The sequence below is a fragment of the Ruegeria sp. D1(2025) genome, from assembly GCF_056536425.1.
This window is the reverse complement of record NZ_JBQFPO010000001.1, coordinates 959411-1071101: the sequence shown is the minus strand read 5'-3', so window position 1 is coordinate 1071101 and position 111691 is coordinate 959411. Positions and strand designations below refer to the sequence as shown.

General features: G+C 57.7%; 111 protein-coding genes, 1 tRNA gene and 1 riboswitch (2 of these 113 cut by a window edge). Of the genes, 59 read left to right on the top strand and 53 right to left on the bottom strand.

Going from position 1 to position 111691, the window contains the following annotated elements; all coding sequences use genetic code 11:
* The 3 genes from ACR1XU_RS05390 to ACR1XU_RS05380 all read left to right on the top strand — a co-directional run.
* Positions 1–323, top strand: partial view of a nitrile hydratase accessory protein gene (locus ACR1XU_RS05390; protein WP_170616543.1) — the 3' portion only. Its footprint begins 7 nt before the window's first position; only the last 323 of its 330 coding nucleotides appear in the window; its start codon lies off the left edge, out of view; the stop codon is at positions 321–323.
* Between the two features lie 218 nt (positions 324–541).
* Complete coding sequence (locus tag ACR1XU_RS05385; protein ID WP_170616541.1) at positions 542–1837, top strand: adenylosuccinate synthase; 1296 nt, start codon at positions 542–544, stop codon at positions 1835–1837.
* On the top strand, positions 1837–2070 hold the full coding sequence (locus ACR1XU_RS05380; RefSeq protein WP_480907202.1) for a DUF2842 domain-containing protein: 234 nt from the start codon (positions 1837–1839) through the stop codon (positions 2068–2070). The genes ACR1XU_RS05385 and ACR1XU_RS05380 overlap by 1 nt, the downstream gene beginning before the upstream one ends.
* 137 nt (positions 2071–2207) lie before the next feature.
* On the opposite strand, the gene ACR1XU_RS05375 is transcribed toward ACR1XU_RS05380, so the two are convergent.
* Entirely contained in the window at positions 2208–3833 is a 1626-nt protein-coding gene (locus ACR1XU_RS05375; protein ID WP_480907200.1) for a hypothetical protein, read from the bottom strand.
* A gap of 123 nt (positions 3834–3956) precedes the next feature.
* Here ACR1XU_RS05375 and ACR1XU_RS05370 point away from each other — a divergent pair, with 123 nt between their 5' ends.
* The gene (locus ACR1XU_RS05370) at positions 3957–4664 is read left to right on the top strand and encodes a thiamine diphosphokinase (protein ID WP_480907198.1); all 708 of its coding nucleotides are present in this window, start codon (positions 3957–3959) and stop codon (positions 4662–4664) included.
* Here ACR1XU_RS05370 and ACR1XU_RS05365 read toward each other — a convergent pair.
* From ACR1XU_RS05365 to ACR1XU_RS05350, 4 genes are all read right to left on the bottom strand, one after another.
* Positions 4609–5523 (bottom strand): DMT family transporter, encoded by a 915-nt coding sequence (locus tag ACR1XU_RS05365; RefSeq protein WP_480907196.1) that lies wholly within the window; start codon positions 5521–5523, stop codon positions 4609–4611. The two genes, ACR1XU_RS05370 and ACR1XU_RS05365, sit on opposite strands and share 56 nt — an antisense overlap.
* Before the next feature lie 38 nt (positions 5524–5561).
* Positions 5562–5978, bottom strand: coding sequence for a GFA family protein (locus ACR1XU_RS05360; protein WP_480907194.1), 417 nt, complete (start codon positions 5976–5978; stop codon positions 5562–5564).
* A gap of 99 nt (positions 5979–6077) precedes the next feature.
* Positions 6078–7451, bottom strand: a complete 1374-nt coding sequence (locus ACR1XU_RS05355) for an L-serine ammonia-lyase (RefSeq protein WP_480907192.1) — start codon at positions 7449–7451, stop codon at positions 6078–6080.
* Between the two features lies 1 nt (position 7452).
* The gene (locus ACR1XU_RS05350; RefSeq protein WP_480907191.1) at positions 7453–8154 is read right to left on the bottom strand and encodes a glutathione S-transferase family protein; all 702 of its coding nucleotides are present in this window, start codon (positions 8152–8154) and stop codon (positions 7453–7455) included.
* A 167-nt stretch (positions 8155–8321) separates the two neighbouring features.
* Here ACR1XU_RS05350 and rpiA point away from each other — a divergent pair, with 167 nt between their 5' ends.
* From rpiA to ACR1XU_RS05320, 6 genes are all read left to right on the top strand, one after another.
* A complete protein-coding gene (rpiA, locus tag ACR1XU_RS05345) occupies positions 8322–9110 on the top strand; it encodes a ribose-5-phosphate isomerase RpiA (protein ID WP_480907189.1) in 789 nt (262 codons plus the stop codon).
* A 129-nt stretch (positions 9111–9239) separates the two neighbouring features.
* Positions 9240–10598, top strand: coding sequence for a glutathione-disulfide reductase (gene gor / locus ACR1XU_RS05340; RefSeq protein ID WP_480907187.1), 1359 nt, complete (start codon positions 9240–9242; stop codon positions 10596–10598).
* A 72-nt stretch (positions 10599–10670) separates the two neighbouring features.
* The gene (hflK, locus tag ACR1XU_RS05335; protein ID WP_170616510.1) at positions 10671–11816 is read left to right on the top strand and encodes an FtsH protease activity modulator HflK; all 1146 of its coding nucleotides are present in this window, start codon (positions 10671–10673) and stop codon (positions 11814–11816) included.
* A complete protein-coding gene (gene hflC / locus ACR1XU_RS05330; RefSeq protein ID WP_170806106.1) occupies positions 11816–12694 on the top strand; it encodes a protease modulator HflC in 879 nt (292 codons plus the stop codon). Before hflK ends, hflC begins: the two co-directional genes overlap by 1 nt.
* Positions 12694–12888: a DUF2065 domain-containing protein gene (locus ACR1XU_RS05325; protein ID WP_170616506.1), complete on the top strand. Its 195-nt coding sequence runs from the start codon at positions 12694–12696 to the stop codon at positions 12886–12888. The genes hflC and ACR1XU_RS05325 overlap by 1 nt, the downstream gene beginning before the upstream one ends.
* Positions 12889–13069: 181 nt before the next feature.
* A complete protein-coding gene (locus tag ACR1XU_RS05320; RefSeq protein ID WP_170677677.1) occupies positions 13070–14512 on the top strand; it encodes a Do family serine endopeptidase in 1443 nt (480 codons plus the stop codon).
* Between the two features lie 223 nt (positions 14513–14735).
* Here the strand turns inward: ACR1XU_RS05320 and ACR1XU_RS05315 are convergent, their stop codons facing one another.
* From ACR1XU_RS05315 to ACR1XU_RS05295, 5 genes are all read right to left on the bottom strand, one after another.
* Positions 14736–15404: a Crp/Fnr family transcriptional regulator gene (locus ACR1XU_RS05315; RefSeq protein WP_480907185.1), complete on the bottom strand. Its 669-nt coding sequence runs from the start codon at positions 15402–15404 to the stop codon at positions 14736–14738.
* Between the two features lie 159 nt (positions 15405–15563).
* On the bottom strand, positions 15564–16169 hold the full coding sequence (locus ACR1XU_RS05310) for an inner membrane-spanning protein YciB (RefSeq protein ID WP_170616502.1): 606 nt from the start codon (positions 16167–16169) through the stop codon (positions 15564–15566).
* A gap of 16 nt (positions 16170–16185) precedes the next feature.
* Positions 16186–17088: a DMT family transporter gene (locus tag ACR1XU_RS05305; RefSeq protein ID WP_170616500.1), complete on the bottom strand. Its 903-nt coding sequence runs from the start codon at positions 17086–17088 to the stop codon at positions 16186–16188.
* 88 nt (positions 17089–17176) lie between these two features.
* Positions 17177–18355: a signal recognition particle-docking protein FtsY gene (gene ftsY / locus ACR1XU_RS05300; RefSeq protein ID WP_480907183.1), complete on the bottom strand. Its 1179-nt coding sequence runs from the start codon at positions 18353–18355 to the stop codon at positions 17177–17179.
* 58 nt (positions 18356–18413) lie between these two features.
* A complete protein-coding gene (locus ACR1XU_RS05295) occupies positions 18414–19052 on the bottom strand; it encodes a lysoplasmalogenase (protein WP_480907181.1) in 639 nt (212 codons plus the stop codon).
* 142 nt (positions 19053–19194) lie between these two features.
* Here ACR1XU_RS05295 and ACR1XU_RS05290 point away from each other — a divergent pair, with 142 nt between their 5' ends.
* On the top strand, positions 19195–19590 hold the full coding sequence (locus tag ACR1XU_RS05290; protein ID WP_321253658.1) for a hypothetical protein: 396 nt from the start codon (positions 19195–19197) through the stop codon (positions 19588–19590).
* Between the two features lie 8 nt (positions 19591–19598).
* On the opposite strand, the gene ACR1XU_RS05285 is transcribed toward ACR1XU_RS05290, so the two are convergent.
* Both ACR1XU_RS05285 and xseA read right to left on the bottom strand, forming a co-directional pair.
* Complete coding sequence (locus ACR1XU_RS05285) at positions 19599–20240, bottom strand: glutathione S-transferase family protein (RefSeq protein WP_480907179.1); 642 nt, start codon at positions 20238–20240, stop codon at positions 19599–19601.
* Positions 20241–20243: 3 nt separating this feature from the next.
* The gene (gene xseA, locus ACR1XU_RS05280) at positions 20244–21728 is read right to left on the bottom strand and encodes an exodeoxyribonuclease VII large subunit (RefSeq protein WP_170806113.1); all 1485 of its coding nucleotides are present in this window, start codon (positions 21726–21728) and stop codon (positions 20244–20246) included.
* A 75-nt stretch (positions 21729–21803) separates the two neighbouring features.
* Between xseA and purD the strand changes: the two genes are divergently transcribed.
* On the top strand, positions 21804–23066 hold the full coding sequence (purD, locus tag ACR1XU_RS05275; RefSeq protein ID WP_480907177.1) for a phosphoribosylamine--glycine ligase: 1263 nt from the start codon (positions 21804–21806) through the stop codon (positions 23064–23066).
* Positions 23067–23178: 112 nt separating this feature from the next.
* On the opposite strand, the gene ACR1XU_RS05270 is transcribed toward purD, so the two are convergent.
* Both ACR1XU_RS05270 and ACR1XU_RS05265 read right to left on the bottom strand, forming a co-directional pair.
* Positions 23179–23901, bottom strand: a complete 723-nt coding sequence (locus tag ACR1XU_RS05270; RefSeq protein WP_480907175.1) for an FG-GAP repeat domain-containing protein — start codon at positions 23899–23901, stop codon at positions 23179–23181.
* Positions 23901–24224 carry a 2Fe-2S iron-sulfur cluster-binding protein gene (locus ACR1XU_RS05265; RefSeq protein WP_039534845.1) on the bottom strand — a complete coding sequence of 108 codons (324 nt, stop codon included), beginning with the start codon at positions 24222–24224 and terminating at the stop codon, positions 23901–23903. The genes ACR1XU_RS05270 and ACR1XU_RS05265 overlap by 1 nt, the downstream gene beginning before the upstream one ends.
* Before the next feature lie 127 nt (positions 24225–24351).
* Here ACR1XU_RS05265 and ACR1XU_RS05260 point away from each other — a divergent pair, with 127 nt between their 5' ends.
* Positions 24352–24723, top strand: coding sequence for an OB-fold nucleic acid binding domain-containing protein (locus ACR1XU_RS05260; RefSeq protein WP_170616484.1), 372 nt, complete (start codon positions 24352–24354; stop codon positions 24721–24723).
* A gap of 234 nt (positions 24724–24957) precedes the next feature.
* On the top strand, positions 24958–25449 hold the full coding sequence (locus ACR1XU_RS05255; protein ID WP_480907173.1) for a hypothetical protein: 492 nt from the start codon (positions 24958–24960) through the stop codon (positions 25447–25449).
* Between the two features lie 69 nt (positions 25450–25518).
* Here the strand turns inward: ACR1XU_RS05255 and ACR1XU_RS05250 are convergent, their stop codons facing one another.
* Positions 25519–26217: a glutathione S-transferase N-terminal domain-containing protein gene (locus ACR1XU_RS05250; protein WP_480907171.1), complete on the bottom strand. Its 699-nt coding sequence runs from the start codon at positions 26215–26217 to the stop codon at positions 25519–25521.
* A gap of 118 nt (positions 26218–26335) precedes the next feature.
* Positions 26336–26413, top strand: a riboswitch (SAM riboswitch).
* Between the two features lie 64 nt (positions 26414–26477).
* Between ACR1XU_RS05250 and metZ the strand changes: the two genes are divergently transcribed.
* Positions 26478–27668 carry an O-succinylhomoserine sulfhydrylase gene (gene metZ, locus ACR1XU_RS05245; protein ID WP_480907169.1) on the top strand — a complete coding sequence of 397 codons (1191 nt, stop codon included), beginning with the start codon at positions 26478–26480 and terminating at the stop codon, positions 27666–27668.
* Between the two features lie 45 nt (positions 27669–27713).
* Here metZ and ACR1XU_RS05240 read toward each other — a convergent pair whose 3' ends face one another.
* Positions 27714–28496 (bottom strand): HalD/BesD family halogenase, encoded by a 783-nt coding sequence (locus ACR1XU_RS05240; protein ID WP_480907167.1) that lies wholly within the window; start codon positions 28494–28496, stop codon positions 27714–27716.
* A gap of 286 nt (positions 28497–28782) precedes the next feature.
* Here ACR1XU_RS05240 and folE2 point away from each other — a divergent pair, with 286 nt between their 5' ends.
* From folE2 to ACR1XU_RS05220, 4 genes are all read left to right on the top strand, one after another.
* Positions 28783–29886 carry a GTP cyclohydrolase FolE2 gene (folE2, locus tag ACR1XU_RS05235; RefSeq protein WP_480526420.1) on the top strand — a complete coding sequence of 368 codons (1104 nt, stop codon included), beginning with the start codon at positions 28783–28785 and terminating at the stop codon, positions 29884–29886.
* Positions 29887–30161: 275 nt separating this feature from the next.
* Positions 30162–30848 carry a hypothetical protein gene (locus ACR1XU_RS05230; protein WP_480907165.1) on the top strand — a complete coding sequence of 229 codons (687 nt, stop codon included), beginning with the start codon at positions 30162–30164 and terminating at the stop codon, positions 30846–30848.
* A gap of 50 nt (positions 30849–30898) precedes the next feature.
* Positions 30899–32347 (top strand): TrkH family potassium uptake protein, encoded by a 1449-nt coding sequence (locus tag ACR1XU_RS05225; protein WP_170616471.1) that lies wholly within the window; start codon positions 30899–30901, stop codon positions 32345–32347.
* Positions 32347–33921 carry a thiamine pyrophosphate-binding protein gene (locus ACR1XU_RS05220; protein ID WP_480907163.1) on the top strand — a complete coding sequence of 525 codons (1575 nt, stop codon included), beginning with the start codon at positions 32347–32349 and terminating at the stop codon, positions 33919–33921. The genes ACR1XU_RS05225 and ACR1XU_RS05220 overlap by 1 nt, the downstream gene beginning before the upstream one ends.
* Positions 33922–33986: 65 nt before the next feature.
* On the opposite strand, the gene ACR1XU_RS05215 is transcribed toward ACR1XU_RS05220, so the two are convergent.
* Entirely contained in the window at positions 33987–35726 is a 1740-nt protein-coding gene (locus ACR1XU_RS05215; RefSeq protein WP_480907161.1) for a serine protease, read from the bottom strand.
* A gap of 205 nt (positions 35727–35931) precedes the next feature.
* Between ACR1XU_RS05215 and ACR1XU_RS05210 the strand changes: the two genes are divergently transcribed.
* Positions 35932–36861 carry a glycine--tRNA ligase subunit alpha gene (locus tag ACR1XU_RS05210; RefSeq protein ID WP_480811369.1) on the top strand — a complete coding sequence of 310 codons (930 nt, stop codon included), beginning with the start codon at positions 35932–35934 and terminating at the stop codon, positions 36859–36861.
* Positions 36862–36869: 8 nt separating this feature from the next.
* On the opposite strand, the gene ACR1XU_RS05205 is transcribed toward ACR1XU_RS05210, so the two are convergent.
* The gene (locus tag ACR1XU_RS05205) at positions 36870–37502 is read right to left on the bottom strand and encodes a MarC family protein (protein WP_480811370.1); all 633 of its coding nucleotides are present in this window, start codon (positions 37500–37502) and stop codon (positions 36870–36872) included.
* Between the two features lie 71 nt (positions 37503–37573).
* Here ACR1XU_RS05205 and ACR1XU_RS05200 point away from each other — a divergent pair, with 71 nt between their 5' ends.
* The 8 genes from ACR1XU_RS05200 (at position 37574) to glmM (ending at position 48567) form a co-directional block, all read left to right on the top strand.
* On the top strand, positions 37574–38119 hold the full coding sequence (locus ACR1XU_RS05200; RefSeq protein ID WP_480907159.1) for a DUF6446 family protein: 546 nt from the start codon (positions 37574–37576) through the stop codon (positions 38117–38119).
* 10 nt (positions 38120–38129) lie between these two features.
* A complete protein-coding gene (gltS, locus tag ACR1XU_RS05195) occupies positions 38130–39341 on the top strand; it encodes a sodium/glutamate symporter (protein ID WP_480907157.1) in 1212 nt (403 codons plus the stop codon).
* Positions 39342–39350: 9 nt separating this feature from the next.
* Positions 39351–41642: a glycine--tRNA ligase subunit beta gene (gene glyS, locus ACR1XU_RS05190; protein ID WP_480907155.1), complete on the top strand. Its 2292-nt coding sequence runs from the start codon at positions 39351–39353 to the stop codon at positions 41640–41642.
* Between the two features lie 43 nt (positions 41643–41685).
* Positions 41686–44247 carry a pyruvate, phosphate dikinase gene (locus tag ACR1XU_RS05185; protein ID WP_170806129.1) on the top strand — a complete coding sequence of 854 codons (2562 nt, stop codon included), beginning with the start codon at positions 41686–41688 and terminating at the stop codon, positions 44245–44247.
* Positions 44248–44433: 186 nt separating this feature from the next.
* The gene (locus tag ACR1XU_RS05180; protein WP_170619755.1) at positions 44434–45075 is read left to right on the top strand and encodes a cell wall hydrolase; all 642 of its coding nucleotides are present in this window, start codon (positions 44434–44436) and stop codon (positions 45073–45075) included.
* A gap of 196 nt (positions 45076–45271) precedes the next feature.
* Entirely contained in the window at positions 45272–46192 is a 921-nt protein-coding gene (locus tag ACR1XU_RS05175) for a dihydroneopterin aldolase (RefSeq protein WP_480891302.1), read from the top strand.
* The gene (gene folP / locus ACR1XU_RS05170; protein ID WP_480891305.1) at positions 46189–47187 is read left to right on the top strand and encodes a dihydropteroate synthase; all 999 of its coding nucleotides are present in this window, start codon (positions 46189–46191) and stop codon (positions 47185–47187) included. Before ACR1XU_RS05175 ends, folP begins: the two co-directional genes overlap by 4 nt.
* Before the next feature lie 36 nt (positions 47188–47223).
* Positions 47224–48567: a phosphoglucosamine mutase gene (glmM, locus tag ACR1XU_RS05165; protein WP_321253612.1), complete on the top strand. Its 1344-nt coding sequence runs from the start codon at positions 47224–47226 to the stop codon at positions 48565–48567.
* On the opposite strand, the gene ACR1XU_RS05160 is transcribed toward glmM, so the two are convergent.
* Complete coding sequence (locus ACR1XU_RS05160; RefSeq protein WP_480907150.1) at positions 48564–49466, bottom strand: DMT family transporter; 903 nt, start codon at positions 49464–49466, stop codon at positions 48564–48566. The genes glmM and ACR1XU_RS05160 overlap by 4 nt on opposite strands.
* Before the next feature lie 79 nt (positions 49467–49545).
* Here ACR1XU_RS05160 and ACR1XU_RS05155 point away from each other — a divergent pair, with 79 nt between their 5' ends.
* Complete coding sequence (locus ACR1XU_RS05155) at positions 49546–49860, top strand: ArsR/SmtB family transcription factor (RefSeq protein WP_480907148.1); 315 nt, start codon at positions 49546–49548, stop codon at positions 49858–49860.
* Entirely contained in the window at positions 49853–50308 is a 456-nt protein-coding gene (locus tag ACR1XU_RS05150; protein ID WP_170616441.1) for an SRPBCC domain-containing protein, read from the top strand. Before ACR1XU_RS05155 ends, ACR1XU_RS05150 begins: the two co-directional genes overlap by 8 nt.
* Before the next feature lie 45 nt (positions 50309–50353).
* Here the strand turns inward: ACR1XU_RS05150 and ilvC are convergent, their stop codons facing one another.
* Positions 50354–51376: a ketol-acid reductoisomerase gene (ilvC, locus tag ACR1XU_RS05145; RefSeq protein WP_170616439.1), complete on the bottom strand. Its 1023-nt coding sequence runs from the start codon at positions 51374–51376 to the stop codon at positions 50354–50356.
* A gap of 131 nt (positions 51377–51507) precedes the next feature.
* On the opposite strand from ilvC, the gene ACR1XU_RS05140 reads away from it, so the two are divergent.
* Complete coding sequence (locus tag ACR1XU_RS05140; protein WP_170616437.1) at positions 51508–51963, top strand: Lrp/AsnC family transcriptional regulator; 456 nt, start codon at positions 51508–51510, stop codon at positions 51961–51963.
* Entirely contained in the window at positions 51960–52418 is a 459-nt protein-coding gene (locus ACR1XU_RS05135; RefSeq protein ID WP_170676568.1) for an Lrp/AsnC family transcriptional regulator, read from the top strand. Before ACR1XU_RS05140 ends, ACR1XU_RS05135 begins: the two co-directional genes overlap by 4 nt.
* Position 52419: 1 nt before the next feature.
* On the opposite strand, the gene ACR1XU_RS05130 is transcribed toward ACR1XU_RS05135, so the two are convergent.
* Positions 52420–53121 (bottom strand): GntR family transcriptional regulator, encoded by a 702-nt coding sequence (locus tag ACR1XU_RS05130; protein ID WP_170806135.1) that lies wholly within the window; start codon positions 53119–53121, stop codon positions 52420–52422.
* A gap of 234 nt (positions 53122–53355) precedes the next feature.
* Here ACR1XU_RS05130 and ACR1XU_RS05125 point away from each other — a divergent pair, with 234 nt between their 5' ends.
* Positions 53356–54483, top strand: coding sequence for an aminotransferase class V-fold PLP-dependent enzyme (locus ACR1XU_RS05125; protein ID WP_480907146.1), 1128 nt, complete (start codon positions 53356–53358; stop codon positions 54481–54483).
* 15 nt (positions 54484–54498) lie between these two features.
* Here the strand turns inward: ACR1XU_RS05125 and ACR1XU_RS05120 are convergent, their stop codons facing one another.
* From ACR1XU_RS05120 to ACR1XU_RS05110, 3 genes are all read right to left on the bottom strand, one after another.
* On the bottom strand, positions 54499–55695 hold the full coding sequence (locus ACR1XU_RS05120) for a UbiH/UbiF family hydroxylase (RefSeq protein WP_480907144.1): 1197 nt from the start codon (positions 55693–55695) through the stop codon (positions 54499–54501).
* A 74-nt stretch (positions 55696–55769) separates the two neighbouring features.
* Positions 55770–56018 (bottom strand): hypothetical protein, encoded by a 249-nt coding sequence (locus ACR1XU_RS05115; RefSeq protein WP_170676576.1) that lies wholly within the window; start codon positions 56016–56018, stop codon positions 55770–55772.
* Between the two features lie 87 nt (positions 56019–56105).
* The gene (locus ACR1XU_RS05110) at positions 56106–56750 is read right to left on the bottom strand and encodes a pyrimidine 5'-nucleotidase (RefSeq protein WP_480907142.1); all 645 of its coding nucleotides are present in this window, start codon (positions 56748–56750) and stop codon (positions 56106–56108) included.
* Between the two features lie 100 nt (positions 56751–56850).
* On the opposite strand from ACR1XU_RS05110, the gene ACR1XU_RS05105 reads away from it, so the two are divergent.
* Positions 56851–57498, top strand: a complete 648-nt coding sequence (locus ACR1XU_RS05105) for a GntR family transcriptional regulator (RefSeq protein WP_170616423.1) — start codon at positions 56851–56853, stop codon at positions 57496–57498.
* A 2-nt stretch (positions 57499–57500) separates the two neighbouring features.
* On the opposite strand, the gene ACR1XU_RS05100 is transcribed toward ACR1XU_RS05105, so the two are convergent.
* Together ACR1XU_RS05100 and carA are read right to left on the bottom strand one after the other, a co-directional pair.
* A complete protein-coding gene (locus ACR1XU_RS05100) occupies positions 57501–59381 on the bottom strand; it encodes a glycosyltransferase (RefSeq protein WP_170676580.1) in 1881 nt (626 codons plus the stop codon).
* A gap of 80 nt (positions 59382–59461) precedes the next feature.
* On the bottom strand, positions 59462–60628 hold the full coding sequence (carA, locus tag ACR1XU_RS05095) for a glutamine-hydrolyzing carbamoyl-phosphate synthase small subunit (RefSeq protein WP_480907140.1): 1167 nt from the start codon (positions 60626–60628) through the stop codon (positions 59462–59464).
* Between the two features lie 183 nt (positions 60629–60811).
* Between carA and ACR1XU_RS05090 the strand changes: the two genes are divergently transcribed.
* Positions 60812–61291, top strand: coding sequence for a GatB/YqeY domain-containing protein (locus ACR1XU_RS05090; RefSeq protein ID WP_170616417.1), 480 nt, complete (start codon positions 60812–60814; stop codon positions 61289–61291).
* A 16-nt stretch (positions 61292–61307) separates the two neighbouring features.
* Here ACR1XU_RS05090 and ACR1XU_RS05085 read toward each other — a convergent pair whose 3' ends face one another.
* The 3 genes from ACR1XU_RS05085 to ctaD form a co-directional block, all read right to left on the bottom strand.
* Positions 61308–61811: a DUF2244 domain-containing protein gene (locus ACR1XU_RS05085; protein ID WP_170806382.1), complete on the bottom strand. Its 504-nt coding sequence runs from the start codon at positions 61809–61811 to the stop codon at positions 61308–61310.
* 45 nt (positions 61812–61856) lie between these two features.
* On the bottom strand, positions 61857–62456 hold the full coding sequence (locus ACR1XU_RS05080; protein ID WP_170616415.1) for a 2-hydroxychromene-2-carboxylate isomerase: 600 nt from the start codon (positions 62454–62456) through the stop codon (positions 61857–61859).
* 144 nt (positions 62457–62600) lie between these two features.
* A complete protein-coding gene (ctaD, locus tag ACR1XU_RS05075; RefSeq protein WP_170616413.1) occupies positions 62601–64259 on the bottom strand; it encodes a cytochrome c oxidase subunit I in 1659 nt (552 codons plus the stop codon).
* A gap of 288 nt (positions 64260–64547) precedes the next feature.
* Between ctaD and ACR1XU_RS05070 the strand changes: the two genes are divergently transcribed.
* The gene (locus tag ACR1XU_RS05070; RefSeq protein ID WP_170616411.1) at positions 64548–64967 is read left to right on the top strand and encodes an HIT family protein; all 420 of its coding nucleotides are present in this window, start codon (positions 64548–64550) and stop codon (positions 64965–64967) included.
* A gap of 2 nt (positions 64968–64969) precedes the next feature.
* Here the strand turns inward: ACR1XU_RS05070 and ACR1XU_RS05065 are convergent, their stop codons facing one another.
* Positions 64970–65383, bottom strand: a complete 414-nt coding sequence (locus ACR1XU_RS05065; RefSeq protein ID WP_480907137.1) for a MerR family transcriptional regulator — start codon at positions 65381–65383, stop codon at positions 64970–64972.
* Positions 65384–65463: 80 nt separating this feature from the next.
* Here ACR1XU_RS05065 and ACR1XU_RS05060 point away from each other — a divergent pair, with 80 nt between their 5' ends.
* Positions 65464–66396 (top strand): cation diffusion facilitator family transporter, encoded by a 933-nt coding sequence (locus ACR1XU_RS05060; protein ID WP_480907135.1) that lies wholly within the window; start codon positions 65464–65466, stop codon positions 66394–66396.
* A gap of 308 nt (positions 66397–66704) precedes the next feature.
* On the opposite strand, the gene lipB is transcribed toward ACR1XU_RS05060, so the two are convergent.
* Both lipB and ACR1XU_RS05050 read right to left on the bottom strand, forming a co-directional pair.
* Entirely contained in the window at positions 66705–67361 is a 657-nt protein-coding gene (gene lipB, locus ACR1XU_RS05055; RefSeq protein WP_170806144.1) for a lipoyl(octanoyl) transferase LipB, read from the bottom strand.
* Positions 67362–67400: 39 nt separating this feature from the next.
* Entirely contained in the window at positions 67401–68060 is a 660-nt protein-coding gene (locus ACR1XU_RS05050; RefSeq protein ID WP_480907133.1) for a DsbA family oxidoreductase, read from the bottom strand.
* Positions 68061–68200: 140 nt separating this feature from the next.
* On the opposite strand from ACR1XU_RS05050, the gene ACR1XU_RS05045 reads away from it, so the two are divergent.
* Positions 68201–68287: transfer RNA gene (locus tag ACR1XU_RS05045), tRNA-Leu, on the top strand.
* 256 nt (positions 68288–68543) lie between these two features.
* Here ACR1XU_RS05045 and ACR1XU_RS05040 read toward each other — a convergent pair.
* The 9 genes from ACR1XU_RS05040 to ACR1XU_RS05000 form a co-directional block, all read right to left on the bottom strand.
* Positions 68544–69530 carry a type II secretion system F family protein gene (locus ACR1XU_RS05040; RefSeq protein WP_480907131.1) on the bottom strand — a complete coding sequence of 329 codons (987 nt, stop codon included), beginning with the start codon at positions 69528–69530 and terminating at the stop codon, positions 68544–68546.
* A gap of 16 nt (positions 69531–69546) precedes the next feature.
* A complete protein-coding gene (locus tag ACR1XU_RS05035; RefSeq protein ID WP_170616076.1) occupies positions 69547–70515 on the bottom strand; it encodes a type II secretion system F family protein in 969 nt (322 codons plus the stop codon).
* A complete protein-coding gene (locus ACR1XU_RS05030) occupies positions 70512–71900 on the bottom strand; it encodes a TadA family conjugal transfer-associated ATPase (RefSeq protein WP_480440180.1) in 1389 nt (462 codons plus the stop codon). Before ACR1XU_RS05030 ends, ACR1XU_RS05035 begins: the two co-directional genes overlap by 4 nt.
* A 14-nt stretch (positions 71901–71914) precedes the next feature.
* The gene (locus ACR1XU_RS05025) at positions 71915–73141 is read right to left on the bottom strand and encodes a CpaE/TadZ family protein (RefSeq protein WP_480907129.1); all 1227 of its coding nucleotides are present in this window, start codon (positions 73139–73141) and stop codon (positions 71915–71917) included.
* A complete protein-coding gene (locus ACR1XU_RS05020) occupies positions 73141–73788 on the bottom strand; it encodes a TadE/TadG family type IV pilus assembly protein (RefSeq protein ID WP_170616080.1) in 648 nt (215 codons plus the stop codon). The genes ACR1XU_RS05025 and ACR1XU_RS05020 overlap by 1 nt, the downstream gene beginning before the upstream one ends.
* Positions 73785–74282: a TadE/TadG family type IV pilus assembly protein gene (locus ACR1XU_RS05015; RefSeq protein ID WP_170616082.1), complete on the bottom strand. Its 498-nt coding sequence runs from the start codon at positions 74280–74282 to the stop codon at positions 73785–73787. Before ACR1XU_RS05015 ends, ACR1XU_RS05020 begins: the two co-directional genes overlap by 4 nt.
* Positions 74283–74294: 12 nt before the next feature.
* The gene (locus ACR1XU_RS05010) at positions 74295–75833 is read right to left on the bottom strand and encodes a TadE/TadG family type IV pilus assembly protein (protein WP_480915588.1); all 1539 of its coding nucleotides are present in this window, start codon (positions 75831–75833) and stop codon (positions 74295–74297) included.
* An 8-nt stretch (positions 75834–75841) separates the two neighbouring features.
* The gene (gene cpaB / locus ACR1XU_RS05005; protein WP_170616087.1) at positions 75842–76801 is read right to left on the bottom strand and encodes a Flp pilus assembly protein CpaB; all 960 of its coding nucleotides are present in this window, start codon (positions 76799–76801) and stop codon (positions 75842–75844) included.
* A gap of 135 nt (positions 76802–76936) precedes the next feature.
* On the bottom strand, positions 76937–77113 hold the full coding sequence (locus ACR1XU_RS05000) for a Flp family type IVb pilin (protein ID WP_170616089.1): 177 nt from the start codon (positions 77111–77113) through the stop codon (positions 76937–76939).
* Positions 77114–77635: 522 nt separating this feature from the next.
* On the opposite strand from ACR1XU_RS05000, the gene ACR1XU_RS04995 reads away from it, so the two are divergent.
* From ACR1XU_RS04995 to ACR1XU_RS04965, 7 genes are all read left to right on the top strand, one after another.
* Complete coding sequence (locus ACR1XU_RS04995) at positions 77636–78466, top strand: helix-turn-helix transcriptional regulator (RefSeq protein WP_480907782.1); 831 nt, start codon at positions 77636–77638, stop codon at positions 78464–78466.
* 993 nt (positions 78467–79459) lie between these two features.
* On the top strand, positions 79460–80638 hold the full coding sequence (locus tag ACR1XU_RS04990) for an acyltransferase family protein (protein ID WP_480907780.1): 1179 nt from the start codon (positions 79460–79462) through the stop codon (positions 80636–80638).
* Between the two features lie 254 nt (positions 80639–80892).
* The gene (locus ACR1XU_RS04985; protein ID WP_480907778.1) at positions 80893–81876 is read left to right on the top strand and encodes a glycosyltransferase family 2 protein; all 984 of its coding nucleotides are present in this window, start codon (positions 80893–80895) and stop codon (positions 81874–81876) included.
* Complete coding sequence (locus tag ACR1XU_RS04980) at positions 81873–82823, top strand: hypothetical protein (RefSeq protein ID WP_480915587.1); 951 nt, start codon at positions 81873–81875, stop codon at positions 82821–82823. Before ACR1XU_RS04985 ends, ACR1XU_RS04980 begins: the two co-directional genes overlap by 4 nt.
* Entirely contained in the window at positions 82820–84835 is a 2016-nt protein-coding gene (locus tag ACR1XU_RS04975; RefSeq protein ID WP_480907776.1) for a hypothetical protein, read from the top strand. The genes ACR1XU_RS04980 and ACR1XU_RS04975 overlap by 4 nt, the downstream gene beginning before the upstream one ends.
* Before the next feature lie 128 nt (positions 84836–84963).
* Positions 84964–85959 carry a glycosyltransferase family 2 protein gene (locus ACR1XU_RS04970; protein WP_480907774.1) on the top strand — a complete coding sequence of 332 codons (996 nt, stop codon included), beginning with the start codon at positions 84964–84966 and terminating at the stop codon, positions 85957–85959.
* Positions 85960–85993: 34 nt separating this feature from the next.
* On the top strand, positions 85994–86974 hold the full coding sequence (locus ACR1XU_RS04965; RefSeq protein ID WP_480907772.1) for a hypothetical protein: 981 nt from the start codon (positions 85994–85996) through the stop codon (positions 86972–86974).
* Positions 86975–86980: 6 nt separating this feature from the next.
* On the opposite strand, the gene ACR1XU_RS04960 is transcribed toward ACR1XU_RS04965, so the two are convergent.
* A complete protein-coding gene (locus ACR1XU_RS04960) occupies positions 86981–87283 on the bottom strand; it encodes a DUF6476 family protein (RefSeq protein ID WP_170616105.1) in 303 nt (100 codons plus the stop codon).
* Here ACR1XU_RS04960 and ACR1XU_RS04955 point away from each other — a divergent pair.
* The 5 genes from ACR1XU_RS04955 (at position 87282) to ACR1XU_RS04935 (ending at position 91801) form a co-directional block, all read left to right on the top strand.
* Positions 87282–88319 (top strand): RluA family pseudouridine synthase, encoded by a 1038-nt coding sequence (locus ACR1XU_RS04955; protein ID WP_480907770.1) that lies wholly within the window; start codon positions 87282–87284, stop codon positions 88317–88319. The genes ACR1XU_RS04960 and ACR1XU_RS04955 overlap by 2 nt on opposite strands.
* 143 nt (positions 88320–88462) lie before the next feature.
* Positions 88463–89365 (top strand): RNA polymerase sigma factor RpoH, encoded by a 903-nt coding sequence (gene rpoH / locus ACR1XU_RS04950; RefSeq protein ID WP_170616109.1) that lies wholly within the window; start codon positions 88463–88465, stop codon positions 89363–89365.
* 209 nt (positions 89366–89574) lie between these two features.
* The gene (locus ACR1XU_RS04945) at positions 89575–90549 is read left to right on the top strand and encodes a Gfo/Idh/MocA family protein (RefSeq protein WP_480907768.1); all 975 of its coding nucleotides are present in this window, start codon (positions 89575–89577) and stop codon (positions 90547–90549) included.
* A gap of 66 nt (positions 90550–90615) precedes the next feature.
* Positions 90616–90885 (top strand): DksA/TraR family C4-type zinc finger protein, encoded by a 270-nt coding sequence (locus ACR1XU_RS04940; protein WP_480907767.1) that lies wholly within the window; start codon positions 90616–90618, stop codon positions 90883–90885.
* Positions 90886–90904: 19 nt separating this feature from the next.
* Positions 90905–91801, top strand: a complete 897-nt coding sequence (locus tag ACR1XU_RS04935) for a DMT family transporter (protein ID WP_480907765.1) — start codon at positions 90905–90907, stop codon at positions 91799–91801.
* Between the two features lie 6 nt (positions 91802–91807).
* Here ACR1XU_RS04935 and ACR1XU_RS04930 read toward each other — a convergent pair whose 3' ends face one another.
* From ACR1XU_RS04930 to ACR1XU_RS04915, 4 genes are all read right to left on the bottom strand, one after another.
* Positions 91808–92044 (bottom strand): hypothetical protein, encoded by a 237-nt coding sequence (locus ACR1XU_RS04930; RefSeq protein WP_321253511.1) that lies wholly within the window; start codon positions 92042–92044, stop codon positions 91808–91810.
* Positions 92041–93861: a M3 family oligoendopeptidase gene (locus tag ACR1XU_RS04925; protein ID WP_480907763.1), complete on the bottom strand. Its 1821-nt coding sequence runs from the start codon at positions 93859–93861 to the stop codon at positions 92041–92043. Before ACR1XU_RS04925 ends, ACR1XU_RS04930 begins: the two co-directional genes overlap by 4 nt.
* A gap of 82 nt (positions 93862–93943) precedes the next feature.
* Positions 93944–94921, bottom strand: coding sequence for an alpha/beta hydrolase (locus ACR1XU_RS04920; protein ID WP_480907761.1), 978 nt, complete (start codon positions 94919–94921; stop codon positions 93944–93946).
* On the bottom strand, positions 94921–95211 hold the full coding sequence (locus tag ACR1XU_RS04915) for an SCP2 sterol-binding domain-containing protein (protein WP_170616121.1): 291 nt from the start codon (positions 95209–95211) through the stop codon (positions 94921–94923). Before ACR1XU_RS04915 ends, ACR1XU_RS04920 begins: the two co-directional genes overlap by 1 nt.
* Positions 95212–95280: 69 nt before the next feature.
* Between ACR1XU_RS04915 and ACR1XU_RS04910 the strand changes: the two genes are divergently transcribed.
* The 6 genes from ACR1XU_RS04910 to ACR1XU_RS04885 all read left to right on the top strand — a co-directional run bounded on the left by ACR1XU_RS04910 (position 95281) and on the right by ACR1XU_RS04885 (position 101134).
* Positions 95281–95850, top strand: coding sequence for a tetratricopeptide repeat protein (locus tag ACR1XU_RS04910; RefSeq protein ID WP_480440189.1), 570 nt, complete (start codon positions 95281–95283; stop codon positions 95848–95850).
* Positions 95851–95871: 21 nt separating this feature from the next.
* Positions 95872–98679: a DEAD/DEAH box helicase gene (locus tag ACR1XU_RS04905; protein WP_170806166.1), complete on the top strand. Its 2808-nt coding sequence runs from the start codon at positions 95872–95874 to the stop codon at positions 98677–98679.
* Positions 98680–98685: 6 nt separating this feature from the next.
* Positions 98686–99051 (top strand): RNA-binding S4 domain-containing protein, encoded by a 366-nt coding sequence (locus tag ACR1XU_RS04900; RefSeq protein ID WP_480907759.1) that lies wholly within the window; start codon positions 98686–98688, stop codon positions 99049–99051.
* A gap of 66 nt (positions 99052–99117) precedes the next feature.
* Positions 99118–99456 carry a ferredoxin FdxA gene (fdxA, locus tag ACR1XU_RS04895; RefSeq protein ID WP_170616129.1) on the top strand — a complete coding sequence of 113 codons (339 nt, stop codon included), beginning with the start codon at positions 99118–99120 and terminating at the stop codon, positions 99454–99456.
* A 282-nt stretch (positions 99457–99738) separates the two neighbouring features.
* Positions 99739–100248: a CarD family transcriptional regulator gene (locus ACR1XU_RS04890; protein WP_170616131.1), complete on the top strand. Its 510-nt coding sequence runs from the start codon at positions 99739–99741 to the stop codon at positions 100246–100248.
* Between the two features lie 118 nt (positions 100249–100366).
* Positions 100367–101134, top strand: a complete 768-nt coding sequence (locus ACR1XU_RS04885; protein WP_170619040.1) for an ion channel — start codon at positions 100367–100369, stop codon at positions 101132–101134.
* Here ACR1XU_RS04885 and cobS read toward each other — a convergent pair.
* Positions 101131–101895 (bottom strand): adenosylcobinamide-GDP ribazoletransferase, encoded by a 765-nt coding sequence (cobS, locus tag ACR1XU_RS04880; protein WP_480907757.1) that lies wholly within the window; start codon positions 101893–101895, stop codon positions 101131–101133. The genes ACR1XU_RS04885 and cobS overlap by 4 nt on opposite strands.
* A 79-nt stretch (positions 101896–101974) precedes the next feature.
* Here cobS and cobT point away from each other — a divergent pair, with 79 nt between their 5' ends.
* Complete coding sequence (cobT, locus tag ACR1XU_RS04875; RefSeq protein WP_480907755.1) at positions 101975–102988, top strand: nicotinate-nucleotide--dimethylbenzimidazole phosphoribosyltransferase; 1014 nt, start codon at positions 101975–101977, stop codon at positions 102986–102988.
* A 31-nt stretch (positions 102989–103019) separates the two neighbouring features.
* Here the strand turns inward: cobT and ACR1XU_RS04870 are convergent, their stop codons facing one another.
* Positions 103020–104900: a monovalent cation:proton antiporter-2 (CPA2) family protein gene (locus ACR1XU_RS04870; protein ID WP_321253494.1), complete on the bottom strand. Its 1881-nt coding sequence runs from the start codon at positions 104898–104900 to the stop codon at positions 103020–103022.
* Positions 104901–104919: 19 nt separating this feature from the next.
* A complete protein-coding gene (locus tag ACR1XU_RS04865) occupies positions 104920–105375 on the bottom strand; it encodes an Lrp/AsnC family transcriptional regulator (protein ID WP_170616139.1) in 456 nt (151 codons plus the stop codon).
* Between the two features lie 146 nt (positions 105376–105521).
* Between ACR1XU_RS04865 and hppD the strand changes: the two genes are divergently transcribed.
* The gene (hppD, locus tag ACR1XU_RS04860) at positions 105522–106619 is read left to right on the top strand and encodes a 4-hydroxyphenylpyruvate dioxygenase (protein ID WP_480907753.1); all 1098 of its coding nucleotides are present in this window, start codon (positions 105522–105524) and stop codon (positions 106617–106619) included.
* 65 nt (positions 106620–106684) lie between these two features.
* On the opposite strand, the gene ACR1XU_RS04855 is transcribed toward hppD, so the two are convergent.
* Positions 106685–108658 carry a hypothetical protein gene (locus tag ACR1XU_RS04855; protein ID WP_480907751.1) on the bottom strand — a complete coding sequence of 658 codons (1974 nt, stop codon included), beginning with the start codon at positions 108656–108658 and terminating at the stop codon, positions 106685–106687.
* Positions 108659–108821: 163 nt separating this feature from the next.
* Here ACR1XU_RS04855 and ACR1XU_RS04850 point away from each other — a divergent pair, with 163 nt between their 5' ends.
* On the top strand, positions 108822–109517 hold the full coding sequence (locus tag ACR1XU_RS04850) for an SIMPL domain-containing protein (protein ID WP_480907749.1): 696 nt from the start codon (positions 108822–108824) through the stop codon (positions 109515–109517).
* 2 nt (positions 109518–109519) lie between these two features.
* Here ACR1XU_RS04850 and ACR1XU_RS04845 read toward each other — a convergent pair whose 3' ends face one another.
* The 3 genes from ACR1XU_RS04845 to ACR1XU_RS04835 all read right to left on the bottom strand — a co-directional run.
* Positions 109520–110233, bottom strand: a complete 714-nt coding sequence (locus ACR1XU_RS04845) for a GNAT family N-acetyltransferase (RefSeq protein ID WP_480907747.1) — start codon at positions 110231–110233, stop codon at positions 109520–109522.
* A gap of 3 nt (positions 110234–110236) precedes the next feature.
* Positions 110237–111529, bottom strand: a complete 1293-nt coding sequence (locus tag ACR1XU_RS04840) for an O-acetylhomoserine aminocarboxypropyltransferase/cysteine synthase family protein (RefSeq protein ID WP_480907745.1) — start codon at positions 111527–111529, stop codon at positions 110237–110239.
* A gap of 72 nt (positions 111530–111601) precedes the next feature.
* On the bottom strand, positions 111602–111691 hold the final stretch of the coding sequence (locus tag ACR1XU_RS04835) for a hypothetical protein (RefSeq protein WP_480907785.1). 906 nt of this gene lie beyond the right edge of the window; only the last 90 of its 996 coding nucleotides appear in the window; the start codon falls outside the window, past its right edge; it ends in the stop codon at positions 111602–111604.

Below are 111691 nucleotides of genomic sequence, written 5' to 3'. Positions count from 1 at the left end.
CCTGTCTGACACATTCGGCACCTCAGCCCGTTTTTGACCAGCCATGGCACGCACAGGTCTTTGCGATAACCATGGCCCTGAACGAAACCGGTCGGTTCGGTTGGTCAGATTGGGTCGCCAGGTTTTCGGCGACCTTAAGAAAACATGGGCTGAGCAAAGAGTTGGATGGCGGAGATGATTATTTTCACGCCTGGCTCGAAACGCTGGAGGCGCTGTTGGCAGAGCATGGTGATGCTGCCCCGGATGAACTCCTGTTGCTGCGACACGCTTGGGAAGACGCCTATCTGACGACGCCTCATGGTGAGCCCGTTTGCCTCAGGTAAGAGTGAGGGGGCGCTGCCCCCGCCGCCCGCCGGGCGACTCCCCCGGGATATTTCGGGCCAGATGAACAAGGGATCCGGACTTCATCTGGCCCAAAAATATCCCCGCCGGAGGCATCGCGCGCAGCGCGATTTCCGGATGCGTCGAATTACCTGTTTCCCTGCTGCTGTCACCTCGCTATACGAGCCGGGTTTGATAAATCAGCACAAAAGGACCTGGTATGGCCAATGTGGTTGTTGTCGGAGCCCAGTGGGGCGACGAGGGAAAAGGCAAGATCGTCGACTGGCTCAGCGAACGGGCGGACGTGATCGCGCGTTTTCAGGGCGGGCATAACGCCGGTCATACTTTGGTTATCGATGGCGAAGTCTACAAGCTTCATGCGCTGCCATCCGGTGTTGTGCGCGGCGGCAAGCTGAGTGTCATCGGCAATGGCGTGGTTCTGGATCCGTGGCATCTGGTCAAAGAGATCGAAACGGTCCGGGCACAGGGTGTCGATATCACGCCCGATACACTGATGATCGCAGAAAACACACCGCTGATCCTGCCGATTCACGGCGAACTGGACCGCGCGCGCGAAGAGGCTGCAAGCAAGGGTACCAAGATCGGCACAACCGGGCGCGGCATCGGGCCGGCATATGAAGACAAGGTCGGTCGCCGTTCGGTCCGTGTTGCGGACCTGGCGGACGAGGCAACTCTTGAAGCTCGGGTTGACCGGGCGTTGCAGCATCACGACCCGCTGCGCAAAGGCTTAGGGATCGAGCCGGTTGACCGCGACGGTCTGATCGCGCAGCTCAAGGAGATTGCGTCGCAGATTCTGCCGTTTGCCGCCCCGGTCTGGAAGGTGCTGAATGAAAAGCGCAAAGCGGGCAAACGTATTCTGTTCGAAGGGGCGCAGGGCGCCTTGCTGGACATTGATTTCGGAACCTATCCCTTTGTGACCTCGTCCAACGTGATCGCAGGGCAGGCTGCAACCGGGGTCGGCATCGGCCCGGGGTCCATCGATTTTGTGCTGGGTATCGTCAAAGCCTATACGACGCGCGTGGGCGAGGGGCCGTTCCCCACGGAACTGGAGGATGATGACGGTCAGCGCCTTGGTGAGCGTGGTCACGAATTCGGCACGACCACTGGTCGTAAGCGCCGGTGCGGTTGGTTTGACGCCTGCCTGGTGCGCCAGACCTGCGCGACCAGCGGTGTGAACGGTATTTCGCTGACCAAGCTGGATGTTCTGGATGGTTTCGAGACGCTCAAGATTTGCGTGGGTTACGAACTGGATGGCGAGCGCCTGGATTATCTGCCCACGGCGGCAGATCAGCAGGCGCGCTGCAAGCCGATTTATGAGGAAATGCAGGGTTGGAGTGAATCGACCGAAGGCGCGCGCAGTTGGGCGGACTTGCCAGCCAACGCGATCAAATACGTTCGCCGTGTCGAAGAACTGATCGAATGCCCTGTCGCCCTGTTGTCCACCAGCCCGGAGCGGGAAGACACCATTCTGGTGACAGACCCGTTTGCCGACTGATGAGCGACGAACAAAAAACCGGCCTGAGCTACAAAGCGCGCCGCCGCTGGTCGCTGATTATTCTGCTGGTTGGCTTGCCCGTTTACGTCGTTGCCGTGGTGACGGTCGTGAACTGGCTGGATCGCCCGCCAATCTGGCTGGAACTGCTGGTCTACATCGTGCTTGGCATCTTGTGGGCATTGCCGTTCAAGTTCGTTTTCCGTGGCGTTGGCAAAGAAGATCCGGACCAGTGATCAAGTTAGCCACGCTGGCGAAAGCGAGTGTGTTGGAACGACGCAAGTGTACGCCTCTTCCGGTTCGTTCCCAGATTCGCAATCAGAAAAAGGCCGGAGGTGTCCTCCGGCCTTTTTCTGACTAAACCTTTTGCGGATCAGCCCGCTGCGCGCTCGTCGCTGGGGCGAAAACCGATCTGGTTCGAGGCGGCAAAGCGGCCTCCGCCAGCCTTTTCGATTTTTCCATCCCGCAACAATTGACCGAACGAACGCAGGCTTTCTTCGCGGTTGAATTCGTCCTGCTTGAGGGACCGGACCTTGTTCATCAATTGCGGTCGCGAGAACTGTTCCTGACCCTCGATAAAGGACAGGTATGCAGCGGCGGCTTCCAGCAAATCAGGTAATGACTGAGCGCCCTGTTCCTGGGCGAACGTTGCGAAACCACCTTCGTCAGCAGACTTTTCTTCTTGCGGGGTGGTGACGCGGCGGGGCGTGACAGGGCCAGATTCGTTTTGCTGATTGTCGATGCGCTGTTCCGCCACCAGTTTGAGCGGTGCAGCGGCATCGGATTCCGGACGCATGCTGGTGACCTGAATTTCCGGGCGGCGCGGGCTGACGACCGACGCCAGATCCCCCCGGTATTCCTGATCCGGAGCTTTCTCGGCAGATTCACCCTTTTCTTTACGCTCGGCTTCGGTGGCCGCAACCGCGGTGCGCAGGTGCGAATATGTCTCGCGCTGATCATTTGCAGCCGGGTCATCAAGTTGTTCGTCGGCTTTGTCCATCAGGCGGGACACGTCCAGATCGAGGCTCGAATGATCCTTCGGTTTTTGGTCATCGGCCCGCTGCGCCAGTTCTGCCTCGACGGCCGAGATCTCGTCCAGCAGTGCAACTTCATCTTCGGCAGTCAGGAGAAGCTTGTTGTCTTCCGCTGCTTCCTCTTGCGCCTCGGCTGCTTCGGATTCCTCTTCCTGCTCTGCCACGTCTTCTTCGCTGAGGATGTTTACGATCTCGTCTTCTTCGGCTTCTGCTTCCGGCTGTTCGTCTTCCGTCAGATCATCAAGGTCCGAAAACAGCGCGTCCGCTGCCGGAGCTTCAGCCTCGTCTTCAAACTCTTCGGATACAACAGGCGCTGGTGCGGGAACAGGTTCTGGAGCGGCGGGTGGGGTTGCCGCTTCGGGTGCAGGCATCGAGACGGGGGTCACAGGCTCGATGTCTGCCGGGTTCAGCGCACCCGCCTCAAAGGCTGCGGCCACGGCGTCAACCGGGGCGGCACCACCTTTCAGCAAGGTGCTGTCTTCGTCTTCAGAGTATTCGACAGGATTGTCGGTCGAGTGCGAAACCACCGCGCGGATCCGCTGAAGTTTGGCGGCGATGCTGTCAGCAGGGGGGGCTGGCGCAGCATCGAAGGGTTCGGCAGTGGCAACGGGTTGCGCTGGTTGCGGTGTATTGACGACATTCAGATCGGGGGTACTGATGGTTGGTTCCTGTGCTGGCGGCATTGTGGGCGTGGCCATCGTGGCTGAACTTTCGGTTGCGCGCAGCAGTAGACCCGTATCGCTCTGGCTGGCTTCCACACGTTTCGAGGCGTCCCGCTGTGCGATCCGGGTCAGCATTTCGGCGTCAGGCTGTGGCGGTTCCGAGCCGAAGTATCGATCATCTGCTGCAAGGTCGCGAAAGTACTCAGCAATCGCTTTCATCGTTTCAAACGAATCGTCAAAGCCTTCTAATGTGCAGGAGAAGGTTCCATAAGAAACGGTCAATACCTTGTTATTCTGTACCATCAGACGCACGTCCTTTACAAACTACCTGAACCAATTCGCCCGGAATCAGGCACACGTATTGGTTCGAAACTCTCTATATGAACCTATCATTTTGTGGTCTGAATGTGTCCAAATCCGGGAAAAATGATCAATCTTAGAAAAAATGCGCCGATTGTGCGGTCGTCCGAGCCAATCTTACTGGTTGGCGGAGGGCAAATCGGGCTCGATGATCTGAATCTGGCGCTGAATCGCGCCAATTTGGCCGTTGCAGCAGATGGTGGTGCGACGGTTCTCAGGGAATCGGGGCGTATTCCGGATGCCGTCATCGGTGATTTCGATTCGCTTTCCGCATCAGACCTTGAAGAGATACCGGCGGACCGCCTGTTTCCCATACCTGAACAGAACAGCACGGATTTCGACAAGGCGCTGCGCAATATCGAAGCCCCGGTGGTCTTGGGCGTTGGCTTTCTGGGCGGGCGTCTGGATCACCAATTGGCGGTCCTCAGCGTACTGATCAAGCGTCAGGACCAATCATGCATATTGCTGGGAGAGCACGAGGTCGTGTTTCACACGCCGCCTAAGGTTTCCCTGAACTTGCCGAAGGGGAGCGTGGTATCCCTGTTTCCCCTGCAAAGGGTGACAGGACGCTCGCAAGGGCTGGAGTGGCCGATCGATGATCTGGTTCTGGAGCCGGACGGTCAGATCGGCACGTCCAACCGGGCGGTATCCGAAGTCACGTTGCAGATGAATGGCCCGGGTCTGGTTGCAATGGTTCCCCGCGGCGCGCTGGATCAGGTCATGCAGGCGTTTCTGTCGGAGCAGACCGGGCGCTGGCCCGCTCGCGCAGAATGACGTAAAGACCTGCCGCCATCGTGATGCCGATCCCCAATGCGGCGATGCCGTTGGGCAGGTCGTGAAAGATCAGCCAACCGAACACGGTCGCAACCGGGATTTCCAGATACTGCATTGGCGCCAGTGTTGCTGATGGGGCATAGCGTAACGACCAGGTCATCAACAGGTGGGCGACGGTGCCCAGAACACCGATACCCAAAAGCAGCCAAACCGCGTCTTTGTCAGGCAGGCTGAACGACAGTTCCGGAACGCCAATGACGCTCCCCAGGGTCAGCACAGGCAGCAGGATCAGCGTTGCCATCGCGCCCGAGACAGCCTGAAGCGAAACCGGATCGGTTTCCTTGGCGATCTGCCGCGTGACAAGCATGAACAGCGCAAACACCACGGCCACGATCAGCGGCAGCAGGGCAGGCGCTCCGACCTGAGCGAAGCTGGGCTGAATGACGAGAAGCGTACCCGCAAACCCCACGACGCAGGCCAACAATCGCCTTATGCCAACCTCTTCATCCAGAACGAACCTGCCCAGAAGCAGCATGATGAAGGGCATAACGAAGGCGATAGCGATGGCATCGGCCAGCGGCAGGAATTGCAAGGCGCTGAACATCGCGGTGATGCCAAGGATGTGCAGACCGGTCCGGATCACGGTCAGTTTCAGAATTCGCCCCCGCAGACGCCACGGACGACCCGTGAGGGCGACCAGAGGGATCAGGATCAGTGCCTGCACGGCAAACCGGGTGAAGACCAGTATGCCGATCGGAGTTGTCTCACCCAACAGTTTGGCCATTGCATCACCCAATGGGGCGAGCATGCAAAAGCCAAGCATCAGAATGATGCCGAGTACGGGGCGGTCCTGAGTCATGTCCGCGACGCTAACGATTTGCTGCGGACGGGGAAAGGTCAGCTTTCAGCAAGCGGTTGATATTTAGTGTAGTCGGGTCCGATGCAACAGGGCAGGCCGTCATTCAGCTTGAGCCAGCTAAGTTTCTCTTCATGGGCGACGTGCAGGGTAGGCTGCAAAGCCTCGGGATCCTCAAGTGCGGCGACGTACATATGCATCACGTCGGACATAGACTGCGAGCGAAAGGACATTGGTGTGCCGCAATGCGGGCAAAAGCTGCGTTCAACGCCCGGAGAGGAATGAAACGACTTTGGTGTTTCACCTGTCCAGCGCCATTGGTTGTCCCGGATGCCGAAATAAGCGGTCATCGGGGCCGAGCATTGCCTGCGGCAGCTTTCGCAGTGGCAGGTGACGCAGGACAAAACAGGTGGACTGACTTCAAAGCCGACCTTTCCGCAAAGACATCGTCCACGCATGAAACACCTCCCTTTCAGGAACAGATTTGCACCGCTTTTGGTGCAAATCCATCCAGAAAACGCAGGAATACGGATGCGTTGCGACGTCGCCCGTTTGCCTCAGCAGTTCGGAACATTGACGGCCAGGCCGCCCAGAGACGTTTCCTTGTAGCGTTCGTGCATGTCGTGCCCGGTCTGGCGCATGGTTTCAATGACCGAATCCAGAGGAACGAAATGCTTGCCATCGCCGCGCAGCGCCAGCGAGGCCGCTGAAACCGCCTTGATCGCACCCAGACCGTTCCGTTCGATACAAGGCACCTGAACAAGTCCGGCAACCGGGTCGCATGTCATTCCCAGATGATGCTCCAGCGCGATCTCCGCAGCGTTTTCGACCTGTTCGGGCGTGCCGCCCATCACTGCGCACAAACCGGCGGCCGCCATCGCCGAGGCGCTGCCAACCTCGGCTTGGCATCCGGCTTCTGCGCCCGAGATCGAGGCATTGAACTTGACCAGCCCGCCAATCGCGGCAGCCGTCAAAAGGAAATCTTCCACATGGCTTTCGGACGCGCCGGGTACGTGATCCAGATAGTACCGCAAAACGGCCGGCAGAACGCCTGCGGCCCCATTGGTGGGCGCCGTGACCACCTGGCCCCCGGCAGCGTTCTCTTCGTTGACGGCCATGGCGTAAACGCTCATCCAGTCGTTGATCGTGTGCGGAGCGTTCAGATTCATCCCACGCTCGGCCACCAGTGCGTCATGGATGCCTTTGGCACGGCGGCGAACCTTGAGGCCACCGGGCAGAATGCCATCTGTGACCAGTCCACGTTCGATACAGTCATTCATCACCTGCCACAGGCGCGCGGTGCCCTTGGCGAAACTGTCCGCGCATCCACGCGCGATTTCATTCGCGCGTTTCATGTCCGCGATGCTTTTGCCGCTGGAACTGGCCATCTCGAGCATCTCGACCGCAGTTTTGAACGGAAACGGCACCGGATCACCTTCATCCGTTGCCTTGCCCTCGGCCAGTTCTTCTTCGGTCAGGACAAACCCGCCACCGATCGAGTAGTAGACCTGCCTGAGGATCACATCGCCCTGCGCGTCTGTGGCCATCAGGATCATACCATTGGCGTGGCCCGGCAGGTTGTTTTCATAGTCGAACACCAGATCCGATTTTGGATCGAACTTCAGCGTCGGCAGCCCTTCCGGCGTGACAGTATGCGAGTCGGATATGGCGGCCAGCGCTTTTTCGGCCTTGTTGTTGTCATAGGTGTCCGGAACAAACCCGGCCAGCCCGAGGATCGTGGCGCGGTCGGTCGCGTGGCCTACGCCTGTGAATGCCAGTGAGCCATGCAATGACCCCCGAAGCCCCGAGAATTCGAACGGCGAGGCGCGCATCAGGTCCAGAAAGCGGGCCGCGGCAACCATTGGTCCCATGGTGTGGGACGAGGACGGGCCGATGCCCACTTTGAACATATCGAAGACAGATAGAAACATATCAGGTAGCAGAGCCTTCTGGTGGTGTAGCGTATGATGGTGCAGTAAACGGTGCAACTCCCAGCCCTTCCGCTGCGATTGCTGCGCGCGTTGCGGGGCGGGCTTCCAGTTGCAGCAAAAGCTGCCTCAGATGAGGAGTGTTAGTCAGTTGAAACCAGCTGCGATCGGCCTCGGCCGGATACAACGCCATCCATCGCATCATGCAGGCGATGTAGTATGACAGGGCTGACGGTTGGTCTGATCCAAACCAGCCCGGCGTGTCCTTCGCCTGCTTTTCGAGGATTGAAAGATGTCGTTTCAGGCGGGTCCGGATACCAGCCCGCAGCGCTTCTGTCTGCGCCGCCTCGATGTACTTCTCGGCATAGAACAAAATGCGCAGGTCGGCGTGCAGCGTGTTCGACGCAAAAAAAAGCCATTTCAGATACGCCGCGCGGTCCGGATGTTGCGGAGCTGGCGCGAGTTGCCCGTGTGTATCGGTCAGCCACAGCAAAATGGCTGCAGTTTCAAAGATCGGTCCCTGCGGCGTCTCCAAAACAGGGATAAGGCCGTTGGGGTTCAGTTGCTTATAGGCAGCACTGTTTTGTGCATCACGGGTCCGATCGACCAATGCGGTCTCATAAGGCAAACCCATCTCCTCCAACGCCAGTCGGATCACCAGCGAGGCGTTGTCGGGGGCGTAATGCAGGCGGTAGCGCGGTTCCATAATGCATATCTATTACGCACCTTTCCCGCAGGACGCGCCGATTGCGACGTTTCCAATAGGAAACGCGTATTTTCGCGACAAGGCGCCCTGGTGAATTGGCGTTTTGGGTCTCGAAGTTGAGTGTGGCATTTCGTATAAGGCCCGCAGCAACTTGGGGGAAAGCTGCCATGACAGGGGATCTGTCGCCCATCGACAAGGCGAAATATGTAGCCGCGCACCGTGCCGCGGAAATGGTTCAGGACGGCATGCGTGTCGGATTGGGAACCGGATCAACGGCCGCCTGGCTTGTGCGTCGGCTCGGCGAACGGGTGCAAGAGGAAGGGTTGCGGATCAAGGGCGTGCCCACTTCAACCCGCACGGCACAGCTGGCACGTGAAGTCGGGATCGAAGTCGTCTCTCTGGATCAGGCGGGGTGGCTGGACCTGACCATAGACGGCGCAGATGAATTTGACGGCGAATTGAACCTGATCAAGGGCGGCGGCGGTGCGCATCTTCAGGAAAAGATCGTGGCAACGGCCAGCGATCAGATGGTGGTCATCGCCGATGCAGGCAAAGAGGTTGAAACCCTGGGGGCATTTCCATTGCCGGTCGAGGTGATCCCATTTGGCTGGCAAACCACGCGAACCCTGATCGAGGAAGCGCTGGATACGATGGATGTGCTTGGTACCTCGGCTGCGCTGCGAATGAACGGCCAGGCCCCTTTTGTCACTGATGAGGGCAACCACATTCTGGATCTGCATCTGCAACGCATCGGAAATGCCCGTCAGTTGGCGCTGGTGCTGAACCAGGTTCCCGGAGTGGTCGAGAACGGGTTGTTCATCGATATTTGCGACAAGGTCGTAATTGGCCACGGTGACGGGCGGGTCGAACTGCGCGACATCAACGAAGGAACCCTGGAACTGGACCAGTTGGCCGATGGCGAAAGGGACAATCTGTTTTCGGACCTCTCTGATTGAAAATTGCGGCTGGATTTTCTGCAAATGGCGAGAGAGAAACCCGAATTCCTGATCCTTAGGGGTTGGCAGACGATTTTCCGCGCCCAGATATCCAGAACCCTTCAGGCAAACTGAACAAAGGAACCCGGTATGAGCTTTGACTATGATCTTTTCGTTATCGGTGGCGGCTCGGGCGGGGTCCGTGCAGCACGCGTGGCCGCTGGTGAGACCGGCGCCAAGGTGGCGCTGGCGGAAGAGGATCGGTATGGCGGAACCTGTGTGATCCGGGGCTGTGTTCCAAAAAAGCTGATGGTTTTCGCCAGCGAGTTTTCCGGCATGGTAGACGATGCGCAGGCCTATGGATGGGATGTTCAGTCGGGTGCGCTAGACTGGAATACATTCCATGGCAAACTGGTGGCGGAACTGGACCGGCTGGAAGGTATCTATCGCAACATTCTGAAAAACAACGGTGTCGAAAGCTTTGACCAGCGCGCCACTGTGGTCGATTCCCACACGGTTGAGCTGGCGGATGGGACACGCAAGACGGCCAAGCACATCCTGATCGCCACCGGCGGACGCCCTGTGGTGCCCGAATTTCCAGGCTCTGACCTAGCGATCACATCAAACGAAATCTTCCACCTCGACAAGCTGCCCGAATCCATCCTGATCGTTGGTGGCGGCTATATCGCCAGCGAGTTTGCCGGGATCATGAACGGGATGGGGGTCAAGACCACCCAGTTCTATCGCGGTGCGCAAATCCTGCGTGGCTTCGATGAAGAAGCGCGTGGTTTGATCTGCGAAGAGATGCGCCAGAACGGCATCGATGTGCGCCTTGGCACCAACGTGCTGGAGATGACCAAGGAAGGTGACAAGATCCGGGTAAAGGCCACTGACGGCACTGAAGATCGGTTCGATGTTGTCATGTACGCGACTGGCCGGGCTCCGAATGCGGATAATCTGGGGCTTGAGGCACTGGGCGTCGAACGGGGTCGCAAGGGCGAGATTGTGGTGGATGAGTACAGTCAGACCGGCGTGCCCTCGATCTATGCCATCGGTGATGTAACTGATCGCGTGAACCTTACGCCGGTCGCCATTCGCGAGGGCATGGCCTTTGTGGAAACTGTGTTCAAAGGCAACCCGACCCCGGTTGATCATGAACTGATCCCGACGGCGATCTTCACGCAACCGGAATTCGGAACCGTCGGACTAAGCGAGGAAGAGGCTGCGGCACAGGAGCCGGTCGAAGTTTACGCGACATCCTTCAAGCCGATGCAGAAAGCCTTCGCCGGCGGCACGCAGCGGGTATTGATGAAACTGATCGTCAGCCAGGCGACCCGCAAGGTGCTGGGCTGTCACATCGTAGCACCAGGTGCGGGCGAGATGATTCAACTGGCCGGGATCGCCGTCAAAATGGGCGCGACCAAAGAAGATTTCGACCGTACGGTTGCGGTTCATCCGGTAATGGCGGAAGAACTTGTTACAATGCGGCAACCTGTGCGCACTGCTTGATTTGCAACCGCGCACACACAAGTTACAAGGGACCCCGTGATCACACGGGCCTAAACGAAGGAATAGACACATATGGCGGGCAACAGCGGCGGCCCCTGGGGGGGCGGAGGCTCCTCGGGCGGCGGAGGAAATCGGGGTAACAACGGTGATGGGCGCAAGCCCCCCGAAGGAGATGGCCCGCAGATCCCCGAGATCGACGAGCTGATGAAGAAAGGCCAGGAGCAGCTGCGCGTGCTGATGGGTGGTCGTGGCGGCGGTGGCCGTGGCGGCAACGGTCAGGGCGCAGGTGGCGGTGGCCCGGTCTTCACCAAAGGCACGGTGGTTATTGGCGCTCTGGTCGCAGTAGGCCTTTGGGCGGCTGCCAGCTTCTATACCGTAAAACCGGAAGAACAGTCGGTTGAGTTGTTCCTGGGTGAATTCTCGGCCGTTGGGAATCCGGGTCTGAACTTTGCACCCTGGCCGGTTGTGACCGCCGAGGTTATTCCGGTTACCCGCGAACAGACCGAGGATATGGGCGGCACGCGCGGCAGTGATGATGGTCTGATGCTGACCGGCGACGAAAACGTGGTGGATATCGACTATCAGGTCGTTTGGAACATCAACGATCCCGCCAAATTCCTGTTCAACCTGCGCGATCCACGCCAGACAATTCGCGCGGTGTCGGAATCGGCGATGCGGGAAATCATCGCGCAAAGCGAACTGGCCCCGATCCTGAACCGCGACCGGGGTATCATCGCTGATCGTTTGCAAGAATTGATCCAGGCGACGATGGACAGCTACGACTCGGGCGTGAACATCATTCGTGTGAACTTCGACAAGGCCGACCCGCCGCAGGACGTGATTGCTTCGTTCCGCGACGTTCAGGCCGCCGCGCAAGAGCGTGACCGCCTTCAGAACGTCGCCGACGCCTATGCGAACCGCGTACTCGCCGAGGCGCGCGGTGAAGCCGCACAGGTTCTGGAAGAAGCCGAAGCCTACCGAGCCCAGCAGATCAACAGTGCGATGGGTGAAGCCAGCCGCTTCAGCGCGGTTCTGGAAGAGTATTCCAAAGCCCCGGATGTAACCCGAAAACGTTTGTATCTAGAGCGGATGGAACAGGTTCTGGGTGACGTCGACAAGATCATTCTGGACGAGAACTCGACCGGGCAGGGGCAGGGCGTCGTGCCTTATCTGCCGCTGAACGAGCTGCGCCGTAACCAGGCCGAGGGGAGCAACTGATGCGTAAGTCACCCATTATTCTGATCGTTCTCGTCATCCTGGTCGTTGCCGGACTGTCGTCGATCTTTATCGTTGACGAACGTGAACGCGCCCTTGTTCTGCGTTTTGGACGGGTCGTAAACGTCAAGGAAGAGCCAGGCCTTGCGTTCAAGCTGCCGGTTTTCGACGAAGTGGTGCGTTATGACGACCGCATCCTTTCGATCGACGTGCAGCCGCTTGAGGTGACACCACTGGACGATCGCCGCCTTGTGGTCGATGCCTTCGCCCGTTATCGGATTGCCGATCTGAACCAGTTCCGTCAGGCCGTTGGTGTCGGTGGCGTTCCGGTGGCCGAGGATCGTCTGGACCGTATCCTGCGCGCTGAAACACGCGAAGTTCTGGGTTCGGTTTCGTCGCGCGACATCCTGAGTTCGGACCGTGCTGCCCTGATGCTGCGCATCCGCAACAGCGCGATTGCCGAAGCGCAGGCGCTGGGCGTTAACGTGATCGACGTGCGCCTGAAGGCCACCGATCTGCCGCAGGCGAACCTTGAGGCTACGTTCGACCGGATGAAAGCCGAGCGGGAGCGTGAAGCCACTGACGAACGCGCCCGTGGTAACGAAGCGGCGCAGCGTGTGCGCGCGCAGGCCGACCGGACCGTGGTCGAACTGGTCTCGGACGCCAACCGTGAAGCCGAGATCATTCGTGGTGAAGCTGACGCTGAACGCAACGCGATTTTCGCCGAAGCCTTTGGCAAGGATCCGGAGTTTTTCGAGTTCTATCGCTCGCTTTCCGCATATGAGCGCGCGCTGGGCGGCGGCAACAGTTCAATGGTGCTGAGCCCGGACTCGGATTTCTTTAATTACCTGAAATCGCCTACAGGTCAGGGCGGACGGTAATGGGTATGATCCTTCTGGCCTTCGGGCTGGTACTGATTGTCGAGGGGCTGGCCTATGCGCTGGCCCCTTCGCTTATCGAACGGATGCTGGAAACCCTGCGGACCCTGCCCGAGCAGGCACGGCGAATTACGGGTCTTTTGTGCGTGATCAGCGGGCTGATCCTTCTGTGGGGTGCCTATCAGCTGGGCTTTTGAGCAGGACATCTCACTTGCCGGTGATTTCCACGCGATCCTGAGTTGCGGGACAGGTCAAACTGACTACATTAGTCCGTAAGAAGGGCCGCGCGAGAGTGGCCACCTGAATAATTCGACAAGGAGACCACAGGTGCAGGCAAAAGCACGCAGTATTTCCCTCGGGCGTGAAGACGCGGTTTTTATGGTGCGGTGGATGTGGTTGGCCTTTGCCGCAATGGTGTTGGTTCTGGCCCAGACCGTTGCCGTTCAGGCCCGGGGCGAAAGCCTTGCGCCGCTGGCAGAAAAGATCAGCCCCGCGGTTGTCAACATCACGACCAGCACGCTGATCGAGGGACAGACCGGTCCGCGCGGGATCGTGCCCGAAGGGTCTCCGTTCGAAGACTTCTTTCGCGAGTTTCAGGACCGTAACGGTGACGGCGATGAGAACCTCCCACGCCGCAGCAATGCGCTGGGTTCCGGGTTTGTGATTTCCGAAGACGGGTTCATTGTAACCAACAACCACGTCATCGCCGAAGCGGACGAAATCCTTGTCGAATTCTTTCCCGGTGACGGGCAACCCGTAAAGGAGTTACCCGCGAAAGTGATCGGCACGGACGAAAAGACCGACATCGCACTGCTTAAGGTCGAAGCGACCGGTCCGCTCAAATATGTAAAGTTTGGCGACAGCGACACGGCGCGCGTTGGTGACTGGGTAATTGCCATGGGCAATCCGCTGGGGCAGGGGTTCTCGGTCTCGGCCGGGATCGTATCGGCGCGCAACCGCGCGCTCAGCGGGTCTTACGACGACTACATTCAGACGGATGCTGCGATTAACCGGGGCAACTCGGGTGGGCCGCTGTTCAACATGGATGGTCAGGTCATAGGTGTGAACACCGCGATCCTGTCACCCAATGGCGGGTCCATCGGTATTGGCTTTTCCATGGCCTCGAATGTGGTGGTCAAGGTTGTCGATCAACTGCGCGAATTCGGCGAGACACGTCGCGGCTGGCTGGGTGTGCGCATTCAGGACGTGACCGAAGACATGGCCGAAGCCATGGGGCTGGAGAAGCCCGGTGGCGCCCTGATCAGCGACGTGCCCGAGGGGCCGGCAAAAGAAGCCGGGCTGAAGGCGGGTGACGTGATCCTGAGTTTTGACGGTGTCGAAGTGGAAGACACGCGCGGGTTGGTGCGTCAGGTGGGGGAAACGACGGTCGGCAAATCCGTTCGCGTCGTTGTTCATCGCGATGGCGGTACACAGACCGTGCTGGTCACTCTGGGTCGTCGCGAGGATGCTGAACGGGTGGAAAACGGAGATGAGCCCGCGCAAACGGACGACGAGGACGAAAACTCCGAGATTCTGGGGCTGACCATTTCCCCGCTGACCGACAAGCTGCGGGAAGACCTTGGTCTGGATGCCGAAGCCGACGGGCTGGTCGTCAGCGAAGTTGATGAGGCGTCTGAAGCCTATGCCAAGGGATTGCGGGCCGGTGATCTGATTACCGAGGCCGGTCAGCAAAAAGTGACATCCGTCAGTGACCTCGAAACACGCATGGAAGAAGCACGAGAGGCCGGGCGCAAGTCCCTGCTGCTGTTGGTGCGTCGCGGAGGTGAACCCCGGTTCGTCGCACTCAGCCTCGGTGAGTGACCCAAGGCGCAAAAAGGTTATCGGGCCGGAGTGTAAACTCCGGCCCTTTTTTGTGAGAAATTGCTGATGGAAAAGGTGAGCCATACGCCTGGGAAGGACGTATGGCTCTGGTACAGGGAGAGGTCAGTGGACAGATATCGGGGATGATTCTCTGACCTCCTACGGTAACAGTTATTAATTTAGTGTTAACGTCGCCGCATGTATGTGAAGCAGGTCACAGGCGTCAGATCAGGTCAGATTCCGCCAGTTCCTGCAATGCATCGAAGTCCTGGATCAGCAACCCACCCCGCGACGCCTGAACGATATTGTCACGTTTCCAGGTGGATATGGTCTTGGACACCGCCTCGCGCGTGGCGCCTACGAATTCGGCAAGTTCGCTTTGCGACAGGGTTATCCTGTCTGCCGGATTGTCCTGAAGTTCCGAAAGGTGAAGCAGTTTGCGGGCCAGCCGGATCGGCATCGGCAAAAAGACCTGCTCGTTCAGCTGCGAGCCCATCCAGCGCATGCGCAGACCTGCCAGACGGATCATGTCCTCGGCCAGATCGGGGTGCTGTCGTATTTGACGCAGCACATCGTTGCGCAGCACGCGCAGGACACGCGAGGGTTCGGCAGCGGAAATGGTGGCGGTACGCGGGCCGTTATCAAACAGGGCGATTTCGCCGAAGATCTCACCCGGACGCATCAGCGTCAGCGTGAGCTTTCGGCCGCTCATCGCCAAAAAGGACACTTCGAGTGTGCCTTCCAGAATGGCATAGAGCGCGTTGCCCTCGTCACCCTGTTCGAAAAGTGTATCTCCGTCGTTCAGTGAAATTTCGGTAGCCTGCGCGGTAAGCATGGCTTTCAGGCGGTCAGATGCTTCGGCAAGAAAGCCGCTGTTTGGGAAGGCCGTCATGAGTGTACGGGGCTCCGGATGGGGGTGGTGAGTGGTTACCCCATTCTTCACAGCTTTAGCGCTTAGCCAAGCTGTTTGTGGGTAATTGCCGGATTTCAGACAGAATACTTGGCGCCAATGCGGGCATGTTCACGGTTTTGTGATGTCCGCTGTCGGAACCTATTGATGATCCGGGTCGTCCATATAGCTTTGCAGCAGGTTGAATTGCAGCATCAGAAAAACCATCAGGGCAATCGGAAACCCAAAGGTTTCGATTTTGACCCATAGATCGGTCGACAAGGTCCGCCAGACAACTTCGTTGGCGACTGCCAAAACGGCGAAGCAGCCACAGAGGCGACGTGTCAAAATCATCCAGCCCTGATGGCGCATGGGCAACATCTCGTCCAGCACATAGGCGAGATAGGATTTCCCCTGCAAAAGACCGATGCCCAGGATGACCGAGAAGAAGCCGTAGACCAGCGTGGTTTTCATCTTGAAAAACCGCTCATCATTGAACCAGGCCGTCAGACCGCCGAAAAAGATCACCATGAAGGCCGTGAAGATCTGCATCCGGCTGAGTTTTCCGGTCAGAAACCACAATATGCCCATGGCACCCAGCATCAGCGGTACAAAGATGATCGTCGCTATGATGAAGCCGGAATATTCGATGCCGCCGATCAGGAAACTGTCGTCACGCAGGCGCAGATAGATGAAGAAGAAGGCCAGAGGCGGGCCCAGTTCCAGCACCTGTTTCAGAAACGGGTTGATTTCTTTGTTACCTGTCATGATTCTGTCCTGCTGCTTACCCGCCCATTTCAACTATTACTGCACCCAATGCAATCAAGGCCATCAGGGCAATACGCCGGGGGCCGACGGTCTCTTTCAGCACCAGCCATCCGATCAGGGCCGCGAACACGGTCGAGGTTTCGCGAAGCACCGCGGCCTCGCCCACTTTGTCCAGCCGTGTGGCGAGCATGATGGCCCCGAAGGACAATGGGGCGATGATACCGCCCGCGAGCCCGCGCAGCATCAGTGGGCCAATCGCAGGGCGATGGATCATGGCCCGCCATCTGAGGAAGGCATAAATCGGCATTGCCGCCCCGTCGATCATGAAAAACCAGGCCAGGAATGTGAACGGATCGGCGGTCGCACGAATGCCATAGGCGTCATAGGTTGTATAAAGCGCTACGAACAGCCCGGTTACGACGGCCAGAAACAAGGCGATACCCAGCGTTTCGCGGTTCGTCTCGAGATAGCGCAGGTTGTATCCGGCCAATCCGAAGATACCGGCCAGTAACACCGCGACGCCGAACCACTGCGTGGTCGAAAATGTCTCGCCGAACAGCAGGTAGGCACCAATAACGGTGAACAGGGGGCCGGTGCCGCGCACCACCGGGTAGACCACGGTGTAGGAGCCTTTGGTGTAGGCCAGCGCCTGCAAGGTCTTGTAGGCGATGTGGATCAGCCAGACGACTGCGAAGATGGGCCACATATAAGGTTCGGGCCAGGGCACGACGAAAAAGGCAAAGGGCGCGGCCATCAGGCAGTAGCAGATGTCAATCGCGCCACGTGACAGCCAGGGGTCGTGACGCCCTTTCTGCAATGCTCCGAAGACCGCGTGCAGGAATGCCGCCATAAGCGCCAGTCCCAGCGCAAGTTGGTGGCCCGCTTCGGTGCCTTCGAGGGAAATCAGCCAGTCGCTCAACTATCGGCCTTTTGCTGGTTGGAAAGGGTGGGGGGCTGTCTGCCCCCCACACCCCCCGAGGATATTTTCAGCCAGATGAAGGGGCGGATCAGCCCTTGTCGAGGCCAGTGAGGGCGGCAGCGAATTCTTCCGGGTCGAACGGGGCCAGGTCGTCGATCTGCTCGCCGACACCAATGGCGTGGATGGGCAGACCGAACTTGTCAGCGAGCGCCACAAGAACACCACCCTTGGCCGTGCCGTCCAGCTTGGTCATCACAAGGCCGGAGACATCGGCCAGTTTACGGAAGGTTTCAACCTGGCTTAGCGCGTTCTGGCCGGTGGTGGCGTCGAGGACCAGAAGGGTGTTGTGCGGGGCGGTGTCATCGACCTTGCGGATGACGCGGACGATCTTGGCCAGTTCCTCCATCAGGTCGGCACGGTTTTGCAGGCGGCCTGCTGTATCGATCATCAGAAGGTCCGCCCCTTCATTCTGCGCACGGGTCAGGGCGTCGAAAGCCAGCGAAGCCGGGTCCGAGCCTTCGGGCGCGGTCAGGACGGGCACGCCAGCGCGGTCGCCCCAGACCTGAAGCTGTTCGACCGCGGCGGCGCGGAAGGTGTCGCCTGCGGCGATGACCACTTTCTTACCTGCGGACTTGAACTGGCTTGCCAGCTTGCCGATGGTTGTGGTTTTGCCGGATCCGTTGACGCCAACAACCAGAACCACCTGTGGGCGTTTGGGGTAGATGGGCAACGGCTTTGCAACAGGTTCCATCACTCGGGTGACTTCCTGCGCCAGAAGTTGCTTGATTTCCTGGGTCGATAGTTTGCGGCCGAAACGACCTTCGGCCATGTTGGCGGTGACACGCAGTGCGGTATCCACCCCCATGTCCGAGGCGATCAGCAACTCTTCAAGCTGTTCGAGCATATCATCGTCAAGCGTGCGCCGTACCACGACCTGAGTGTCGCTGCGATTGAAAAGCCGTCCCAGAACACCCTTGCGCTGCGCCGGGGTTGCTTCGGGCGGCGGCGGAGCCGGCGTAGGGTCCGCCGGAGAAGGTGTTTCGACCGGTTGCGGGGCGGGGGCCGGTTCAGGGGCGGGGACCGGTTCGGGGGTCGGGGCCGGTTCGGGAACCTCGGGGACGGGCTGAGGCTCAGGCTCTGGTTCGGGGATGACCGGATCGGGGGCGGTCGTTTCTTCGCCGCCATCTTCGACAATCGCATCGAGCCCCTGTTCCAGCCGGGACGAGGATTTGAACAGCCGATCCTTGAGCTTTGAGAAAAACGCCATCTTTGGTCTCCGCAGGTGTTCTCTTCACCTAATGCGGATTTGCGGCAGTTGCAAAGGGTCAGAGAAACGCAAGCAGCAATGCAGCTTGTGCGCCCCAGTAAAGCGGCCAGACCAGATATGGGGTCAGGGCCATTGCGGGATGCCGGGGCGGAAGCAGGAACTTTTCTGTGGCCAGGATCAGGTCGGATGCGATGAAGGCCAGCGCTCCGGGAAGGGCCCAGCGTAATGCTCCGGTCTCGGGCAGGCTCAGAACCGTGATCCCCATGCCCAGAATGATCGGGATATAGCAAAGCACCGGGATTTTCAGATCACCAGCTCGTGGTGCCAGAAGTGTCGCCGCGACAATGCCCAGCAGAACCAGCGACCAGACCAATCCCGGCCGGTCCAGGATCAGCGCCGGATCGCTGCTGGCGTGGGTCAGAAACAGGGCAATATAAGCCAGATGCCCAGCGGCAAAAGCACCGATCCCGGCCATGAACGTCGCCTCGGTCTCTTGCGAAAGCAAAGCATCCCCGACGGCGCACAATGCCAGGGCCAGGATCAGCAGGGAAGGGGCACCGGCAATCGCTGCGATCAGCGCCAGGATGGCAACCGATCCGGTCTTGAATGCCGTTCGCACTAGGCTGGCCGGTTTTGGAGACATCGGAAGGTAGGCGATTGTAAACAATGCGGCGATCCAGAACAGCGTTGTTGTCATCCCTTACTCTCCTGCCAGTGTCGGCTGTTGGTTCTGATGCAGTGTCAGCCTGATGTGCCGGGCAACTCAACCGGTGACGTGAAGGAAACCGGTCGCAGAATGCTGGTTGGCGTCGGATTGCGGCATCTGACAATATGAAACCATGTTGAGGCATTTAGTGATTCTTCTGATTGCGTCCGCGCAGGCCGCAACCGCGCAGACTGCGCTATCGGCTGCAGAGTTCGACGAATACACACGCGGCAAGACCCTGTTTTATGGGTTCCAGGGGCAGGTATATGGGGTGGAACGCTATCTGCCCGGGCGCAGGGTCATCTGGTCGTTTCTGGATGGCGATTGCAAGGAAGGTGTCTGGTACGAGCAAAATCAACAGATATGTTTCGTCTATGAAGACCGACCGGACCCTCAATGCTGGTTGTTCACCAGATCGGGTGGAAGGCTGATTGCGCGGTTCGAAGGTGACCCGCTGGAGACTGAATTGTACGAGGCAGATGACCGTGGCGAAGAAATGGTGTGCTATGGCCCGGAAATCGGAGTTTGAGCCTTTGATTAATGCGCACGCAGGCTTTCGTAGTTTATCATGACGTGATCGCGATAGGCCGGTCTGGCCGACAGGGTTTCATAGTATCGCCGTAAGCGCCTGAATGGTGCGCGCGGGATGTCGATGTCAAAATACCTGTACAAAACGTGGCCCAACTGGATGTCGGCCAGCGTGAAACTGGTCCCTGCGATATAAGCGCTATGCGACAATTGTTGGTCCGCAATGGCTAGTTTGTCTTCCAGCACATGCAGGGCAGCGGTGATCGCTGTTTCATCCCGGTCGGAGGGCGCCGTTCTAACGACTCGCCAGAAAACCGGCACGGTAAAATTCATGGCGACGTTCAGCTTTGCCCATTCCGCCCATTTATCGACCGGTGCACGTCGGACCGGGTCGTCAGGCCAGAAATGGTCATCAGCATAGCGTGCAGCGAGGTATCGAAGGATCGCGCCCGTTTCCCAAATTGGTGTACCGTCGTTGTCCTGTACCACCGGAATTGTCCGGTTTGGGTTGAGGGCCGCGAAGGCATCGCTGTCCAGCCCGCCAAATTCATGTCCGACGTCATGGCGGCGAAACGGCAGGTCCAGTTCGCCGACACACCACATCAGCGCCTGAACGTTGGATGATGTTTTGCGACCCCAGATTGTCAGCATGAGTCAGAAAAGCGATCCCTGATCCGGGGCGTCGGGTTTGGTTTTTTTGGCCGCTGGTTTGGCCGATCCGCCGGTTGTCAGACGACCATCAGAAAATTCGATCTCAAGAACAGGGTGCCCGGCTGCCTGCGACTTGGTGGTGACAACCGCACCTTCTGCGCGAACCACGGCGTACCCACGTTCCAGCGTCGCTTTGTAACTGAGCGTTTCGCGCAGCCGGTCGGTCGCGTCCAATTGTTGACGCAGCCTGTCCAGCCGGGATTTGTGCGCTGTATTCAGACGCTCTGACAGTCGGTTCAGGTTTTCGGCGCGGTTTTTTAACTCTTGCCTGATCGGGCGCAGAGACAGGCGGGACGTCAGGTTGCGCCATCGGTCGCGGCGGGTTTCGACAATCCCGCGCAGGGTTGACGGGCGCAAATGTGCGGATGTGTCCAGCAACTTGACGCGCCGGTTCTGAACACCGCGGATCAGAGCGTTGGGCAGGCGGTCCGAGACCTGATCCAGACGTTGCCTTGGTGTGTCGAGCAGGCTGTCAGCCCTTGGCAGTGCACGTGACAAATCCCTTAACCGCTGCGAACGGCGTTGCACGGCATCCGTTGCCGCCCGCGACAGACGCGCGCCTTGTTCGCCGGTCCAGGCCAGCAATTCCAGCCGCACAGGTACCGCCAATTCGGCGGCGGCGGTGGGCGTAGGGGCCCGACGATCCGAAACGAAGTCGATCAGGGTCGTGTCCGTTTCATGCCCCACGGCGGAAATCAGTGGAATCGCGGATGCGGCGGCAGCCCGCGCGACGATTTCTTCGTTAAATCCCCAAAGGTCTTCGATCGAGCCGCCACCGCGCGCAACGATGATCAGATCGGGGCGGGGCAAAGCACCGCCGGGCGTCAGCCGGTTGAACCCTTCGATTGCCCGGGCAACCTCGGGCGCGCAGTTGGCGCCCTGAACCGCAACCGGCCAGATCAGCACCTTTCGCGGGAACCGGTCGCGCAGCCGGTGCAGGATGTCGCGGATCACCGCGCCGGAAGGAGAGGTCACAACGCCGATGATCTGGGGCAGGTAAGGCAGGGGAGTCTTGCGTTCGGGCGCAAACAGGCCTTCCGACTCAAGCTGTTTCTTGCGTTTTTCCAGCAACGCCATCAGCGCGCCTTGTCCGGCAACCGCAACTTCGTCGACGTTCAGATTGTATTTTGATTGCGCGCCAAAGGCGGTCAGCCGTCCGGTGACGACAACTTCAAGACCTTCTTCGGGCACAACGGAGAGGCCGGAAACCTGACCTTTCCAGGTTGTGCAAGCCAGGACGTTCCGGTCATCCTTTATGTCATAGTACAAATGCCCCGAACGTGCTTTGAAGACGCGACCGACCTCGCCGCGCACACGGATTCGGCCAAACGCACCTTCGAGGGTCCGTTTCACTTCGCCCGAGATGTCCGAAACGGTGTATTCAGGGGTATTCTGGCCGGGAATTGGGTCGTCTAGCAGGTCGGACATTTCAGCGCCTTGTTTCAAATGCTCACCCAGCTTAGAACGCCGCGCAGGCAAGGCCAAGCAGATCGGAGAGCATTCATGAACATCCTTATTCTCGGCAGCGGCGGGCGTGAGCACAGTCTGGCCTGGGCGGTGCTGCAGAACCCCAAATGCGACCGTCTGATCGTGGCACCCGGAAATGCCGGGATCGAGCAGATCGCCGATTGCGCGGCGCTGGATATCGAAAACGGTGGCGCGGTTGTCAGCTTTGCCGAAGAAAACGCGATAGATTTCGTGATCGTTGGGCCCGAAGCCCCTTTGGCGGCAGGTGTTGCCGACCGGTTGCGGGAAGCGGGCGTTCTGGTATTTGGACCGTCGGCCGGTGCCGCACAACTTGAGGCGTCAAAGAGCTTTACCAAGGAAATTTGCGATGCCGCGGGTGCCCCGACAGCGGCTTATGCCCGGTTCACCGAGGCCGGTCCAGCCAAGGACTACATCCGGACCCAGGGTGCGCCCATTGTCGTCAAGGCGGATGGTCTGGCTGCGGGCAAGGGCGTGATCGTGGCAATGGACGAGGACACCGCGCTGGCGGCCATCGACGACATGTTCGGCGGCGCTTTTGGCGGTGCCGGAGCCGAGGTCGTGATTGAAGAGTTCATGGAGGGCGAAGAGGCCTCGCTTTTCGTGCTGTGTGACGGTGAGGATATCCTGTCCATTGGCACTGCGCAGGACCACAAAAGGGTTGGAGAGGGCGATACTGGGCTGAACACCGGCGGCATGGGCGCATACTCTCCCGCACCGGTTTTGAACGCCGAAGTCGAAGCGCGTGCGATGGAAGAGATTGTGCGCCCGACCATGGCCGAGATGAAACGTCGCGGGATGCCGTTTCAGGGCGTGCTTTATGCCGGGTTGATGATCCGGGATGGGCAGCCGAGGTTGGTCGAATACAATGTTCGTTTCGGCGATCCGGAATGCCAGGTTCTGATGATGCGACTTGGCGCGCAGGCGATGGACCTGATGCACGCAGCCGCCGAGGGGCGTTTGCGCGATACACAAGTGAATTGGGCAGATGATCATGCGATAACGGTTGTCCTGGCTGCGGAGGGATATCCGGGGACCTATGAAAAAGGTTCGGTGATCCGGGGGTTGGATAACCTGCCGGAAGACAGCAAGAACATGGTGTTCCATGCCGGAACCAAGTCTTCTGAAGGGCGGATTACGGCGTCGGGCGGGCGGGTTCTGAATGTCACGACACGTGGCGGGTCGTTGCAGGACGCGCGTGACAGGGCTTATGCGATGATTGATGCGATAGACTGGCCGGAGGGTTTCTGTCGGCGGGATATCGGCTGGAGGGCACTGTAAGCTCTGGCAGAGGTCTCGTGACGGGCTTGTCGTCGTTTTATGATCAGGGGGCTTTGCCCCCTCGGCCTGCGGCCTCACCCCCAGGATATTTTTGGCCAGATGAAGGGGCGGATCAGCAAGTCAGGGCTTGGGTGAGGCTGTCGCGGCCCCGGAACGGTCCCAGATCTGTTGATTGCCAGCCCTTGTCATACGTGACGCTGACAATACGAGACCAGTTGCCGTCGGCCAGTATCAGCGAGGGAGTGTCCCCGCAGGAGCGCAGGCCGCCGGAGATGAAATCCTCGCCGATGCGATGGTTCGTCAGATTGGGAATTGTTGCGATCTCGGTCAGTTGGTTGTTCTCGAAACGCCAGATCCGTAGCGTTTTCGCAAGATGAGGGCGGTCGACATAGGCGATTTCGACATGGCCGTCGTTGTCCAGGTCCGCAGCGCCGACCGGTGCGAGCCAGCGGAAACGGGCGCCGATGTAGGGCGTGGCCGCGATCAGGCCGCCGCCGTTGTAGATTGCAAGCCGGGCACCCTTGTCGCGATGGCTTTCGACGACAAGGGCTTCGCGACGGCCGTCGTTGTCAACGTCGACCAGGCGCGGCCGGATGTCTTCGAAAACACGTTCTTCTGGCAGCCGGATAGTATATTGCGCTGATCCGGGTGCGTATTGCAGGACCAGCGCGCCGTATTCAATCTGATCACCCAGAACACCATGGGGGTATCGCGCCGTGGGTTCGGTGTATTCGGCCGAGCCCAGTGGTTCATACTGCCACGGTTGCTGCGATTGTGCCGTGACCGGACATACACCGAGTGCGATTGTGACGGCGACGACCGGTCTGGCTGGCATCAGATCTGTTTTTCCGGCATCTGCACGACCAGACCGTCCAGAGCATCCGTGACCTTGATCTGGCAGGTCAGTCGCGAGCGGGCCGGATCGGGTTCATAGGCAAAGTCCAGCATGTCTTCTTCCATGTCGTCCTTGGCCGGGATTTTCTCGACCCAGTCGGGGTGAATGTAGACATGGCAGGTCGAGCAGGCGCAGGCGCCGCCGCAATCGGCCTCGATGCCGGGAATGTTGTTGTCACGGGCCCCTTCCATGACGGTCAGTCCGTTGGCGACCTCGACAGTGTGTTCGGTACCGCCATGCTCGACATAGGTGATCTTTGCCATTGCGTGCGTCTTCCTTTTGCGATGTTCGAAACCTTCCTTAGTCAAGGCATTTAGCTCTTTCCAGCCTCATTTGCGACTCGGCGTGCCGCGACTGGACTTTCTTGTCATTTGTTCTATTTTTGTTCTCATGCTTGTTGTCCCTGTTCGCCCCACAGATCAAAACAGCGATTGGCCGCGCCCGCCCGCGTGCCTGCCCGCCTGCCAACTGAACGCCCCGCCCGAAGGTGCACGCGTGACGGTGGCGGGGCTGGTGATCCTGCGGCAGAGACCGGGGACGGCCAAGGGGGTGATATTCGTCACGCTTGAGGATGAGACCGGCATCGTCAACGTGGTTGTCTGGCGCAAGATCTACGAACAATTCCGCCGCGCGGTGATCTCGGGGCGGCTGTTACGGGTAACGGGCCGGATGCAGCGGGCGCATTCGGTGACCCATGTGATCGCGGAAGAGATCGAGGATATCTCGGGGATGCTGGATGTGCTGGTGCAGGGGGAGGGGTAGGTCTGCCTTACGGACAAAGTGGACGCTTGCCGGTTGCAAGACTTGCGGTTTGGCGCCCACGGATAAGTGTTTTTTGATCCATATGTGAGTATAAGGCGCTTTTCCGCCGCTTTGACGCCGGTTGGTCGACTCTCTGGTGCCGGAAGGGTACTTGCAAGCATCTTTGCGCGTCGGCCTTTGTCAAAGCCTGGGCTTGACAGTGCACCACTCAACGTCTTCTCGAAGTCAGTCCGGATGCCCAACGTTACACAAAATGGATCGCTCAAAAAAAATGTCCGACCGGATGAGAGCCAGATCCACGATCGTTTTGTCGAACTTTCAGAGTTCACGCGATCAAAAGGATATGTACACACCGCCAAAATGATCGATGAGGCACTGAATGCTTACGCCTTCGAACGCAGGCACCTTGGGATTGCAACAACGTACCTCTCAGAATTGCAGCAGCAGAAGGGCGTAGAGTTGTCACGGTCGGAGGAAGAAACAGATCGGAAACAGCATTCAGTTCCAAACTTCCGCTCTGCGCGGTCGAAAAAACCGATTGGCGTGGATTTCAAAAAGACAGAGCGTTCAGTCGGCCCAGCTCAAACAACAGAGACAGGGCATGCGGCTTTTGTCCTGACCGCCCGGATGCGTACGGACGGCAGCAATGCTGCGCAAATGCGCAAGAGTTTCCGGAAAAACAAGCTGATGCCTTTGCCGGCGGAGCCTGAATTCCTGTTTCGCTAGCGGTCTTTGGTATGGCCAAGGTAAAATCAGCGATGATCATTGAGAACCCAAAACGACTTCCGAAAACCATCACCGCTTGAATAGCACCCCTTGCGATTGCTTGTCCCGGTGATCGCCGCGCAAATCGGCATGCAGCGCGCGACCGGCCTGCACGCCGGGGCGGGCACTGACGGCTTCCAGCCAGCGCGCAAAATGGGGCTTGTCCTCAAGCACTTGCTGTTGACCTTCCCACAGGCTGGCCCAGCCCCAGATTGACATGTCGGCGATGGAATAAAAATCGCCCGCGACGTACTCGTTTTCCGCCAGCCGTCGATCCAGCACGCCATACAAACGCCCAACCTCTGCCCGGTAGCGGTCCTTCGGATAGGGGTGGTCCTGCGGCGGGTCCATGTTCGGGGCGTATTTCAGGAAGTGGTGCGCCTGACCGGCCATGGGGCCGACGCCGCCCATTTGCCACATCAGCCATTCTTCGACGGCAATGCGATCACGCTCGGTTTCGCCATAGAACCGGCCCGTCTTGCGGGCCAGATACATCAGGATCGCGCCGCTTTCGAAGACCGAAACCGGGGCGCCGCCCGGGCCGTCGGGGTCGACAATTGCGGGCATGCGGTTGTTCGGCGAAATCTTCAGAAATTCGGGCTCGAACTGATCACCCTTGCCGATATTGATCAGATGGGTTGTGTAGGGCAGGCCCATCTCTTCCAGGGCAATGGAAACCTTCCAGCCATTCGGTGTCGGCCAGAAATACAGATCGATTGGGTTGGTCATGGCTCCTCCGTGTATCGGCGATCATGCGGCTTTCTGCCGGTTCGGCAAGAGGCGGTTACGAAAGCGTGACAGAACCAAGCGCAGCCTTGACGAATAGCGGCCCGAGGCGTATGGCAGCACAGAGCTACGTGGCGATTTGTTACCGGATTGCGGGCCACGCTAAACAACACCGCTAAAAGGTCAGGATGAAAGACCCCTTTCGCTTGGCCGCGTCTGGGGTTTTTTGTTTGCCTCCCGCGTCGGGGGCGGAAAGGAAAAAGATGAGCGAGACCTGGAACAAACGCACTCAAGCCGTTCATGGCGGTATTCGCCGCAGCCAGTATAACGAGGTCAGCGAAGCGATCTTTCTGACGCAGGGTTTCGTCTATGACACTGCCGAGCAGGCCGAGGCGCGATTCATCGAATCCGGCCCGGATGAGTTCATCTATGCCCGCTACGGCAACCCAACCGTGGCGATGTTTGAACAGCGCATCGCCGCTTTGGAAGGCGGTGAAGATGCGTTTGCCACCGCATCCGGCATGGCGGCCGTGAACGGCGCGCTGACGTCGATGCTGCAGGCCGGTGACCATGTTGTTTCGGCCAAGGCGTTGTTTGGCTCCTGTCTGTATATTCTTGAAAACATCCTGACGCGGTATGGCGTTGAGGTGACGTTTGTGGACGGAACCGATCTGGCCGCGTGGGAGGCTGCGATCCGGCCGGACACCAAGGCTGTTTTCTTCGAATCCATGTCGAACCCCACGCTTGAGGTCATTGATATTGCCGAAGTGTCCCGACTTGCTCATGCGGTCGGTGCAGTGGTTATCGTCGACAATGTGTTCTCGACCCCGGTCTTCTCGCGCGCGATCGAGCAGGGTGCCGACGTGGTTGTGTATTCAGCCACCAAACACATAGACGGGCAGGGGCGTGCTCTGGGTGGTGTGATCATCGGCACTAAGGAATTCATCCGTGGCACGGTCGAGCCGTATCTCAAGCATACAGGCGGCGCGCTGAGCCCGTTCAACGCCTGGATCATGCTGAAAGGGCTGGAAACGATGTCGTTGCGCGTAAACGCGCAGGCCGAGACGGCGCAGACAGTTGCGGAAGCGCTTGAAGGGCATCCTGCTCTGGTTCGCACGTTGTATCCGGGGTTGAAAACCCATCCGCAAAACGCGCTTGTTCAGGATCAGTTGGGCGGCAAGGGCGGAACGGTTCTGTCGCTGGATATCAAAGGCGGAAAAGAAGCAGCCTTTGCATTCCTGAATGCCATGACCATTCCGGTAATCTCGAACAATCTGGGTGATGCGAAGTCGATCGCGACACACCCCGCCACAACCACGCACCAGCGCCTGAGTGAGAAGCAGCGGGATGAGTTGGGCATCACGCCGGGCCTGATCCGCCTTTCAATCGGGCTGGAAGACCCGACAGATCTTCTGGCGGACATTCAACAGGCGCTTGCGGCATCGCAAAAGTAGACAGATGCACCCTGTGGCTTGCAGTCGCCGCAGGGTGCACGTGCCTCAGGCCCGTCCGTAGAAACCCATCCGCTCGGTATCCGAAAACGTGACACCGGGATTTTCGTAATAGGAAAACACGGCAATTATTCGTGGCTTGCTTCCTGCTACGGGTGTCACCCGATGGGCGGTATTCTTGCCCTTGAACACGTTCAGGGTTCCGGGGCTGAGGGAAATAACCCGACTGTTTTCATCGTTGCCGCTCAGCAGTTTTGCAACGCCGTCATAGTTCGGGTCGTTTTCACTGCGCAGGTCTTTCCGGTACTCAAAAGCGCCACCCTGATCCGGTGCCTGCAACAGCATCGTTGTGGTGAACTCTGAGCGGTCGAAATGCCAGTTCAGGGCCTGACCCTCACGATACGACATGACGTTCACGCATGCCATCGGATCGTCCATCACATACAAAGTGGGTTTGTCCATCGTCGCCGCCAGAAATCGGGCGAATTCGGGCCATTCATAAAGTCTGATCAAGGCAGAGTCAGGGATCTGGTCCGCGCAGAGCGTCCGGTTGGACGTCTGAAACTCCTGCAAAGCCGGGTGGTCGCCCGGCAGGCCGTCGATCCTTTTGAAGTAAATGTTGTGTCGGCGCTCGTGCAGAAATGCTTCGCTGTCAAATCGGGGGGCCATTTCCGCCACCGCCGCTGCCGCGACCTTGCTGTGCATCAACCCATCGAGGTTGAACATTCCGGTCGCTTCAAGGTCTCTGCGGCAAGTTTCGACAAGCGCGTCCCATTCCGGGCTGCCGGGTTTGTCGATTGGAAACCGGTCAAGATCAAGAATGTCTCTCATGCCCTCCCTTTCCTTTGCTGGGGTCCTGCACCCTTTGCACCTACTGAAAGGCTAGGTCGGGAAATTTGAATTAACTGTCCCGTTTGCGACAGACATCCAGTCCTGGGCTATCGCGACTTGCGAACCAATGCAGGAATTTCGCAAGGAACGGCGCATTCTTGTTGAAAATGACGGTTTTGCATTACTTTTTGCAGTGCGATCTGATACTGCGCGCCTATCGGGCAAGACTGGTAAAAGAACGACAGTCGTATATATTCCGACGACCAACCCCGAGGAAATCTGATTGATGAACGTTTACCCCGGCGACCTGAACGACGCACCTGACGACGAAGATGCTGCCGCGGCGCTGAAGCTTCTGCGCAAATGGGCAGAATCTGCGACAGAGGCCGAGATCAATCAGCTTGATCCCGCTGTTGCCCGGCTTGTTCCCGGCTTGATTGCGTCCAATTATCCCCCTTTGTCGCGGCAATACCCTCAGAACTTTCGCGTCGATGAGGCGTATCGCGCGACGTTGCCCGATCTGCAAAACGGTCCGTCCAGCCTGATCCGCGGCGCAAAGCAGCAAATTCAGCATGTCGGTATCTCGAATTTCCGCCTGCCGATCCGCTTTCACCGCAAAAATGATGAGGATCTGACGCTGGAAACCTCGGTCACGGGCACTGTCAGCCTTGAGGCCGGGAAAAAGGGCATCAACATGTCCCGGATCATGCGATCCTTCTACAAACACGCGGAACGCACCTTCAGTTTCGAGGTGATGGAAGCAGCGCTGGATGACTACAAGACCGATCTGGACAGTTTCGATGCGCGTATTCAGATGCGGTTCTCGTTTCCCGATCGCGTTGAAAGCCTCCGCTCTGGCCTGGGTGGGTTCCAGTATTATGATATCGCGCTTGAACTGGTCGAACAGAACGGCGTGCGTCAGAAGATCATGCATCTGGACTACGTCTATTCCTCGACCTGCCCATGTTCGCTGGAATTGAGCGAACATGCACGCGCATCGCGGGGGCAACTGGCGACACCGCATTCGCAGCGTTCGGTCGCGCGAATCTCGGTCGTTGTCGACAGCGCCGCAGATTGCTTGTGGTTCGAGGACCTGATTGCCCTGTGCCGTCGCGCGGTTCCGACCGAAACTCAGGTCATGGTCAAGCGCGAAGATGAGCAGGCGTTTGCCGAACTGAATGCCGCCAACCCGATTTTTGTCGAGGACGCCGCTCGGTTGTTCTGTGCCGAACTGCTGGCGGACCACCACATCGGCGATTTCCGGGTAGTTGCCAGTCATCAGGAAAGCCTGCACAGCCACGACGCGGTGTCCATTCTGACAGAAGGGCCGACCTTTGCAGCGGCCAGTCTGGATCCCCGGCTGTTTACCACATTGTTCCACGTCGGATGATCTGCCTGATTTAAGGGCAGTTTTTCGGAAATAGGGCGAGGTGTGGCGATTTATTGCCGCACCGCAGCAAAATTTCTGCACAAGCACATATATCCGGGTAGTCTGCAAGACAATGCAGATGCAGCATGATCGCACCAGGTGGTGCGACACCTTAAAGGATGCCGGGACGTGCAACGCCTTGGATTGCAAATTCGGTCTGCCGCCCAAAGGGCCCGAGCCGGGGAAGCGCCTTTGCTCTGTCTTTGCCTGCATCGCTTTCAGAGGAGAATTAGTAGATGAACCCGATTTCCGGACCATTGGAACTTCAGGCTGCGGCTGTGCGTGTGGCTGGCTATGCCATGGTCAATCAGATGAAGATCATGCAAATCATGACCCGCTCTGCGATCGAGTTGCCTTTAGTACCCTTGCAGGCACTACGTGCGGCAGCGTCTGAGTCCTCTGCGGTGGAACCTGCTAAGGAAGCAGTCCGCGCAAAGCCAGCGGCAAAGCCAAAGGCAGCGGTAAAACCCAAGATCCGGGCAAAACGTAAAGCGCAGGTAACGCCAAAGGCACCTGTTGTCAGAGCGTCGTCTGTCACGCCCAAACCGGTGGCAAAGAAAGTGGAACCTAAGACCGCGCCGGTCGCCAACGCTGCCACGCCGAAACCGGCCAGCGCAAAATCGTCCGCTACTGTGGCCAAGGCGCCGACGCCCAAAAAGCCAGCGGTCAAGCCGGAAGCGGTAGCAAAGCCTGAAACCGTCAAAGTGGCGGCACCCAAGTCTCAGGCAGGCAAGACGGCCGAAATAGTGACAACCAAACAGCCGGACGCCAAGCCAAAGCCTGTCGCGCGTCAAGCAAGCAAGGCACCCGAGGCACCAGCGGCGGCAAAACCTAAAACCGCTGCCGAACAGCCGGTGCGGCGCACCCGGGCACCTTCCAAACCGCCCGCGATGCCAGTTCAGGCACCAAAATCGGACAGTTGAACCCGACATCCGCTTGACACAGTCGTGCAGGCGCGCCAACGCTGCGCCTCATGACGGATATGCGCCCGGTTGGATATGTGATTGGCCTGTTGGTCGCCATTCTAGGGGCGACCATGCTGCTGCCGTTGCTTGCTGACCTGATCGAAGGGCGGGGCGAATGGAATGTCTTTCTGGAAAGCGCCGTCATTACCGTTATGACCGGCGTGGTCCTGGCCATGAGCTGTTCAAACGGTGTGGGCGAGGGGCTGACAATCCGCCAGACCTTTCTGCTGACAACCGGCGTGTGGGTTGCCCTGCCGGTGTTTGGCGCCATTCCGTTCATGTTCGGCGAAACCGAACTGCGTTTCGTTGACGCCTATTTCGAGGCCATGTCCGGCCTGACAACGACAGGGTCCACGGTTCTTTCGGGCCTGGACGGCATGCCCACTGGATTGCTGCTGTGGCGCGGAATCCTGCAATGGTTGGGCGGGATCGGAATCATCGTGGTTGCGATGGTGTTCCTGCCCGAACTGCGCGTCGGGGGGATGCAGATCTTCCGCTCGGAAGGGTTTGAGACCATGGGAAAGATTCTGCCGCGCGCGCAAGAGATCGCCGGGCAGATTTCCATGATCTATGTTGTACTGACTCTGATTTGTGCCCTGGTCTATGCAGCCTTCGGGATGAGTTTTTTCGACGCCGCCGTGCATTCGATGACGACCATCGCGACCGGAGGATTTGCCAACTATGACAGCTCATTCGCCGTATTCTCGGGTCCGACGGAGTATGCCGCTGCCGTTTTCATGATCCTGGCTGCACTGCCATTCGTGCGGTATGTGCAACTGGCCAATGGCAACACCGGTTCGCTTTGGCAAGACAGCCAGATTCGCGCCTTTCTGGCGACCATTGCGGTGTTGGTCGTTGTCATGACCGTCTTTCTGACGACCGTGTTCCCACACCATTGGGAAAGAGCCTTGCGGGAATCGCTGTTCAACATCACCTCGATCATTTCCGGCACGGGCTATGCCAGCGTCGACTACATGGGTTGGGGCAATTTTCCGATTATGCTGTTCTTTCTGATCGGTCTGATCGGTGGCTGCGCGGGCTCCACGGCCTGTTCGATCAAGGTATTCCGGTATCAGCTTTTGTTCGCGTCGATCAAAACCCAGATCAGCCGCATTCGTTCGCCACACGGCGTGTTCACACCGCAATACGACGGCCGCCCCATCAGCCGAGATGTTTTGACCTCGGTCATGAGCTTCTTCATGTTCTTCGTGCTGACGATGGGCGTCCTGTCCTGGGCGCTGGCTCTGACCGGGTTGGATTTCATTACATCCGTGTCCGGTGCTGCAACCGCACTTGCCAATGTCGGACCGGGCCTCGGCAATCAGATCGGACCGGCCGGCAATTTCGCGGGGTTGAGCGATACGGCGAAATGGCTGCTGATCACGGGTATGCTGGTCGGTCGGCTTGAACTGCTGGCGGTTTACGCGATCTTCACCGTTCAATTCTGGAGAAGTTGATGAAAAGAACCCTTGGTGCGCAGATCTCGCATATGCTCAGGGACCATGGCGTAGATGTGATCTTTGGCATTCCGGGCGTACATAACCAGGAAATGTATCGCGGTATCGAAGAAGCGGGCATCAAGCACGTGCTGGCGCGGCACGAGCAGGGGGCGGGCTTTATGGCCGACGGCTATGCTCGTGCTACCGGGAAACCGGGCGTGGCTTATGTGATTTCCGGACCAGGGTTGTGCAATATCATGACGCCGATGGGGCAGGCTTATTCCGATTCCGTCCCGATGCTGGTCCTGTCCTCCTGTCTGGATGAGGTAAATGCCCAGCGGGGCCAGTTGCATCAAATGAAGGATCAGCGCGCTGCCGCGGAAACCGTGGCGGACTGGTCCTGCCTGGCCAACACCGCCGACGCGGCCTATGGCCTGGTCGAACGCGCGTTCGAAGAGTTTGAGCTGAAGCGCCCCCGCCCCAAACACATTCAGGTGCCGATCGCACAGCTTGAGGCTGAGGCTGACCCGGCGCCGTTCCCGAATCAGCCCGGGCTCAGAACAAAAGTGCTGCCACCTGATATCGCGCCGGTCCTGTCGATGCTGAATATCTCGCGCCGCCCCCTGTTCATTCTGGGCGGAGGGGCGCATTCAAATCTGTGGCGTCAGATATTGACGCAACTGGGGGCGGCATGCTTCACCACTTTTGCGGGGCGGGGCATGGCTGGCACCGGTTACGCTCTGGATTTCGGGGCGATGCTGACACGACCGGGCAGCGCCGATGTGATTGCGTCAGCGGATCTGGTTGTCGCCGTTGGGGCGGAACTGGGGGAAGTCGATCTCTGGCGCGACAAACTTGGGCACACATCGCAACTGATCCGCGTCGATCTGGACCCCGAGGTTCTGTCAGACCGACATCGTGCAGCGATCAAGCTGCAGGCGGATGGTGAAAGCTTTGCGAAAACGCTTTGGGCGGTGTTGGATAAGGTGAAACCGGCAACTGGTTGGACTGCCGAGGAGGTGGCCAGCGCCCGTACCAAGTGGCGGGCCGAAATCGACGCCGAACGCCCCGGGATCGCCGCAGCGATTGATGTGATGCGCGCGGCTTTGCCCGCAGATACGATGATTTATTCGGATATGACGCAGTTTGCCTATGTCGCAAAGGAACTCTGGGACATGGACTATCCGTATCACTGGCATCACCCGACCGGGTTCGGCACGTTGGGATATGCGTTGCCTGCCGGCATTGGCGGCGCGATTGCCCGACGCGGCAAGCCCACGGCCGTGATCGCCGGGGACTATGGGTTCCAGTACACGATGCAGGAATTGGGCGTGGCGGTCGAACTGGGTTTGTCCCTGCCAATCATTCTGTGGGACAATGGCAAGCTGAAGGAAATTGAAGACAGCATGGTGCGCAGCCAGATTGCGCCGAATGCCGTTGAGGCTCGCAATCCAGATTTCTGCAAGCTGGCCGAAGCATTTGGCGCGTTGTCGTCGCAGCCCAACTCGGGGGTCGGCTTGCAATCCGCCATCCGTGCGGCGTTGGATGCGCTGGTGCCCACGCTGATCCGCGTCACACCGGACATATTCTGAAGCTTCGGAAAACAGATATGGCGCCGCCTGGTCTGGCGACGCCATTAGTGGAACCTAACGGTTTCTTAGTCCCAGCAGTGAACCAGAACAGTCATTCCGGTTGCGCGGCGGTTCAACTCGTTCGGTGAAATTTCACCGACCGCCTGCCCAGGCTGACCCGCAACACCGGCTTTATCCAGGACTGTACGCAGTCGATCAACCGAGGCGGCAAGACTGACCGAGTCGGGCAGGGTGCGACCGTCAGAGCTTTTAGGCAGAAGCATCCCGACCACGTTTCCGCTGTCGTCGAACACCGGACCGCCTGCATCGCCGGGCTGTGCGACCAGTGTAAGACGTTTTATTCCATCTTCGCCATTCAGGCCCCGCACATCGGCGACTTGACCGAAAGTCAGTGTTGGTGCACCCAATGCGCCCAGATAGGAAAAGCCAGATACGGCCACTTCGGATCGGATACGAGGCTCATCTGCGCTGAATTCGGCCACGCTCATGGGGGCAAGTGCCCGGCTTGGGCGCAACACGGCCACGCCTAGATCGGCATCGTCCCACGCCACCTGAACCTCCTGATCGTCGTCCAGGGTCATGCGGGTGCAGTTATTTGCCACTTCCGAGACCGTCAAAACCGTGCCGTTGGCAGCGGCGAAGAAGCCCGAGCGGGACAAGCGCGGTTTACGCACCTGCAAGCCTGAAACCAGGTCGATCCGCTGTTCCGCATCCGCGCCGGCACCGGCGTCAAGGACCGCATCCCTTGTGGTAAAGCTGGCGTTGATGTAGGCCAGTACGCGTGCACGGCGCGCCTCGTCCCCTTCCGGCCAGACCAGGGTGAAGCCCTTGATCTTGCCATCCTTCAATGCGGCCTGCGTGTAGGATACAATCCCTTTCCCGCGGCCTTCCAGCGTGAAGCGATCGCCCCGCAGGGTGCGCGGGCCGTTCAGCGGAACAATTTCCAACGACTGCATCACCTCGTACAAAGCGCGCAACGTCGCCTTGTCACCTTCCTGGCTGATCAACAGCACCTGTGCATTCAAATCTGCGGTCGCATTGAAATGCGCAAACGGTGCTTCGTAGCGGTCAAAGGTCACAACACCCAGCGGTAAGTCCAGTTCAATACCGGCCTGCGGGTCTGCATAACGCTTCATGCCAACGCTGATCAGCGGTGCATTGTAGTCATCCATCAAGGCCTTGCGCTGCTGCGTCGTCAGAACGCCGGTGGTTTCAAACCCATTGAAGCGCTGCCATTCGGCCATGGAACGGCGTGTACCCTGACCAAAAGCCCCGTCAATCGTCGAGTCATAGAACCCCTCTGCCTGCAATGCTGACTGCAGGTCTTTGCGTTCCTGCGCGGTCAGCAGGCGTTCACCCTGCAGAGCTTGCGATCGGGTTTCATCGGCATCTTGCGGAACCGCCGCAGCTTGCGGCTGTTCTGTTTGCGCCTGTGGTTGAACCGACGGCGTTACCGCGCCCCGATCCAGAACGTTCGCACCAACTGGCCAGAATTGCGGCCCCAGTGCGTTCGAAAAGGCAATGAAACTGTCCGACGGGATTTGACCCTCAGCCCGATAGACCTGCAGAACCTGATCCGCATCTGATCGTAAATAGGGTCCTATTACAATGGCATACCAGCCGCTGTTAAGGCGAAACCCATTCACGTCGGGCAGGGTATTTGCATAGATCTGCGCCCGATCCTGCGCCGCCTGCAAGGTCGGTTGTGCCTCGATCTGGACCCAGACACCCGTATCCTGTTGCGCAAAAACGGCGCGCACACCAAGTAGAAAAAGAAATGCAATTGAAGTGAATATGCGTGCCATTGTCCGCCTGTGTTTCGCAGAGTTTTTTCAGCCCGGAGAATACGCCAAATCGGCCTCGGAACGCCATGGCCAGATTACGGGGAATTTCCAGTGTGGCCGCACAGAGACATGACGAGCCCACTGGCCCGTTGACGCCCCCGGACCCCTTGCATAGGAAGGGCAAAACCGACCGGAAACGGACGCTGCGGCGTCCAGGGGAAATGTCATGACCGAACCGTCCAGCGCTCCACGTTCATTTCAGGAGATCATCCTGAGGCTTCAGACCTACTGGGCCACCAAAGGATGCGCCATTCTGCAGCCCTATGACATGGAAGTCGGAGCTGGCACGTTTCATCCTGCCACGACGCTCCGCTCGCTGGGGTCCAAACCCTGGGCTGCGGCCTATGTGCAGCCCTCGCGCCGTCCCACTGATGGACGCTATGGCGAAAACCCGAACCGGTTGCAGCACTATTATCAGTATCAGGTGCTGATCAAACCGAGCCCGCCCGATCTGCAGGAGTTGTATCTGGGCAGCCTCGAGGCGATCGGCATCGACATGGGTTTGCACGACATCCGATTTGTCGAAGATGACTGGGAAAGCCCAACTCTGGGCGCATGGGGTCTTGGCTGGGAAGTCTGGTGCGACGGGATGGAAGTCAGCCAGTTCACCTATTTCCAGCAGGTCGGCGGACATGATTGCGCGCCGGTCTCGGGTGAACTGACCTATGGGCTCGAGCGTCTGGCGATGTATGTGCTGGGCATCGATCACGTGATGGATATGCCGTTCAATGACCCGCAATCGCCCAGCCCTTTGACCTATGGCGACATCTTCAAACAGACCGAAGAGGAATACGCCCGCTGGAACTTCGATGTGGCCAACACCGAGGTATTGTTGCGTCACTTCGAAGAGGCCGAGGCAGAATGCGCCGCCATTCTGGCGCAGAAACATGACGATCCCAAGACCGGGAAGCGTATCATCATGGCGCACCCCGCTTATGACCAATGCATAAAGGCCTCGCACATCTTCAACCTGCTTGATGCCCGTGGCGTGATCTCGGTGACGGAGCGTCAGGCGTATATCGGGCGTGTGCGGGCGCTGGCCAAACAATGTGCGGATGCGTTTGTTCTGACCGGGGCCGCCGGTCACGCGGGCTGATGGGCCGGTCAGGCCAAACCGGGAAGCAATGCCTTCAGGCCGTCCGCGATCATGCCGATTGCGATGGCCGACAGGATCATGCCCATGAACCGGCTCATGATCACGCGCGCGTTGTCAGACAGCCGCTTTGCCAGGGCCGTGGCGTTCCAGAACGTGATCAGAAGCAACGACACGACTGCAAGAAAAACACATGTGTAGACAATGGCTTCGGTCGGGCTTTTGATGCGATGAGCATACAGGATCAAGGTTGTAATCGTTCCGGGACCAACGAGAATGGGAAATGCAAGCGGGTAAAAAGCGACCGCTTCAAGCGTCGCATAGGATTGCTTTTCATCCTGCGTGCCATGGTGCGAACTGCTTTCGTTACCGTTCAGCATGTTCAGTCCGAACATCAGAACGACAAGGCCCCCGGCAACGCGCAGGTCGTCGACGCTGATACCAAAAAGACCCAATACCTGACTGCCTATGACAGCAAACCCTCCGCCCAGGATCAGGCAATAGACGGCGGTCTTGATTGCAACTTTTCGTTGGTCGGCGACGGACAGGCTCTGAGTCACGCTCAGGAACACCGGCAGGTTGGTGACCGGGTTCATGATCGCGAAAAGCGCGCCAAAAAAGCCAATGGCAAGGGTCGTTTCCATTCAGGGTGCCTCGATCAGTTCTGCAATCTGCGCGAGGTTGTCCTATTTTCAACGATGAATGAAGGGGCAGCATGAGCGAAAAAAGAAAAAGTTCGGCCGGAAAGGTCCTTGTTGTCATTCTGTTGCTGTGCGCGGCCATCGCGGGCATCAGCATGTATTATTTGCAGATTTACGGGTTCTACTATGATGTCGAAGCGAAAGCAGGCCAAGATGTCGTTCTGACGGAAGTCGAAACGAACCAGCCGGTTGCCATCAGTTACAGCGCATTTCAGGCGATTGACGCGGATAGTTCGCCGATCCGCTATCGCGCCTGTTTCGAAACAGAGCTGACATTGGAAGATTTGTCCGCTGCCTTCATGCCTGCTGACGATCCCGAACCGCTAACCGCGCCCAGCTGGTTTGGCTGTTATGATGCCGTAGCCGTCGCCGATGCGCTGAAGGTCGGACATGCGCGGGCGTACATAGCCATCAAAAACGTCCATTTCGGGGTCGATCGCATTGTGGCCGTGACCGATGGTGGGCAGGGCTATGTCTGGCACAGGCTGAACAATTGCGGCGAAAAGGCTTATGACGGGACAGTTGTGGGCGAAGAATGTCCGCAGCGGTCACAGGAGTAAGAGGTTCATTTTGGTTGATACGGTCCAGATCCCCGATTTCCTGACAGCGACGCTGGGATTTGCGGTTTACCTGATCGGTGCCGAGATCAACGCCCGGGTCGCAACACTGCGTCAGTTCAACATCCCCGAACCGGTAACAGGGGGGCTGCTGGCATCGCTCGTTGTGTTGCTGCTGTATTTGGTGGCGGGTCTTGAACTGTCCTTTGGTTTGGCGGCGCGGGACTTCCTTCTGGTGCTGTTCTTTGCCGGGATCGGATTGAATGCCCGATTGTCGGATCTGATTGCGGGCGGCAAGCCCCTGTTTTTGCTTCTTGTCCTAACTCTGATCACAATTGTTGCGCAAAACGTCATTGGCGCGGTTGGGGCTGTCGTGTTCGGGTACCCGATGCAATCCGGAGTATTGTTTGGCTCTGCCGCGCTGATCGGCGGTCACGGTACTGCAATCGCATGGGCCCCGGAAGTGGGCCGGGCCACCGGTCTGGAAGGCGCGACTGAACTTGGTGTGGCCGTGGCCACGCTGGGTCTTGTTCTGGCTGCGCTTGTCGGCGGCCCCGTCGCTCGGTTTCTGATCGAAGGGCGCAGCCTCAGCCCGGATCGGCCGGAAGAAGAGCACACCGTCGGTCTGCCGGACAATCCGGATGAAGCGAGCGCCGGAATAGATCACCTGACGGTGATGCGCGTTTTGCTTCATTTGAATCTGGCCATCATTCTTGGTTATGCACTCAGCGAAGTCATCACGGCAGCCGGGCTCAAACTGCCATTGTTCGTGCCCTGCCTGATCATGGGCATCGTGATCGCCAACGTCCGATCGGCCATTGCGCCCTCAGCCCCTCCGGTTGCGCGAACGCCGTCGCTGGCGCTGATCTCCGAGTTCGCGTTGGGTGCCTTTTTGGCCATGTCACTGATGAGCTTGCAATTGTGGACCATTGCGGAGCTTGGAATTGCCATCGCCGTAATCATGACCGCGCAAACCCTGTTTGCGGTGGTATTTGTTATCTGGGTGCTGTTTCCGATCATGGGGTCGAATTACCGCGCTGCGGTGCTGGCTGCCGGGTTCGGAGGTTTTGCGCTGGGTGCCACTCCGACCGCCATCGCAAATATGACCGCCGTGACCAAGCGATATGGGCCGTCGCCTATTGCCTTTATCGTGCTGCCCCTTGTATCCGCATTCTTTGTGGATATCGCCAATGCCATCGTCATCCAGACGATCGTGAATTTCTAAGGACCGAAAATGCCCGACCTGCTGATCGAACTGTTTTCCGAGGAAATCCCCGCACGCATGCAGCGCCGTGCGGGTGAGGATCTGAAAAAGAAGGTGACAGATGGTCTGGTCGAGGCCGGTCTGACGTATGCCGGGGCCGCAGCAATGACCACTCCGCGCCGTCTGACACTGGCGGTCGAGGGGGTGCTGGCCGAAAGCCCCACTATCCGGGAAGAGCGTAAAGGCCCGAAGGTCGGCGCGCCGGACAAAGCCATCGAAGGGTTTTTGCGCGGCGCGGGCCTGACCCACGATCAGTTGGAAGAACGCGAGACACCCAAAGGTGCGGTGTATTTCGCAACCATCGAAAAGCCTGGTCGGGCGGCTGCCGATATCGTGTCCGAGGTGCTGGAGGCCACCATCCGCAATTTCCCCTGGCCCAAATCGATGCGCTGGGGCAGTGGACCGATGCGCTGGGTACGCCCTTTGCACTCGATCCTGTGTATCCTGACCGACGAGGCCGGAGCGCAGGTGGTTCCGCTTGAGGTCGAGGGGATCACCGCCGGGGACAGAACCGCCGGTCATCGCTTCATGGCGCCGGATCGTTTCTCGGTTTCGTCTTTCGAGGACTATTCGGCCAAGTTGAAGCGAGCCTTTGTTGTATTGTCTCCCGAGGAGCGCGCCGAACATATCTGGAATGACGCCCAGAACCTTGCCTTCGCTGCCGGTCTTGAAGTGGTCGAGGATAACGGGCTACTGGCCGAGGTCGCCGGTCTGGTCGAATGGCCGGTCGTTCTGATGGGCAAGATTGACAGTGAATTCCTGGATTTGCCACCCGAGGTTCTGCAAACCTCGATGAAGGAACACCAGAAGTTCTTTTCGGTCCGCAATCCCAAAACGGGTCGGATCGAACAGTTCATTACCGTTGCAAACCGTGAAACCGCTGACAACGGGGCAACCATTCTGGCCGGGAACCAGAAGGTTCTGTCGGCGCGTCTGGCAGACGCCAAGTTTTTCTGGGAGAACGACCTGCGCGTTGCCAAGTCGGACATCGCCCAGTGGACCCGTGCGCTGGAGAATGTGACCTTCCACAACAAACTGGGCACGCAGGCCGAACGGATCGACCGCATCGCAGCGCTGGCCCGCGAACTGGCCCCGGTGGCGGGGGCGGATGCGGATCAGGCCGAGAAAGCCGCACGTCTGGCCAAGGCTGATCTGAACTCCGAGATGGTCTATGAATTCCCCGAACTTCAGGGGCTTATGGGCCGGTACTACGTCGCGGCCGCAGGCGAAGACGCCGCCTTGGCCGCCGTGGCGCAGGAGCACTACTCGCCGCTGGGTCCGTCGGATGACGTGCCGACCGCACCGCTTTCGGTGACCGTAGCGCTGGCCGACAAGCTGGACACGCTGACCGGGTTCTGGGCGATCGACGAAAAACCCACCGGCTCGAAAGACCCGTTTGCCCTGCGCCGTGCGGCGTTGGGGGGTATTCGTTTGGTCTTGGAGAATAATTTACGAATTGAACTCTTGGACGTTATTCAGAATTCGTTTCTTTGCTTGGCTAAGCAGAAGTTTAAGGTTGCGAATGCAATTTACTGCTCGTCCACTTGGACTACTGAAGTTAGTAATACTGAGACTGTAAAACTCAAGTTGGATAGAGAAACAACAATTGCATTTAAAAGCCTGGCATTTGTGAAACTAGACGAAACTGATTTGGAGGCAATTTACGAGTTCAAAGATATTCCAAAATATTCACACGATCAAATTCAAGGATTGATGAATTGCGGCGCTGAACTTTTTCAAAACCTCCTCTCCTTCTTCCACGACCGCCTCAAAGTCTTCCTGCGTGACGAGGGTATCCGCCACGACATCATCGACGCCTGTATCGCGATGGACGGCAATGACGACCTCAACCTGCTGGTCAAACGCGCCCGCGCGCTGAATGCGGTGATTGCGACCGAGGATGGAGAGAACCTCGTGCAGGGGTTCAAACGCGCCAACAACATCCTGACACAGGCCGAGGAGAAGGATGGCGTCGAATACTCCTATGGCGCCGACATAAAATTTGCCGAGACCGACAGCGAAAGGGCGCTGTTTGCTGCGCTGGATCAGGCGCAGGCCGAAATCGAACCTGCGCTGAAGGCCGAGGACTTTCCAAAGGCGATGGCTACCATGGCCGCGTTGCGCGGCCCGGTCGATGCGTTCTTTGACGAGGTTCAGGTGAATACCGACAATGATATTCTCCGTCGCAACCGTCTGAACCTGCTCAGCCAGATCCGCCGGGTTTGTCTGGGCGTCGCCGACCTCAGCAAGATCGAAGGCTGACCCAGAACTCACTTGCGCCAACAGTGTTTGCGCTTATGCTGCGGTGAAATCAAAAGGTGCCGCAGTGCAGAATAACCCGCATACAACGCTGATCACATCCGACGCGCCCGTCGCCGCCCATACCCATGGCGGCCGGGCGAAATGCCTGCAACGTCTGGTCCGGCTTGACCTGCCGGTGCCGCGCACGGTCGCCTTGTCATTCGATGCGGTCCACCGGATCGCCGAAGGTCATATCCCCGACATCGCCGCCATTCTAGAACAGTTCGAACCGACTGCATTGCTGTGTGTGCGTCCCAGTTCCGAGGACCCCGACTGGGGCGGGCCGGGCGCGGTTCTGAACATCGGCATGAACGACGCCCGCTATGTAGACCTGTCCGACAAGATGGGAGCTGAAGCAGCGGCCGCACTGTATCTGCGTTTTGTCCAGAGTTATGCCATCCATGTCGCCCGGCTGGACCCTGACCTGTTTGATGATATCGATCTCACCGGTCGCGAGGGGTTGCGCCAGTCTTTGCGGGCTTACGAAGATGAAGCCGAAGAGGCCTTTCCGCAGGATCGGGGCGAGCAACTAATCGGTGTTCTGCGTTCGATGGCCCGAGCCTGGGATGGCACTTCCGCGCGTTTGCTGCGTCAGGCCAAGGGCGCGCCGGCCGATGCCGGCCTTGGGCTTGTCATTCAGGAAATGATACCGGGCGTCGGGCAGGGGGAATGCGGTTCCGGAGTTCTGCAGCTTGTAGATTCCACGACCGGACTGCCGCAGATCACGGGCCGTTACCTGAGTCAAAGCCAGGGTCGGGACGCTTTGGGCGAAGACGTGGCGGCGCTGTATCTCGAAAAAGATCCGCGCGGCTTGTCACTCGAGGAGCTGGCCCCCGAAGCATTTAACGACCTGAAATCTCATGCCGCGCTGATGCGCGAAAAGCTGCGTGAGGAAATGCAGGTCGAATTCGTTATCGAAAACGGACACGTGCATATTCTGGACGGGGTACGCGTTCAGCGCAGTGCCCGCGCCGCGATGCGGATAGCCGTGCGTCTGGCCGAAGACGGTATTGTGCCGCCGCAGGACGCGGTGATGCGCGTTGACCCACACTCTCTGAACGAGCTGCTGCACCGGCAGGTACACCCCAAGGCAGAGCGAGACATCCTGACCACCGGGATCGCCGCCAGCCCGGGTGCGGCAACAGGCAAGATTGTTTTTACCTCCGCCGAGGCACAGGCCAGCGCGGCGCGTGGTGAACCCTGCATTCTGGTGCGGCGCGAAACTGCGCCCGAGGATGTGCGCGGTATGCATGCCGCAGTGGCCGTGCTGACGGAAAAGGGCGGCATGACCAGCCACGCAGCTGTAATCGGGCGCGGTCTGGGCCTGCCATGTATCGTTGGCGCTTCGGAGATGCGGTTCCAGACAAAAAAGAAGCTGCTGACCGCTCCGGACGGGCGTGTTTTCCAAACCGGTGACGAACTGACAATTGATGGCAGTTCGGGTCAGGTTCTGGCCGGTCGGCCCGCGATGCTTGAGGCCGCGTTGGACGATTGTTTCCAGACACTGATGGGTTGGGCCGACGCCGAGCGCGATATTGCAATCCGCGCCAACGCAGACACGCCGGCGGACGCACAGACCGCGCGAAATTTTCAGGCGCAGGGCATCGGTTTGTGCCGGACCGAGCATATGTTCTTCGATCCCGGCCGGCTTATTGTCATGCGCGAGATGATATTTGCGCAGACCTCGTCGGGTCGTGCGGCTGTGCTGGAACGTTTGCTGCCGATGCAACGCGAAGATTTCGTACAGCTTTTCCGGATCATGGAAGGGCAACCTGTCTGCATCCGCCTGTTCGACCCGCCATTGCACGAGTTCCTTCCAACCACTCGTACAGGGCAACGTGAACTGGCCGAAGCACTTGATCTGCCGGTGTCGGATGTCGAGCGGCAGGTCAATGCGATGACTGAATACAACCCGATGCTGGGCCTGCGTGGCGTGCGTCTGGGGGTTACGGTGCCTGAAATCTATGACATGCAGGCGCGGGCCATCTTCGAGGCCACGATCGAAGCCAGTATGGATGGTGCGGCCGTCGTGCCCGAAGTCATGATTCCGCTGGTTTCCGCCCGGCGCGAGGTCGAACTGGTGAAGTCCCGTATCGACTCCGTGGCTGCGGCTGTCGCCTCGGAAAAGGGGCAGGAATTCGAATACAGACTGGGCGTCATGGTGGAAACACCGCGTGCGTGCCTGCGTGCGGATGAGATCGCGCCACAGACCTCGTTCCTCAGCTTCGGAACAAACGACCTGACCCAGATGACCTATGGGCTGTCACGCGACGACGCGGGAAGGTTCATGTCCGCCTATGTGCGCCAGGGCGTGTTTGTCGAAGATCCGTTTCATGTACTGGACCGCGACGGCGTCGGCGAGCTGCTGAAACTCGGGGCTGAACGCGGGCGTGCCGCGCAGCCGGATGTCACGCTTTCGGTCTGCGGCGAACATGGCGGAAACCCCGAATCAATCTCGATTTGCCGCGATCTGGGTTTTGACTATGTGTCCTGTTCGCCCTTCCGGGTGCCTGTCGCTCGGCTGGCTGCCGCTCAACTGGCGATTTCGTCCAGACTTGGGGGTTGACAAGGGTCGCAAGCCCTAGGAATAGTGGTTTTGGAAGGACCTGTGGTCGAAAAAACTCGACCCCGCAGGCAATTTTCCTCTTGCATTTTTTTCAGATGTAGACCTTTCGCCCTCAGTGCGTTAAGAGCCTCATCGCGCCCGCCGGGGGAGGGTATGGCGCGAGAAGTGCCTGTGCGAGGTTATCTGATGCTACGTTACATAATGGCTGTTGCCACTGTGGCAGCAACCGTGCTGCCGACTGTATCCTTCGCCGAGAAGGAAGAGACTCATTCCGCCAAGGCTGAGCTGGTGACTCGGAGTGAACTGCCGGGTCAGGTTTTTCGTGATTACCTGAAGCTATTTACGCCCCGAAAAGAAGCCAAACCGCTGGACGTATCCTATTCCAAGGAATGGTTGGACCAGCAGCCCAAGGCAACCGGCGATGAGCATTGGAAGTGTCTGGCCGAAGCGCTGTACTTCGAGGCACGCGGCGAAAGCGTCCGTGGTCAGTTTGCGGTGGCCGAGGTTATCTTGAACCGGGTTGAAAGCAGCCGCTTTCCGGATGATCTGTGCGGTGTCATCCAGCAGGGAACGGGCAAGAAGTACCAGTGTCAGTTCACCTACACCTGCGATGGCCGCAAAGAGGTCATTCACGAAAAGAAAGCCTATGAGCGTGTCGCTAAAGTTGCCCGCACGTCCATTGATGGGATTGCAGATCAACTGACCGAAGGGGCAACGCATTATCACACCAAAGCCGTACGCCCGTCTTGGTCGCGGGTGTACAAGGAAACCGCCCGGATCGGTGTGCACATCTTCTATCGTCACAATTACCGTACCGCGAGCAACTGACCTGCTTCCGATTGGTGACTAAGCACCGCGAATGCTGAACCGGCATTCGCACGCTCGGGTTTCGCAAGTTCTCGCCGGTGCAAATGGCCCAAGTGGCGTTTTAGGCGGTTGGAATGGCGTTTGTATGAATGTTATAGGCCTGCGCACCGCCTATGATAGGCAACCTGCACTGCCCGAGCCCGAAAAGGCCATACCCATGAGTTCTGAAATCCGCCTTGCCTTTGCGCACCCGTCCGAACGCTCGGAAGCGACAGCGTCCCGGGGTCCTCTGGACCGTATTTCACTGCGCGATCACATCGTCGAAGTGGAAATCGGCGCATTTCAGGCCGAGCGGGGAACAACGCAGCGCATCTGTTTCAACATCGTGGTCGAAGTGCGCCCGATCAGCGATCCGATTGATGATGATGTCGACCGGATTCTGTCCTACGACCGCGTCACAGAAGCCATTGCATTTGAACTGGCTGCTGAGCGGTTGAACCTTCTGGAAACTTTGGCGGACCGGATCGCCGAGCGTATCTTGCTTGAACCTCAGGCTGTAAGGGCTTTTGTCAGAATAGAAAAGCTGGACCGGGGTCCAGGTGCTTTGGGCGTCGAGATCGTTCGCGGCAAGGACACGGTCCATCATGACCTGATTGAAGAAGAGCGGCCGCATCCACGTCTGGTTTATTTGTCGAACGAGGCGATGCAGTCGAAAAATCTGACCGGTTGGATCGATCAGCTTGAAAGCCGTCAGCGCCCTCTGATCCTGTGTGTCGGGGCATCGGACCTGACTGTTCCGAAAACCGGTCATGCAATGACACAACGTCGGATCGACCTGCTGGCCATTGAACAAAATGCATGGGTATTGGCGGCGCGCGATCACCGGTGCGTGGTGGTTTCAACGCGAACAGAGCTGGATTGGGCCATGAAGAACGGCCAGATTTGTGTCTGGGCGCCGTCCAAGATCGTTCTGGATGCGGTGGATGGCCCGTCAGCGGCGCCGTCCGATTCGGTTGCGTTGGCAGCGTGGTTCGCGGCAACATTCGAAGCCAGCGAGATGTTGGTCATAGGCGGCGATCTTCCAGAGGCTCCCAAAACTCCCCTGCGGGCGGTGCCGGTGGATCAGGCCAAACTGTGACCGCGTATTTTCGTCCTCTTGTACAGCACGGACTGACGCGCCCGACCCATGCGGTGTCGTTGGCTGGGCAGGATTTGTGGTTCACCCATGCGGAAAAACTGACACGCGACGGCGACCCGGTTCTGGTCGCCGTGAACGACATCCCGGAAGAAGTGATCAGCCGCCTGACCCGCAAAAGGGCGGCAGTTGCAGGTCTGGACATGACGGTCCCGCAGATCATGGGCATTTTGAACGCAACGCCCGACAGCTTCTCGGACGGAGGTCTGCACAATTCGGTCGAAGCCGCTGTGACCGCAGCTAAATCCATGGTCACGCATGGCGCCAGCATTCTGGACATTGGTGGGGAATCCACCCGTCCGGGCGCCGAATATGTTCCGGAAGCTGAAGAGATCGAGCGGACGCGCCCGCTGATTTCCGCGATCTGCGCGGAAACGGATGCTTTGGTTTCAATCGATACACGCAAGGCCAGCGTCGCCGAAGCCGCCTGGGCAGCCGGGGCAGGGCTGATCAACGACGTGTCAGGGTTTACCTTTGATCCGGATCTGGCCCCGTTTTGTGCCCGGGTCGCTGCCCCGGTCTGCCTCATGCACATGCAGGGTGATCCCGCGACGATGCAGGATGACCCGCAATATGATGACGTCCTGCTGGATGTATACGATTTCCTCAATGGACAGATCGAACATCTTGAGGGCCTTGGCCTGAACCGGGACCAGATCATTGCCGATCCGGGCATTGGGTTCGGCAAAACCGAGGCTCATAACTTGACCCTGTTGCGGAACCTCAGCCTGTTTCACGGGTTGGGTTGCCCGATCCTGTTGGGCGTGTCGCGCAAGGGATTCATCGGTCAGATCGGCAAGGAACCGCGCAAGGATGCGCGTGCGCCAGGATCAATTGCTGTTGCGTTGGCCGGATTGTCGCAAGGTGTGCAGATCATTCGGGTCCATGATGTGGCCGAGACGGCTCAGGCCTTGCGCTTGTGGACTGCCGTCCGGTAATCCGGTCCCAAGGCTGGAATTTTGGAGAAAACACCGATGCGCAAATTGTTCGGAACCGACGGGGTGCGGGGCACTGCCAACACGCATCCGATGACGGCGGAAATGGCTTTGCGCATTGGTGCGGCAGTCGGGCGATATTTCCGGCGCGACGCCTCCGGCGTGCACCGCGTGGTCATCGGCAAGGATACGCGCCTTTCGGGCTATATGCTGGAAAACGCGCTGACGGCAGGTTTGACTTCGACCGGTATGAACGTGTTGCTGCTGGGCCCGGTGCCAACGCCTGCGGTGGGTCTGATGACCCGGTCGATGCGCGCTGATCTGGGTGTGATGATTTCTGCCAGCCACAACCCGGCTGAAGACAATGGGATCAAGTTTTTTGGCCCCGACGGCTTCAAGCTGTCGGATCAGGCAGAAATGGATATCGAAGACCTGATTGAACAAGGCGTCCACCCCGCCAAGGCCCAGAATATTGGCAGGGCGCGTCGCGTGGATGATGCGCGGTTCCGCTATGGCGAGCGTGTGAAATCCTCGTTGCCACGTGAATTGCGGCTCGATGGTCTGAAAGTTGTGATCGACTGCGCCAATGGCGCTGCGCACCGCACCGCCCCGGAGGTTCTGTGGGAGTTGGGTGCCGAGGTCATTCCGATTGGCATCGCGCCCAACGGCAAGAACATCAACCTCAACTGCGGGTCGACCAAACCGCAAATGGCGGCGGAAACCGTGGTTGCCCACGGTGCCGATGTAGGGATTTGCCTGGACGGTGACGCTGACCGGGTCGTGATTGTCGATGAACAGGGGCAGGTTGCCGATGGCGATCAGTTGATGGCGCTGCTCGCCAGCAGCTGGGCCCGTGCTGATCGGCTGACCGGCGGGGCGTTGGTGGCAACGGTCATGTCCAACCTCGGGCTCGAGCGGCACCTGGCTGCGCGGGGGCTGCGACTTGAACGCACAGCGGTAGGCGACCGCTATGTTGTCGAACGCATGCGCGAAGGCGGGTTCAATCTGGGCGGCGAGCAGTCGGGTCATATCGTGATGACAGACTACGCAACCACCGGGGACGGGCTGATGGCAGGGCTGCATTTCCTGGCGGAAATGGTTCGGGCTGACCGCAGCGCCTCTGAGATCTCGCAGCAGTTTGAGAAAGTTCCGCAATTGCTGAAAAACGTCCGTTACGAAGTTGGCCAGCATCCCCTGGAAGCTCAGAACGTCAAGACGGCGATTGCCGATGCCGAAGCGCGATTGAACGGGCAGGGGCGTTTGTTGATTCGCATGTCCGGGACTGAGCCGCTGATCCGTGTCATGGCCGAGTGCGAAGATGATACCCTGTTGAATCAAGTCGTTGACGGCATCGTCTCCGAGGTCGAGGCGGCGGCTGGCTAGCGTCTGAAAAGCAGTTTCTGCAGGCTGAACCATTGGCTGATGGCCAGCCCCGTCAGGATCATTGCCAGCGCCAGATAGAACCGGAAAGGCAGCGCCTCGGACAGGATCCAGGCGCCAAACACCATTGACCAGATTGGAACCTGATAGTTCACCAGGGTCAGAAAAACGGATCCGGCGCTGCGTATGATGGAAACCCGCAGGAGCGTTGCGAAGGCAGTGGGGAACAGGCCCAGCACGATGATGGCAAGGCCGGGCCGGGTGCCTTCCCAGCGGGGTAAACCCTCGTAAACCAACATGATCGGCAGCAACAGCACGGCACCGACCACAAGCGTCAGGGCGGCCAGGACAACCGGATCAACGGGCGGGCAGCGGCGGGTGAAGATCGAGGCCAGGGCGTAGGACAAAGCTGCACCGACGCAGGCCAGTTGAGCCATGGGTTCAGCCCCCGACCCCAATTGTGCAAGACCTGGCCCGATCAGTATCAGCGCACCGGTGAACCCAAGGGTTACGCCGAACAGTCTGCGCGCATTCATCGGTTCATCGGAAAAGAAATGGGCAAGCGGCAAAACCATCAGCGGGATTGCGGCCATGGAAAGCCCGGCAAAGGCAGACGGAACAAATTGCTGTCCCCAGCTTAGCAGGACAAAGGGCAGGGCCGTCGACAGGATGCCGATGATTATGATCGACCACCAGAGTGCCGGGTTTCCAGTGGGAATTTTTCGGCCCGTCGCCGCCATCATCAACAGCAAAGTCAGTGCACCCAGTGTCGTCCGGGCGGTTGCCACGGTGATCGGGCCGTAGCCTTCCAGGGCCATGGCAACGACCATGAAAGTGCCGCCCCAGATCAGGCCAAGCGTTACAACGCCGCTCCAGTCGCGTGAATTGGGGCTCTCTACCATGGCTTCCCCTTATCTTGCGCATCCGGGGATGTCACGCCGCCATATTTGACAATCAGTAAGTTTTCACTTACGGTAAGTGATGGCTAACCAATATGTATTCTCAGCTTTAAGTGATCCCACCCGGCGACAATTGTTCGAAGCGATTGCAATCAAGCCGCAGGCAGTTGGGGAATTGGCTGAAAACATGCCTGTCAGTCGTCCTGCCGTGTCCCAGCATCTTCGGGTTCTAACCGATGCGGGCCTCGTGGTGTGCCGTGCCGAAGGGACCCGGCGGATATATGCTGCCCGCCCCGAGGGGCTTGCCGAGTTGCGGGATTGGCTGGATCGGTATTGGTCCGAAGTGCTGGAAAGTTATGCGGCCGAATTTAACGAAAGCGGACAGAACAATGACTGATCCCATCGTCAAAACGGTGATTGTAAATGCGACGCGTGAACAGGCATTTGATGTTTTTGTGAACCGGATTGCAAAATGGTGGCCGCTGCATGGCCATGCCGTGTCCGCCGCACACGGTAAACCGGCACTTGCTGTCTCGATCGAGCCGTTTGTAGGTGGCGCGATTTACGAAACAATGTTTGACGGCACACGTTCGGACTGGGGAGAGGTTCTGTTGTTTGCGCCCGGGCAAAAGGTGGCGTTTACCTGGCATCCCGGAACAGACGAAAAGCGTTCCACCCTGGTGACAGTCGAATTCGAAGACCACGAGCTGGGGCAAACAAAGGTAGTCCTTACCCATTCCGGCTGGCAGGCCTGGGCAACCGAAGCACCGGACAAACGCGGCAGTTACGACGGTGGCTGGGATTACGTTCTGGGCGAGTGCTATCGAAATGCGGTTGCAAACTGAAAAGGGCGGCCACCGGGGCCGCCCTTGTGCTGACAGAAGTCAGGCTCAGTTCTTTTCCTGATCGACCAGTTTGCCGGCCGAGATCCAAGGCATCATGTCGCGCAGTTTCTTACCGACCTGCTCGATCTGATGTTCATCGTTGTGACGGCGGGCCGCTTTGATGGTCGGTTGGCCAACAGCGTTTTCCAGCATGAAATCACGCACGAACTTACCGGTCTGGATATCCGACAGAGTCTCTTTCATCGCCTTCTTGGTCTGCTCATAGGGCAGGATCCGCGGGCCGGTGACATATTGGCCATACTCGGCGGTGTTCGAGATCGAGTAATCCATGTTCGCGATGCCGCCTTCATAGATCAGGTCAACGATCAGCTTGGTTTCGTGCAGACACTCGAAATAAGCCATTTCCGGTGCATAACCTGCCTCGACCAGAGTCTCAAAGCCGCAGCGGATCAGTTCGACGATGCCGCCGCACAGAACGGCCTGCTCGCCGAACAGGTCGGTTTCGCACTCTTCGCGGAAGTTGGTCTCGATGATGCCCGAGCGGCCGCCACCGATGGCCGAGCAATAGGACAGACCGATTTCCAGCGCCTTGCCGGTGGCGTCGTTGTTCACGGCGACCAGACAGGGCACGCCGCCGCCTTTGACATATTCGCCACGCACGGTGTGTCCGGGGCCCTTGGGGGCCATCATGATGACGTCGACGCCTTCTTTCGGCTCGATCAGGCCAAAGTGAACGTTCAGACCATGGGCAAAGGCAATGGCCGCGCCGGGCTTGATATTGTCATGCACATATTTCTTGTAGGTTTCGGCCTGCAGCTCGTCGGGCATGGTGAACATGATGACGTCGCACCATGCGGCGGCTTCGGCAATGCCCATCACCTGCAGACCTTCGGCTTCGGCTTTCTTGGCCGAGGGCGAGCCTTCGCGCAGGGCAATGACCAGGTTCTTGGCACCCGAGTCGCGCAGGTTCAGCGCGTGTGCGTGTCCCTGGCTGCCATAGCCCAGGATAGCCACTTTCTTGTCTTTGATCAGGTTGATGTCGCAATCGCGATCGTAATAGACACGCATTTTGCCGGTCCTTTCAGTTTCGATTGCGGTGGTTCTATCTGCCCGCCGGCGCAATGGCGATAGCATTGGGGTTGAGTATTTGAGAAAAAGGTGAAGAATAATTCGCAAAACATCTTTCATGTGAAAAAATCATGCTTGACGATACTGACCGTCGCATCCTGCGTCATTTCCAGGCCGATCCGAGCCTGACCACAGCCGAACTCGCCGAGCGGTGCAGGATCAGTGCAGGGGTGTGCTGGCGGCGGATTGAAAAGATGCAGGCCGCAGGGATCATTCAGGGGCAGGAGGCCGTGATCGACTGGGTCGCGCTTGGGTATGCGGTTGAGGTTTCGCTGAGGATCACGCTGGACAAGACCCAGCCACGTGCCTTTGACGAGTTCACCGCCGCAGCACGCAAAGTGGCCGAAGTGATCGAGATTCAGACCTTTCTCGGGCGGGTTGACGTGCGCCTTTCCGTTTTGGCGCGGGATATGTCCCACTACCAGCAGGTGTATCGTGACCGCATTCTGACACTGCCGCACATCGCTGACATCGAAGCGCTGATGCATATTGCCCGGGTGAAACGGGACGAGGTGTTGCCGGTATGACGGAACTAGACGAAACCGACCGCAAGATCTTACGTGCGTTGGCGCAGGACGCGTCGCAAAGCGCGGGCGCGCTGGGGCGACGGTTTGGCCTTTCGCAACCGGCAACCTGGCGGCGTATCCGCAGGCTGGAGGAGGAAGGCATCATCAAGGGGCGCCGGTTACGGTTGAACGCCGAGGCGTTGGGGTTTGGGGTGACGGTGTTTCTGGGTGTGAAACTGGCGCGCAAAGGGCAGGTCAGCCTTGAGGATTTCGAACGTGCCGTAAGCGCCATTCCCGAGGTTCAGACGGTCGAGCATGTGCTGGGTCTTTATGACTACCGACTTCGGGTCGTTGCGCGGGATCTGTCGGACTTTGAACGCGTCCTGCGGCGGCGCATCATGACATTGCCTGGGGCCGGTGACGTCGAGGCCAATGTGCTGCTGAGTGAAGAGCGTCTTCCGGGCCCGATCGGATAAGTCAGTATTTTGAGCGGATGCAGAAACCCGGGTGATGCGTCATGCGGGCAAACGCCATCGGCTCTCCATCTTTCCAGGTCGTGCGCTCAAGCTGAATCATTGAGGTGCCGGTCGTGGTCCCCATGAATTCGGCCAGTCGCCCGTCAGCGGAAACGGCACAGAACGCGATTTCGGCTTCGGTAAAGGGTGCGGTCTTCAGCAACCATTCATGCGGCCCGTTTTGGTTCAGATCGGCGTGTTCGACATCCGGAACGGCCTCGATATTGATCCAGCGTTCTTCGAGCTGGAAGGGGCGGTTGTCCGCGTAGTGCATGCAGATGATATGAAGGACGCGCGCGTCCGGTGAAACGCTCAGTTGCGATGCCAGCCAGCCAGGGCTGGGTACGACGTTTCGTTCGACCAAAGCGTAGCGATAGGTGGCATTCTGGTTTTCCACTGTCTGGCGCGCGAGCGAGATTTCCAGCTTGGCATGTTTGCTGGGTTCTTTTTTGACCCGTGTCCCGCTTTTCCGCTTTCTTTCGACATAGCCTTGCTCGGCCAGTTCCCGCAGGGCCCGGTTTACGGTCGCGCGGGCGCAATTGAACTCTTCGGCCAGCTGTGTCTCGGTCGGCAGCAAAGATCCCTGCGGCCAGATACGGGCTTCGATCCTTCTTTTGACTTCGTCGCGAACTACCTGAAAACTTATCCGTTTTTGCCCTGTCACCTGCGAAATTACCTTTCTTGTACAAAGTGTATGTATCTGGTCAGAAACACGTCAAAGTGTAAAGTAGGGGTGACCCTAATTGGCGTCATTTGTGCCTTGATCGGACCGTGCGAGACGCAAAAAACAATCTGAAGAGAAAGGTTCCGTTGCGTCAACATGTGACGTGCGTAAGGTGCTTTACGAAATTCGCCAAAAGGTTCAGAACTTCAGGAACCTCTCAGGAAAGGAACAATCATGCCCGCGTTGCTGGACAGTGTTGACCCAAACGGTCTCGAAGAATTCTCGGTGGTTTTTACGGACCGGTCCCTAAATCACATGTCGGCATCCTTTCAGCAGGTGATGCGCGATATCTCGGATATGTTGAAACAGGTCTACAACGCTGACGGTGTTGCGGTGATCCCTGGGGGCGGAACCTATGCGATGGAGGCCGTTGCCCGCCAGTTTGCACAGAACGCCAATGTTCTGGTGGTTCGCAATGGTTGGTTTTCGTACCGCTGGAGCCAGATCATCGAAACCGGTGGATTGACGGCTTCGGCCACTGTAATGAAGGCACGCCAGACCGGAAACACCAGCCCGTCGCCCTTTGCACCGGCCCCGATTGACGAGATCGTGTCGGCCATTCGTGAACAACGTCCGGATGTCGTGTTCGCGCCGCATGTGGAAACCGCTGCAGGTGTGATTCTGCCTGACGACTATGTGGCGGCCATGGCTGCAGCCGCGCACGAAGTCGGCGCGCTGATGGTGTTGGACTGCATCGCTTCGGGGTGCGCTTGGGTCGACATGAAGGCAACCGGTGTTGATGTTCTGATTTCCGCGCCACAGAAGGGATGGAGCGCGTCGCCCTGCGCCGGTTTGGTCATGTTGTCCGAACAGGCCGAAGCGCGACTTGAGCAAACGACGTCGGACAGTTTTGCTATCGATCTGAAAAAGTGGCGCCAGATCATGCAGGCTTACGAAAATGGCGGTCACGCCTATCACGCCACGATGCCAACGGATGCGCTTCGTGCGTTTCGTGAAACAATGATTGAATCCCGTGATTATGGTTTCGAAAAGCTGCGCGATGCGCAATGGGCGTTGGGGAATGGTGTGCGGGCGATTCTGAAGGACAAGGGAATTGTCTCGGTGGCCGCCGACGGATTTGGCGCGCCCGGTGTTGTCGTCAGTTATACATCGGATCCCGATGTTCAGAACGGCAAGAAATTCGCAGCGCTGGGTATGCAGATAGCGGCGGGCGTGCCGCTGCAATGCGACGAACCTGAAGGCTTCAGCACGTTCCGCCTTGGTCTGTTTGGGCTGGACAAGCTGTATGACGTGGACGGCACCATCCAACGTCTGAAACGGGTTCTGGATCAGGTGATTTGAGCCGGCAATCGGGCCTCAGCGCATGCCGAGGCCCATTTGCATAAGCGTTTTGCGCACCGGCGCCAGTGAATAAAGGGCATTCAGGCTCATTGCGCGGGCGTCACGCAATGGGCGCGCTTCGATCATGGAGGCGCGGTTCAGCAGGTCGATTCCTTTGACACGCAATTCGATCTCGGTGTGGCGCGCTTTGTGGTAGGCCGCCAGCATCTGGGCATCACCCAGCCCGTCCGGTCGCGCCTGCGCCAGATCCAGCAGGCACCGCAGATCCCCCAGCGACATGTTCAGACCTTGGGCCCCGATCGGCGGAACCACATGTGCGGCCTCGGCCATCAGGGCGAGTCTTTCACCGGACAGATGCTCGGCCGATTGACTTATGATCGGCCAGATCGTGCGACGCGACGCTAACTTGAGCGGCCCGAAGAGTTCGCAGGATCGACGGGTCATGGCTGCCTCGAAATCCGGGGCGTCGAGGTTCATGAGCTCGACCGCACGGGGGCCTCGTTCCATCCAAACGATCGCAGAGGACGGCTGACCCTGCCAGTCGGGCAATGGAACCAAAGTGAATGGCCCGCCGGACCGGTGGATTTCGGTTGATACGTTTTCGTGCGGGATTGGGTGCGTGACCGCAAAAGCCAGCGCTTTCTGACCATAGCGTGTTGTCCGGACGCCGATACCAGCAGCTTCGCGCATGGGTGAATTGCGCCCGTCTGCTGCGATCACAAGACGGCAGCGAACCCGGGCGCCGTCACTAAGCCCGACGCGGGCTTCGGCGGTGCGGGTAAACAGACTGGTGGTGCCGGTTCCGGGCCTGAAATCCACATTGGGCAACTCGGCCAGACGTGCCACCATTTCCCGGCGCAGCAGCCAGTTGGGAAGGTTCCAGCCGAAAGGCTGGTCGGAAATGTCCGAGGCATCAAAGTCGCGAACGACACGCGGTTCAGGCACGTCACCGCCGGCATCCACGATGCGCATGATCTGCAAAGGGGCGGCGTGCGCATCCAGGCGTTGCCACAGCCCGCATTGTTCCAGCAAAACCCGAGCGGGTTGCAGAAACGCCGTTGTTCGAAGATCTGACCCTTCAACGTCGCGATCGGTCACGGGCGGGGCAGGGTCGACGCAGATTACGTCAAATCCGGCTGCCCCAAAGGCAGCGGCGGCGGTCAGACCGGCGATACCGCCACCTGATATCAGGATGTCACAACTGTCAGTCATCGCGAAATTCTCCGTTGTCCGCAGACCCTAGTGGTGTTGCGGCCCGGGCGCCAAGTGACATCCTGTCCCGGTTCCTAACCCCGCGAAATCAGCAGCAGGATCAGGAACATCACCGGCACCATCGCAAGTGCGGGCAGATAAAGGCCGGGAAGACCGAACAAAAGGATGGAGCATCCCCACATGCTGACGATGGCGGCGGCGGTATAGCCCAGATCCTCGGGCGCGCCGTCTTTCACATCGCGGGCCATCCATCCAAACAAGGGAATGGCAAACAACAAGCGCTGCCAGATAGGCAGGCGCGGGGACATTTCGATCGCGCTCATTGGAGGTCTCCGTTCTGTTCGTCGCTAAGGCGGATATAGGAACGATGATGCAGGTGCAGAATGAGCAGATCGTCGCAGGTTGCCCTGTCAGACCAGGCATCCGAGAAACTGGGTCAGATCGTCAGTATGGTGGTGGATATGCTCCGCAGTGTGCGGTTCAGCTGCCACATGGACCGTGCGCATTCCCATCTCGTGCGGAGCTGCCAGATTGCGCGGGTCGTCCTCGAACATCGCGGCCTGTTCGGCGCGAATGCCGTCTCGCGCGAAAATCGCCTCGAACGCGGCTTTTTCCGGTTTTGGGCGGTATCCGGCGTGTTCGACGCCATAGACCGCATCAAACAACCCGCTCAGACCGCGTGCCGCCAGAACGCGTTCCGCATAGGGCGCACTGCCATTGGTATAGACGATGCGGCGACCGGGTAGAGAGCGGATATGGGCGGCCAGTTCCGCGTCCGGATCCATATGACTCATGTCCACCTGATGGACCGCATGCAGATATGGATCAGGGTCCAGGTCGTGCTCGGCCATCAACCCGGCCAGCGTAGTGCCGTACCGGCGCCAGTATTCTGATCGCAAACGATCCGCCTCGGCCTGGTCCACACCTAGAGTGCGCACGACATAATCCGTCATCAGCACCTCGATCTGATCGAACAGGCGCATATGGGGCGGATACAGCGTATTGTCGAGATCGAACACCCACTGGGTGACATGAGCAAATGCAGGTTTGACCATGGTTATGGTTTAGGGTCCGGTGCTGCGGATTTCAATGCTTCACTTGATTGGAAGGCCAAGTGGCGGATAGACATGACCGAACGAGGAGACGAAAGACAAAATGAGCCAGACCCGCCAACCCAACAAAGATGCCTACAGCCTGATTCTCGAAGCCATTGATGTTGGCGTGTACAAGCCCGGCGATCGGCTTGTCGAAAGCGAACTGGCGGAACGTTTTGGCGTGTCGCGCACCCCGATTCGCGAAGCCTTGCAGCGACTGGAAACACAATCCCTGCTGGAAAGGGACGGGCGATCACTTATCGTGGCATCGCTGGATCACAACCAGATGGCTGAATTGTACGTCGTGCGCCGCGAACTCGAGGCGCTGGCAGCCCGTCTAGCCGCCAAACACGCAACGGAAGAGGAAATCAAAGTTCTTCAGGACATGGTTCTGGCAGATGACGAACTGGTCGATGATCCGACGGCCCTGTCGCGTGCCAACCGGCGGTTTCACGAACAGATTCATTTGGCGTCGCACAACCGATATCTGGTTCAGCAACTGGATCTGGTGCATCGCACGATGGCCCTGATGGCCACGACATCGCTTGCCGTGCAGGGCCGGGGTGAAATCGCCCAGAACGAGCACAAGGGAATTGTCGAAGCGATCGCGGCACGTGATGAAGACGCCGCAAGCCAGGCGTTGCGGGAACACATCTCGATCGCGTTCATGACCCGCCTCAAACAGGATGCGGTCCGGCGCGAGTCCTGAACTCAGGAGGGCAGCTGTTCCTCGGCCGCTTGTCCGTGTTGGGTCTTGTCCCAAAAAAATGGGTTCCAGATCAGCTCCCATAGCGCTTTGTAGGCCGCCAGAACGCCCAACGGGTAATACAGGATCATCGTCGGCACCCAAGGCAGCAGGAAACGCCTTTCCCTTGCTGCGACGGCGACAAGTCCGACCATGACGTTGGTCAGTTCGGCTGCAAGAAACAGGCTGAAAAGGACTGTGACACCTTCTTGCGTCAGCCCCTGCGGCAGCGGTACGGATATGCCCATCGCCAACAGCCAGAACACCCAAAGGACAGGGGCAAGAAGGAATTGCCCCAAAGTTCCCAGAAAAAACGCCTGAACGCCCAAAAAGCGAAGCAATCCCAGATCCCGCAACAAACCAACCGGTGTGCGCATGTGGACCAGATAGGTCACCATGAAACCCTTGAGCCAGCGCGAGCGTTGTTTGACCCAGGGCCAGGTCCGAAAGTTCGCCTCTTCAAAGGTTGTTGTGTCCACCATCTCGGTCCGATACCCGGCGCGGTACAACCGGACACCCAGATCGGCGTCTTCGGTGACATTGTGCGCGTCCCAGGCGCCCAACTCCTCCAATTTGTCCCGGCGAAAAAAGAAGGTGGTGCCGCCCAGCGGGACCACAAGGCCCAATCGGGCAATACCAGGCAGGATTACCCTGAACCAGCTGTTGTATTCGATTGTAAAGCACCGTGATCTCCAACTGGTGCGCGGGTTGTAGTAATCCAGCACGCCCTGCAGACACACGACATCTGGCGGCGCATGTTCAAAGTGATCGACCACGCGTTCGATCTGATCCGGTTGCGGCGCGTCCTCGGCATCCCAGACCCCGATCAAATCGCCGCGGCAGAAATCTAGGGCGTAGTTCATCGCGCGGGGTTTGGTGGTCAAGCCGTTCAATTCCGGGACTTCCACGGTGCGCATCCAACTGGGCAGATCAACGCGTGACAGTGTTTCGCGGGTAACGGCGTCGTCTTCTTCGAGCACCAGAATAACGTCCAACAGTGCTTTGGGGTATGTCAGCCGCCGCAGTCGTTGGATCAGCGCGTCGGCAATCTCGGTTTCTTTGTATAAAGGCACCATGATCGACACATAGGGCTGGCGAGTGCGTGACACCCTGGGTCCTTCCTGTTCCGATGTCCGAGCTGTCTTTGACGTCAAGAAGGCCAGCAACCCGGACAATCTCAGGACCCAGAACAGGAACAACGTGCAGACCGCCGCAAACACCAGAACGGACCAACCGATCGTTGGGATTGCGATCATTGTCGCCAACAGGGCGATTGCGCCTGCGACTGGTCCGGTGCGTGCCCGGGCTGTCCAGGTGCGGCAACTGTGCAGCGGGTCCACACGGGTTTCGGCCGCCCGGGCCAGATCTTGGGAGAATAGTCGGGATATCGCCGTGCCAACCTGATCTGGTGCCGCCAGAACGGGAATCAATGTATATCGGCTTGCCTCAAATTCTGCTGCAATGGCATCGAAATGGTCTGGCCGGGCAGTGGCAACCAGAAGGATCGGACCCAGTCTGACCCACGGTATGACATGGTTCTTAAGCCAGAAGGACGCAGGTTTCAGATCGACCAGATCAGGGGATGGCGGCGTTTCTTCCAGATCCGCGATTTGCAGGCCTGTTTGTTTGGACAAGGCCAGCAAGACATCCTGCCGGCTGACGCAGCCCTCGCTCACCAATATCTCGCCCAAGGGGGCCTGCTGTCGTGATTGGAGCAGCAATGCGTGATCCAGTTGCGCGCGGGTGATCAGGCCGCGTTCCATCAAATAGAGGCCGAGAGGTTTGCGCAGCCCCAGTGCCGGTACCGGTTCTGCCGGAGCAAGTTGCTGTAAGTTCAGTTCGACCATTAATAAACCCTGACGCGATTACGCACGTCAGGGTTGCTTCAACATAGTTAATGGCCGGTTAATCCGGCAAAGGCAGGCGGCTAAGCCTTTTCTTTTCGCGCGGCCATTGCATCCGCAAAGCGTTCGAACAGGTAGAAACTGTCCTGCGGCCCCGGCGATGCTTCGGGGTGATGCTGCACTGAATAGACCGGGCGGTCCGTCATGCGAATACCGCAGTTCGAACCGTCAAATAGCGACCGGTGGGTTTCAATGACGCCATCGGGCAGGGATTGAGCGTCAACGGCGAAACCGTGGTTCATCGAGGTGATTTCGACCTTGCCGGTTTCCATGTCCTTGACCGGGTGGTTTGCGCCATGATGACCGTGGTTCATCTTGACGGTTTGGCCGCCAAGCGCCAGCGCCAGCATCTGATGGCCCAGACAAATGCCAAAGATGGGCAGGTCCGTGGTCTCAAGTACCTCTTTGATCATGGGAACAGCGTATTCGCCGGTGGCGGCGGGATCGCCCGGACCGTTGGACAAGAAGACGCCATCCGGATCGTGTGCAAGAACCTCGGCAGCGGTTGCCGTCGCGGGCAGAACGGTCACGTCACATCCGGCCGAAGCCAGGCACCGCAGGATGTTGCGCTTGGCGCCATAGTCCAGCGCCACGACTTTGTGCACGGGGGCTGTCTGGCGTGAGTAACCGTCGGGCCAGGCCCAGCGCATTTCGTCCCAGCGATAGCTTTGCGCGCAGGTCACATCCTTGGCCAGGTCCATGCCCTCCAGACCGGCAAACCCACGGGCTGCGGCGACCAGAGCCTCGATATCGAAATTACCGTCCGGATCGTGGGCCAGCGCCACATGAGGCGCACCTTGCTGCCGAATGGCACGGGTCAGTCGCCGGGTGTCAATGCCGCCAATCGCAATTCGCCCGCGTTGCGTCAGCCAGGTCTTAAGCTCGTCTGCGGCACGCCAGTTCGACGGCTCGGTCGGGTCCCATTTGACCACCATTCCTGCCGCAACCGGATCGCCAGTCTCGTCATCCTCGGGGTTCACACCGACATTCCCAATATGAGGGAATGTGAAGGTCACGATCTGTCCCGCATATGAGGGGTCGGTCATGATTTCCTGATAACCGGTCATGGCGGTGTTAAAACACAGCTCGGCTTCGGTCTGGCCGGTGGCGCCAAAGCCTATGCCGTAGAACAGTGTTCCGTCGGCCAATGCCAGACATGCGGTGGGCTTGGACGGGGCGTTCTGGGCCATGGCGCGACTCTCCTGCAGGGTAAATCGGCGCATTCCTAAGGGGGTTGGGCCGCTGGGTCAAGCCTGTTCAATTTTTGGGCAATTGTTTAATATCAATTACTTAGATATATTCGACCCCGGTTGTGTCGCGCTTTTTGTTTCGATATGGTCGGGGTTCCTTCATCTTGGGGATGGATTGAGCAGATGGATATGCGATCAAGGGTGAATGCAGCCCTGAAGCAAGCAATGAAAGACAAGGAGGCCGAGCGTCTATCGACGCTGCGGCTGATCAACGCGGCGATCAAGGACCGCGACATCGCAACACGGGGTTCGGACAACGAAGAAGCAAAAGGTTGCGGTGATGCCGAGGTACTTGAAATCCTTGGTAAAATGACCAAGCAGCGCAAGGAAAGCGCACGCGCCTATGAAGAGGGCGGGCGCTTGGATCTGGCAGAACGCGAACTGCGCGAAGTTGATGTGATCGAGGAATTTCTTCCAAAGCAGCTGGATGATGACGAAGTGAACCAGGCCATTCTGACCGCGATCACCGCGACAGGCGCCGGTTCGATCCGTGATATGGGCAAGGTGATGGGCGAACTCAAAACCCGCTATACCGGCCAGATGGATTTCGGCAAGGTCGGACCGATGGTCAAGGATCAGCTTTGCGCGGCCAGCAACAGCTGACCTGTCACTTCGACATTTACTGCACCAATTGCTGCGCGACAGGTTCGCGCAGTTTTTGTATCAGCTCGTCATAAAGCGCGATGCGCTCTTCCTCGGACAGAAATGAACCGATTTCAACCTGGCGGCCGTCGCCGGTCAGGGTGACGTAATGTGGAACAGGCCCGCCGCGTTGGTGCATTTCAGGCCGAGCCCAATATCGGTTGCACGTCCATTCCTGACGACCGGTTCGGGGGTGGTGGTGCACCAGCCGGGCCTGGCTGCCACTCAGCGTCAGAACCTCAAAGACGCTGCGGGCGCGGTAGTTTGTCTGAATGGCCAGCCACAGGCCCAGAACGCTGAGTAGCATGAAAGGAAGCAGCCCCCACAGCAGCACCGACCCCAACACCGCCAGCATCGGGATAAGCCCGAAGGCAAACACCAACAGGATGAACCGCATCGCCCAGCGGGGTGGCAGCGAATTATGCGGCCAAAGGCGCAATTCCTGCTCTGTGTCTGATGTCTGAGTCCATTGATAGGGCATGGTGAAAAAATAGCGTATCGACACCCGGAGTCGATGGCCAAAAGATCAGATCACGTGGCCGACACGCGCCCACGACAATGCATCATCCAGCCGGTCATCGCCCCAAAACACCTCACCGCGCACGACGAGGCTCGGGGCGCCAAATACGCCCAGCTGGGTGGCGTTCTTGGTCTCGGATACCAGCGCCTCCGAGATTTCCGGACTGCGCGCGCGGGACAGTGCAAGGCGCGGATCCTGCTGACATCTGAACAGGGCCTCGGACAGGGCAGTTTCGCTGCCTGCTTCGACGCCATCTTCAAACCAGATGCGATAGAGGTTCTGGGTAAAGTCCTTGCCCCAGCCCTCGCGCATGCCCAGAAGGGCGACCTGATTGGCAAGGGCAAGATCGGAAATCGGATAAGGGGCGGGCAGCTTGGCATGAAGCCGGTACTTTGCCGCGCGCCGTCCGATATCCCGCCACATGTAAGCTGATTTTGTGGGTTTTCCGGCAAAAGGAATGTTTTGTTGTTCGGACATGATGGTTCGCACGTTGAACGGTTTCCAATGCACTGTCGCATCATGTTCTGCACACCATTCATCCAGACGCATCACCGTCAGAAAACTGTATGTGCTACCTATTGAGAACCAGAAATCAATCTCGGGCATTGCGTACCTCCGGATTGCCGGATGACCAACCGCAAACAGAATAGCCGATTTTTGGCCTTCTGGCGATATTCCCGAAATGTCCGAAGGTTTCAAAAGAAAAGCCCCGCCGAAATTGGCGGGGCTTCTAAGTCGTGCTGTCAGGGATTAGTGGGCGTGGCCCTTGTCCCAGACTTCCTGCTTGGGCAGCTGCTCGAACGTGTGCTCGGGCGGCGGCGTCGGCAGGGTCCATTCCAGCGTATCCGCGTATTCGTTCCACGGGTTCGGACGTGTCTCTTTCGCGCCACGCAGCAGGGCGTAGATGACAATGCCGAAGAACAGCAGGAACGAGGCGAACGAGATGAACGCGCCAATCGACGATACGAAGTTCCACTGGGCAAATGCCTCGGGGTAGTCGATGTAGCGGCGCGGCATGCCTTGACGGCCCAGGAAGTGCTGCGGGAAGAAGGTCAGGTTGGCGCCAATGAAGAACATCCAGAAGTGAACCTTACCCCAGAACTCGGAGTACTGACGGCCCGTCATCTTGCTGAAGTAGAAGTAGACACCGGCAAAGATCGCGAACACGGCACCCAGCGACATCACATAGTGGAAGTGCGCCACAACGTAGTAGGTGTCGTGATAGGCACGGTCCACACCCGCCTGTGACAGTACAACGCCGGTCACACCGCCGACGGTGAACAGGAACAGAAAGCCGAAGGCGAACAGCATCGGTGTCTTGAACTCTATGGAACCGCCCCACATCGTCGCAATCCACGAGAAGACCTTAACGCCTGTCGGAACCGCGATGACCATCGTGGCAAGCATGAAGTAGGCCTGCTGACGCAGCGACATGCCAACGGTGTACATGTGGTGCGCCCAAACGACGAAACCCAGAACACCAATCGCGATGATCGCCCAAACCATCGGCAGGTAGCCGAAGATCGGTTTGCGCGAGAAGGTCGCAATGACATGACTGATGATGCCAAAACCAGGCAGGATCACGATGTACACTTCCGGGTGTCCAAAGAACCACAGGATGTGCTGATACAGGATCGGGTCACCGCCACCGGCCGGATCAAAGAAGGTGAAGCCAAAGTTGCGGTCCATCAACAACATGGTGATCGCGCCTGCCAGAACCGGCAGCGACAGCAGAATCAGCCATGCAGTGACGAATATCGACCAGCTGAACAGCGGCACCTTGAACAGTGTCATGCCCGGGGCCCGCATGTTCAGGAAGGTGGTGATCATGTTGATCGCGCCGAGGATCGAGGAGGCGCCCGATACGTGCACGGCGAAGATCGCAAGGTCCATGGACATGCCGCCCTCGGTCGTCGACAGCGGCGGATACAGAACCCAGCCCACGCCCGAACCGGCCTGATCGTTGCCGCCCGGAGCCAGAAGCGAAGCCACACCGAGCGAGGTACCCGCGACGTACAGCCAGAAGGACAGGTTGTTCATCCGCGGGAAGGCCATGTCCGGTGCACCGATCTGCAACGGCATGAAATAGTTGCCAAATCCGCCAAACAGGGCGGGGATGACCACGAAGAACATCATCAGAACACCGTGATAGGTGATCATCACGTTCCATAGGTGTCCGTTGGGTGTGCACGGGTCGGCCATGAAGCCTTCCAGGCACATGTACTGAACACCGGGGTGCATCAGTTCAAGCCGCATGTAGACGGTCATCAGAACCGAGATCAAACCGGCCAGGGCCGAAACGATCAGGTAGAGAATCCCGATGTCCTTGTGGTTGGTCGACATGAACCAGCGGGTAAAGAAACCGCGATTGTCTTCATGCTCGTGACCATGAATGGCTGCGTCTGCCATTTAGGTGCCTCCTGTTACAACACTACCGCGCAGTCGGACCTCTCCAACGCGCGGGATTCCTGCTGGTTTTAGATTGCGAGGGGACGACCTTCAATGGTCGAGTTTGATCTGGATCAAGATTAATTGTCGCGGGCAGGAGGCTTCCACGACATTTTTGACCCGGTGGTGCCTGCTATTTGGCCATTGCAGTACGGTTTTCAAGAGGTACGCCCGGTTCCCGTTTCCGTGCTTGACCCCCGGCGGGTTGGGTCGCAGAACGGGTAGCAGTACCAAATCGGGAGAAATGCCATGACGGGCTACGACAATGACAACATCTTCGCCAAGATCCTGCGTGGTGAAATCCCAGCGACCCGTGTTTACGAAGACGATGACACGCTTGCCTTCATGGATATTATGCCACGCTCGGACGGTCATCTTCTGGTCATACCCAAAACTCCGTGCCGAAACGTTCTGGATGCCTCACCCGAGCAACTGGCTGCTGCAATGGCGACCGTGCAGAAAATGGCGAGGGCGGTAAAGGCGGCCTTTGACGCGGACGGCGTCACCATTCAGCAGTTCAACGAAGCCGCAGGCGGACAGGAGGTTTTCCACCTGCATTTCCATGTCCTGCCTCGGCACGAGGGCGTTTCGATGCGCCCGCCGGGAAATATGGGTGATTTCGACCTCATCGCCCAACATGCCGAGAAAATTCGCGCATCTCTGACCTGACTCTAATGCGCCCCATCGCAGGTGTCATGATCCCCGAATGCATGCAGAACGGCACAGACATGATCATGATGCCCGTCACATGCTTTGGTGATGCGGGCCAGTTCTTTTTCCAGCCGGGCCAGACGTGCGATCCGGTCGCGGATGTCAGCCAGTTGACGCTCGGCGATGTCATGCGCGCGGTTCAGGTCATCCCCTTGCGCGCCTTCCAGGGTCAGTAGAGCTTCGACTTCGGCAAGGGGCAGCCCAAGATCGCGCGTGTGGCGGATGAACTGCAAGCGCCGCAGCGCAGCCGCATCATACCGCCGCTGGTTCCCGGCTGTGCGCACAGGTTTGGGCAACAGCCCTTTTTCTTCGTAAAATCGGATGGTGGGAACCTTGACCCCGGTATGGCGGGACAAATCACCGATTGAGTACATTTTGTTGGCCTGCCACTTGAACCTCTAGTTACTAGAGGAATTACATTGCTTTAAGGACCGAAACAACAGGCGCTCTTTACATGGCACATCAGCACTCGCACTCTGGTCACAGCCACCATCATCACATCGACCCAAAGGCCGGAGATGCCCGTGTCGCCTGGGCAATCGCCGTCAATTTGTTCCTTACACTGGCGCAGATTGTGGGCGGCATTCTGTCCGGCTCGCTCGCGCTGATCGCCGATGCGCTGCACAACCTGTCGGATGCCGCAGCGCTGGTCATCGCCTTTTTCGCCCGCAAGATCGCACGGCGACCCGCCGACCCGCGCATGAGTTTCGGATACGGCCGGGCCGAGGTCGTGGCAGCGCTGATCAACTATACAACATTGATCGTGCTGTCCGTCTACTTGATGTTCGAAGGTGTCACGCGGTTCATCCAGCCGGAACCGGTCAATGGCTGGATTGTCGTCTGGATTGCCGGGATTGCTTTGGTCGTCGACCTCATCACTGCGGCACTGACCTACTCAATGGCCAAGGAGAGTATGAATATCCGGGCGGCCTTCCTGCACAACGTGGCAGACGCGCTGGGGTCTGTTGCCGTGATTATCGCCGGAACATCGGTCATTGTGTTTGATTGGACATGGGTCGATCCCGCAGTCACGATCATGATCTCGGTCTACATCCTTTGGCATGTTAAAGGTGAGATCGGTGAAACGATCCGGGTTCTCATGCTGGGGGCGCCCCCCGATCTGGAGCCGGAACAGGTTGCCACGGCCATCGAAGAGGCCGAAGGCGTAACCGCCGTACACCACGTGCATATCTGGAGCATGCAGGAGCGCGAACCGGCGCTGACCGCACATGTCATTGTAGACGAGGTGTCCTGGTCCGACGCCGGGGCCGTCAGATCAAGGATCAGGCAGAGCCTGAAAGACCGATTTGGGATTACGCACGCAACGCTGGAGTTGGAGCGAACTGACCAATGCTGTCCCGCATCTTCCCGCTTTGGACATCAGTGAAACATGCGTTTAATGAGAATTGCCGTTCCGATTTGGGGTCGGAACGGCAGACTCGTAACCAAACACATATTCGGATTCTCCGGGCAAGCCCGTGATCACCGGTTAACATACCACTCACTTTAGAACGGTGAACTCATACTACTCGTTAACGTCTTCTTTGTATCGGCCAGAATTAAACTTTGCATAAATATCACCGGAAATGTGGGTAATAATGGTTAATGAACCCACTGACCGGGAAACAGATGCCAGAGGAGTCGGTGATTGTTACTTCACGTTGGGCAATCGGTACCGCGCCACCGGCCGATCGGTCAGGAATCACCCACAGAAAAAGCGTCGTCAAAGGTTCTCTGGAGGGCGGAATCCACATCCGCCAGTGTCACCGGCAGCCCCAGATCGACAAGGGATGTCACCCCATATTCGGTAATGCCGCACGGTACGATGCCCGTAAAATGATCAAGATCAGGTTCGACATTGATCGAAATTCCATGAAAGCTGACCCATTTCCGCAGGCGCAGCCCAATGGCCGCGATCTTGTCTTCGGCAGGCTGGCCCGTAACGGTAAGCGGCTTGTCATCCCGCCGCACCCAGACGCCGACACGACCGTCGCGGATCTCTCCGCGGACGTTGAATTCGGCAAGTGCTGAAATCACCCAGTTTTCCAGCTGTTTCACAAACCTGCGCACATCCCGGCCACGTTTGTTGAGATCCAGCATGACATAGGCCACACGCTGGCCTGGTCCGTGATAGGTGTATTCGCCTCCGCGTTTGCTTTGATAAACAGGAAACCGTTCAGGATCGGTCAGATCCTCAATACGCGCGGATGTCCCCGCCGTGTAAAGCGGGGGATGTTCCAGCAACCAGATACATTCCTGCGCGTCGCCCGAGGCGATCGCGGCCACGCGCGCCTCCATGAAGGCCACGGCGTCTTCGTATTCGGTCAGCCCTTCGGTGATCTTCCATTCCATACCGGCCTCTTATCCTGCGCAGGGGTCAGGGAAAAGGGGTCAGGCGGCTTCGGACAGGCATCGCTGCAATACCTGAGAATACGTGTCCTGACCCTGAGCGCCGGTCAGCATGTACTTGCCCCCAAACACCATAGCCGGAACACCTGAAATACCCCGGCTTGTCCAGAATTGCTGCTTTTCTCGCACGGCAGCCGCGTGGGTGCCGCCAGCCAGTGCGTCCCGTGCCGCGTCAGGGTTCAAACCTGCCGCTCGCACTACCTGCATCAATACATCAATGTCCGAGACATCCTGCTGTTGCGTGAAATAGGCATCAAACAAAGCCAGTTTCAGCGGATGCTGACGCCCCTCATGTTCTGCCCAATCCAGCAATTGGTGTGCGGCAAATGTATTCACGATCCGGCTGTCATCGTTGAAGTTGAAGGTAAACCCAAGCTCAGCCCCCAGCGCTGTCAGCCGTTCGCGTACCTGCTGGCTTTGTTCACGTGTCGAGCCGTATTTTTCGACAATATGCTCTCTCAGGTTCTGACCTTCCGGCGGCATGGCGGGGTTCAGCTCAAACGGATGCCACCGAAGACGGGCAAGCACACCTGTTTGTTGCAAAGCAAGATCAAGCTGACGAAATCCCACAATACACCATGGGCATACCACATCCGAAATGATGTCGATCTGAACAACGGGACGGGGATCGGATGTTGTCATCGAGAGCTCCTGCGCGGGAATCCTGTAGTCGGTTTGGTTGATTAGATAAGCAGAGGGCAGGGGATTTCAAACAGGTGTCTTTTGCCTCTTCACAACGTCTTCATCAGCGTCTATACGCCCTCTACCAAGTCACTGGCAGTGCGGTCGTGGCGGAATTGGTAGACGCGCAGCGTTGAGGTCGCTGTGGGGTAACACCCGTGGAAGTTCGAGTCTTCTCGACCGCACCAAAAATCCTATTAAAGTAATGCAAAATTACCCTAAAAGTGAGGCGGATTTAGGCTGCCTTAGATTGCGTCCCGCGCTTGGCAAAATATGCTTGCTGGCCATGTAGCGCCTTACGTCTGTGAAATAACTGGTCTAGCGGATCGTTGAGGCAGTTTTTCGCAAGCCGAAGGTCACCTGAGCATATCCGAATTCTGGATGTGGCCAAAGTCACCACGGAACGACCGCTTAATCGAAGATCTCATTACCACCAGCTTTGCATCACCCAAACATGTTCACCCAGCGGATCAGCATTGGCGCAAGGCAAATCAACAACAAAACGGGCATCATGCACATGGCCATAACGGCGGACATTTGCACTGGAAGGCGGTTTGCCTTTTCCTGAGCACGTAGTTCGCGATCAAGCCTCATGTCAGTCGCAAACCTGCGCAACGATGCGGATATGCTGGTGCCATACTGGTTGGATTGCAAAAACGCGTTGGCAAATGAACTCAACTCGTCGATTCCGACCCGATCGGCCATGTCAAGAAAGGCGGCCTGTCGTTCCTTGCCCGCCTGCAATTCCAGCTGAAGAATTGAGAACTCCTGCGAAATCTCGGGCGCCGCACTTGCCATCTCATGTGACACACGGATCATCGCTGCATCAAAACCCAGACCGGCCTCAATTGCCACCTGCAGCAGATCGAGTGCGTTTGGCAGGCTGTGTTCAATTGCCTGGCGGCGTTTCTTTATGCGAAGGCGCAACCAGATTGCGGGTCCATAGAAGCCCGAGACCATCAAAACCGTTACGATCTGCAATGTGTTCATCCAAGTAACACCCTGCAATATGCCGGCGATCCCCAATTGAACCTGGGTTTCTATTGGCAGCGCCATGGCTGCGACAAACGTGGCCGGCAGGACAAATCCCAAAATCACTCGACAGCTGTAGTATGTGCGAATGGCGTGCTTTCGTTGAATGCCAGCCTGTCTTAGAAGCTTGCCAATCTTGGAACGTTCGTTCTTCGACGACGGAACGAACGCCTTGAGAAGCCCGTGCGGATCACTGTTGTCGCCTTGAATGAGGTCAAAATCCTGACCGTGCCCACTTGAAACTGACCCTCCACGCATGCGCTGCGCCGCAGTGTTGTCGGCTTCGGTTAACCCGGACAGGCCCATGACAACAAAGAACACGCTAAGGGCAATTCCTACGAGCAAAAAGAACTGCGGCGAGAGGCTTTGCTCACTCAGAAACTCTTGAATAATATCCATATCATCAGCCCTTTTTTTAGAACTTGAACTTAACCAAGCGGTTCAAGATGAGCCCCTGAGCAATTGTCAGGCCTACAATCACGCAGGCGAAATAGGGAAACAGTGGGTCATTGCGAACGTCGCCGTAGAAGGTAGGCGTGGAAATTTCGATCGATAGGTAGATAATTATCGGCAAGATCGTGAGGATTAGGCTGCTCAGACGCCCTTCAGCGGAAATCGCCTTGATTTTCTTCTGCATTGTGTGCCGGTCCCTGATGGTCTGGGACAGGATGGTCAGAACCCGCGCAAGGTTGCCGCCGGTTCCATGCTGAATGCCAATACTCACGGCAAGGTACTTTGCGTCCTCGGTGCCAACGCGTTGCGCAAAGTCGTGAAAGGCAGTCGCGACATCATCGCCGTAATTGATCTGATCTTTGATGATGCCAAATTCCGTGCCGATTGGATCCGGCAAGTCCGTTGCGACGTTTCCAACCGTAACAGCAACCGGATGACCAACCTTCAATCCCCGGGCCATCAAATCCAGAGCGTCCGGCAGTTGTTTTGTCAGCTTCTTCGATCGAGCGTTCTTCATGGCGACCAGCACGATAAACGGCCCAACGAGACCGAGAACCGCGCTCAGTAGGGCTGCCAATTCCTGGACGAGAAACCGGGACGCGCCTGCGAAGGTCAACAAGGCTAAGAACACGACTGCGAGGGCAGCCCATATCGGGCTAATCGTTAACCCCGCTTGAACGAGCAAACGGCGAAAACGAACTATTGGACCGGCTTTTTCTCCGGCGGCGAGCATCGCGGGATCCCGAAGGACTTGCAGTACTTGATCACTTGAGGCTCCGTCCTGAATCATCTTCATGCGCCGGTTCCTGGCTTCGCTTTGGGTTTCCCTGCGAAGCAGAAGCTGGTGCAGACCCTCGTAAACCAGCAGAATGCCCAGAAAAATCGCGATGTAGATCAGAATGTTCAGTGTATTTGGTTGCAGATCAATCATGACGTCATTGCCCCGCGAATAAACATATCGCTATCCACATCAATGCCCGCGGCAACCAGTTGGTCGAAGCATTTTGGGCGAATGCCGGTCGGCAGGAACTCTCCCAATACATCCCCGTTTTCAGACTTTCCGCGACGTTTGAAGACAAAGATGTCCTGCATGGTGATCGTGTCGTCCTCCATGCCGGTGATTTCCGAAATGCTGACGACCCTGCGTGTGCCATCGCTGAGGCGGCTCAGTTGCAACACGATTTGGATGGCCGAAGCGATTTGAGACCGGATGGTCTTGATGGGCAATTCTGCCCCCAACATAGTCACCATCTGTTCCACCCGACTGAGCGCATCACGCGCTGAGTTTGCGTGAACGGTCGTCATCGACCCGTCATGGCCGGTGTTCATGGCCTGAAGCATGTCAAAACATTCAGCCCCACGAACTTCCCCGACAATGATGCGATCCGGCCGCATCCTGAGCGCATTGCGCACCAGATCGCGTTGAGTGATCACGCCCTGGCCCTCCGAGTTTGGGGGGCGGGTTTCCAGACGAACCACATGGCTTTGTTGCAGCTGAAGTTCGGCGGCGTCCTCGATTGTTACGATACGCTGATTGCCGTCGATAAAGGATGAAACGGCGTTCAGCATCGTTGTTTTGCCGGAACCGGTGCCACCGGAAATCAGGATGTTCAACCTTGCTTCGACCAGCGCCTCCAGAAGCTTGGCAGCTTGGCCGTTCATGCTTTCTCGCTGAACGAGCTTGTCGATCGTCAAAGGATTGCGCGAGAATTTGCGGATCGACAGCGCAGGCCCGTCCACGGAACACGGGCGAATGATTGCGTTGACACGGCTGCCGTCTTCCAGGCGCGCATCGACCCATGGCTGGGATTCATCAATGCGACGACCGACTTTGCTGACGATCTTGTCAATTATCCGAAGCAGATGGCGTTCATCGCGAAAGCGCGCCGTCGATTCTTCTAACAAACCAAAGCGTTCCACGTAGACTTGATCATATGAGTTGACCAGAATGTCGTTGACCGTCGGGTCTTCCAGAAGTGGTTCCAGCGGACCCAGCCCCATAACTTCGTGAATCAACTCGTCGACCAGTGATGTGAAAGCCTCGGACCGCAAATGAAGGTTTTCCGCCTCGATCAGGCCTGTCACCAACGATGCGATCTGACGTTTCAGCTCCGACCGCTCAACCTTGTCGATCACGGACAAGTTTAGCCGGTCAAGAAGTTCGCCGTGCAAACGGCTTTTGAGCTCCAGATGCGCTTGCAGATCAACGTCCACGGGTTCCGGAATCACCTTGGGCCTGGGCACTTCGATTGGCTGCTCAAGGACCAAGACATTCGAATTGGATGCAGCCTTGCGTGATCTATACTCATTGAACACGGTGATCTCCTTTTTTAAGTCGTTTTTGTCGCCACGGGCCGAACGTCTTCAGACATCGCGCCAGCAAGTTTTGTCAGGGCTTTGCCAAGGTCGGATCCTGGCTTCATGTCCACGATGGGACGCCCAAGATCGACTGAGTTGCGGGCGACCTTGTGGTTCTCGGGCAGCCAGTGTTTCAGCTTGGTTTTCAGGACTTTCTCTGCCTCGCGAACGTGCCCCGGCTTGAGCAGAGTCTTAGGTTCGCGGTTCACAATAACCTCGACCGGAAGAGAGACATTGGCTTCGCGGTAGAAATCAATCAAACGTCGCGCTTGGCGCACGCATGGCACGGTTGTGTCAGTAACCAGCGCAAGCTGGGTCGCACGCTTGAAAATGGGTTCGACCCATTCGACAACGGCACAGGGCAGGTCGATGACAATATAGTCGTAACGACGTTGAAGCAGATCAAGCATACCTTCGAGAAGGTTCGTATGTATCGACTGAAGCGGAACCAAAGGGGCAGGCGCGCAGAGCACGTCGATGCCGAGTTTGTGGCTCTGAAGGATCGATGACAGGAAATGGTCATCGGGCTCATCCGAGTTTTCGATGAACTGAAGGCACCCTCCGTTGTCTTCGAGATCCAGAAACACGTTTGCGTTTCCGAATTGCAGATCGAAGTCCAAAAGTGCGACGCGTTTTTTCTCAGTCTTCCGAAACAAGGAGCCCTTGCTGCCCACCAGCGAGCACGCAAGGTTCACCGCAACAGTAGACGCGCCGATACCGCCACGGGATTTTGCAACCGGGATAACCCGACCCAGAGCAGACAGACCGTTCCTGGTCGGAAGCTGCGGAACGGTGCGCGATATGGTTCTTTCACTGACCGCAGCTTTCAATCCCTCGCCATCGATCGACAAGGGAAGCACTTCGTCGATACCAATTTTCCGCAGTTCACGGGCTTTGGTGATCGAAAGATCATTCTGCGTCAGCGCCACGAACAAGGTGTCATCATCGCGATGCGTCAGCAGTTCTTCGACGGCTTGTACCTCGCCCGAGTCATCCGGGTCGATTTCAAATATCACCACGTCATGCTTGAACGCCATTTCGCGGGCGGTTCCGTTCAGTGTTTTGAACGAGCCAGCCAATTCAGAAACCTTGTTTTCTCTGACAGCGGGAAACGCGTTTGCGACCGCCTGCGCGATTGTTTCTCCTGCTGACAGAAGCATGACCGATTGTGACTTGAGATCTGAAACGTGTTTACTCATTACCCTGACTCTCCTAATGCAAGGTCTTCAGCAGGCAGCGAGACGCTGAAATTGGAATAGCCGGCTGTCGAAGAGATTGTGCTGCTTGTCGCACCCGCGGCGTTGGCCAAAGCGGCCAGAGGCGACACGAACTGAAAATCACTCAGGTTCAGTTCAACAGTGACCATGGGTGTGTAAGGGCCGCCCAGGAAACCCAGATTGGAATTGAAATCATAGGAAAATTGCAGTGCGCTGATGGTTGTGCCCGGTGGCAGAAGCGGACTGACGCGATCCCAGATTTCCGACGCAGTGGCGTTGGTGGCGATACCTGAACACGCCGGGGTCATGGGATCGGCGCATATGCCGACCGAGGCACTGCATGAGGTGCCGAAACGAGGTTGGAGTGCAGATGTTCCTCGCGTGTGGGTTTGCGGAACGCCAGCACACGCAGGTGGACGCACCACGGCGATACGAGCGGCCAACTGCGCTGCTTTTTGTGCGTTCACTCCACTGTACGAAAGCCTGCCAAAATCCAACAGTGCAAGGAACAGGAAAGAAAACAACGACACGACCAGAGCAAATTCGACCAGAACGCCACCATGCTGCTCTTGCAGGAATGAGCGACCGCTCTGTCGCAAACGCGCGTGGATATCCAGCAGGCGTCTCATTGGCCAAAAATCCGCGATGTATCAGCGACGTCCGTGGTCACCGATGTCGCACCGCTGCCGAACAGCGTCAGGATGCCGCCCAGCGGAAACTGAATGGTGATATTGGCACTCACCTGGCCAACAGGGGCGGGGTTCATTCGATAGGTGCCGGACACGCAAGACAGGCTTGGCGTCACGGAATTGACCGTCACGCTGGACGGAAACAGGTTATTTCCGTTGATGTCCTGCTCAACAATGCTTTTCAAAGTCGTGGTCAGCCCCGCAACAGAGCCACCGGATGTGCAGATATCTGCAGGTGTAACTCGCGACAAGTAGCGGCTGGCATCGCGCACACCGGCAATAACCGACTGGTACGACCACATAAGGCGCGCCGACTCCAGAGTTACGGCCAATAGAAGCAACATGACCGGCATAACAAGGCCGAACTCGACAAGGATTGCGCCGTCGTCGTTCCTGGCGAAACGTTTGAAAGGAAATCTGTGCCTCATACTCATGAACGTGCGCCTTTAACGATACAACTGTACGACGTCGCGGAAGATGCCACCGAAGCCATTACCGCCGCTCCCAACACCGGTGACATCCGGGAAGCCGACGACCTCGCCGTGAATGTCAAAACTGGGTGGCGAGCTGCCATCATCGCCCACCGGTTCCGTCAGGAAGACGGCAACGAATTTTGTTACGGGAACCCCGGTCGTCGAACCGGAAACAGGGCTTTGTGCGCAATCAACGCCGGCCGCTGTTACAACGCGCCGCGCCGGGTCATTCGACATTTGGCTTGAACACATTGGGCGGCCGGTTTCGGCAAGCGAAGGATCAAGGATGGCGTTTGCGTTTGGCGCTGCGTAAGGGTTTGTATTTCCGTAGGCAATTTCCCGAAGATACATCCCGTATCGCGTGCCCGCGAATACTGAATTCGACCCTGACAACAGGGGCAGGTGAGCGTCACTGCCAACACCGTCTGCCAGCCCATCGGCCAGATCGTGGTTCTGGTTCAGGTAGCCGGCCCGATCCCAGTTGCCATCGCCGAAACGGTTGTTTCCGCCGCAGGTGCCCGCCGCCATGCACAGGTCGCGACCAAGTCCGGTTGTGTCGGGTGTCGGTTGTTCGTTGCCTTGAATGCAAGCGCCGCCACCGTTCTTTTCAATGCCCTTGATCACGTTCGGCGCCGGCGCGAAATCTATGTTGTTTTTCTCGCCATTGAGAACAGAGCGGTAGATGTCAAAACGCACGTTGAATGCCGCGTTTGTGATGCCGACTTTCTGCCCTGGTTCCGTGTCCAGCCCGTTGGTGAGAATGCACTGAGTGATCTGGCTTTGCGCCGCGATGAGGCACGCCAGTTTGTTGCCACCTTCGTCTGCACACACACCCGAGGTGTCCTGGAAATTTGCCAGATCGATGAAGCCAAAATTACCGGGCCCCCAGGCAGTACCGTTGCCGCCACTGCGAAGCAGGATTTGATCGCCGACTGTCAGAGTGGACTCCCAATTCGGCGGAAGGCAGAACATCAGAGGTGAAATATCGCACGCGGCTTTCGAGTATCCGGCCACCGCTTCGGCCGAAACGCTGGCCGCCGAGAAACCGCTCCCTCCAAGCATTTTGTCCAGTGCGGAAGCAAGGCTCATGCTCAGCGATTTCGGTGTTAACACGACGTGCGCGAACTTTGCTTGACGCGGGTCTGTAGTGAGGTCCGCGCCGAGCGGCGTAAGATCTGAAGCAGGAAGCGCGGAGTGGAACGAGAGCGTATAGTCAGATGAACCTGAAAGCGCGGCGCTACCATTCGCAAATGTCTGACTGTCACTAATCAGATTTGCCGCCGCATTTGTGGCCCGCGAAATCGCATTAGGTTGTCCGTCCAGCTCAGCGGCCGCAGCCAGAGCCACATTGTCCGCAAACGACTGAAGCTCGGCATGGGTAGAGTTCAACCGGCCAACATCCAGAGTGATCGCAAAGAAGCCGAGGAAAGCGACCAAGGCGGTGCCCCACAGGATTGCCACCGTACCACGGTCATCCTTGATGAAATCGGATATGAAAGCAGCTACTCGCATGGCAGGGCTTACTGGCTGGGTGCCTGGCTGATTTTTATCGTTCGAGCGCGAGGTTTGACCTGCGGCGTCGCGACCGCCGGGGCAAGCTGAGCATCTTTCTGGGGGGGCGTTTCCAGTTCGGTGACAGGCTCGGCGTCTGTTCTCTCTTCCGCTTCGTTGAGCTGCCTTTGGATGGTTACAACCTCGGTCTCGGTTCCCCGACGTACCGTTACAGTTGGTTGAGCTTCGACTTTCTCCACCGGGCCTTCTTCCTGCAGAAGATCGCGCAGGCGAACCATTTCCATGGGTTCATCTTCAACATTGTCCAGTGTTCTGAGCGTCAGACTCAGTGTTCCGGCCTTTTGAGCCAGCGCCAGACGTTGTCCCTGCTGTGGGGTGACCTCAACGGTTATCGTCCGGGCGATCTCAGGTTGATCGCTGAGTTCCTCTGACTGCTGATCCACGCCAATCACGCGGATGTTCTGTAAGATGGTCACCGCGCGAAGTTCCTGCTTCGCGCCTTGTGTCAGGACGATGTCTACATGATCGCCCGGCGTGACAAATCCGCCAACCGCAGTCACGGCATCGACCTCGATCGCCATGGCGCGCGTGTTTTCTCCAAGTTTCTGAACCAGCGTGACTTTTTCACCAAAGTTCGAAACCTTTGAAAGAAGCATCACTTCGCCGGGGTAGAACCGCCCTTTGGCGCGGCGCAATTGGCGGCGGTTGTCGGGAACAAGAACGTCGATTTCCGTGAAAACTCCGGCCGGAAGTGCTTCGCGCGGCCAGGGGTGGATCGTAACGTTGTGAGCTTCGATCGTTTGGCCAAATGCGATCTCCGATCTGGCCACATAAATTTCGACTAAATCTGCATCAGGCGATACGCTTGCCGTGTTGGCCTTGAACTGAATATGGTCTTTCGCCAGGTAAACGGAACCGGAAGCTATCGCAATTCCAAACAGCGTAGAAATGATTGGTCTGATACGCATATCTCTCTCCAAAAGTCTCGCACTCAAATACGGAACTTCGGTTTTCCTGTTTTTGCGAAATTCCTGGCGGTAAATTCTGCGCCGCCAAACTTGAGTGAGGGCGCAGAATTCTTTGATGTTCTGACCTGGTTTCGGTCAGCAGGTTGCACTGCCCAAAGCAGCACAGGCACCAGTCACGTTTGTATTGGTGGTAGTGCCCAGATACGAAAATGCACCGACTGCAATCGAGGCGACCACCAAAAGGGCCAGTCCGTACTCAACAATTGCCGCACCGCTTTCGTTCTTGGCAAACTTCTTCACAAATTTGATCATTATTTCCCCCAAAAGGTTAAGTTAGTTTCAACGCTCCACAGTAATGCAGCGCAAGCCAGGCAAAAAATGCTTTAGCTTGGAATCAGAATAGGGGCGTGGGAAACAGCATCCTTCCCTCAAAGGTAAATATATTACACGCAAAGGATGTAAGTTGTATGTTGCTATCACTTAAAGGATTAAAAGAATTAACCCAGCATTAACAGGGTGTTAAAGCGCGAAAGAATCATCTCGGCTGTCAACAATGGCTCGGCCAAGGCTGCAATTGTAATCAATTTGATAGCCAGTTTTGGGGTGTGGAAATTTTTCTCTGGAGGGAGCTTGGTAGTTGAGAATATGCAGATATTTGAAAAAAATTTATAAATATGAATGAGTTATAGTAATTTGCTTGTGGCCCGTTTGAACGCGGATGTGCGAGCTGCGCGGTGAAATCGGTTGCTCATGGATTACGTGTAGAACAAATTTGTCGTCCAGGTTCGAACGTGTTTGGTTCGACGATTTTTTGATCTAGTTGGGTTGTGGGGTATGAGTGTCAGTTTTGTTAAGAGCACCCACGCGAAGGACAGTTTCAACTTCGTGATGGAGTGGACACAGGCCGTAAATAACAATGGCTCTATTCTAAATGCAGCAAATTTTTTAATGCGTCTGCTAAATGCCGATGCGCTTTTAATTGTCAGGGTTTCGAAAACTGGTTGGAAAGTTAAGCACATTGCACGGTGTTGCATCCAACAGGGGAAGATATGGCCGTCGCAACCTCAAACCCAAGCGGAATTGGTTTTCGGGGATTGCATCTCAAATGCAAAGCCGGGATCTATCTGGAAATTAACGGACATGATGCTATCCGGTGCGGCACCAATGTCTCGCTATCAATATCATAAACCTGAAGGGTTGGTCGAAGTCATTGTGGTTCCGCTTGAGACAACCGCGTCACATATCGACTACATTGAATTGCACTACAGTGTCAGCCCTCTGGGACCCGATCTGGATTTGTTAGCTGTTTTGACTTCAACTCTTTCGTCTGGATGGAAGAACCGTTTGCCTGGTGCGATTTCTGCAAAGTCCGAGCAGCCCCGCAGCCATCGTCTGTCCGAAGACAGCGGCGGCGACTATGTCCCGATCCTTGATCCTCAGAACCCGGCGGCGCTCAGCAGATGCGAGTTCCGGGTTTGTGCGATGATGAGGGAAGGAATGACGGTAAAGCTAATCTCGGAAACTCTTTCGGTTGGCCCCGCAACTGTTCGTTCACACCTCAGTTCAATATTCTCTAAAACCGGAACGTCCAATCAGGTCGAACTATTGCACCTTTTAAATCGGAACGCCCAAGCTGGAAGAAAGCTCAAGGGTTTTGCTTGTTGACAAGGCGAGTTTGTTACTGGTGTTCGAAGTGTCTTGGCTGACGAAAGTGGGGTCGGCGTGTGAATTGCTCAGACTTTTGCCTGAAGAAACAAACTCTTTTACGTGATGGTGAACTGAACTCAAATCGGGTCATGTGAGTGACGAGGGACCCGGCGCTTTCCTTAATTGTCGATGACGTGGAGCGATAGCGTAAGGCTGCCCTGTCGTCGTACAGACGTTCCGGTCTGGCCTAGAGTACCGTCAGGCCCGGTTTTCAAATGCTGCGTCGATTCTGTTGGCCTCGGCTTCTTCGCGCATCTATTCACGCTCTGATGTGCGATCTATTGCCCATGGCAAGGACGCCGGCCCATTGCATTTTGTTTTTGGGATTTCGCAAGTGAGACTTTGGGGTAAGGACCCAGCCCGATTTTGATCCGCTACCGTCGAGAGGTTGCCCGTGTCCCCGCTTGCTATTGCTCTGGCCCTTCAAGCACAATAGGCCGTCACCGTTCTGTAGTATCGTGCCGTTCTTCGTGTTCTTGATATGTGCTGCTGATTGCTATGCCATCCAGGCCCCCATCTTGTGGGAGGTTGGTTGCTACATGTTGACCCAATCCGAGACGGTCGGCATCCGCAAAACACACCGCAGCAAAGTGGTAAGGGTTACTTGCAACATTTAGCGGGGGTAACATGGTGCCTCTCGATCGCACCACTTTTTCAACAAAAATAGATAAGTTACAATAACTAACGTTCATTTGCGCTGTTGCGGACCAACCTGTAGCCACCCTACAGTTTCTCCATCTGAAAAATACCCGGTTTAGGCTTTATTTGACAGGCAATCTGGTCAAATAGGAACCTTCTCTGTGTTCTGGTGCGACGATCAAAGAGACTTCGTCGCACTCGCGAAATGATGTGTATCCGGAAGCCTGAAAGACTGGTGTTGACCGCAACTCTCGGTTATGGGCAACGGGCATCGCGAAACCTACAAACCAAGCAGTACTTACTGAGGCGAAAATGGAGCACTCCGGTCAAAAGAACATTGATATCGAGACCCTTCGAGGGATTTCGATATTTTTGGTCCTGATCGCGCACCTGCCCTTTCTGATGCCTTGGACGCAGCTTACCTATGACTATACCTCTCGACTGCAGTTCGGTGCTGGCGTTGATCTGTTTTTCGTAATCAGCGGGTACGTAATCTCACTTTCCATTTTTAAAGAACTGGAAACCGGAAAATACTCGGCCAAGGAGTTGTTGCTTCGATTTTGGATCAGAAGGTTTTTCCGCCTAATTCCTGCGGCGGCAATCGTCGTTTTGGTGACATTCGCCTCGGTTGTTCTTTTGTCCGGGTCAGACTTCTACACACAGTATGGCGGCATCGAGCATACAGGATACGCGGCTTTTGCCGCCTTGACCCAATGGCTGAACCTTTGGGGGTTTGTGCAGATTGAAAATGGGCAACCAATCTCTCTGCTTGCGCATTTTTGGAGCTTGTCGCTGGAGGAACAGTTCTACTTTTTTTGGCCCATATTGGTTGTTGTGGTGCTGCGCAAGCAACGTCTGGTTTTTGGGTGTGCGATTTTTCTGGCCATATTTTCCTTTTTGCAGCGGACGGATGTTTACGATTTGGCATGGTGGTTTCGGCTGGACGGCGTGATCTGGGGATGCTTTCTCTATCTCACAGTCCCTGTGCTAAAGGCACGCTATCAAATCCCGCGCAACAGGGTCGTGGCTGTTTTGACCACGGGACTTGGTTTGCTAATGGCCTTGGGAAGCCCTGCTGTATTCGGACCCGGACCATTTGCCAGCACGCTCACAAGCATCGGGTGCGCGCTGTGCGTGTTCACGGCAATAATTAATGAGCGAGCTTTGCAATTCGCCGGATGGCCAGTCCGGGCAGTGAACTATATGGGGTCCCGATCCTATACAATTTACTTGTGGCACATCTTGATATTCTCGCTGGTCAAAGTGATGTGGGTTGAACTTTATCCCGGCGTTGAAAGCAGTTTTTCCGTTCCTATCGCGGTTCTGGTCATGCTTTGCGTTGCTCCGTTTGGATTGATCATTGAATTCAGTTTTAACACCGTTGAAGCGCGAACCCGCGAATTCGGGCGCAACGTGGCGGCTTTGCTGGTGCCGGGTCAGACACACCAATCCCCACGCGGCATTGAGACTTCGGTTCAAGGCGTGCGTTAGCGCAAAGTACACCGAGCAACAATCTGAAGGCTTTCACCTTGTCGATTTGATGAACGTTTGGTGCTGTTTTCGGCTGAGTGCAGATCTTATGGATCTGGTGGCTGCTTGGGATTCTTTTGGCACCCAATCCCTTTCAAAGGCGAGTGCGAAGGTGCATCAGTTTGTTCGGGATTGCCGGTTTGCTCGATTCCCGTCTCGCCCCGTTCTGCGTGCTTGTGTAAGACAGTGGGCAATTCAGATTGGGAACGGCTTGAATGTCACAGACCATTACCATCTTTACGACGATGAAAAACGAAGGCCCCTATATGCTTGAATGGGTGGCTTTTCATCGGAGTCTGGGCATCGACCACTTCGTGATATTCACCAACGATTGTGAGGACGGTACTGACGAAATGGCCCGCAGGTTGCAGGATCTGGGGCTTGCGACACATGTGTCGAACGAGGTGAAAGAAGGGGGAAACCCTCAGCACCAGATGTTGCGGCGGGCGCGGCGCCAGCCCAAAGTCAAGGAGTCTGACTGGTTATTGTGCCTGGATGTCGATGAGTTCTGGAACATCCGTTGCGGCGATAACAGCTTTGGCTCTCTGATTTCCCAGGTGGAACATCGCGCGGGGCAGCCAGTGGATGCAATCTCGTTCGCGTGGAAGCTGTTTGGCAGCGCCGGAAACATCAGCTTTGAAGACCGGCCCGTGACCGAGGCGTTTGTGATGGCGGATGTGGAATTCCCGTATCACTCCAGCCGAGCTTTCGGCTTGAAGACGCTGTTTCGCAATAACGGAAAATTCACCCGGTTCGGTCCACACAGACCAAAAGGCATCGAAGAAGGAAAAGAGGGCGACGTTGCCTGGTCGGATGCCAGCGGCAATCTGTTCCCTGCGGCAAAGGTCGGCTGGCGAGCCTGGCGAAACTTCGATCACAGCTTTGGTCGGATTCACCACTACTCGGTCCGGTCGATGGACGGGTTTCTGATCAAGCGTGACCGCGGGAGAACCAATCACATCAAGGTGGATCAGGGGCAATCCTACTGGATGGATATGAATGCCAACAAAGAGATGGACCAGTCCATCCTGCCGGCGGCCCGCCGCGCCGCGCCCTTGCTGGCCGAGTTGAAGGCGGATGAGGAATTGGCCCGCCTGCACGAACAGGCTTGCAATTGGCACACGGCGAAAGTTCAGGAAATCAAAATGCGCAAGGACTGGGTGGACTTCCGGTCCTGGCTTGCGGACAATCTTGTTTGAGCATCATGACCGACCTGTCCAAAGAGCAACTGAAACCCGAGCACCCTGACCGCAAGACAGGGTACGAACGCATCCTGACCGACCCCGCACCGCCATGGTTTGTGGAACTGTATCCGGGCGGAGAAGGCAGGGGCTTTCTGCAGAAACTTGAACGCCACGCGTTTCTGTTTCATCAACGTTCGGCCTCTCGCCTAATTGTAAGCTTTGACAACATTGCCAACGCCAACGACCTGTCTTTTGCGCGCGAACCATGGGGCTGGAAGTTTTTCAGGGACGAAGGGTGGTCTCATCTTGGGGTGTTTGCCCGGACCAAGGCCTGGTATCGCGACACGGAAATCATTTCGTATCTGGAAGGAAAGGCCCGCGAAGGTTTTTTTGCCCAGTTCGATCAGGTGGTTTTTGCCGGTGCATCCATGGGGGGCTACGGCGCGCTGGCGTTTTCCGCTTTGGTGCCGGGGTCAACGGTGATTGCCTTCAACCCGCAGACAACGTTAGACGAACGGCTGGTGCCATGGGAAACCCGATACCGGTTCGGTCGGGTTCAGGACTGGGATCTGCCGCTCAGCGATACTGCCGAAACCATCAAAACCGCCAAACGGGTTTATGTGGCTTTTGATCCGTTTTTCGATCTTGACCGGCAGCAGGCGGCGCGCTTGCAGGGGGGAAATGTCATCCCGCTGAAGACCTGGTGTTCAAACCATTTCGCGGCCCCGATGCTGCGAAAGCTCGATTTGCTCAAGCCGGTTATGCTGGGTGCGATGGACGGCTCGCTTGAGGCCGCAGATTTTTTTCGGATGATCCGGGCGCGCAAGCGATTGCCGGTCTACATGAACAGACTGGAAGAGATGAGCCGTGACCGGCATCCGAAACTGGCACACGCAGCACGTCAGAGGTTTCGTGCCCTTCGCAGACAAGCGGCTGCCGACACTGCCCAGGCAACCTCATGACCCCAGGCAGGGGGGTCTTCATCGGTCAACGCAAGGACAGGATGGGCGCGCGCCTGTTGATGTTGTTGACATGTATCCGCCTGGCCGAGGATTTCGATACTGATTATCGGGTGAACTGGTTCCCGCAAGGCGCGGATGCACCCGAGTTGGAACATCCACAAGAACTGTTTTCCCAAGCGTGGATGGCGGACCATTTCCTGGATACCGACGCGTTCGAGGCGCTGTCACAAAATGCCCAACCGATCTGGAAATTTCAGAACGATAAGACACCGGACCGGCTGATCAAGCATCTGGATGCCGGGCGTGCGGTTCTGGTCGAGGAGGGGTTCCAGATTCTGACGTTCCCCTGGGAAGACATTGAAACGATCCGCCCCCGCTATCGAGAGTTCATTCACCGGATCGGCTTCACCGACGAAATCCGCGCCATCATGGACCGTGCGGACCAGGCGTTGTCGGGGAAGGGGGTGTCAGCCTACCATATCCGCCGGGGCGACATTCTGAATGGGTTGCCGTGGAAACACTCAACCTGGCCTGCGAAGATTGAGACCGAAGAACTTTACGAAGCGCATTTGGACAAGTTCGCCGACAATCCGACGATCATGTTTTCGGATCAGCCGGAGCTGATCACCCGGTTTCAGAAGCGCTATCCGCAACTGATGCGGATGTCGGACATTGCAGATCTGTCAGAGATGACCCGGGCCAAGCGCGATTTTCTGGAGCTTTATGCACTGTCCCGGGCGGATCAGGTAATTGCCCCCCCCGTATCGGCATTTTCGATGGCGGCGGCCAGGCTTTCCGGGCAAGAGAACAAGATGTTTCGCGATGTTTTGTCCCCGCAGGAAATAAGTGAGGCCAACGAAAAGACAGTGGATCGGCTGCGCAAGGGTGCGGACGGATTTATCAACGCGTCAGAGGCTGCACATATCTATGCCAAGGCGACGTTCCACTTGTTCTCGCTCCAGGCTGAAGACCGGGCAGAAGAGTCACGCCAGTTTGCGGAGTCCTTGCTTGAAGCCGGGGCGGACAACGCGTTCTTGCCGTTGTTGAATGCGCTGAACTACTTTTACCTGCGCCGCTGGAAAGAGGCTCTGAGGCTGACAGAACAAGCCTTGGCAAATCCCCATATCTGGCCCGAGGATCACGCCGTTGCCTGCGCATTGCAGGCCGCAATTCTGGGCAGTCAGAAAAAGCGGTGGCTTGCAGCACAGGCTTTCACTCGGGCCTTCTGGGCAAAACCGTTGAGGCCCGACGTCATCATATTTGGTTCGCGACTGGTGTTTCGGGATCAGGTTTCTTATCGGGCGATGCCGCCTGTGGACTGGACCATTCAAAAAGCGGTCCGCCGATCCTGGTTCAACTTCAATGCCCATGTCGCTCAGCGTCGGGTATTATCACGCCTTCCCTGCAACTTTGATGTGATCTTGCTGGACTGGAGCGATCTCGCACTCGACCAAAAGGCGCGCCGGCTGAACTCGAGCAGGGACAGGTTGGTTATGTTGCAGGATTGGCTGGGCAACATGCAAAACCTGTCGGAGAAGATGCAGGTGCCGCTGGATAGCCCGGAGTACCAGAGCTTTTCTACAATCCTTCGGTTTCGGCTGGATGATCTACCGTTGGAAAAAGCAATAGATGTTTCCCGGAACGTATCAAGCCTTCGCCCTGAAAACACGCTGTATCTCAAACGTTTGGCCGAGCTGTACGAGGCGGATGGTGATTATTCTCAGGCGCGGCTCAAGATGGCTGAGGCTGTTGGAAATGATCCGGGAAATCCATTTCTGGTGTTTGCCATGGGCGGCTTGCTGGAACGGATCGGCGCGTCCGAGCAGGGGCAAAACCAGATCCTCGAGGCGGCAGATCTGGATGACAATACAGCGGCGATTCAGGGGGCGGCCGGTCAGTTGTTGCTGAGGCGGGGGGACAAGAAAAAAGCCGCCGGATATCTACGCAAGGCAAGGGACCTCTGCCCGCCATACAAGCGGTTCGCCAATCAACTGAAACGAACAGAAACCTGACCGGGAGGGAAGGCAACAGCGTTTGGGCGGCTTGAAGGCAGGTTCAAATATGTGAAAACTCGTGTAGGACTAACAGGTGATGTATCCGCCGAAACCGGGACAATAAAACCAACAAAGGGCAGTCAGTCATGAAGGAACAGGACCCACGCTTTGTCAGCGTGACCCCGATGAAGAACGAAGGGCCGTTTGTTCTGGAATGGGTGGCGCATAACCGGGCCATTGGTGTCGATCATCAGGTGGTTATGACCAATGACTGTACCGACGGGACGGACGCTTTGCTGCAAAGGTTGGACGAGCGTGGAATTCTGACCCATGTCGACAACAATTCACGCCGGAAGACCAGCCCGCAGAAACGGGCCTATAACACGTTTCTGAAAATGGAAGTTGCCCGCCCGCAAGACTGGGTTGTCGTGATCGACGCGGATGAACAGATCGTGGTCAAGACCGGAGATCACACCCTGCGCGCCCTGACCGAGGCAATTCCGGACGCCCGCACGATTTCGATGACATGGCGGTTGTTCGGAAATGCGGGTGTTGTGCGTTACGAGGATCGGTTCCTGTCGGATCAATTCAGACAGGCCGCGCGTGAAATGACCATCCGGCCGTTTCAGGCGTGGGGATTCAAGACCATGTTTCAGCGCGAACTCTGGGACGGGTTGGGGGTTCACCGGCCCAAGCGCCCGACAGTCGAAACCATGGCGGAATGCCACTGGTACAACGGATCGGGTCAGTTGATGCCCGATCGGTATTACGAAAGAAGCTGGCGCTCCGCCCGCGATTCCGTCGGGTACGAGTTCGTTCAGGTCAACCATTACGCGCTGAAGTCCTGCGAAAGCTATCTGGTCAAGAAGATGCGCGGTCGCGCTCATCATCTGGGCGAAAGCCTGGGGATGGAATACTGGAACATGATGAACCAGAATGCCGAGGCGGACAGCGCGATCGACGTCGTCGCTGACCGCAAACGCGAATTCTATTACGACATGCTTTCTGACCCTGAAACCGCCCGACTGCATCACCTGACCTGTGATCTTCACCGTCAGCAAATCGCGCAGCTGCGGGAAGTCCCCGAGATGCAGGATCTGATGCAGCAGATGACTGACGGTGCCGTAGCCGGGAAGGTGTGATGACGGTTCTTTTTCAGGTTTGCGGAGGCGCCTGATGCTTTGGCTTCATATCGGGATGCCCAAGACCGGCACAACCGCCTTGCAGGGTTTTGTTCGCACGAACGGCGGAATGCTGGAAAAGGCCGGGCTGCGATACATGGAAACCGGTCGCCGGCGCCACGAAAACAGCCGGCTGACGATCAGCCACAATATCATCGCATTCCACATTAACCAGACGCAGCAGCCGACAGATGCGTTCCGCGAAGCCATGGCTCTGGAATACGAGGCGCACAAGGATAAAACCTGCCTGGTCTCGTCCGAGATGCTTTATTCGGTAGATCTGGACCGGCTGGCGCAGATTTTTTCCGATATTCCGGCTCGGCAGATGCGCATTACCTTCTACTGTCGGCGATATTCCGACTTTTGGGAGGCGGACTATAAGCAGCGGGCAAAGAATGGTCGCTTGCCCGCTGGCGGAACGCAATACATCCGCGCTCGTCTGGACGAGATCGCCGAAAACCCCGAGCGGCTGAGTTACAGCGCCATGCTGACCCGAATCCGAAGCGCGTTTCCCGGCGTGACGGTCGCGCCTTTCTTGTATGATCGGTCTGTAATGGCCAACGGGAATGTCGTGGACGATTTCATGTCACGCATTGGTGTCACGCTTCCCAAGGGTAGCACGGCAAATCTGCCGTCCAATCCTTCACAGTCCCGCGCGGCAAGCGAGGCTTTCGGGATTCTGGCCCGGTCCATCGGACGCCAGCGAACCCGACAACTGCGGCGGCTCGTTGTCGACGATCCGGTAATGATCCGGCGAAATGACGTGCTGGAACCGAAAGAGCGTTTGTGGCTGGACGAACATCTGGCCGCGCAGGACACTGATTTTCAGCAGGAATTTTTCCCGGATCGCGATCAGTTGTTCCCGCCCGTGCAACTGAGTGACGCCGATTTACAGTTCCGCCGCGACTCGTCCGAAGAATATGAAGCACTGCGGTTGGCGTCAGAGATTGTTTTCCGAATGGCGCTTGAAGAGTGATCGCGCCTATTCGACAACGATTTCCTGCCTCTGCCGCCCGGTTGTCTTGTCGAATATCAATATCCGGTTGTCATCCGTTACAACCGCGTACCAGTTGTTTCCGATGGTCACGGCCTGCGCTTTGGCGCCGTCCGGCAGTTCGATCTGGTCGGGCAGGGTGGGGGTGCGGTCCGATAGCCGGATGACAATCAGCGCGAATGTCACTAGAACCCCGCCAATCATCACCACGGTCAACAACATGACCATGCGCCGCAGCAGCTTAAGCTGGGGCGTTTCCTGCGGTTCTTGGGGTTCGGAAGGGACAGTCATGGGCACCCGGCAGATTGAGTTTCAGATCGCGGCCGCTCCGCCGCCACGTCTTGATAAGGCGCTTGCGCGGGATGTGCCAGCGGAAGAAAACCTGTCCCGTACACGTCTGGGGCGTCTAATCGACGAGGGGGCGGTGCAGGTCGATGGTGTCGTGGTGGCCGATCCCAAGGCAAAAGTCACGGAAGGCGCGCAGGTCGTTGTAACCGTTGCCCAAGCCGAAGACAGTCATATCGGCCCCGAAGACATCCCGCTGGACATCATCTACGAGGACGCTGATCTGGTCGTGATCAACAAACCCGCGGGCATGGTCGTTCACCCGGCACCGGGTTCGCCCAGCGGCACGTTGGTGAACGCGCTTCTGTTTCATTGCGGCACGGATCTGTCCGGCGTCGGCGGTGTCAGGCGTCCGGGCATTGTGCATCGCATCGATAAGGAAACCAGCGGGTTGCTGGTCGTCGCCAAATCGGATGCGGCGCATCACGGTCTGGCGGCGCAGTTCGAAGCGCACAGTGTCGAGCGCTATTATCGCGCGATCTGTTACGGAGTGCCGGACGCCAACGATCCACGCCTGCGCGGCGTCAAAGGTGTCAGTTTCGAACCGGGCAATGTCATGCGCCTGACCACGCAACTGGCCCGGCACAAGACGGACCGGCAAAAGCAGGCCGTGTACTTTCACGGTGGCCGCCACGCTGTCACGCGCGCCCGGGTCGTCGAAACATTTGGCGCGCCCGCGTCTCTGTCCATGGTCGAGTGCTGGTTGGAAACCGGTCGTACACATCAGATTCGCGTGCATATGGCACATGCGGGCCACGGGCTGGTCGGCGATCCGGTCTATGGCGGTAAGCGCAAACTGGCCACTCGCGCGTTTGATCCGGCGACGGCCGAAGCTGTCCGCGCCTTCCCGCGTCAGGCGCTGCATGCCGCGGTTTTGGGGTTTGAACACCCGGTCAGTGGCGAAAACCTGCGGTTCGAAGCCGCCTTGCCGAATGATATGGAAAGCCTGATAGAAAGGCTGCGCGCGCCGATGACACAATAAGCAAACCCCTGTGAGTAAGAGTTTCTTATCTTTCCTTTATCAAAGTTTAATCTCAAACTGTTAGCAGCACCTCTTGAATGGGCAGGGTTCCTTACCCATATCCTATGTTAAATACTTAAACATTTGTCGGAGGGACATGAAACATGGCAAATTACGCAAATCTCCCCGCGCCGACGCCCGAGGGCGGCCTGAACCGCTATATGCAGGAAATTCGCAAGTTTCCCCTGCTTGAGCCGGAAGAAGAATACATGCTGGCCAAGCGCTGGGTGGAAGAACAGGATACCGAGTCGGCGCATAAGATGGTGACATCGCATCTGCGTCTGGCGGCCAAGATCGCCATGGGCTATCGCGGCTATGGCCTACCGCAGGCCGAGGTGATTTCCGAGGCGAATGTGGGCCTTATGCAGGCCGTGAAACGTTTTGATCCGGAAAAAGGATTCCGTCTGGCGACCTATGCGATGTGGTGGATCCGCGCCTCGATCCAGGAATATATCCTGCGGTCCTGGTCGCTGGTGAAACTGGGCACCACCTCGGCGCAGAAAAAGCTGTTTTTCAACCTGCGCAAGGCGAAGGCCCGCATTGGTGCGCTGGAAGAAGGCGACCTGCGTCCTGAAAATGTTGCGCAGATCGCCAACGATCTGGGGGTGACCGAGGAGGAAGTCATCAGCATGAACCGCCGCATGTCCGGTGGGGATGCCTCGCTGAATGCGACCGTGGGGTCCGAAGGCGAAGGTACCATGCAGTGGCAGGACTGGCTTGAGGATGAAGATGCCGACCAGGCCGGTGACTACGAAGCCCGCGACGAGTTGGAAGCGCGCCGCGAGTTGCTGAGCGCTGCGCTGGACGTGCTGAATGATCGTGAGAAGGACATCTTGACCCAGCGACGCTTGATGGATCAGGCCGTGACTCTGGAAGAGTTAAGCACACAGTACAATGTCAGCCGCGAACGCATTCGCCAGATCGAAGTCCGGGCGTTTGAGAAGCTGCAGAAAAAGATGCGCGAGCTGGCCCGTGAAAAGGGCATGCTTGGAAACAGCTACAGCTGACCGGACAGCCTTAGCGGACCGGCCGGAATTTTCCGGCCGGTTTTTTCGTGCCCGCGCTGCAGGCCCCGGTTTCGAATTCTGCAGCTTAGAAAATGGCTGGATTTGCCTGACTTGGGTGTGATTCACTGCTAAAGGTACACCGACACAGGCTGAACCCAGCCTTGCGACGAGGCTGCAACATTTCAGCAGGACAGTATTCGGAGTTCACGATGCAAAAGCCGGTTCAATGGGGCATTCTGGGTGCCGCCAAATTCGCACGACAGTTTATGGCACCTGCCATTCATGCCGCAGACGGGGCAAGACTGTCGGGGCTGGCAACCTCAGACCCTGCCAAAGCTGAGCCGTTTCAGCAGTTCTGCCCGGATCTGGCGGTCTATGACAGCTACGATGCGCTTCTCTCGGATCCTGAGATTGACGCGGTATACATCCCGCTGCCCAATCACCTGCATGTCGAATGGAGCCTGAAAGCCCTTGATGCCGGAAAACATGTGCTGTGCGAAAAGCCGATGACCATGAAGGGCGAAGAATTCGACGCCCTGATCGGAAAACGGAATCAGACCGGTTTGTTAGCAGCCGAAGCTTATATGATCGTGCACCACCCTCAGTGGCAGTTCACGAAAAGGCTGATTGCCGACGGGGCGATCGGAAAGCTGGCACATGTGACCGGGGCCTTCAGCTTTGACAACCGGGAGGACACGACGAACATCCGTAATCGCGCGGAAACGGGGGGTGGCGGATTACGGGACATTGGCGTCTACGTTATCGGCGGCGCACGTTTTGCGACCGGGCAAGAGCCTGTCTCGGTACAATCGGCAATTCGCTGGCAGGACGGTATCGACACGTTTACGGAAATCCGGGCGCAATTCCCTGACTTTACTTATTCCAGCTATGTTTCGATCCGCATGCACCCGCATCAGGAGATGGTGTTTCATGGCGAAGGCGGCGTGATCCGGCTGACAGCGCCATTCAACGCCCGGGTCTTTGGCGAGGCCCGTGTCGAATTGCATCGCCCGGGGCTGGAAGTGCAGGTCACGCGTTTCCCGGCGGATGATCACTACAAACTCCAGGTCGAAGCGTTCTGCCGGTCTGTTCGGGAAGGGGCTGACTACCCATGCCCGCTTGAGTTCTCGCGGGGAACGCAAGAAATGATCGATCAGGTTTTCAGTCTGGCCGTACCGCTCTGATCCGACCACTTGCCTACCATGGCGAGCCTCGGTTAGCCTGTTGGGTACCTATTCAGGAGGTGCCCTATGGCAGGCGGTTGGGCGCGCGATGGCGCGGTAAGTGAACAGATTGAGGCGTCAATTTCCGATGAGCTGGCACGGATGCAGGCGCAAAAACGCCCTTTTGGTGAAAGTCTGACCCATTGTGCTGAATGCGAAGAGCCAATTCCCGAGAAACGGCGCAATGCGATCCCGGGGGTGAAACTGTGCCTGGACTGTCAGCAGGAACGTGACGGGGCGTTCAAAGCCCGCAGCGGCATCAATCGGCGCGGGTCGAAGGACAGTCAGCTTAAGTAAGCCCCAGCGGAGCGGCCCCTTGCAAGACAACTCTGCCAAGCACGTATCCCTCCTGCAAAACGGTCTGGTCCTTGGCTTTTTGGCTGCGTTCTTGTGGGGCACACACAGCGTTATCGTTCGCTATCTGACCAGTGATCTGGGTGGAATGCAGATCGCCACGACGCGATTGTTCATCGCCGCGTTCGCAATCTACTGCATGTTGCGTGCGATGGGGGCGTCAGTTTCGATCCGGTTTGGGGATTGGAATTTCCGTCTGGCTGTATTGTCGACGGTGGTGAACTACATTCTGTTCCACATCGGATTGGAACATACCGGTGCGGCCAACGCGATGGTGCTGGAAAACACAGCGCCCTTCTTCGTTCTGGTGTTTCTCTACTTTTTCGCGGACACACCAGTTGGCCGGACCGAAGTTCTCGCGACGGTATTGGCGATCTTTGGCGTGTTTCTGACGGTCTACCAGGATTTCGAAGGTGGCGGAGAGCCTCTGCTTGGCGATGTGATGGAAATCGGTGCTGGCCTAAGCTGGGCCGTGTTCCTGATTTCCAGCAGCCGGGCTATGAGAGCCTCTGAATCCACGCCCGAACGTTTGAATTTCCTGTTTGGGATATTCATCTGTTCAGGCGTTATTCTGTTGCCGCTTTCCCTGTTCGGAATTCAGATGCCGACAATAAACGATGTTGTTTTTCTGGTACTTCTTGGTGTGTTGCCAACGGCGTTGGCTTACTACCTTTGGTACGAAGCGGCAGCGCGGGTTTCGACCCTCACCGCCACTTTGATGTTCGCCGCTTCTGTGGTGTTCACCTTCATCAACTCAGCACTGTTTCTGGGGGCGGCCATCACACCGCTGGCTGCAATAGGCGCTGCGCTGATCGTCCTGGCCATATTCCTCACGACCAAATCAAATGAGAAAGACTAAGGAAACCTAGCGAGATTTGCGACGCCATCGCCGATACAGATTGATGTCCATTGCCGCCACCATGATTCCCAACGGGATCATCCAGAAGCCCAGAATGGGAAGAAACCCAAGAACACCGCCGAGTATCAGCAAGATGCCCACGATGATTCGCCAGCCACGTGGCACGGTTCGGCGAATTCGGTTCATTGCAGGGCGCAGGCGCGCCTTCAAAGCGGCCCAACGCCCTGTGGATTGGGTGCTCACCCCTCCATCGCCTCAAGTTCGTCAATGAAACCAGAGATCATGGACAGGCCCTTGTCCCAGAACTTGGGATCGCTGGCATCGAGGCCAAACGGGGCAAGCAGTTCCTTGTGATGTTTTGATCCGCCGGCACGCAGCATCTCGAAATACTTGTCCTCGAACCCTTCCGAGCCGCTGGCGTAAACGGAATAAAGAGCATTCACCAAACCGTCGCCGAACGCATAGGCATAGACGTAGAACGGTGAGTGGACGAAGTGTGGGATATAGGCCCAGAAGGTCTCGTACCCATCCATGAATTCGAACGCGGGCCCAAGGCTTTCGGCCTGAACGCTCATCCAAAGGGCGTTGATGTCGTCCGGTGTCAGTTCGCCCTCGCGGCGGGCGGCGTGCAGTTTGCATTCGAAGTCGTAGAAGGCGATCTGGCGGACGACGGTGTTGATCATGTCCTCGACCTTACCGGCCAGCAGCACCTTGCGCTGTTCTGGCGTTTCGGCCTGATCCAGCATCTTGCGGAAGGTCAGCATCTCGCCGAACACCGAAGCGGTCTCGGCCAGGGTCAGAGGTGTTGACGAAAGCATTTCGCCCTGACCTGCGGCCAGCACCTGATGTACGCCATGGCCCAGTTCATGCGCCAGTGTCATCACGTCGCGCGGTTTGCCCAGATAGTTGAGCATCACGTAAGGATGCACGTCGGTGACTGTTGGGTGGGCAAAGGCGCCGGGGGCTTTGCCCGGTTTCACGGCGGCATCGATCCAGCCTTTTGAGAAGAACGGTGCTGCAATCTCACCCATGCGCGGGTCAAACGCGTTGTAAGCGTCCATCACCGTTTTCTCGGCATCGGCCCAGTTCACGGTGCGCGTGTCTTCCATCGGCAGGGGTGCGTTGCGGTCCCAAACCTGCATCACGTCCAGACCCAGCCACTTGCGTTTCAGTTCGTAGTAGCGGTGGCTCAGCTTGGGATAGGCGGCGACCACCGCTTCGCGAAGGGCATCGACAACCTCGGGCTCGACATCGTTCGACAGGTGGCGCCCGGTTTGCGCGGTGGGCATTTTGCGCCAGCGGTCGACGATTTCCTTTTCCTTGGCCTGCGTGTTGTGAACCCGGGCGAAGGTTTTGACATTCTCCTGAAACACCGAAGCCAGTTCCCGTGCCGCAGCCTCGCGTTTGTTGCGGTCCTGTTCGGTCAGCAGGTTCAGGGTGCCTTCGATATTCAGCTCTTCGCCATCCACGGTGAATGTGAGGCCGGCAATCGTCTCGTCAAACAAGCGCTCCCATGCGTCTCCGACAACGCCCAGATCGTGCAGGAATCTTTCCAGCTCGTCGGACAGCTGATAGGGCTTCATCGCGCGAATTCGGCGGAAAACCGGCTCGTAACGCGCCAGATCCGGGTTTTCATCAAAATGGGCACGCAGCACGGTGTCATCGATGCGGTTGATTTCCAGCGTGAAGAATACCAGCGGTGTCGTAAAGATTGTTATCTTTTCCTGCATGTCCGACAGGAACTTGGCCCGCTCGGCATCCGTGGTCAGCTGATAGTAGCGCAGACCGGCAAAGGACATGATGCGGCCGGCAATTGCATTGATCTTTTCGTTACGATGCACGCATTGCAGCAGCTCACCCGCATCCAGATCAGCCAGTTTGCCTTCGTAGTCCGAGGCAAAGGAAGCGCACTCTTCCTCCAACCAGTCAAGATCACGGCCAATCTCGGGGGCGTCTTCCGCTTTGTACAGATCACTCAGATCCCATTCCGGCAAGTTGCCAAGATTGTCGCCCCCGCCGACAGCGTTTGCGTCACGGACGGGAAAGGGAAGGTCGCGCATGGATCACCTCGATGTTCTGCTTTCGGAAACATCTAGGCGCGGGCGGCAGGGATCACAAGCGGCCAGAGTGACGGATCGGCCATTAACTTTGCAAAGCCGCATTATGTGCGGCGTTTGGCTGGCTCGCCCTGAAATGCGCGGCAAGTTGATCAAAGACCGGTCCCCGAACTTCGGGTGATTCCATCATGACCTCATGTTCGCCCTCGGGAACTTCAATCAGCTTGCCTTTGGGCCAGTTGGCCATTCGGGCCCTGATGGCATCACGATCCACGATCCGTTCGTTTCCGCCCAGATACGTCAGGCATGGTACATCCGGCGCAGGCTGTTTCATCAGCCAATCACATTCCGTCAGCGACTCGCGCAGCCAGATTGTCGACGGCGCCCCAAGCGCCATTTCCGGATGCGCAGCCAGTTGATCCTGCATCATCCGGTACATATCCAGATCGCGGGTCAGCATATTGTCTTCGAAGGGTTGAATGGTGACATAGCTGTCCAATGTCGTGGTCGGAGGTGTTTTCTCGCCCAGTCCGAATTTCGGCCCCCAATAGGCCGTCATCCAGCTGATCGGCCGCATGATTGTGGAAAAGTAAATGCCCCACATTGGCCCGGTGAAGGCACAGGCCGCAAAGCAGTTCTGCTCGATAATCGCCCGCAACGCTATGGCACCGCCCATTGAATGGCCGATCACGTACCAGGGCTTTGGCAGTTTCAGGTCTGTTACCATTTGCAGAACGGCGCGGACGTCCTTCTGGTAATCCGGAAATTTCGCGACATGTCCGATCCGGGGGTCTTCCAGAAGGCGATCCGCCAGTCCCTGACCGCGCCAGTCTATCGCCAGGAAGGCAAAGTGCCGTTTTGTGAACTCTCCGGCCGCGTTTCCGTATTTTTCTATATATTCCGTGCGTCCCGGAAACATCAGCACAGTGCCATTTGCACTGTCTTCAGGCACCCAATGCGCGACACGGATGCGTTTGGCATCCGAAGTTTCCAGCCAATGGGCCTTGCCACCGGCAGGAGCGCCGGCCACAGCTTCAAACAAAGGGGCCGGCGAGAAGTCCATCAGGCCAGCACCGAGGCAAGTTTCATGGCAATCCCCATGTCTCCGTCCACGCTCAGCTTGCCGGACATGAACGCGCCGGTCGGGTTCAGGTCACCGCTGAGGATCTGCTCGAATGTATCAGCATCCGCGCTCAGGGTCACGTCGGCGTCTTCGTCGCTGACACGCGCGCCGTCTGCATCCAGAACGATCGAACCCAGATCTGCGATGGCGAATTTGGCCGAAGCATCAAAAGCCCCGCCCGCCAGTTTTTCATTCAGCGCGGCTGCGGCCTTTTCAAGAATCTCGCTCATGATCTTCCTCATTTTGTTTATGCGCCGAGAATGGACATCCCCGGTCGCAACGCTACACTGAACAATGTTATGAGCATTGCAAACCACAATCTCAAAGGTATCGTCGCGGCACTTGCAACACTGATGGTGTTTTCCACCATTGGTGCGGCCCAGCAAGCCGACTCCAAGGACGAATCCGTGCTGTTGGAGCAACTGGCACAGTCCACGCCCCGGCAGGCGATCAGCATTGACCGTCAGTTGCAGTCGCTCTGGTCGCAATCCGGCTCGGCCTCGGCCGATCTGTTGCTGGAACGCGGGCGCGAGGCGCTTGAGGACGGAGACGTCAAGGCGGCGATTGAACATCTGACGGCTTTAACCGACCATGCACCGCAGTTTGCCGAAGGCTGGCACGCCCGGGCATCGGCGTTTTTCGGTATCGAACGCTTTGGCATGGCGGCGGCTGATCTGGAACATGCCCTATCCTTGAACCCAAACCAATACGAGGCCATCTATGGCTTGGGTCTGATCTTCGAGATGCTGGATCAGCCGGAAAAAGCGTACGAGGCCTATTCCCGCGCTTTGTCTATACATCCCCATCACGAAGAAGTAACCAATGCCGTGAATCGTCTAAAGCCTCAGATCGAAGGCAAGGCGCTGTAAGGTCCGGGGCAGGGGGCAAAGGTGAACGGGTCATCCCGAATCGTGGCCGTTCTTGGCCCGACAAACACAGGTAAAACCCATTACGCGATCGAGCGGATGCTGGGACACAGGACTGGTGTGATCGGTCTTCCGCTGCGTCTGCTGGCGCGCGAGGTCTATGACAAGATCGTAGCCGTCCGTGGACCCTCCGTCGTGGCCCTAGTCACGGGCGAGGAACGGATCGTGCCACCGCGTGCGCAATATTGGGTCTGCACGGTCGAGGCGATGCCCGAAGGCATGGGCGCGGATTTTGTGGCCATTGATGAGATCCAGCTCTGCGCCGATCCCGAGCGTGGCCATGTGTTCACGGACCGCCTGCTGCGCGCACGCGGGACCAGTGAAACGCTGTTTCTAGGGTCAGATACGATGCGCGGTCCGATCGCGGCGCTGGTGCCCGAAGCACAGTTCACCCGCCGCGAGCGGCTGTCGCAGCTTGTCTACTCCGGCTCGAAAAAGATCAGCCGCATGACACCGCGCAGTGCCATCGTCGGGTTCTCGGTCGATAGCGTCTATGCGATCGCCGAACTTCTGCGCCGTCAAAAGGGTGGTGCAGCGGTAGTTATGGGGGCGCTCAGCCCGCGTACGCGCAACGCACAGGTTGAGCTATACCAGAATGGCGAGGTTGACTATCTGGTCGCCACTGATGCCATCGGAATGGGTTTGAACCTGGATGTGAATCATGTGGCGTTTTCGTCCCTGACCAAGTTCGACGGTCGTAGGATGCGACCTCTGGCGCCCAACGAACTTGCCCAGATCGCAGGCCGGGCAGGGCGCGGCATGTCCGACGGCACGTTCGGCGTAACGGGTGAGGCCCCGCCTTTAGATGATGGTGTGGCGCAGGCGATCATGGACAGCCGTTTCACGCCAATGAAAAAGCTGAACTGGCGGAACGCCGCCTTGCGGTTCGGCTCGATCGAGGCGCTGATCGACTCGCTTGAGGTCAGCCCAAACGACGAACACCTGATCAAGGCGCGGCCAGCGGATGATCTGAACGTGCTGAAATCTCTCTCGCAAGTGACCGAGGTCTCGGCGCGCGCCAGCGACGGTCCGTCGATCCGTTTGCTGTGGGATGTCTGCCGAATTCCAGACTTTCGTGGCATCAGTCATGCCGAGCACGCAAGTCTGCTTGAGGTGATCTACAACCACCTGCACGAGCGTGGAACGATCCCGGATGACTTTCTGGCGCGGCAAATCCGCCGGATCGACCGAACCGACGGAGATATTGATGCGCTGTCCAAAAGGTTGGCATATATTCGCACATGGACATATGTTGCGCAACGAAACGGTTGGGTACGTGACGAATCCCATTGGCGCGAGGAAACGCGCACTGTAGAAGACAGGCTGTCGGACGCTCTTCACGAACGTTTGACTCAAAGATTTGTGGACCGGCGCACATCCGTTTTATTGCGCCGGCTCAAACAGAAGGAGGCCCTTTTGGCCGAAGTAAATGACAAGGGTGAAGTGACCGTCGAAGGCGAATTCGTCGGTCGTCTGGAAGGGTTCCGGTTTATCCCGGACAAAAGCGCGCAAGGAACCGAGGCGAAAGCTCTGAAATCGGCGTCCCTGCAAGCTCTCGCGCCGCAATTCCATCTGCGTGCCGACCGCTTCTACAACGCGCCCGATACTGAAATTGATTACACGGATCAGGGCGGCCTGATGTGGGGCGAATACGCCGTTGGCAAACTGGTTGCCGGGGCGGAGCCTCTCAAGCCGGTCGTCGAGGTTTTTGTGGATGAGGCTGCGGGGCCGGATGTGGAGCAGAAGGTTCAGCGTCGTTTGCAGCACTTCATCGACCGCAAGGTCGCGGCGCTGTTTGAACCGCTGCTGAACCTGTCGCGCGACGAAGAACTGTCAGGCCTGGCCAAGGGGTTTGCCTTCCGAATGGTCGAAGCCTTGGGTGTGCTGCCCCGTGCCGGCGTCGCGCAAGAGGTTAAGGATCTGGATCAGGACGCCCGTGGCGCGCTGCGCAAGCACGGCATTCGGTTTGGCCAGTTCACAATCTTCATGCCGCTTCTGCTGAAACCCGCACCGACGCGTCTGCGACTGGTGTTGTGGGCCCTGTCCAGCGGATTGCAGGAGTTTCCCGAAGCGCCCCCTCCGGGTCTGGTCACCGTGCCTGTCGCCAAGGGCGCGCCCGAGGGGTACGACACGATGTGTGGATACAGGGATGCCGGCGAGCGTTCGATCCGTATCGACATGCTGGAGCGTCTGGCCGACATGCTGCGTGCAGAAGACAGCCGCGGCGGGTTCGAAGCCAAACCCGACATGCTCTCGATTACCGGTATGACGCTGGAACAGTTCGCTGACCTGATGCAGGGGCTGGGCTACAAGGCCGAGCGTGGCGAACGTGAAAAGGTCAAACCGGCGGCTGTCGAAACAGAACTGCCTTCGACAGATGCAGCCGAGCAACCTGTCGCCGAAGAAGTGTCCGCACCCCAAGAGGCAACCGAAGAGGTCGCAGCACCCGCCGAGGCGCCTGCCGAGGCCGCGACAAGCACCGAGGCGGCAGCCGAGGCACCGGCTTCGGATGAGCCGGAGGTCGAAGTATTCTACACGTTCACCTGGGGTCGTCAGCGGCAGCCGAACCGTGGCCCGCGCCGCGAGCAGGGGCAGGGCAAGGGCAAGCCGCGTGGCAAACCGCAGGAAGGCCGTGGAAAACCACACGGAAAGAAAGGCGGCAAGCCGCAAGGCTCCAAGACTTTCTCCTCCCGTCCTCCGAAAAAGGAAAAGGCGATCGATCCTGACAACCCGTTTGCAGCTGCGCTGATGGGTTTGAAGGACGGCAACTGACCCGAGATGGCCGAGGCCCGGCTGCGGATTGACAAATGGCTGTGGCAGGCGCGGTTCTTCAAGACCCGCAGCCTGGCTGCCAAGCAGGTCAGCGGCGGACACGTGCGGGTAAACGGAAACCGTGTGGTGAAACCGGCGCATTCGGTCGGCCCCGGCGACGTTCTGACGTTCGCTCAGGGGCGTATCGTGCGCGTCGTTCGTGTTGAAAAACTGGGCGAACGGCGGGGACCGGCACCCGAGGCGCAAACGCTGTACTCGGAGATGACCGAAAAGCAGAACGCACCACCGCGTAATCCGGGTTTTGAAGGAAAAGGTCGTCCAACCAAGAAAGATCGGCGCGCACTTGATCTTTCTCGACCTCCGGAATGCTGATCCTCACTTGAAGAGCAAGCCATACTGAATTAGCTAGACGCCCAAACCGCAAACGGGAACGCCGCTATGACCTATGTTGTCACCGAGAACTGCATCGCCTGCAAATACACCGACTGTGTCGAAGTGTGCCCGGTGGACTGTTTCTACGAGGGCGAGAACACACTGGTCATCCACCCCGATGAATGCATCGACTGCGGCGTGTGCGAACCGGAATGCCCCGCCGACGCCATTCGCCCCGATACCGAGCCGGGTATGGAAGAATGGGTCGAGTTCAACCGCAAATACTCCGAGCAGTGGCCGGTGATCGTGACCAAGAAAGATCCCCTGCCAGACGCGGAAGAACGTGATGGGGAAGAAGGCAAGATGGAGAAGTACTTCTCCGAAGCGCCGGGTGAGGGCGGTTAAACGATTCGTCCCGGAATCTGGTGGGAAACTGAAAAGATTGAGGGATATCCTTCTGATTCCCAAGCAGCTTTTCGGAATTTCCGCGGCGTAAGCTTTCAGATGCCACATTTTTGTGGTATACTACGTGCCTACATGATGATCGGGATTGGGGTTCGCTCCGTAAGTATGCTTGCTTTGGAGTTCTGAGTTTTCAACACAACCGCCGCCAGACGGGGCTTAGATGCGCCCTGTGGTGGTGTTTTTGTTGTCTGTACCCCGGTCCGCAACGAAGGAAAAAAGTGAATGTCAAAATCGAAAAAGCTTGAGTTCCGCCCTAACGATTACGTTGTCTACCCTGCGCACGGCGTGGGTCAGATCATCTCGATCGAAGAGCAGGACGTTGCGGGGTTTTCGCTCGAGCTGTTCGTGATCTCATTCGAGAAAGATAAGATGACCCTGCGGGTTCCGACCAACAAGGTCACCGAATCCGGTCTGCGCTCGCTGAGTTCGCCGGACGTGATCAGTCAGGCGATGAAGACGCTTAAGGGCAAAGCCAAGGTCAAACGCGCCATGTGGTCACGCCGGGCGCAGGAATACGAACAAAAGATCAACTCGGGCGATCTGATTTCGATCGCCGAAGTGGTTCGCGACCTGCACCGCACCGATGACCAGCGCGAGCAGAGCTATTCCGAGCGGCAGCTTTACGAAGCCGCGCTCGAGCGTCTGACCCGCGAAGTCGCCGCAGTATCCGGGCATGGAGAGATTTCGGCTGCCAAGCAAGTCGACGAGGTTCTGATGTCGCGTGCCGCCTGATCTCAATCGGCTACCAGATTTTGGGCCGTCCCTCATCGGGGGCGGCCTTTTTTTATTCTGCTGCTTGGTCCCCGGTGGGTTTGAGAGTAATTTTGCCCTGAACAAAGGGGGATAGGCAGTGAAGGTAAAGCAAGCGATAAAGTTCCTCTATATCGGAAAAGACCCGATATCGGTGCGGTTCAGGTATACCTTGATCCTGTTTGATGCTGCTACGATCATCTTCTTTGTCGCCACCGCACATGGCGGTCATGGGCCCGGCATCACTCTGGTCAGTATGATTGTGGGCCTGATCATCCTTATGGATTTTTCGGCGCGGCTCTGGATTTCGAAGGATCGCAAAAGACTGCTGCGCAAGATTTACACGCTGGCCGATATCGTCGTGATCCTGTCATTGATCCTGGATCCGTTCCTCACCGGCAGCCTGGCCTTCCTTCGAATATTGCGCGCGCTACGTCTGATCCATTCCTATCATCTGTTGCGCGATCTGCGACGCGACAGCCCCTTTTTTCGAACGCATGAAGACGCAGTGATTGCTGCGATCAACCTGCTGGTTTTTGTGTTTGTGACCTCGACGGCAGTTCTGGTCTACTTCATCCCGGAAACCAGCCAGACGCCATACATTGATGCGCTGTATTTCACGATGGCGACGCTTACGACGACAGGATTTGGTGACATCACGCTGTCGACGCCGTGGGGCAAGCTGTTCTCGGTTTTCATCATGGTGGTCGGCGTCGCACTTTTCGTGCGGCTGGCGCAGGCGATATTCATGCCCCAGAAGGTCAGGCATAAATGCCGAAGCTGTGGACTTTATCGGCACGACCCGGATGCCGTGCATTGCAAACATTGCGGAGAGGTGTTGCGGATTGAAACCGGCGGTGTCGCCTAAAGCCGTGCGATCAACGCAACAAGGATTGTAACCTCAGCCAATTGCTGCGCCGCGCCCAGAATATCCCCGGTCTGACCGCCGATTTTTGCCTTTGCGACGATGGCCAACAGACCGACGATCAGCGCCGCGCAAAGTACCGGGAAAAGGGCAGAGCCACCGATCAGCGCCACAGAGACTGCACAAGCAACAATCAGGCCTGCAATTGCACTCATCAAACGGGGGCGACCTACAGAGTGACTTAGTCCGGATGAACGGGCATTTGGCAGGATGGCCATCAAAACGGGCATCATCGCACGAGACACTACGCATGCGGTCAGGATGGCGCTGATTCCTCCGGCCGTCAGCAGGGATGCGACAGCAAACACCCGGATCAATTGTGAAAACAAAAGTGCCAGAACACCATAGGTGCCGATATGGCTGTCTTTCATGATCTCAAGCCGCCGGTCCCGGGTGAACCCGCCCCAAAGCCCGTCAGCCGTGTCTGCCAGCCCGTCTTCGTGCATCGCGCCGGTTGCTGCAATCAGAACGCCCACCAGCAAACCGGCAGAGACAAGGGCCGGCACGTTGAGGGAGATGGCAATCCATCCCACCAGACAGGAAATTATTCCGACGGCCAGCCCTGCAATCGGGAAAGCCCACGCAGCCTGAGCCTGACGCGCGAATACATGATCCGGCAGCCGGGGAACGGGCAGGCGGGTCAGAAGCACCAAAGCCAGGGGTATATCCCAGCCGGAAATGAGTTTGGTGTCGTTTTTGAGCACTCCCGCGCCTTTCGGGGTCTTGTTGGTCTGGTTGCTTCGGTTAAACACACAGGACCACTCTGATGCAACGAGGCTTTCGATGCTGCCCGAACTTACCGACCTGAAAACTTTCCGGAATGCGCTGAGCTCTGCACCCGGCCCGGACGAAACCGCAACAACTGGCGCGTCCGAGCGCAACGGCCAACTGACCAAGCCTCCGGGCGCGCTGGGTCGGCTCGAGGATCTGGCGATCTGGTATGCGGGATGGCGTGGGGATGCCCGGCCGCAGATTTCCGCGCCTCAAGTGATCGTTTTTGCCGGAAACCACGGTGTTACGGCGCAAGGCGTATCAGCATTTCCGCCTGAAGTGACCGTTCAGATGGTGATGAATTTTCAGCATGGCGGTGCGGCGATCAACCAACTGGCCAAATCGGCTGGTGCGACGATGAACGTACACGCGCTGGATCTGGATACGCCAACTGCGGATTTCACAAAAGCGCCGGCAATGGATGAGCAAGAGCTTCTGTCAGCGTTGCGTACAGGCTGGCAGGCGGTCGATCCAACGGCGGATCTGTTGGTGGTTGGCGAGATGGGGATCGGCAACACAACTCCGGCGGCCGCAATTGCCTGCGCCCTGTTTGGAGGCGAGGCGTCCGAATGGACCGGGCGTGGCACCGGCGTTGATGATGCGGGTCTGGCCAACAAAACCCGGGTGGTCGCCGAAGGCGTCGCTCTGCACGGTCAGTCTGGCGACGGGCTGGATATCCTGCGCTGCCTGGGTGGGCGCGAGATTGCCGCCATGGCCGGCGCCATCGCGGCGGCTCGTGTGTTGCGAATTCCGGTCATTCTGGACGGATTCATTTGCTCTGCGGCTGCTGCCTGTCTGGCGGACGTGAACGAAGGGGCGCTGGACCACACAATTGCCGGCCACCAGAGCGCCGAGGGCGCGCATGGCGCGGTCTTGGCGCGGCTTGGCAAAGAACCTTTGTTGAACCTGGGCTTGCGGCTTGGTGAGGGGTCGGGTGGTGCGCTGGCTATCAACATCCTGAAAAGCGCCGTCGCCTGTCATTCGGGCATGGCAACGTTTGCCGAGGCCGGTGTTTCGGACGGCTAAACGCTGTATCTGACCTGGGTAGGGGCCTGGGTCAGGCAGACTTCTTGGCGTTTTCTTCTGCCATCTCCAAAAGCGCGGTTTCCAGCTCCTTCTGAAGCTCGCGCGATCTTTCGATGTATTTCTTGTTCTCGGCCGTCGGCATGCCCGGTATCCACAATTCGGCCAGCTCGCGCACCGACATCCGGTCATGATGATAGAATGTCTGTTCCGCCTGTGCCGCCTCATAGTCGCTGAGGCCGATGTTCTCCAGGACATAGCGGCCAGCGCGAAGTGAGCTGTCGAAGGTTTCACGGACGATATCGTTCGCACCGGCCTGATACAGCTCATAAACATGATTCCGATCATAGGCACGGGCGATGATGTGCAGATCGGGGCGTTGTCGTCTTGCGTAGCCAACCAGCCGCGTGACCTGTTTGTGATCGTCCATGGCCGCGACAAGAACGGATGCCTTTTCGATCCCTGCCGCGCGCAGCAGTTCGGGGCGGGTCGGGTCGCCCAGAAACCCTTTGACGCCGAACCTGCGCATCAACTGCACCGTGTCGATGTCGTGGTCCAGAACGACCGTCTTGAAACCACTTGCCCGAACCAGCCGATTTACGATTTGGCCAAAGCGGCCTATGCCTGCGATGATAACCGGGCCTTTTTCGTCAATCTCGTCCGGTTCCGGCTGCGGGCGCACATCGCCAATGCGGCGCGAGAGTTGATCGTAGATGATGAACAGCAGCGGTGTGATCAGCATCGTCAGGGCGATGATCATCAGCAGTTTCTGGGAAAGATCGGTGGGGATGACATTCTGCTGCGTGGAAAAGGCCAGCAGGACAAAACCGAATTCACCAGCCTGGGCCAGACCCAGAGTGAACAGCCAGTGATCGCGCCCGCGAAGCTTGAAGGCACGTCCGACGATATAAAGGATGATCCCTTTGACCAGGATCACCAGAAGCGCTAGCCCGATCAGGTCAAATGGATCGTTGAAGAAATAGCCCACGTTGATCCCGGCACCGACTGTGATGAAGAACAGCCCCAGAAACAGACCTTTGAACGGCTCCAGATCGCTTTCCATCTCGTGCCTGAATTCCGAACTGGCCAGAACCACGCCGGCCAGAAATGCGCCCAAAGCGGGCGACAGGCCAACCAGCGTCATCAGGAATGAGATTCCCACAACGATCATAAGGGCCAGTGCGGTGTACATTTCCCGCAGGCGGGTGGCGTGAATGAATCTGAACAGGGGACGGGTCAGGTAGACACCGGCCAGAATGACGAAAGCAACGGCGCCGAGCGTGACCAGCGTGACCGCCCAGCCCGGCAAGCCCTCGACCAGGGACAGGCTGTGATGGGCCGCGCCATGCGCATCGACATTGCCACGGTCGATAGAGCCGTCGCCTTCAAGGTGCGGAACGCGCGGAAGGGCCAGCAACGGCAGCATCGCAAGGATCGGAATGACCGCAATATCCTGTGTCAGCAGAACCGAGAATGTGGCCCGCCCTCCATTGGTCTGCATCAGCCCCTTTTCCGACAAGGTCTGCAAAACGATAGCCGTCGACGACAGCGAAAGGGTCAGACCAACCGCCAATGCCACGGTCCACGGGTGGTTTGCGTATATCGAAACACCGGCGATCACCGCCGTCGACATTGCGACCTGAAGACCGCCCAGCCCCAGTAGTTTGTCGCGCATATCCCAAAGGGCGCGCGGTTCAAGCTCGAGCCCGATCAGAAACAGCATCATGACGACGCCGAACTCGGCTACATGCTGCAGGCTTTCGGTTTCAGCACCGACCAGCCCCAGAATGGGCCCGATCACGATACCGGCCGCCAGATACCCCAGTACAGAACCCAACCCCAGACGCGCTGATAACGGCACCGCAATAACTGCCGCCGCCAGATAGATCGTTGCCTGGTAAAGGAAATCGTCCATGTTTGTCCTCGTGTCCCGGTCAGGTCGGAAGGGGTGCGTCGCGCTTGAGTTGATCCATTACAATCTGGCTTTGCACCCTCGCAACGGCAGGATGCGGCAGTATCACCTGATGAAGCAAGCGGTTGAGCGCGGAAAGGTCATCACAGAATATGTGCAACAGATAATCTGCCTCTCCTGTCATCGTCCAGGCGCTTGTAATCTCGGGGCGGGCGTCGATCATGCGGGCAAAGCTGGCAGATTGTTCGGGGCCGTGCGTGCCCAGATGAACCTGGACGAAACCCTGCACGTGCAGTCCTAGTTTCAACGGGTCCAGGCGAGCGGCGTAGCCGGTGATGTATCCTTCCGCCTCCAACCTTTGTCGGCGGCGCCCTGCCTGACTGGCTGACAGGTTCAGCATTTCACCCAGCTGATGTGCCGTCAGGTGCGCGTTCTTTTGCAGCGCAGACAGCAGGCGTGTGTCCATGGCATCCAACATATGCGGATTCGCCCCGTTTTTCTTGTCTTTGGTGCGTAAATCGCGCACATACAGCTAGTTTACACGAAAATTATGCGCAGAAACAGCGTCAATTAAGACGTATTTTAGAATCAGCAAAGAAATTCCTGTTTTTTAGGAGACCCGCCATGGGACCTTTCCCGCACAACGCACCGAAATCCGTAATCAGCAAAGAAAACCCGGCAGGGACCGACGGCTTCGAGTTTGTCGAATTCGCGCATCCAGAACCGCAGGAGTTGCGCGACCTGTTTTCCAAGATGGGATTTGAAAGGGTCGGGCACCACAAAAAGAAGCCCGGCGTCGAACTGTGGCAGCAGGGCGATGTCACGTATATCCTGAACTCCGACCCCGACAGCTTTGCAGCCAAGTTTGTTGCCGAACATGGACCGTGCGCGCCAGCAATGGGGTGGCGCGTGGTTGATGCCCAAAAGGCCTATGAGCACGCCGTTGCAAAAGGTGCCGAGCCTTACGATGCCGACGACAAAACACTGAACGTGCCGGCCATCAAGGGGATTGGCGGCTCGCTGATTTACTTCGTCGATCAGTATTATGACACGTCGCCCTACAACGAGGAATTCGAGTGGACGCAGCAATCCAAACCCCGCGGTGACGGCTTCTATTATCTCGATCACCTGACGCACAATGTCTACAAGGGGAATATGGACAAGTGGTTCCGGTTTTACGAAAGCCTGTTCAATTTCCGCGAAATCCGCTTCTTTGACATCCAGGGAAAATTCACCGGTCTTTACAGCCGCGCGCTGACCTCGCCCTGTGGCCGCATCCGCATTCCGATCAACGAGGACAGAGGCGAGACCGGCCAGATCGTTTCGTACCTGAAGAAATACAAGGGTGAGGGTATTCAACACATCGCAGTGGGAAGTGAGGACATCTACGATTCAACCGACGCGATTGCGAAAAAGGGGCTGAAGTTCATGCCAGGCCCGAACGAGACCTACTACAACATGTCTACTGACCGGGTCGCGGGGCATTCCGAACCCCTGGACCGGATGATGAAGCACGGCATCCTGATTGATGGCGAAGGTGTCGTCGATGGCGGCGAGACACGGATCCTGCTGCAGATATTCTCGAAGACTGTCATCGGACCGATCTTTTTCGAGTTCATCCAGCGCAAGGGTGACGACGGATTCGGCGAAGGAAACTTCCAGGCGCTGTTCGAATCCATTGAGCGCGAACAGATAGAAAGTGGCGAGATTTCAGCTGCTTGACCCGACTATATAAAGCGCGCGCTGGCGTGTCGGCGCGCGTGTTTTTTCCCGTTCGATTTTGGCTGTTAACTGCGGGGCATTTTCAAAGTCACGTTGCGTCCCTTCTTTTGGTACTGCAACTGACTGTCCCCGATCGCGATAACACGGCCACCATCCAGCCGATCCCCGACCTTAAGCTTTTTGTAGCGGCCGCTGGGCAGCCGGATCAGGGCGCGGCGATTCGCTGGCGAACCGTAGACTCCGATAAGGTTGAGCTTTCGCAGGTTGATGGCATTGTCCAGCGTGGCCTGACGGGCGACAGAAGCCCGGCTCGGAATTTTGGGCGCAACAGATTTTGCCGCAAACGATCCGACATCGTCACTGCTTTGATCGATGGCGGCCGTTGATCCCAGATTGGCTGACGTGGTGGTTGCCTTCGGCGCGGAAGCCGCTGCCAGACCTGCCGGGCGGGATTTGGGGCGCGGAACCCGAACGACCGCCAACGCGGTCGGGGTTTCATCAATCTGAGGTTGCTCCTGCAGGGATTTTGGCCGCAGTTTCGGCCGCAGCCCGGACAACTCGTCCCGAGTCCGACCACCCAGCTGCTGGCGCTCGAACCCTTCGATCAGATCATCTGGCCTGACTTTCGGACGCAGCCCGGCCAGCCTGTCATTGACCTCTTCGACGATGGGTTCCTGTTCGAAACGAACCGGGACTGCGGGCGGAACCGAAGACGGTCGTCCGAGGAAAACCATGACCCCATCCGGATTCAGTGTACCGTCGGCCGTGGGGGTAACCAAACCCCGCTCATCAAGTACAAACCGTGTTCCCGCGCCGCTGGGTGCAGCGGGCTGTTCGAATGGCTGATCAGTGTCAAACTTTTCAGCCGCAGGCAGCGCCACAGCGTCATGCGAAAGGTTCGATGGATCAAGCGATGACAGATACAGATCGTCGGATTGCACGACAGGGGGTGGGATCAGCGCTTCGGGTGCGGTCAGGACAACACCTGTCTGGGATTGCAGTTCCTGTTGCGCCTGAGGATCGCGGGCCACCTGCTCGACGGGTGTTGGGCTGACGTCCAACGCCTCGAGAATAGCAAGATCCGTCGCGGTCGGCTCGGCTTTTTCCTCAACCACAGGCGGAGAGATGGGGATTTCAGAGCGCTCTGTTTCCGGTTCTGACGTTTCTTTCACCGGGGGCGGAGCGACAGCGACCTCGGCAATATCGCTTTCCGGTTCCGGTGTTTTTTCTGCCAGTACTTGCTCTGGCACACTTGGGGGCGCCGTTTCGTCCGGAACGCTCTGCGCCAGAACGGGTTCCGGGCTGATTTCGTCTTCGGATCCGGTCAGGAACCATAGCCCGATGGCGACTGCAAGAACGCCTGCGACCAATGCCAGAGATTTGTAGAGTTTGGCTTCACCTGGGTGTGCCGCACCAGTGCCAATCTCGGCGCCTGGCGCGGTCTGCGCCCGGAATGCGATTGGGGCATCGGTCGCCGCGATAGCATGGACCGGAGTGTTCGATTCCGCTTCTTCTTCAGGCTCTTGCGCCGTATCGGCCGGTTCGGGTGCACCGGGCAGTTCTGTGGTTTCCCGAGGTAAGAATATGGGCTCGGTCGGAAAAGGGTTTGGGCCGGTTTCTGCACTGAATACGACAGGAATGAACCCGTGTTGGGTCGCGAACTCCCGGGCCTCGTCCAAAGTTTGCGTTGCCACTGCCGCGACGTGAGTTTGCTGTCCGTCCGTCGCTGTATCATAAGCCAGTTCGTCCAGTGTATACGGGGTGGCCCCGGTCAGTGCATCGCGTACTTTCTGCCCAGTATCGTCTGCGTCCGGTCCTTCGGCTTCGACTGTCAAAAACCGGATTTGGTCTTCCGGAATCACGACCTTGCAGCTTAGGTCGTTTTCCAGCGCAAAACCCGCGTCGCGCAACGCCTGCATGCGATCCGGGAAATCCGGCGCATCCAGCGGAACCGTGCCAATGCAGAACCAGTCGTCATCCGAATGGTGATGCAGGGAAATTCCGTCGGCAGAAAATGATAACGCAAAAGCGGGTTTCATAACTCCGAAGAACCATAATTGCCATCGTCAATGCAAACGACATTGCGTTCGCAGCACGACAGTAAAGCAGGATATCGCCGAGGGAAAGAAAAAGCCAAGTCACCTCTTGTACGAGAGCGCCCGGTCACCCCATCTTAAGACAGCAAGAATTGGAGGGATCACCTTGAAGACATTTGCTTTTCTGGCCGCCATGCTGGCAATGACGGCGGCAAGCGCGGCCCATGCGGAAGAACGTCGCATCACTGTCAGCGCGGCAGGGACCGTTCAGGCCACACCCGACATGGCGACCATTACATTGGGTGTCACAAACCAGGATACGCAGGCTTCGGTGGCGATGCAGGCAACATCCGACGCGGTTTCCAGAATTATGTCGCGACTGGACGAAAAAGGGATCGAGGCACGCGACGTGCAAACCCGCGATCTGTCCCTTTCGCCGGTTTGGTCCAACCGAAACAATGTGCCGGGGCAGAACCCGGAAATCACAGGTTTTGCTGCGTCGAACCGGGTTTTTGTTCGGGTGCGTGACCTGACCAAGCTGGGTGAGATCATGGATGCGGTCATTCAGGACGGTGCCAATGACTTTGGCGGCCTGAGTTTCGATGTTCAGGACCTCAAGCCGCTTGAAGCAAAAGCCCGAGCGCAAGCTGTCGCCGAGGCAACCGCCAAGGCCGAGCAACTGGCCCAGGCCGCGGGCGTGACACTTGGCCCGGTTCAGTCAATTGACGAACAGGGCGGGGGTGTGCAGCCCATGCCACATATGCGCCAGATGAGCATGGCCGAAGCAGGCAATGTTCCGGTTGCCGGCGGTGAGGTTTCAATCTCGGTCAATGTCTTGATGGAATTCGAAATTTCCGAATAAAGTCAGACCTCTGCGCGGGCTTGCAGCGGTTGTCGTTGCTTGCCCGCAGCGTCGAAGTTCTCGGGCAGCAGCCAGGCTTCAAAGGCTTTTCGGATGCGCGGCCATTCGCTGTCGACTATCGAATACCATGCCGTGTCACGATTGCGCCCTTTATAGTGGGTCGCCTGCCGGAACACGCCTTCAAAAGTGAACCCAAGGCGTTCGGCCGCGCGTCGTGACGGTGCATTCAACGCATCGCATTTCCATTCGTAGCGGCGATAGCCAAGCTCATCGAAAACGCGGCGCATCATCAGGTACATAACCTCGGTCGATTGCGCCCTGCGCTGCAAAAGGGGCGAGAAGTGGATGTGCCCGACCTCAATCGATCCGGCAGCGGGCGTGATTCTCAGGTACGAGGCCATGCCGACCGGGACGTCATTGGCATCCAGAACCGAGTGAAACATAGGATCGGAATCGGAACAATTGTTCTGGGCCCATTCCACAAAGGCGGCTTCGGACTCAAAGGGTCCGTAGGGCAGGTAGGTCCAGTTGTGGCCGTCCGCGTCGTTTGTAAACGCCCGGTACAAACTGGGCGCGTGCCTATTGATATCCAGCGGTACAACGGAACAGAACCTTCCTTGCATCGGCGTGTAAGGCGGTGTCGGACGCGGGAAGTCACCCGAGACGGGCCAGCCAATCGGCTGGCCAAGGTCGTTCGTTTCGCTGCCGGTTGCCATGGATCAGGCGCTTGCCTTGCTGAGCGCCTGGTCAAGATCGGCAATCAGGTCGTCGGCATCCTCGATCCCGATCGACAGACGTACCACGTTCGGGCTGGCACCGGCGGCTTCCTGTTGTTCGGGCGTCAGCTGCCGGTGTGTGGTCGAGGCCGAATGAATGATAAGCGAGCGTGCGTCACCCAGATTGGCCACATGGCTGAATATCTCCAGCGCATTGACCAGTTTGATGCAGGCGTCATAGCCGCCCTTGACCGCAAAAGTGAACAGGGCACCGGCCCCGCGCGGATAGCACTTCTGGACCCGATCATAATAGGGCGACGAGGGCAGACCGGCATAGGTGACATATTCCACGCGATCGTCTGCTTCGAGCCACGCGGCGATTTTCTGGGCGTTCTCTACGTGGCGCTCCATTCTCAGGCTCAGGGTTTCGATCCCCATCAGCGTGTAATGCGCAGCCTGCGGGTTCATCGTCATGCCCAGATCACGCAGCCCGATAGCAATTCCGTGGAACGTATAGGCCAACGGGCCAAAGGTCTCGTGAAATTTCAACCCGTGATAGGCGGATTCCGGTTCGCTGAGCGAGGGGAACTTGTCATTTGCGGACCAGTCGAACTTGCCTGAATCCACGATGCAGCCGCCAGTGACAGTGCCGTTGCCGGTCAGGTACTTCGTGGTCGAATGCACAACCAGCGTGGCACCCTGTTCAATCGGGCGGCACAGGTAGGGCGTGGCCGAGGTGTTGTCGACAATCAGCGGAATGCCAGCGGCGTCCGCCACATCCGCAAGCGCGCGGATATCTGTGACATAGCCGCCCGGATTGGCGATGGATTCGCAGAACACCGCACGTGTGTTTTCGTCGATGGCATCCTGGACGGCGTCCAGATCGTCGGTGTCGACGAACTTGGCGGACCAGCCGAAGCGTTTGATGGTCTGGCTGAACTGCGTGACGGTGCCGCCATAAAGGCGGGTTGATGCAACCACATTGCAACCCGGACCCATCAGCGGAAACAGCGCCATGATCTGCGCGGCGTGACCCGAGGAACAACAAACCGCACCTACACCGCCTTCAAGGGTCGCGACACGCTCTTGCAAAACAGCCACGGTAGGGTTGGTCAGGCGGGAATAGATGTAGCCGACCTCTTGCAGGTTAAACAGCGCGGCAGCGTGGTCCGCGTCGCGGAATACGTAAGCGGTTGTCTGGTAGATCGGCGTCTGGCGCGCTCCGGTCGCCGGGTCGGGCCGGGCACCGGCATGAATTTGCAGCGTGTCGAAACCATAAGTGGGTCCATCAGACATCTGGAACATCTCCTGTTGGTATTTGTGTTGCAGAATCTCTAGGGCATTGGTCGCGTGCGCACAACGATCCAGTCAGCGCATCCACAGTCCTTTGCTCTTGATCTGGTTGCGGATGACCTGCTCGCGCTGGGGCAGGTTCTTGCGGTCGAACATATTGCGGAT

What these genes read in the sequence shown, in the direction of transcription:
- glmM (WP_321253612.1), top strand. Translation starts at nt 47,224, where the DNA reads ATGCGCAAATTGTTCGGAACCGACGGGGTGCGGGGCACTGCCAACACG.
- xseA (WP_170806113.1), bottom strand. Translation starts at nt 21,728, where the DNA reads ATGTCCGACCTGCTAGACGACCCAATTCCCGGCCAGAATACCCCTGAA.
- ACR1XU_RS04870 (WP_321253494.1), bottom strand. Translation starts at nt 104,900, where the DNA reads ATGGACGATTTCCTTTACCAGGCAACGATCTATCTGGCGGCGGCAGTT.
- ACR1XU_RS04970 (WP_480907774.1), top strand. Translation starts at nt 84,964, where the DNA reads ATGAAGGAACAGGACCCACGCTTTGTCAGCGTGACCCCGATGAAGAAC.
- ACR1XU_RS04985 (WP_480907778.1), top strand. Translation starts at nt 80,893, where the DNA reads ATGTCACAGACCATTACCATCTTTACGACGATGAAAAACGAAGGCCCC.
- ACR1XU_RS05020 (WP_170616080.1), bottom strand. Translation starts at nt 73,788, where the DNA reads ATGAGACGCCTGCTGGATATCCACGCGCGTTTGCGACAGAGCGGTCGC.
- ACR1XU_RS04890 (WP_170616131.1), top strand. Translation starts at nt 99,739, where the DNA reads ATGTCAAAATCGAAAAAGCTTGAGTTCCGCCCTAACGATTACGTTGTC.
- ACR1XU_RS05250 (WP_480907171.1), bottom strand. Translation starts at nt 26,217, where the DNA reads ATGACCAACCCAATCGATCTGTATTTCTGGCCGACACCGAATGGCTGG.
- ACR1XU_RS05120 (WP_480907144.1), bottom strand. Translation starts at nt 55,695, where the DNA reads ATGACTGACAGTTGTGACATCCTGATATCAGGTGGCGGTATCGCCGGT.
- ACR1XU_RS05285 (WP_480907179.1), bottom strand. Translation starts at nt 20,240, where the DNA reads ATGCTGACAATCTGGGGTCGCAAAACATCATCCAACGTTCAGGCGCTG.
- ACR1XU_RS05135 (WP_170676568.1), top strand. Translation starts at nt 51,960, where the DNA reads ATGACGGAACTAGACGAAACCGACCGCAAGATCTTACGTGCGTTGGCG.
- ACR1XU_RS05210 (WP_480811369.1), top strand. Translation starts at nt 35,932, where the DNA reads ATGACCGAACCGTCCAGCGCTCCACGTTCATTTCAGGAGATCATCCTG.
- purD (WP_480907177.1), top strand. Translation starts at nt 21,804, where the DNA reads ATGAACATCCTTATTCTCGGCAGCGGCGGGCGTGAGCACAGTCTGGCC.
- cpaB (WP_170616087.1), bottom strand. Translation starts at nt 76,801, where the DNA reads ATGCGTATCAGACCAATCATTTCTACGCTGTTTGGAATTGCGATAGCT.
- ACR1XU_RS04960 (WP_170616105.1), bottom strand. Translation starts at nt 87,283, where the DNA reads ATGACTGTCCCTTCCGAACCCCAAGAACCGCAGGAAACGCCCCAGCTT.
- ACR1XU_RS04910 (WP_480440189.1), top strand. Translation starts at nt 95,281, where the DNA reads ATGAGCATTGCAAACCACAATCTCAAAGGTATCGTCGCGGCACTTGCA.
- ACR1XU_RS05380 (WP_480907202.1), top strand. Translation starts at nt 1,837, where the DNA reads ATGAGCGACGAACAAAAAACCGGCCTGAGCTACAAAGCGCGCCGCCGC.
- ACR1XU_RS05310 (WP_170616502.1), bottom strand. Translation starts at nt 16,169, where the DNA reads ATGACAGGTAACAAAGAAATCAACCCGTTTCTGAAACAGGTGCTGGAA.
- ACR1XU_RS05175 (WP_480891302.1), top strand. Translation starts at nt 45,272, where the DNA reads ATGAGTTCTGAAATCCGCCTTGCCTTTGCGCACCCGTCCGAACGCTCG.
- ACR1XU_RS05035 (WP_170616076.1), bottom strand. Translation starts at nt 70,515, where the DNA reads ATGATTGATCTGCAACCAAATACACTGAACATTCTGATCTACATCGCG.
- ACR1XU_RS05085 (WP_170806382.1), bottom strand. Translation starts at nt 61,811, where the DNA reads ATGCCCTATCAATGGACTCAGACATCAGACACAGAGCAGGAATTGCGC.
- ACR1XU_RS05375 (WP_480907200.1), bottom strand. Translation starts at nt 3,833, where the DNA reads ATGGTACAGAATAACAAGGTATTGACCGTTTCTTATGGAACCTTCTCC.
- folE2 (WP_480526420.1), top strand. Translation starts at nt 28,783, where the DNA reads ATGAACGTTTACCCCGGCGACCTGAACGACGCACCTGACGACGAAGAT.
- ACR1XU_RS05125 (WP_480907146.1), top strand. Translation starts at nt 53,356, where the DNA reads ATGCCCGCGTTGCTGGACAGTGTTGACCCAAACGGTCTCGAAGAATTC.
- ACR1XU_RS05155 (WP_480907148.1), top strand. Translation starts at nt 49,546, where the DNA reads ATGGCTAACCAATATGTATTCTCAGCTTTAAGTGATCCCACCCGGCGA.
- ACR1XU_RS05320 (WP_170677677.1), top strand. Translation starts at nt 13,070, where the DNA reads ATGGTGCGGTGGATGTGGTTGGCCTTTGCCGCAATGGTGTTGGTTCTG.
- ACR1XU_RS04915 (WP_170616121.1), bottom strand. Translation starts at nt 95,211, where the DNA reads ATGAGCGAGATTCTTGAAAAGGCCGCAGCCGCGCTGAATGAAAAACTG.
- metZ (WP_480907169.1), top strand. Translation starts at nt 26,478, where the DNA reads ATGAGCGAGACCTGGAACAAACGCACTCAAGCCGTTCATGGCGGTATT.
- ACR1XU_RS04900 (WP_480907759.1), top strand. Translation starts at nt 98,686, where the DNA reads ATGGCCGAGGCCCGGCTGCGGATTGACAAATGGCTGTGGCAGGCGCGG.
- ACR1XU_RS05010 (WP_480915588.1), bottom strand. Translation starts at nt 75,833, where the DNA reads ATGCGAGTAGCTGCTTTCATATCCGATTTCATCAAGGATGACCGTGGT.
- ACR1XU_RS05180 (WP_170619755.1), top strand. Translation starts at nt 44,434, where the DNA reads ATGCTACGTTACATAATGGCTGTTGCCACTGTGGCAGCAACCGTGCTG.
- ACR1XU_RS05355 (WP_480907192.1), bottom strand. Translation starts at nt 7,451, where the DNA reads ATGTTTCTATCTGTCTTCGATATGTTCAAAGTGGGCATCGGCCCGTCC.
- ACR1XU_RS04845 (WP_480907747.1), bottom strand. Translation starts at nt 110,233, where the DNA reads ATGGCAACCGGCAGCGAAACGAACGACCTTGGCCAGCCGATTGGCTGG.
- ACR1XU_RS05225 (WP_170616471.1), top strand. Translation starts at nt 30,899, where the DNA reads ATGACGGATATGCGCCCGGTTGGATATGTGATTGGCCTGTTGGTCGCC.
- ACR1XU_RS05025 (WP_480907129.1), bottom strand. Translation starts at nt 73,141, where the DNA reads ATGAGTAAACACGTTTCAGATCTCAAGTCACAATCGGTCATGCTTCTG.
- ACR1XU_RS05150 (WP_170616441.1), top strand. Translation starts at nt 49,853, where the DNA reads ATGACTGATCCCATCGTCAAAACGGTGATTGTAAATGCGACGCGTGAA.
- ACR1XU_RS05365 (WP_480907196.1), bottom strand. Translation starts at nt 5,523, where the DNA reads ATGACTCAGGACCGCCCCGTACTCGGCATCATTCTGATGCTTGGCTTT.
- ACR1XU_RS05080 (WP_170616415.1), bottom strand. Translation starts at nt 62,456, where the DNA reads ATGCCCGAGATTGATTTCTGGTTCTCAATAGGTAGCACATACAGTTTT.
- ACR1XU_RS05070 (WP_170616411.1), top strand. Translation starts at nt 64,548, where the DNA reads ATGACGGGCTACGACAATGACAACATCTTCGCCAAGATCCTGCGTGGT.
- lipB (WP_170806144.1), bottom strand. Translation starts at nt 67,361, where the DNA reads ATGGAATGGAAGATCACCGAAGGGCTGACCGAATACGAAGACGCCGTG.
- ACR1XU_RS05370 (WP_480907198.1), top strand. Translation starts at nt 3,957, where the DNA reads ATGATCAATCTTAGAAAAAATGCGCCGATTGTGCGGTCGTCCGAGCCA.
- ACR1XU_RS05200 (WP_480907159.1), top strand. Translation starts at nt 37,574, where the DNA reads ATGAGCGAAAAAAGAAAAAGTTCGGCCGGAAAGGTCCTTGTTGTCATT.
- ACR1XU_RS05215 (WP_480907161.1), bottom strand. Translation starts at nt 35,726, where the DNA reads ATGGCACGCATATTCACTTCAATTGCATTTCTTTTTCTACTTGGTGTG.
- ACR1XU_RS05360 (WP_480907194.1), bottom strand. Translation starts at nt 5,978, where the DNA reads ATGCGTGGACGATGTCTTTGCGGAAAGGTCGGCTTTGAAGTCAGTCCA.
- hflC (WP_170806106.1), top strand. Translation starts at nt 11,816, where the DNA reads ATGCGTAAGTCACCCATTATTCTGATCGTTCTCGTCATCCTGGTCGTT.
- ACR1XU_RS05040 (WP_480907131.1), bottom strand. Translation starts at nt 69,530, where the DNA reads ATGGATATTATTCAAGAGTTTCTGAGTGAGCAAAGCCTCTCGCCGCAG.
- ACR1XU_RS05090 (WP_170616417.1), top strand. Translation starts at nt 60,812, where the DNA reads ATGGATATGCGATCAAGGGTGAATGCAGCCCTGAAGCAAGCAATGAAA.
- ACR1XU_RS05220 (WP_480907163.1), top strand. Translation starts at nt 32,347, where the DNA reads ATGAAAAGAACCCTTGGTGCGCAGATCTCGCATATGCTCAGGGACCAT.
- rpiA (WP_480907189.1), top strand. Translation starts at nt 8,322, where the DNA reads ATGACAGGGGATCTGTCGCCCATCGACAAGGCGAAATATGTAGCCGCG.
- rpoH (WP_170616109.1), top strand. Translation starts at nt 88,463, where the DNA reads ATGGCAAATTACGCAAATCTCCCCGCGCCGACGCCCGAGGGCGGCCTG.
- hppD (WP_480907753.1), top strand. Translation starts at nt 105,522, where the DNA reads ATGGGACCTTTCCCGCACAACGCACCGAAATCCGTAATCAGCAAAGAA.
- ACR1XU_RS05290 (WP_321253658.1), top strand. Translation starts at nt 19,195, where the DNA reads ATGTTGAGGCATTTAGTGATTCTTCTGATTGCGTCCGCGCAGGCCGCA.
- ACR1XU_RS04920 (WP_480907761.1), bottom strand. Translation starts at nt 94,921, where the DNA reads ATGGACTTCTCGCCGGCCCCTTTGTTTGAAGCTGTGGCCGGCGCTCCT.
- ACR1XU_RS04855 (WP_480907751.1), bottom strand. Translation starts at nt 108,658, where the DNA reads ATGAAACCCGCTTTTGCGTTATCATTTTCTGCCGACGGAATTTCCCTG.
- ACR1XU_RS05385 (WP_170616541.1), top strand. Translation starts at nt 542, where the DNA reads ATGGCCAATGTGGTTGTTGTCGGAGCCCAGTGGGGCGACGAGGGAAAA.
- ACR1XU_RS05295 (WP_480907181.1), bottom strand. Translation starts at nt 19,052, where the DNA reads ATGACAACAACGCTGTTCTGGATCGCCGCATTGTTTACAATCGCCTAC.
- ACR1XU_RS05240 (WP_480907167.1), bottom strand. Translation starts at nt 28,496, where the DNA reads ATGAGAGACATTCTTGATCTTGACCGGTTTCCAATCGACAAACCCGGC.
- ACR1XU_RS05060 (WP_480907135.1), top strand. Translation starts at nt 65,464, where the DNA reads ATGGCACATCAGCACTCGCACTCTGGTCACAGCCACCATCATCACATC.
- ACR1XU_RS04840 (WP_480907745.1), bottom strand. Translation starts at nt 111,529, where the DNA reads ATGTCTGATGGACCCACTTATGGTTTCGACACGCTGCAAATTCATGCC.
- ACR1XU_RS04940 (WP_480907767.1), top strand. Translation starts at nt 90,616, where the DNA reads ATGGCAGGCGGTTGGGCGCGCGATGGCGCGGTAAGTGAACAGATTGAG.
- glyS (WP_480907155.1), top strand. Translation starts at nt 39,351, where the DNA reads ATGCCCGACCTGCTGATCGAACTGTTTTCCGAGGAAATCCCCGCACGC.
- ACR1XU_RS05315 (WP_480907185.1), bottom strand. Translation starts at nt 15,404, where the DNA reads ATGACGGCCTTCCCAAACAGCGGCTTTCTTGCCGAAGCATCTGACCGC.
- ctaD (WP_170616413.1), bottom strand. Translation starts at nt 64,259, where the DNA reads ATGGCAGACGCAGCCATTCATGGTCACGAGCATGAAGACAATCGCGGT.
- ACR1XU_RS05265 (WP_039534845.1), bottom strand. Translation starts at nt 24,224, where the DNA reads ATGGCAAAGATCACCTATGTCGAGCATGGCGGTACCGAACACACTGTC.
- ACR1XU_RS05140 (WP_170616437.1), top strand. Translation starts at nt 51,508, where the DNA reads ATGCTTGACGATACTGACCGTCGCATCCTGCGTCATTTCCAGGCCGAT.
- ACR1XU_RS05270 (WP_480907175.1), bottom strand. Translation starts at nt 23,901, where the DNA reads ATGCCAGCCAGACCGGTCGTCGCCGTCACAATCGCACTCGGTGTATGT.
- ACR1XU_RS04965 (WP_480907772.1), top strand. Translation starts at nt 85,994, where the DNA reads ATGCTTTGGCTTCATATCGGGATGCCCAAGACCGGCACAACCGCCTTG.
- ACR1XU_RS04955 (WP_480907770.1), top strand. Translation starts at nt 87,282, where the DNA reads ATGGGCACCCGGCAGATTGAGTTTCAGATCGCGGCCGCTCCGCCGCCA.
- ACR1XU_RS04990 (WP_480907780.1), top strand. Translation starts at nt 79,460, where the DNA reads ATGGAGCACTCCGGTCAAAAGAACATTGATATCGAGACCCTTCGAGGG.
- ACR1XU_RS05325 (WP_170616506.1), top strand. Translation starts at nt 12,694, where the DNA reads ATGGGTATGATCCTTCTGGCCTTCGGGCTGGTACTGATTGTCGAGGGG.
- ACR1XU_RS05115 (WP_170676576.1), bottom strand. Translation starts at nt 56,018, where the DNA reads ATGAGCGCGATCGAAATGTCCCCGCGCCTGCCTATCTGGCAGCGCTTG.
- fdxA (WP_170616129.1), top strand. Translation starts at nt 99,118, where the DNA reads ATGACCTATGTTGTCACCGAGAACTGCATCGCCTGCAAATACACCGAC.
- ACR1XU_RS05160 (WP_480907150.1), bottom strand. Translation starts at nt 49,466, where the DNA reads ATGGTAGAGAGCCCCAATTCACGCGACTGGAGCGGCGTTGTAACGCTT.
- ACR1XU_RS05105 (WP_170616423.1), top strand. Translation starts at nt 56,851, where the DNA reads ATGAGCCAGACCCGCCAACCCAACAAAGATGCCTACAGCCTGATTCTC.
- gor (WP_480907187.1), top strand. Translation starts at nt 9,240, where the DNA reads ATGAGCTTTGACTATGATCTTTTCGTTATCGGTGGCGGCTCGGGCGGG.
- cobT (WP_480907755.1), top strand. Translation starts at nt 101,975, where the DNA reads ATGCTGCCCGAACTTACCGACCTGAAAACTTTCCGGAATGCGCTGAGC.
- ACR1XU_RS05100 (WP_170676580.1), bottom strand. Translation starts at nt 59,381, where the DNA reads ATGGTCGAACTGAACTTACAGCAACTTGCTCCGGCAGAACCGGTACCG.
- carA (WP_480907140.1), bottom strand. Translation starts at nt 60,628, where the DNA reads ATGGCCCAGAACGCCCCGTCCAAGCCCACCGCATGTCTGGCATTGGCC.
- ACR1XU_RS05350 (WP_480907191.1), bottom strand. Translation starts at nt 8,154, where the DNA reads ATGGAACCGCGCTACCGCCTGCATTACGCCCCCGACAACGCCTCGCTG.
- ACR1XU_RS04865 (WP_170616139.1), bottom strand. Translation starts at nt 105,375, where the DNA reads ATGTTGGATGCCATGGACACACGCCTGCTGTCTGCGCTGCAAAAGAAC.
- ACR1XU_RS05000 (WP_170616089.1), bottom strand. Translation starts at nt 77,113, where the DNA reads ATGATCAAATTTGTGAAGAAGTTTGCCAAGAACGAAAGCGGTGCGGCA.
- ACR1XU_RS04925 (WP_480907763.1), bottom strand. Translation starts at nt 93,861, where the DNA reads ATGCGCGACCTTCCCTTTCCCGTCCGTGACGCAAACGCTGTCGGCGGG.
- ACR1XU_RS05050 (WP_480907133.1), bottom strand. Translation starts at nt 68,060, where the DNA reads ATGACAACATCCGATCCCCGTCCCGTTGTTCAGATCGACATCATTTCG.
- ACR1XU_RS05015 (WP_170616082.1), bottom strand. Translation starts at nt 74,282, where the DNA reads ATGAGTATGAGGCACAGATTTCCTTTCAAACGTTTCGCCAGGAACGAC.
- ACR1XU_RS04945 (WP_480907768.1), top strand. Translation starts at nt 89,575, where the DNA reads ATGCAAAAGCCGGTTCAATGGGGCATTCTGGGTGCCGCCAAATTCGCA.
- ACR1XU_RS05065 (WP_480907137.1), bottom strand. Translation starts at nt 65,383, where the DNA reads ATGTACTCAATCGGTGATTTGTCCCGCCATACCGGGGTCAAGGTTCCC.
- ftsY (WP_480907183.1), bottom strand. Translation starts at nt 18,355, where the DNA reads ATGGCGTTTTTCTCAAAGCTCAAGGATCGGCTGTTCAAATCCTCGTCC.
- ACR1XU_RS04995 (WP_480907782.1), top strand. Translation starts at nt 77,636, where the DNA reads ATGAGTGTCAGTTTTGTTAAGAGCACCCACGCGAAGGACAGTTTCAAC.
- ACR1XU_RS04975 (WP_480907776.1), top strand. Translation starts at nt 82,820, where the DNA reads ATGACCCCAGGCAGGGGGGTCTTCATCGGTCAACGCAAGGACAGGATG.
- hflK (WP_170616510.1), top strand. Translation starts at nt 10,671, where the DNA reads ATGGCGGGCAACAGCGGCGGCCCCTGGGGGGGCGGAGGCTCCTCGGGC.
- ACR1XU_RS05255 (WP_480907173.1), top strand. Translation starts at nt 24,958, where the DNA reads ATGCCCAACGTTACACAAAATGGATCGCTCAAAAAAAATGTCCGACCG.
- ACR1XU_RS05110 (WP_480907142.1), bottom strand. Translation starts at nt 56,750, where the DNA reads ATGGTCAAACCTGCATTTGCTCATGTCACCCAGTGGGTGTTCGATCTC.
- ACR1XU_RS05230 (WP_480907165.1), top strand. Translation starts at nt 30,162, where the DNA reads ATGAACCCGATTTCCGGACCATTGGAACTTCAGGCTGCGGCTGTGCGT.
- ilvC (WP_170616439.1), bottom strand. Translation starts at nt 51,376, where the DNA reads ATGCGTGTCTATTACGATCGCGATTGCGACATCAACCTGATCAAAGAC.
- ACR1XU_RS05260 (WP_170616484.1), top strand. Translation starts at nt 24,352, where the DNA reads ATGCTTGTTGTCCCTGTTCGCCCCACAGATCAAAACAGCGATTGGCCG.
- ACR1XU_RS05205 (WP_480811370.1), bottom strand. Translation starts at nt 37,502, where the DNA reads ATGGAAACGACCCTTGCCATTGGCTTTTTTGGCGCGCTTTTCGCGATC.